Annotated in this window: 89 protein-coding genes and 2 tRNA genes (1 of these 91 only partly in view); 44 read left to right on the plus strand and 47 right to left on the minus strand. The window is 42.0% G+C overall.

All coding sequences use genetic code 11. The annotated features are described in order from the left end of the window. The 4 genes from B9Y69_RS11410 to B9Y69_RS11425 all read left to right on the plus strand — a co-directional run. Positions 1–851: the 3' portion of a SusD/RagB family nutrient-binding outer membrane lipoprotein gene (locus B9Y69_RS11410; RefSeq protein ID WP_085473103.1), read on the plus strand. Its footprint begins 847 nt before the window's first position; only the last 851 of its 1,698 coding nucleotides appear in the window; its start codon lies beyond the left edge, outside the window; its stop codon occupies positions 849–851. Between the two features lie 95 nt (positions 852–946). Next, positions 947–3,493, plus strand: coding sequence for a carboxylesterase family protein (locus B9Y69_RS11415; RefSeq protein ID WP_085473104.1), 2,547 nt, complete (start codon positions 947–949; stop codon positions 3,491–3,493). 38 nt (positions 3,494–3,531) lie between these two features. Next, the gene (locus B9Y69_RS11420) at positions 3,532–4,968 is read left to right on the plus strand and encodes an alpha-L-fucosidase (RefSeq protein WP_085473380.1); all 1,437 of its coding nucleotides are present in this window, start codon (positions 3,532–3,534) and stop codon (positions 4,966–4,968) included. 15 nt (positions 4,969–4,983) lie between these two features. Then, positions 4,984–6,039, plus strand: a complete 1,056-nt coding sequence (locus B9Y69_RS11425) for a sialidase family protein (protein WP_085473105.1) — start codon at positions 4,984–4,986, stop codon at positions 6,037–6,039. A 52-nt stretch (positions 6,040–6,091) separates the two neighbouring features. Here B9Y69_RS11425 and B9Y69_RS11430 read toward each other — a convergent pair whose 3' ends face one another. Both B9Y69_RS11430 and B9Y69_RS11435 read right to left on the minus strand, forming a co-directional pair. Then, positions 6,092–8,467 (minus strand): glycoside hydrolase family 3 N-terminal domain-containing protein, encoded by a 2,376-nt coding sequence (locus B9Y69_RS11430; protein ID WP_085473106.1) that lies wholly within the window; start codon positions 8,465–8,467, stop codon positions 6,092–6,094. A 24-nt stretch (positions 8,468–8,491) separates the two neighbouring features. Next, complete coding sequence (locus B9Y69_RS11435; protein ID WP_085473107.1) at positions 8,492–10,762, minus strand: GH92 family glycosyl hydrolase; 2,271 nt, start codon at positions 10,760–10,762, stop codon at positions 8,492–8,494. A gap of 203 nt (positions 10,763–10,965) precedes the next feature. Here B9Y69_RS11435 and B9Y69_RS11440 point away from each other — a divergent pair, with 203 nt between their 5' ends. From B9Y69_RS11440 to B9Y69_RS11465, 6 genes are all read left to right on the plus strand, one after another. After that, a complete protein-coding gene (locus B9Y69_RS11440; RefSeq protein ID WP_085473108.1) occupies positions 10,966–12,744 on the plus strand; it encodes an alpha-L-fucosidase in 1,779 nt (592 codons plus the stop codon). 84 nt (positions 12,745–12,828) lie between these two features. Further along, positions 12,829–13,425, plus strand: coding sequence for an RNA polymerase sigma factor (locus B9Y69_RS11445; protein ID WP_085473109.1), 597 nt, complete (start codon positions 12,829–12,831; stop codon positions 13,423–13,425). A 112-nt stretch (positions 13,426–13,537) separates the two neighbouring features. Next, complete coding sequence (locus B9Y69_RS11450) at positions 13,538–14,677, plus strand: FecR family protein (protein WP_085473110.1); 1,140 nt, start codon at positions 13,538–13,540, stop codon at positions 14,675–14,677. A gap of 74 nt (positions 14,678–14,751) precedes the next feature. After that, a complete protein-coding gene (locus B9Y69_RS11455; protein WP_085473111.1) occupies positions 14,752–18,414 on the plus strand; it encodes a SusC/RagA family TonB-linked outer membrane protein in 3,663 nt (1,220 codons plus the stop codon). 11 nt (positions 18,415–18,425) lie between these two features. Next, positions 18,426–19,916: a RagB/SusD family nutrient uptake outer membrane protein gene (locus B9Y69_RS11460; protein ID WP_159451840.1), complete on the plus strand. Its 1,491-nt coding sequence runs from the start codon at positions 18,426–18,428 to the stop codon at positions 19,914–19,916. Between the two features lie 32 nt (positions 19,917–19,948). Next, entirely contained in the window at positions 19,949–21,379 is a 1,431-nt protein-coding gene (locus tag B9Y69_RS11465; protein ID WP_085473113.1) for a hypothetical protein, read from the plus strand. Between the two features lie 75 nt (positions 21,380–21,454). Here the strand turns inward: B9Y69_RS11465 and B9Y69_RS11470 are convergent, their stop codons facing one another. Both B9Y69_RS11470 and tilS read right to left on the minus strand, forming a co-directional pair. Beyond that, positions 21,455–21,949, minus strand: a complete 495-nt coding sequence (locus tag B9Y69_RS11470) for a hypothetical protein (RefSeq protein ID WP_085473114.1) — start codon at positions 21,947–21,949, stop codon at positions 21,455–21,457. A 4-nt stretch (positions 21,950–21,953) separates the two neighbouring features. Next, positions 21,954–23,285 carry a tRNA lysidine(34) synthetase TilS gene (gene tilS / locus B9Y69_RS11475; protein WP_085473115.1) on the minus strand — a complete coding sequence of 444 codons (1,332 nt, stop codon included), beginning with the start codon at positions 23,283–23,285 and terminating at the stop codon, positions 21,954–21,956. Positions 23,286–23,404: 119 nt separating this feature from the next. Between tilS and B9Y69_RS11480 the strand changes: the two genes are divergently transcribed. Then, entirely contained in the window at positions 23,405–25,726 is a 2,322-nt protein-coding gene (locus B9Y69_RS11480; RefSeq protein ID WP_234991213.1) for an OstA-like protein, read from the plus strand. On the opposite strand, the gene B9Y69_RS11485 is transcribed toward B9Y69_RS11480, so the two are convergent. The 6 genes from B9Y69_RS11485 to B9Y69_RS11510 form a co-directional block, all read right to left on the minus strand. Beyond that, the gene (locus B9Y69_RS11485) at positions 25,718–26,287 is read right to left on the minus strand and encodes a non-canonical purine NTP diphosphatase (RefSeq protein ID WP_085473116.1); all 570 of its coding nucleotides are present in this window, start codon (positions 26,285–26,287) and stop codon (positions 25,718–25,720) included. The two genes, B9Y69_RS11480 and B9Y69_RS11485, sit on opposite strands and share 9 nt — an antisense overlap. 57 nt (positions 26,288–26,344) lie before the next feature. Further along, positions 26,345–26,893, minus strand: a complete 549-nt coding sequence (locus tag B9Y69_RS11490; RefSeq protein WP_085473117.1) for a hypothetical protein — start codon at positions 26,891–26,893, stop codon at positions 26,345–26,347. 56 nt (positions 26,894–26,949) lie between these two features. Next, positions 26,950–27,930 carry a deoxyhypusine synthase family protein gene (locus tag B9Y69_RS11495; protein ID WP_085473382.1) on the minus strand — a complete coding sequence of 327 codons (981 nt, stop codon included), beginning with the start codon at positions 27,928–27,930 and terminating at the stop codon, positions 26,950–26,952. Between the two features lie 301 nt (positions 27,931–28,231). After that, positions 28,232–29,206 carry a cadherin repeat domain-containing protein gene (locus B9Y69_RS11500; protein ID WP_085473118.1) on the minus strand — a complete coding sequence of 325 codons (975 nt, stop codon included), beginning with the start codon at positions 29,204–29,206 and terminating at the stop codon, positions 28,232–28,234. An 11-nt stretch (positions 29,207–29,217) separates the two neighbouring features. After that, a complete protein-coding gene (locus B9Y69_RS11505) occupies positions 29,218–30,771 on the minus strand; it encodes a RagB/SusD family nutrient uptake outer membrane protein (protein ID WP_085473119.1) in 1,554 nt (517 codons plus the stop codon). Between the two features lie 5 nt (positions 30,772–30,776). Beyond that, positions 30,777–33,785, minus strand: coding sequence for a SusC/RagA family TonB-linked outer membrane protein (locus B9Y69_RS11510; protein ID WP_085473120.1), 3,009 nt, complete (start codon positions 33,783–33,785; stop codon positions 30,777–30,779). Between the two features lie 505 nt (positions 33,786–34,290). Between B9Y69_RS11510 and B9Y69_RS11515 the strand changes: the two genes are divergently transcribed. Continuing rightward, entirely contained in the window at positions 34,291–35,625 is a 1,335-nt protein-coding gene (locus tag B9Y69_RS11515; protein WP_085473121.1) for an MFS transporter, read from the plus strand. On the opposite strand, the gene B9Y69_RS11520 is transcribed toward B9Y69_RS11515, so the two are convergent. Together B9Y69_RS11520 and B9Y69_RS11525 are read right to left on the minus strand one after the other, a co-directional pair. Beyond that, positions 35,603–36,613 (minus strand): LacI family DNA-binding transcriptional regulator, encoded by a 1,011-nt coding sequence (locus B9Y69_RS11520; protein WP_085473122.1) that lies wholly within the window; start codon positions 36,611–36,613, stop codon positions 35,603–35,605. The two genes, B9Y69_RS11515 and B9Y69_RS11520, sit on opposite strands and share 23 nt — an antisense overlap. A gap of 62 nt (positions 36,614–36,675) precedes the next feature. Continuing rightward, positions 36,676–37,773, minus strand: coding sequence for a mandelate racemase/muconate lactonizing enzyme family protein (locus tag B9Y69_RS11525; RefSeq protein WP_085473123.1), 1,098 nt, complete (start codon positions 37,771–37,773; stop codon positions 36,676–36,678). 278 nt (positions 37,774–38,051) lie between these two features. On the opposite strand from B9Y69_RS11525, the gene gltB reads away from it, so the two are divergent. Continuing rightward, positions 38,052–42,566: a glutamate synthase large subunit gene (gene gltB, locus B9Y69_RS11530; protein WP_085473124.1), complete on the plus strand. Its 4,515-nt coding sequence runs from the start codon at positions 38,052–38,054 to the stop codon at positions 42,564–42,566. 72 nt (positions 42,567–42,638) lie between these two features. Beyond that, positions 42,639–44,105, plus strand: coding sequence for a glutamate synthase subunit beta (locus B9Y69_RS11535; protein ID WP_085473125.1), 1,467 nt, complete (start codon positions 42,639–42,641; stop codon positions 44,103–44,105). Positions 44,106–44,461: 356 nt separating this feature from the next. On the opposite strand, the gene B9Y69_RS11540 is transcribed toward B9Y69_RS11535, so the two are convergent. Together B9Y69_RS11540 and tgt are read right to left on the minus strand one after the other, a co-directional pair. After that, the gene (locus tag B9Y69_RS11540; RefSeq protein ID WP_085473126.1) at positions 44,462–45,544 is read right to left on the minus strand and encodes an LptF/LptG family permease; all 1,083 of its coding nucleotides are present in this window, start codon (positions 45,542–45,544) and stop codon (positions 44,462–44,464) included. Between the two features lie 63 nt (positions 45,545–45,607). Beyond that, positions 45,608–46,738 (minus strand): tRNA guanosine(34) transglycosylase Tgt, encoded by a 1,131-nt coding sequence (gene tgt, locus B9Y69_RS11545; protein WP_085473127.1) that lies wholly within the window; start codon positions 46,736–46,738, stop codon positions 45,608–45,610. Positions 46,739–46,884: 146 nt separating this feature from the next. Between tgt and B9Y69_RS11550 the strand changes: the two genes are divergently transcribed. After that, a complete protein-coding gene (locus B9Y69_RS11550) occupies positions 46,885–48,030 on the plus strand; it encodes a glycosyltransferase (RefSeq protein ID WP_085473128.1) in 1,146 nt (381 codons plus the stop codon). 23 nt (positions 48,031–48,053) lie between these two features. Continuing rightward, entirely contained in the window at positions 48,054–48,689 is a 636-nt protein-coding gene (gene rsmG, locus B9Y69_RS11555) for a 16S rRNA (guanine(527)-N(7))-methyltransferase RsmG (RefSeq protein ID WP_085473129.1), read from the plus strand. A gap of 51 nt (positions 48,690–48,740) precedes the next feature. Here the strand turns inward: rsmG and B9Y69_RS11560 are convergent, their stop codons facing one another. Then, complete coding sequence (locus B9Y69_RS11560) at positions 48,741–48,977, minus strand: hypothetical protein (RefSeq protein ID WP_085473130.1); 237 nt, start codon at positions 48,975–48,977, stop codon at positions 48,741–48,743. 544 nt (positions 48,978–49,521) lie between these two features. On the opposite strand from B9Y69_RS11560, the gene dprA reads away from it, so the two are divergent. Genes dprA through B9Y69_RS11575 form a run of 3 tightly spaced genes read left to right on the plus strand, consistent with a single transcriptional unit; the run spans position 49,522 to position 52,403 of the window. Further along, positions 49,522–50,619, plus strand: a complete 1,098-nt coding sequence (gene dprA / locus B9Y69_RS11565; RefSeq protein ID WP_085473131.1) for a DNA-processing protein DprA — start codon at positions 49,522–49,524, stop codon at positions 50,617–50,619. A 15-nt stretch (positions 50,620–50,634) separates the two neighbouring features. Next, entirely contained in the window at positions 50,635–52,173 is a 1,539-nt protein-coding gene (locus B9Y69_RS11570; protein WP_085473132.1) for an MFS transporter, read from the plus strand. Between the two features lie 2 nt (positions 52,174–52,175). Beyond that, positions 52,176–52,403 carry a DUF6814 family protein gene (locus tag B9Y69_RS11575; RefSeq protein ID WP_085473133.1) on the plus strand — a complete coding sequence of 76 codons (228 nt, stop codon included), beginning with the start codon at positions 52,176–52,178 and terminating at the stop codon, positions 52,401–52,403. Between the two features lie 132 nt (positions 52,404–52,535). Here B9Y69_RS11575 and B9Y69_RS19455 read toward each other — a convergent pair whose 3' ends face one another. Continuing rightward, positions 52,536–52,721 (minus strand): hypothetical protein, encoded by a 186-nt coding sequence (locus tag B9Y69_RS19455; protein ID WP_449448548.1) that lies wholly within the window; start codon positions 52,719–52,721, stop codon positions 52,536–52,538. A gap of 224 nt (positions 52,722–52,945) precedes the next feature. Here B9Y69_RS19455 and accD point away from each other — a divergent pair, with 224 nt between their 5' ends. Further along, positions 52,946–53,788 (plus strand): acetyl-CoA carboxylase, carboxyltransferase subunit beta, encoded by an 843-nt coding sequence (gene accD, locus B9Y69_RS11585; RefSeq protein ID WP_085473134.1) that lies wholly within the window; start codon positions 52,946–52,948, stop codon positions 53,786–53,788. Positions 53,789–53,848: 60 nt separating this feature from the next. On the opposite strand, the gene B9Y69_RS11590 is transcribed toward accD, so the two are convergent. Further along, positions 53,849–54,208 carry a hypothetical protein gene (locus B9Y69_RS11590; protein WP_085473135.1) on the minus strand — a complete coding sequence of 120 codons (360 nt, stop codon included), beginning with the start codon at positions 54,206–54,208 and terminating at the stop codon, positions 53,849–53,851. A 110-nt stretch (positions 54,209–54,318) separates the two neighbouring features. On the opposite strand from B9Y69_RS11590, the gene B9Y69_RS11595 reads away from it, so the two are divergent. Continuing rightward, a complete protein-coding gene (locus B9Y69_RS11595; protein ID WP_085473136.1) occupies positions 54,319–54,654 on the plus strand; it encodes a MerR family transcriptional regulator in 336 nt (111 codons plus the stop codon). A gap of 11 nt (positions 54,655–54,665) precedes the next feature. On the opposite strand, the gene B9Y69_RS11600 is transcribed toward B9Y69_RS11595, so the two are convergent. Both B9Y69_RS11600 and B9Y69_RS11605 read right to left on the minus strand, forming a co-directional pair. Continuing rightward, positions 54,666–55,160, minus strand: a complete 495-nt coding sequence (locus B9Y69_RS11600; RefSeq protein ID WP_085473137.1) for a metallophosphoesterase family protein — start codon at positions 55,158–55,160, stop codon at positions 54,666–54,668. 134 nt (positions 55,161–55,294) lie between these two features. Further along, a complete protein-coding gene (locus B9Y69_RS11605) occupies positions 55,295–56,002 on the minus strand; it encodes a tRNA1(Val) (adenine(37)-N6)-methyltransferase (RefSeq protein WP_085473138.1) in 708 nt (235 codons plus the stop codon). 89 nt (positions 56,003–56,091) lie between these two features. On the opposite strand from B9Y69_RS11605, the gene B9Y69_RS11610 reads away from it, so the two are divergent. Next, positions 56,092–57,234 carry a hypothetical protein gene (locus tag B9Y69_RS11610; protein ID WP_085473139.1) on the plus strand — a complete coding sequence of 381 codons (1,143 nt, stop codon included), beginning with the start codon at positions 56,092–56,094 and terminating at the stop codon, positions 57,232–57,234. Between the two features lie 90 nt (positions 57,235–57,324). On the opposite strand, the gene mutS is transcribed toward B9Y69_RS11610, so the two are convergent. The 3 genes from mutS to B9Y69_RS11625 all read right to left on the minus strand — a co-directional run bounded on the left by mutS (position 57,325) and on the right by B9Y69_RS11625 (position 63,517). Next, entirely contained in the window at positions 57,325–59,931 is a 2,607-nt protein-coding gene (gene mutS, locus B9Y69_RS11615) for a DNA mismatch repair protein MutS (protein ID WP_085473140.1), read from the minus strand. An 80-nt stretch (positions 59,932–60,011) separates the two neighbouring features. Then, positions 60,012–62,129, minus strand: coding sequence for a type IA DNA topoisomerase (locus B9Y69_RS11620; protein ID WP_085473141.1), 2,118 nt, complete (start codon positions 62,127–62,129; stop codon positions 60,012–60,014). 41 nt (positions 62,130–62,170) lie between these two features. Next, on the minus strand, positions 62,171–63,517 hold the full coding sequence (locus B9Y69_RS11625) for a deoxyguanosinetriphosphate triphosphohydrolase (protein ID WP_085473142.1): 1,347 nt from the start codon (positions 63,515–63,517) through the stop codon (positions 62,171–62,173). 228 nt (positions 63,518–63,745) lie between these two features. On the opposite strand from B9Y69_RS11625, the gene B9Y69_RS11630 reads away from it, so the two are divergent. After that, on the plus strand, positions 63,746–64,816 hold the full coding sequence (locus B9Y69_RS11630) for an aldose epimerase family protein (protein WP_085473143.1): 1,071 nt from the start codon (positions 63,746–63,748) through the stop codon (positions 64,814–64,816). Positions 64,817–65,026: 210 nt separating this feature from the next. Here B9Y69_RS11630 and argH read toward each other — a convergent pair whose 3' ends face one another. The 4 genes from argH to gmd all read right to left on the minus strand — a co-directional run bounded on the left by argH (position 65,027) and on the right by gmd (position 71,399). After that, the gene (gene argH, locus B9Y69_RS11635; RefSeq protein WP_085473144.1) at positions 65,027–66,358 is read right to left on the minus strand and encodes an argininosuccinate lyase; all 1,332 of its coding nucleotides are present in this window, start codon (positions 66,356–66,358) and stop codon (positions 65,027–65,029) included. Positions 66,359–66,933: 575 nt separating this feature from the next. Then, the gene (locus B9Y69_RS11640) at positions 66,934–69,081 is read right to left on the minus strand and encodes a prolyl oligopeptidase family serine peptidase (RefSeq protein ID WP_200811796.1); all 2,148 of its coding nucleotides are present in this window, start codon (positions 69,079–69,081) and stop codon (positions 66,934–66,936) included. 116 nt (positions 69,082–69,197) lie between these two features. Next, positions 69,198–70,196, minus strand: coding sequence for a hypothetical protein (locus B9Y69_RS11645; RefSeq protein ID WP_234991215.1), 999 nt, complete (start codon positions 70,194–70,196; stop codon positions 69,198–69,200). A 51-nt stretch (positions 70,197–70,247) separates the two neighbouring features. Beyond that, positions 70,248–71,399, minus strand: coding sequence for a GDP-mannose 4,6-dehydratase (gmd, locus tag B9Y69_RS11650; protein WP_085473145.1), 1,152 nt, complete (start codon positions 71,397–71,399; stop codon positions 70,248–70,250). 89 nt (positions 71,400–71,488) lie between these two features. On the opposite strand from gmd, the gene rbfA reads away from it, so the two are divergent. The 4 genes from rbfA to B9Y69_RS11670 are packed head-to-tail and all read left to right on the plus strand — an operon-like array spanning position 71,489 to position 74,271. Beyond that, positions 71,489–71,860 (plus strand): 30S ribosome-binding factor RbfA, encoded by a 372-nt coding sequence (rbfA, locus tag B9Y69_RS11655; RefSeq protein ID WP_085473146.1) that lies wholly within the window; start codon positions 71,489–71,491, stop codon positions 71,858–71,860. A gap of 33 nt (positions 71,861–71,893) precedes the next feature. Further along, the gene (aat, locus tag B9Y69_RS11660; protein ID WP_085473147.1) at positions 71,894–72,550 is read left to right on the plus strand and encodes a leucyl/phenylalanyl-tRNA--protein transferase; all 657 of its coding nucleotides are present in this window, start codon (positions 71,894–71,896) and stop codon (positions 72,548–72,550) included. Continuing rightward, positions 72,540–73,616: an aminotransferase class V-fold PLP-dependent enzyme gene (locus B9Y69_RS11665; protein ID WP_085473148.1), complete on the plus strand. Its 1,077-nt coding sequence runs from the start codon at positions 72,540–72,542 to the stop codon at positions 73,614–73,616. Before aat ends, B9Y69_RS11665 begins: the two co-directional genes overlap by 11 nt. Before the next feature lie 10 nt (positions 73,617–73,626). Continuing rightward, positions 73,627–74,271, plus strand: a complete 645-nt coding sequence (locus tag B9Y69_RS11670; protein WP_085473149.1) for a hypothetical protein — start codon at positions 73,627–73,629, stop codon at positions 74,269–74,271. Between the two features lie 22 nt (positions 74,272–74,293). On the opposite strand, the gene B9Y69_RS11675 is transcribed toward B9Y69_RS11670, so the two are convergent. Genes B9Y69_RS11675 through B9Y69_RS11695 form a run of 5 tightly spaced genes read right to left on the minus strand, consistent with a single transcriptional unit; the run spans position 74,294 to position 82,232 of the window. Next, on the minus strand, positions 74,294–74,695 hold the full coding sequence (locus tag B9Y69_RS11675) for a hypothetical protein (protein WP_085473150.1): 402 nt from the start codon (positions 74,693–74,695) through the stop codon (positions 74,294–74,296). A 54-nt stretch (positions 74,696–74,749) separates the two neighbouring features. Next, on the minus strand, positions 74,750–76,276 hold the full coding sequence (locus B9Y69_RS11680) for a DUF5689 domain-containing protein (RefSeq protein ID WP_085473151.1): 1,527 nt from the start codon (positions 76,274–76,276) through the stop codon (positions 74,750–74,752). A gap of 12 nt (positions 76,277–76,288) precedes the next feature. Then, complete coding sequence (locus tag B9Y69_RS11685; RefSeq protein ID WP_085473152.1) at positions 76,289–77,818, minus strand: SusD/RagB family nutrient-binding outer membrane lipoprotein; 1,530 nt, start codon at positions 77,816–77,818, stop codon at positions 76,289–76,291. Positions 77,819–77,829: 11 nt separating this feature from the next. After that, positions 77,830–81,060 carry a SusC/RagA family TonB-linked outer membrane protein gene (locus B9Y69_RS11690; RefSeq protein ID WP_085473153.1) on the minus strand — a complete coding sequence of 1,077 codons (3,231 nt, stop codon included), beginning with the start codon at positions 81,058–81,060 and terminating at the stop codon, positions 77,830–77,832. Between the two features lie 23 nt (positions 81,061–81,083). Continuing rightward, on the minus strand, positions 81,084–82,232 hold the full coding sequence (locus B9Y69_RS11695) for an Sb-PDE family phosphodiesterase (RefSeq protein ID WP_085473154.1): 1,149 nt from the start codon (positions 82,230–82,232) through the stop codon (positions 81,084–81,086). A 385-nt stretch (positions 82,233–82,617) separates the two neighbouring features. Between B9Y69_RS11695 and hemA the strand changes: the two genes are divergently transcribed. From hemA to hemL, 4 genes are all read left to right on the plus strand, one after another. Then, positions 82,618–83,859 carry a glutamyl-tRNA reductase gene (gene hemA, locus B9Y69_RS11700; protein ID WP_085473155.1) on the plus strand — a complete coding sequence of 414 codons (1,242 nt, stop codon included), beginning with the start codon at positions 82,618–82,620 and terminating at the stop codon, positions 83,857–83,859. Between the two features lie 106 nt (positions 83,860–83,965). Then, complete coding sequence (hemC, locus tag B9Y69_RS11705; RefSeq protein WP_085473156.1) at positions 83,966–85,555, plus strand: hydroxymethylbilane synthase; 1,590 nt, start codon at positions 83,966–83,968, stop codon at positions 85,553–85,555. Between the two features lie 54 nt (positions 85,556–85,609). Then, positions 85,610–86,584 (plus strand): porphobilinogen synthase, encoded by a 975-nt coding sequence (gene hemB, locus B9Y69_RS11710; protein WP_085473385.1) that lies wholly within the window; start codon positions 85,610–85,612, stop codon positions 86,582–86,584. A gap of 33 nt (positions 86,585–86,617) precedes the next feature. Next, complete coding sequence (gene hemL / locus B9Y69_RS11715) at positions 86,618–87,931, plus strand: glutamate-1-semialdehyde 2,1-aminomutase (protein ID WP_200811797.1); 1,314 nt, start codon at positions 86,618–86,620, stop codon at positions 87,929–87,931. 49 nt (positions 87,932–87,980) lie between these two features. Here the strand turns inward: hemL and argC are convergent, their stop codons facing one another. From argC to B9Y69_RS11735, 4 genes are all read right to left on the minus strand, one after another. Beyond that, complete coding sequence (gene argC / locus B9Y69_RS11720) at positions 87,981–89,003, minus strand: N-acetyl-gamma-glutamyl-phosphate reductase (RefSeq protein ID WP_085473158.1); 1,023 nt, start codon at positions 89,001–89,003, stop codon at positions 87,981–87,983. A gap of 49 nt (positions 89,004–89,052) precedes the next feature. Continuing rightward, the gene (locus B9Y69_RS11725) at positions 89,053–89,499 is read right to left on the minus strand and encodes a GNAT family N-acetyltransferase (protein WP_085473159.1); all 447 of its coding nucleotides are present in this window, start codon (positions 89,497–89,499) and stop codon (positions 89,053–89,055) included. Next, on the minus strand, positions 89,499–90,686 hold the full coding sequence (gene argG / locus B9Y69_RS11730) for an argininosuccinate synthase (protein WP_085473160.1): 1,188 nt from the start codon (positions 90,684–90,686) through the stop codon (positions 89,499–89,501). Before argG ends, B9Y69_RS11725 begins: the two co-directional genes overlap by 1 nt. Before the next feature lie 247 nt (positions 90,687–90,933). Then, on the minus strand, positions 90,934–91,650 hold the full coding sequence (locus B9Y69_RS11735) for a GNAT family N-acetyltransferase (protein WP_085473161.1): 717 nt from the start codon (positions 91,648–91,650) through the stop codon (positions 90,934–90,936). Positions 91,651–92,143: 493 nt separating this feature from the next. Between B9Y69_RS11735 and B9Y69_RS11740 the strand changes: the two genes are divergently transcribed. Continuing rightward, complete coding sequence (locus B9Y69_RS11740; protein WP_085473162.1) at positions 92,144–92,389, plus strand: hypothetical protein; 246 nt, start codon at positions 92,144–92,146, stop codon at positions 92,387–92,389. 274 nt (positions 92,390–92,663) lie between these two features. On the opposite strand, the gene B9Y69_RS11745 is transcribed toward B9Y69_RS11740, so the two are convergent. Beyond that, on the minus strand, positions 92,664–94,829 hold the full coding sequence (locus B9Y69_RS11745) for a S9 family peptidase (protein WP_234991217.1): 2,166 nt from the start codon (positions 94,827–94,829) through the stop codon (positions 92,664–92,666). A gap of 163 nt (positions 94,830–94,992) precedes the next feature. Here B9Y69_RS11745 and B9Y69_RS11750 point away from each other — a divergent pair, with 163 nt between their 5' ends. The 4 genes from B9Y69_RS11750 to recA all read left to right on the plus strand — a co-directional run bounded on the left by B9Y69_RS11750 (position 94,993) and on the right by recA (position 98,827). Then, positions 94,993–96,612: a S8 family peptidase gene (locus tag B9Y69_RS11750; protein ID WP_085473163.1), complete on the plus strand. Its 1,620-nt coding sequence runs from the start codon at positions 94,993–94,995 to the stop codon at positions 96,610–96,612. Positions 96,613–96,732: 120 nt separating this feature from the next. Continuing rightward, the gene (locus tag B9Y69_RS11755) at positions 96,733–96,918 is read left to right on the plus strand and encodes a hypothetical protein (RefSeq protein WP_085473164.1); all 186 of its coding nucleotides are present in this window, start codon (positions 96,733–96,735) and stop codon (positions 96,916–96,918) included. Between the two features lie 57 nt (positions 96,919–96,975). Beyond that, positions 96,976–97,626: an endonuclease III gene (gene nth, locus B9Y69_RS11760; protein WP_085473165.1), complete on the plus strand. Its 651-nt coding sequence runs from the start codon at positions 96,976–96,978 to the stop codon at positions 97,624–97,626. Positions 97,627–97,798: 172 nt separating this feature from the next. After that, complete coding sequence (gene recA, locus B9Y69_RS11765) at positions 97,799–98,827, plus strand: recombinase RecA (RefSeq protein WP_085473166.1); 1,029 nt, start codon at positions 97,799–97,801, stop codon at positions 98,825–98,827. Between the two features lie 215 nt (positions 98,828–99,042). On the opposite strand, the gene B9Y69_RS11770 is transcribed toward recA, so the two are convergent. The 4 genes from B9Y69_RS11770 to B9Y69_RS11785 form a co-directional block, all read right to left on the minus strand. Beyond that, complete coding sequence (locus B9Y69_RS11770) at positions 99,043–99,651, minus strand: superoxide dismutase (protein ID WP_085473167.1); 609 nt, start codon at positions 99,649–99,651, stop codon at positions 99,043–99,045. An 82-nt stretch (positions 99,652–99,733) separates the two neighbouring features. Continuing rightward, positions 99,734–100,204 (minus strand): nucleoside deaminase, encoded by a 471-nt coding sequence (locus tag B9Y69_RS11775; protein ID WP_085473168.1) that lies wholly within the window; start codon positions 100,202–100,204, stop codon positions 99,734–99,736. Between the two features lie 99 nt (positions 100,205–100,303). After that, a complete protein-coding gene (locus tag B9Y69_RS11780) occupies positions 100,304–100,651 on the minus strand; it encodes a tRNA-binding protein (protein WP_085473169.1) in 348 nt (115 codons plus the stop codon). Beyond that, complete coding sequence (locus B9Y69_RS11785) at positions 100,651–100,866, minus strand: hypothetical protein (RefSeq protein ID WP_085473170.1); 216 nt, start codon at positions 100,864–100,866, stop codon at positions 100,651–100,653. The genes B9Y69_RS11780 and B9Y69_RS11785 overlap by 1 nt, the downstream gene beginning before the upstream one ends. 62 nt (positions 100,867–100,928) lie before the next feature. Here B9Y69_RS11785 and B9Y69_RS11790 point away from each other — a divergent pair, with 62 nt between their 5' ends. From B9Y69_RS11790 to B9Y69_RS11810, 5 genes are all read left to right on the plus strand, one after another. After that, on the plus strand, positions 100,929–101,516 hold the full coding sequence (locus B9Y69_RS11790) for a porin family protein (RefSeq protein ID WP_085473171.1): 588 nt from the start codon (positions 100,929–100,931) through the stop codon (positions 101,514–101,516). Positions 101,517–101,693: 177 nt separating this feature from the next. Beyond that, complete coding sequence (locus tag B9Y69_RS11795; protein WP_085473172.1) at positions 101,694–102,467, plus strand: succinate dehydrogenase cytochrome b subunit; 774 nt, start codon at positions 101,694–101,696, stop codon at positions 102,465–102,467. Positions 102,468–102,514: 47 nt separating this feature from the next. Then, a complete protein-coding gene (locus B9Y69_RS11800; protein WP_085473173.1) occupies positions 102,515–104,449 on the plus strand; it encodes a fumarate reductase/succinate dehydrogenase flavoprotein subunit in 1,935 nt (644 codons plus the stop codon). A gap of 25 nt (positions 104,450–104,474) precedes the next feature. Beyond that, positions 104,475–105,254 (plus strand): succinate dehydrogenase/fumarate reductase iron-sulfur subunit, encoded by a 780-nt coding sequence (locus B9Y69_RS11805; protein WP_200811798.1) that lies wholly within the window; start codon positions 104,475–104,477, stop codon positions 105,252–105,254. A gap of 116 nt (positions 105,255–105,370) precedes the next feature. Continuing rightward, positions 105,371–109,123: a sensor histidine kinase gene (locus B9Y69_RS11810; RefSeq protein ID WP_085473174.1), complete on the plus strand. Its 3,753-nt coding sequence runs from the start codon at positions 105,371–105,373 to the stop codon at positions 109,121–109,123. 53 nt (positions 109,124–109,176) lie between these two features. Here the strand turns inward: B9Y69_RS11810 and B9Y69_RS11815 are convergent. From B9Y69_RS11815 to B9Y69_RS11845, 7 genes are all read right to left on the minus strand, one after another. After that, positions 109,177–109,250: transfer RNA gene (locus tag B9Y69_RS11815), tRNA-Asp, on the minus strand. 59 nt (positions 109,251–109,309) lie between these two features. Beyond that, a tRNA-Asp gene (locus B9Y69_RS11820) sits at positions 109,310–109,383 on the minus strand. Between the two features lie 73 nt (positions 109,384–109,456). After that, on the minus strand, positions 109,457–110,530 hold the full coding sequence (gene prfA / locus B9Y69_RS11825) for a peptide chain release factor 1 (RefSeq protein WP_085473175.1): 1,074 nt from the start codon (positions 110,528–110,530) through the stop codon (positions 109,457–109,459). A 74-nt stretch (positions 110,531–110,604) separates the two neighbouring features. Continuing rightward, positions 110,605–110,934, minus strand: coding sequence for a DMT family transporter (locus tag B9Y69_RS11830; protein ID WP_085473176.1), 330 nt, complete (start codon positions 110,932–110,934; stop codon positions 110,605–110,607). A 68-nt stretch (positions 110,935–111,002) separates the two neighbouring features. Then, positions 111,003–111,563 (minus strand): Crp/Fnr family transcriptional regulator, encoded by a 561-nt coding sequence (locus B9Y69_RS11835; RefSeq protein WP_085473177.1) that lies wholly within the window; start codon positions 111,561–111,563, stop codon positions 111,003–111,005. After that, on the minus strand, positions 111,551–112,294 hold the full coding sequence (locus B9Y69_RS11840) for a UDP-2,3-diacylglucosamine diphosphatase (protein WP_085473178.1): 744 nt from the start codon (positions 112,292–112,294) through the stop codon (positions 111,551–111,553). Before B9Y69_RS11840 ends, B9Y69_RS11835 begins: the two co-directional genes overlap by 13 nt. 215 nt (positions 112,295–112,509) lie before the next feature. Then, on the minus strand, positions 112,510–113,331 hold the full coding sequence (locus B9Y69_RS11845; protein ID WP_085473179.1) for a glycogen/starch synthase: 822 nt from the start codon (positions 113,329–113,331) through the stop codon (positions 112,510–112,512). A 154-nt stretch (positions 113,332–113,485) separates the two neighbouring features. Between B9Y69_RS11845 and panC the strand changes: the two genes are divergently transcribed. Genes panC through B9Y69_RS19335 form a run of 3 tightly spaced genes read left to right on the plus strand, consistent with a single transcriptional unit; the run spans position 113,486 to position 115,168 of the window. Next, positions 113,486–114,334 (plus strand): pantoate--beta-alanine ligase, encoded by an 849-nt coding sequence (gene panC / locus B9Y69_RS11850; RefSeq protein ID WP_317042142.1) that lies wholly within the window; start codon positions 113,486–113,488, stop codon positions 114,332–114,334. Positions 114,335–114,392: 58 nt separating this feature from the next. Next, complete coding sequence (gene panD / locus B9Y69_RS11855; protein ID WP_085473181.1) at positions 114,393–114,743, plus strand: aspartate 1-decarboxylase; 351 nt, start codon at positions 114,393–114,395, stop codon at positions 114,741–114,743. 56 nt (positions 114,744–114,799) lie between these two features. Next, positions 114,800–115,168, plus strand: a complete 369-nt coding sequence (locus B9Y69_RS19335) for a hypothetical protein (RefSeq protein ID WP_234991219.1) — start codon at positions 114,800–114,802, stop codon at positions 115,166–115,168. Positions 115,169–115,343: the final 175 nt, after the last annotated feature.

Raw genomic sequence — 115,343 nt, forward strand, 5'->3', positions numbered from 1 at the left:
CTTTCGTTGGAGATCATGATGTCGTAAATTACATGTGGAAGAATAACGATCCTAGACTTCGCTTTTTCTTTGTAAAAAATATGTGGAGTGAGGAAAATTTTGCTGCAGCCAAAGCACAGGGTAAAATTCCGGCAACAGCGGTATTTGATCAACGTCGCTATTACGGTCAGTTCTCTAGCCCAGATTCGCAAAAAGATCCCGCAAAATCCCGTTTCTTTGCGCCAATTCAGATTAAAAATGGCGATGCAAACGTTACGCTAGACACCGTATCTCGAATTCAGGATCGCTTATTCCAACCAGAAAACAATGGTGGATCAGGTTTGGGTACTATGCCAATTATCACCTATGCTGATATCTGCTTCATCCGTGCCGAACTAGCTCAACGTGGTGTCACTAGCGAAAATGCAGAAGAATGGTATTACAAAGGTATCGAAGCTTCTTTAAGATTCTATGATGACGTGGCAAAAAGAGCCGTAATATACGATTACACTGCCCTTACCGATACAGAAATCGAAAACTTCAAGAAACAGCCTAGCATTGTTTATTCTTCGGCAAAAGGCCTCGAACAAATCGTTATGCAGTCTTACTTGAATTTCTTCCGAAACTTCAATGAAGCTTGGGCAATTGTAAAACGTACTGGCATGCCGAATAAAAATACGGCCATTGCTTTCGAAGATTGGTCTGTTGATAATGCTCCTATCGAAATGCCTAGACGTTACGTAATCAATTATCCACTTACAGGAGACTACAATTACAGCAATAAGCAAAAAGCTGTCGAAGACATGGTCAAAGATCCAGATTTTGGAGCACCGACTAATATATCCGGTCGCATTTGGTGGGATAAAAAATAAAACCTTTAAACATCGCAGCAATCTCGTAAAGGGGTTGCTGCTTTTGTTTATATAATAATCCTTTAAAAGTTTAAAGCACACATAATCTGTCTCTCATGAAGCGCATTACTTTCAATTTATTTCGAAAACACCTTACACGATTAGCCGTATATTCCTTTTCTATTATCAGTGTTGCATACGCACAACGTGTTCATCAATTCACCGAAGGTCTATATCTAGAAACACCATATTCCTACGGCCGCGAAGCGGTCTATTCCGATGAATTTCTTTGGGGATACTACAGTGCAAAAACAACCACACCCAAGGGGGGGGCACCCGGACTTGTTGGCACAAATGAAGCAAAATGGACGGCGATCCAAACAGATACCTCAGGGTTCTTTCGACCGCAACGATCCACTGCTGGAAATTTATCATCGCCCAATAATCCACCTGGACCAGGCCGCATTGCCACCGCTTCAGCCCCCACTAGGAATACACCACAGCAGTATCGTGGCCCAAGATCCACGTATCTGTATCTTACCTATCAATCCGAAAAAGAGCAAGCAGCAATACTCAACATAAGAGGTAATAGTGCTGTTCTCGTTAATGGAGAACTCCATACTGGCGACCCTTATCGTATGGGATGGATGCATCTTCCTATACAGTTAAAAAAAGGACATAACGAATTTTATGTCCGTGGTTTATTTATTGCCGCAAACTTAACCTTTCCGACAAAAAAAATCAGCATATCCACGGATGACCTTACAATCCCGGATATCATACAAACAGAAGACAACAGCCACCTTCAACTTGGGGTGATCATTATAAACAACACAAAAAACAACATTAACGATTTAACCCTACGCACAACAACAGCAGGTCGTGTGCGCACGACATCCCTCCCAACGGTATTGGCTAACAGCTCGCGAAAAGTTGCGACCAACCTTGATGCCTCCGCTGTGACTAACACCGGAGATGCTATTACATACCTACAATTATTTCAGGGAGATAAACCAATTGATCAAAGTGAAATCAAATTACGAAGCATCTCCAATACAACCTCTTACAGAAAAACCTTCGTCAGTGCAATTGACAATAGCTTACAATATTATGCTGTTACGCCAGCGCAAGGTGGAATAAAAGAAAACCAAGCCTTATTTTTCTCGGTACACGGCGCTGGTGTGGAAGCGTTGGGACAAGCACAAGCCTACGAGGCAAAGGAATGGGGTACGCTGGTCGCCCCCACAAATCGTCGTCCACGTGGTTTCAACTGGGAGGATTGGGGTCGACTAGACGCATTAGAAGTACTTGACATCGCAAAAAGAACACTACAACCCAATCCTTATGAAATCTATTTAACAGGGCATTCCATGGGCGGACATGGAACCTGGTTCCTGGGCGCAACCTACCCCGATAAGTGGGCCGCAATTGCGCCTTGCGCCGGATATCCAACACTCAAAGGCTATGGATCAGCCGATGGTCTTGTTCCAGACAAAAGTGATAACCCGATCGAGCAAACGTTGATTCGCTCCAGCAATCAAAGTGATGTGATTAGCTATGCTTCCAACTATAAAAATCTAGGTGTATATGTCTTGCATGGGGACGCAGATCGAACTGTCTCCGTTGATTATGCCCGACAAATGAGATCGGTACTTAGCCAATTTCATCCCGACTTCAGCTATTATGAGTATCCAGGCGGATCACATTGGTACAGTAACGAAAGTGTCGATTGGAAACCACTTTTCGATTACTTCAAATGGCATAAACGAAAAGTCAGTAATGAAGTTAATGAAATAGATTTCAAAACGGCCAATCCCGGGATCTCCGCGTCCTACTACTGGACGACAATCTATCAACAAATAGAGCCCCTAGCCTATTCGCATCTACAATTACAGCGGGATCTCAAGCAAAATACGATTACGGGACAAACAAAAAACATAGAAACAATTTCTCTTAATTTGAATGACTTTTCTGTTGGCAGTTCGATAAACATCACGTTAGACAGTTTAAATACAATTGTACATACACGTAAAGACACCGATAGTTTAATTTTTATCCGTAAACAAATGAACCAATGGGTAGCGGTACCTCCACTATCCTTATCCGAGAAAGGCCCACATCGCAATGGAACCTTCAAAGAGGCCTTCAATCATGGCATGGTTTACGTTTACGGGACCAATGGTTCAGCAGCAGAAAACGCGTGGGCACTAGAAAAATGCCGTTATGATTTAGAATCTTGGTATTATCGGGGTAACGGTTCATTCGACATCGTTGCCGATAAAGATTTCGACAAAGAAAAGTACAAAAATCAGAATATCATCCTGATCGGCAATTCAAAAACAAATACCATGTGGCAGAGCTTTCTTTCTGATTGTCCAATTACAATTATACCCGGACAGGCAAAAATTGGTTCGAAAACCTTTAATGGTACAGAAATTGGCGGTTACTTCGTCTGGAAACAAAAAGATAACCCTACACTTTCTGTTGGCGTCATTACTGGTACAGGCATCCGTGGAATGAAAGCTGCCACAGCAAATCAGTATTTTGCTGGAGCTAGTGGATTCCCTGATTTTATGTTCTTTAATTTGGACATGTTAACCCAAAAATCAGCAGGTCTTTTAGATGCAGGGTTCTACACAAACGAATGGAATATCTTAAATTAACTGATATAAAACATAACGCTTCATATAACAAAAAAAACATGCGATCATTATATACCACCATTTTAGCACTTGGTCTTCTATTATCGGAACAACAAGTGCATGCACAAGCCCACAATGTTTCCGCCGGCTATCAAAAACCTGTGGATCCTTTAGTCATCGAGAACCTTGAAAGCTGGCAGGATATGAAGTTCGGTCTTTTTATGCACTGGGGAACATACAGTCAATGGGGCATTGTAGAAAGTTGGAGCCTCTGTCCGGAAGATGAAGGCTGGACGCAACGAAAAGCCGAGCATGGAAAAACATATTACGAATACGTAAAAAACTACGAAAACCTACAAACAACATTTAACCCGACAGCATTCAATCCAAAAAAATGGGCCGATGCAGCAAAAGCAGCGGGCATGAAATATGTAGTTTTCACGACCAAGCACCATGACGGCTTCGCCATGTTTGATACACAAGAGTCTGATTATAAAATCACTTCTTCGAAAACACCTTTTTCGAAGAACCCTAAGGCTGACGTTACAAAAGAAATATTCACCACCTTTCGACAAGAGGGCTTTAAGATTGGTGCGTATTTTTCGAAACCAGACTGGCATACCGAATACTATTGGTGGTCGTACTTCCCACCCAAGGATAGAAACGTAAACTACGACCCTGTCAAGTACCCTGAACGTTGGGATCAATACAAAAAATTCACATTCAACCAGCTCAATGAATTAACATCTAAATACGGCAAGGTCGATATACTTTGGTTAGATGGCGGATGGGTACGTCCTTTTAAAACCATTGATCCTACCGTCGAATGGCAGCGTACAATAAAAGTAGAACAGGACATCGATATGGACAAAATCGGAGCTATGGCACGCAAGAACCAACCGGGTATCATTGTCGTCGATCGAACTGTACCTGGCGAATGGGAAAACTATGTCACACCCGAACAAGCCATTCCAGAACATCCATTGGATATTCCTTGGGAGAGCTGTATTACTATGGGGAATTCTTTTTCGTATGTTCCCAATGATGCATACAAACCAACCAAAACAATTGTTGAAACGTTAGTGAAAATCATCTCCAGAGGTGGTAATTACTTAATGAATATAGCACCAGGTCCTACCGGTGATTTCGATCAGGCGGCTTATGATCGCTTAGCTGAATTGTCTTCGTGGATCAAAACAAATGAATCAGCAATTTACAAGACACGTACTATCGCTCCCTATCATGACGGAGACTATTACTATACGCGAAGCAAAGACAACAAGACCATTAATGTGTTCCATTTAAGCGAAGGTACACAATATGAGCAACCTAACGTATTTGAGTTTACCGTTCCCGAAGGTTTCCAGGCCAAAGAGATAAAGGTTCTCGGTTACAAGGGAAAAGTTAAATGGAAGCAACAGCAGAACAAAGTGACGATTCAACCGATCCACGGAGCACTTCAATATGCAACTGTTATTCAGCTATCAACACGTTAAAAAAGAGTGACACATATGATAAAGAAAATAGGTTATGGTTTAGCGCTATGTGTTAGTTCATTTTTAGTAAGCACGACAGCTTACGGGCAGCAACCCAAAATAGAGATCGTTAAGCAGGAGTTGCTCTTTACGGAAGGAGCACATTTCGCACAATGCCACGCATCTACCATCGAAGAAAACATAGAGGGTCAATTGGTGGCAGCTTGGTTCGCCGGAAGTCACGAAGGACATGCTGATGTGGCGATATGGGGTTCCGTTCGCCAGGGAAACCGCTGGAGTGAACCAACAGTATGGGCAAATGGAAAGACAGCAGACAAAACCCATCCGTGTTGGAATCCCGTATTATTTAGGCCAAAAGGGGCGCATAAAATATACCTCTATTACAAGGTCGGCCCTAACCCTAGAACCTGGTGGGGCATGGTAAAAACATCGGATGATGGCGGATTGTCTTGGTCTGAAGCAAAGCGATTACCAGAAGGGATTCTCGGACCTATAAAAAACAAACCCCTCGAGATACAGGATGGAACCATCCTAGCCCCTTCCAGTGTCGAGTTGACGGAAGATCGATGGGTTGCGCATGTGGAAATCACGAATAAAGAACAACAAATCTGGACCGCCTTTCCCATAGATCAACAATCGGCATTCAACGTCATTCAACCGAGTTTGATTCAGCACCAAGATGGAAGGATACAAGCACTATGTCGCAGCAAAGAAGGCGCAGTCATCAGTTCTTGGTCTCATGACCAAGGGCGCACATGGTCTACCTTAGCCAAAACAAATCTTATCAATCCGAATTCGGCAACAGATGCAATTCGTGTAGACAATTACCTGCTTATGGTTTACAACCCAGATATACCTGGCAAGGACTGGTGGGAAGGACGAACAAAATTGCGCCTTGCTTATTCCTATGATGGGCTTCAATGGGAAGATTTACTTGTACTGGAAGATCAGGAAAAAGGAGAATTTAGTTACCCTACAATCATTCAAGATATAAAAGGCTTTATTCATGTCACCTATACCGATAATAGAAAAAACATAAAACACGTTGTGTTAGCAACCAACAACGATTAAAAAGTAAAGGGCGAATCATAGATTCGCCCTTTACTTTTTAATATACGCTTCCTTAAAACAGATAATCCTTTTTAAGTTCCAGGATAGCATTAAGCTTGACCGCATCCGATGAAGAACCAACCAATAATTTAAAGCGTCCTTTCTCCGTCTTCCATTGTCCATCCAGCCCCCACACCTTTAAATCCTCTTTTCCTAAATTAAATGAAAAGGTTTGCTCTTCTCCTTTCTTTATAAACTTTCGTTCAAAAGCTTTCAATTGCATCACCGGTGTCACTACTGAACTGACCTCATCCACCACATACAACTGCGCGACTTCGTCCCCATCCCGAGCACCTATATTCTTAACCTGAAAACTAACCGCACAGCTAAAATCATTATCGCCTTCCTTCAAATCCACCAAAATATTGCTGTACGCAAAATCAGTGTAGCTAAGCCCATATCCAAAAGCGTACAGCGGTTTAGCATCCATCTCAATATAGGTATGATGCTTGGGTTTATCATGATTGTAATGTACGGGAAGCTGCCCAATATGGCGCGGCACAGAGATTGGCATACGCCCAGCAGGGTTATAATCACCAAACAAGACATCCGCTATAGCAAGACCACCCTCCTGCCCCGGATACCAAGCGTCCAAAATTGCAGGAATATGTGCGTCGGCCCAGTTCAAGTTCAGCGGTCTTCCTTTAATGGTGACTAACACAATCGGTTTACCCGTCGCATGAAGCGCTTGCAACAGCTTCAATTGGTCGCCCATCAAGTCCAGTGACACCCTGTCGAACCCTTCGCCACTTTCCATATCGCTCAGTACCTTTGCCCCTGTATCCACATTTGCCGCCCCAGTTGCCTGATAAGAGGTTTTAAAATCACGTGCGCTAGACCCACCCATCACAACAATAACAACTTCAGCTCGTTTTGCAGCCTCAACAGCGGCAGCGATATCGCTTTGGGTCGTATCTCGTATAGCACATCCTTTCACATACTCCACCTGCGTTCCTTTCGACACCAATGCACGTACACCATCCAAAACAGTTTTCACCTTTCCAGTTGCTTGAGGTGCCGTATAATCGCCTAGCTGATTGTACATATTATCCGCATTCGGACCAATAACAGCCACGCGTTTTATATGTTTAGACAACGGCAAGAGGCCGCCTTCATTTTTTAATAACACGGTCCCTTCACGAGCCACCTGTCTCGCGAGCTCTTGGTGTGCTGTTGTAGCGACTTTCTTATCCACGAGGTTTTCATCGACAAAGGGTTTGTCGAATAAACCAAGGGCAAATTTTTGGTATAAAACGCGTGCTACTGCTTGATCTAAAACAGATCTATCAACTAAACCTTGCTGCACAGCATCCAACAAATTCTGACCATAACCAGAGCCACTCAAATCTACATCCAAGCCAGCTGTTATACTCTGTGCTGCCCCTTCAACGCCATTTATTGCCGTAGAGTGCCCCCCGGACAATCCAGAGATACTCAACAAATCCGAAACTACAAATCCTTGGAATCCCCACTGCTTACGTAACACGTCATTCAATAGCCATGCATTCGAAGAACAAGGAACACCGTCAATGGAGTTGTATGCTGTCATCACCGATCCTGCTCCCGCTTTTACCGCCTTCTGAAAAGGTGGTAAAAAGTGATGCCGCAACGCTCGTTCGCCCACCGAAATGCTTCCGCCATTGTGGCCTCCATCTGGGGCACCATAGGCCACAAAATGTTTTAAGGTTGCAATAATACGATCCGGCTCACCGATCCGCTCTCCTTGAAAACCACGCACCATCGCCTGTCCCATTTGGCCTATTAAATATGGATCTTCGCCGTACGACTCTTCCGTCCGAGACCAGCGAGCATCCCGTGCCAAATCCAAGACAGGACCATAACCATTTTTACCACCAACGGCCGATGTTTCACGTGCTATCGCCGTGGCCATATCACCAATCAAACGTGGGTTCCAGGTACTGGCTTGTCCAATGGCTGTAGGAAATACTGTGGCACCAATCGCCATATGCCCGTGAGGAGCTTCTTCCGACAAAAGCAACGGGATTCCCAAACGCGTACTATCCAACATAAACCGTTGTATAGCATTGGTCGCTTTAGCCGCTTCACGTGGAGATAAACCATTATCTAACGTTTTTTGCGTCCACGGATCTGCTCTTAAAGTAGCCCATAATAAACCAATATGTTGCTTTTTTACTGCATCTTTTAACTTTTGACTTACCCGTATTCCACGCGTGTCCTTCTCATACATCTCCCAGCCCAATAATTTGGATAACTGACCGACCTTTTCCTCTACCGTCATACGCGATAAAAGATCAACAACACGATCCTCAATAGGCAGTTTCGCATTCTTATAAGGCAACACCTGTGCTTGGAGACCTAGCGTCGTCCCGTATAGCATCCCGGCTAGTATTACATATTTTATCTTCATCGTCTTTTATACCTATAAGTTAAACTACTGCACAGATTGTGGTCTATTGGCCTTTTCTACACCAAAAGTCGGAGATGGTTTGTCCCCCATCTCGAACTCCAATTTACCACCTTTACAGATATCTTCGTAACTAATATAAGATTTGTTGTATGGTTCACCGTTAAGCTTTACCGATTGTATATACTTGTTTGTAGCACTATTGTTATGAGCCAAAACCACAAGAGACTTTCCTTCACCCAGACGAATAGTTGCCTCTGTAAAAAGTGGACTACCAAAAACAAATGGACCCCCCGCGGGAGAAACCTGATAAAAGCCCAAAGAAGACAAGACATACCAAGCAGACATCTGCCCAACATCCTCATTTCCAGACAAACCATCTACCTTATCCGTATACATCGTTCCCAAAACCTGTCTCACTCGGTCGGCAGCTTTCCACGGTTGACCTGCATAAGAATACATATAGATCACATGATGACTCGGTTCATTGCCATGCGCATATTGCCCAATCAGACCACTAATATCCGGAGAAGCATGTTCCCCAAGATCTCCCTCTACGACAAACAAAGAGTCCAATTTTTGCACAAAAGCAGCTTCACTACCAAATAGATCGATAAAACCTTGCACGTTGTGTGGCACCAACCAGGTGTACTGCCAAGCATTGCCTTCCGTATAATCATTCGCTAAATGAGCCGAGTGAAAAGGATCAAATGGCCCTGGTCTAAACTTTCCATTAGCATCTATACCTCTTAAAAACTGTAGTTCTTTATCAAAATAATGCACAAAGGAATTACTACGTTTTATAAAATATTGATAATCTTCTTGTGCGCCACGTAATTTAGCGACCTGCGCCAAACACCAATCAGCAATCGCAAACTCTAACCCTTTCGCAACCGACTCTACCTTTTCCTTATCATACGGAACATAGCCGTATTGTTTGTACCAGTTTAAGCCCCGATCATCTTTCATAGCCGACACTTTCATGGCTTCATAGGCTAGGTCCTTATCAAATCCTTCTACACCTTTCAGGTAGGCATCAGCCACCACAATAATCCCAGGGTTTCCAACCATACAGTCCGTTTCGTTACCAACCAAATGCCATACCGGAAGCTTTCCTTGTTCTTGATAGATGCGAAGCATGCTATTAATCATATCCGGCAATCGGTCTTGATGGATCAAACTCATCAAAGGATGTGCAGCACGATACGTATCCCATAGTGAAAAAGTAGTATAATTATTTCCTTTAGCTAATTTATGAGGCTTAAAGTCTGACCCCATATACGCTCCATTGACATCATTGAAAAGCGAAGGTGCAATCATCGTATGATAAAGTGCCGTATAAAAAACTTTACGCGCAGTCGTATCATCGGTCTTGATGGCAATCTTACTAAGTTCCGCATTCCAAGCCTCGTCGGCAGCAAGTTGTGTCGCTTCAAAATTCCAATCTGGTAGTTCACTATCCATATTCAATTTTGCATTCTCGATACTGACAGGAGATAAGGCGACCTTAACAAGCACCTCCGACCGGCCCTTGTCTTCCTCGCCGAAACGTAACTCACCGTATGTCCTAGTTCCTGTAATACTATTCCCGGTCTTATTGACCGTGCTATCCGCAAGCTGATAACTTTTAATTGGTTTGGAGAAAGTAGCCGTAAAATAAATTTTTTGATTTTTGGCCCATCCCATAGAATAACGATACCCCGAAACCACGGTATCATTCTCGACTATAAGGTGCCCTTCTTTTTCGCCTTCCCAACCAATACCCGCGTCCAAGTTGATCAATACTTTAGGTTCTTGTTTCGCCGCATAATTGTACTTATGAAAACCTACACGCGCTGTACTGGTCAACGCGACATCCACATCGAAACGATCCAGATGAACCGCATAATAACCTGGCTTTACACGCTCTGTTTCCCTCCGAAACAAGGAATAAGCTCCTGTTTTTTCGTCGCCATGCACCCCTCGGTCATACCGGACGTCTCCCGTAAAAGGAAGAAATACCACATCCCCCAAGTCGCCAATCCCCGTACCGCTAAGGTGTTGATGTGCAAAGCCCATGATCGTAGAATCCGAAATATGGTAGCCAGAAACCCAATCCCAACCGGTAGAAATATTGGACGGACCAAGTTGCACGGCACCATACGGTACATTTGCACCCACAAAAACGTGCCCATGCCCGCCAGTGCCAATATATGGATCGACATATTGCGTAAACGAGTCGGCGTTATTTGTCCCCTGCTGGAGTCCGCATGAGCTGGCCAAAAACAAAAGTGAACCGCCTATAAAAAGTTTAGTCATAACTGAATTATAAAGTCTAGTATTCGGTATTTAGATCTCTAAAATAACGTTTTAGCTGATACTTAAAGACTATACATCTAATTTTTTACGTAAAAACACGAAGTTTATGCAATCGGTTACATAATAAGATAATTTTTAACAGAGAATAAATCAAAAGAGGTAAAATATCACCGCTATTTCGTATTTTTATAAAAACCAATTTCATGAACTGTTTCCAACCAAAATTCATTCTCATCTGTCTTATAAGTCTATTCTCATACACACTCGCTGCGCAAACACAAAGTCGTACGGGATGGTTTGAAGATGCACGTTTCGGCATGTTTATTCACTGGGGGTTATACAGCGGCGCAGAGGGATTATGGAAAGGTGAAAAACTACGTTACCTCAATAATTACGCCGAGTGGATCCGTTACCGGAACCGTATCTCTAAAGAGGAATACGGCACCTTAGCCAAGCGCTTTGACTGGGAGCAGATCAACCCAGAAGAATGGGTACTCTTAGCCAAGAAGTCCGGCATGAAGTATATAATCATGACGGCAAAGCACCATGATGGGGTGGCCATCTGGGATACTAAAATAGGTGACTATTCCTTACCCAAATTATCAGGCACAAAACGTGATGTAATCAAAGAAATAGCAGATGCCTGCCGGAAACACAACATGAAACTGGGCTTTTATTATTCACATTGGATTGACTGGGCGCATCCCTATGCCTGGGACCACAATCAAGAGCTAACCGGTCATGTTACGGATGCGCAGTTCAACACCTATTGGCAAGAAAAAGCTTTACCACAGCTTCAGGAATTATTGACGCAATACGGTGATATTGCCATTATGTGGTTTGATATGTGGATTCCCTACCAACAGACCATTTTCAAAAAGGAACAGCTGGAGCAAGCCGTATCACTAATCCGTCGTTTACAACCCCAGTGCCTGATAAACTCGCGGCTAGGTCTCCCCACAGATGCAGAATATGTAGACTTTGAAACACTAGGCGACAATCAATTCGGATCCAATTATGTACAGCATCCCTGGGAAACACCCGGCACTATCGCTCATTCTTGGGGATACAATGGACAAGAACAAGAGTGGAAGTCAACGGGGCAACTCTTTACCTCCCTTGTAGGTAACGTCGCTTTAAATGGTGGATTTACACTAAACATAGGCCCACGTGCTAATGGAAAAGTACCCTACGAGAGTATTAGTCGTTTAAATGACCTGGGAACGTGGTTAACAAAATATGGTGAATCGATATATGGAACAACGGGGGTGCCACTCCGTCCAAATCAACACGATTGGGGAAAAATTACGGTGAACAAAGAAAGTAATGCCGTTTACCTGCATGTTTTCAACTGGCCGCTAGATCGGGTTTTACGTGTTTCCGGATTTACGGAAAAGCCGGAGAGCGTAGCACTGTTGACAGCCGACGGCGCTACCAAACTGAGGTATGAGCAAACCGGACCGATCATGCACATTAACTTACCCATGAATGCGCCCGATCACTTCGATGCAGTCATACGTCTAACGTTCAAAAATATAGCGATAGATTCGGAAGTGGTCGCAGAGTCCACATTTGGTGGGTTTGCATTGAATGCCATGAATGCTAAAAATAATCAAACCCTCCACATCGTAAAATATGATGGCACACGACCATCCTTCGTAAAGTCCAACGAAGAAGCCGACATACAGTGGGGCATATTTTTCCCAAAAGCAGGTCTATACAACATCGATCTCTCCGCACACAACCCAAATGATAGCAGCAGCACAGTAGCCATCGAAATTGGAGATAAAACAGTGTCAGGTGAGATTCCTCCTAGTGGTAAAATCGTTGTCGAGCCTAATGAAAACAATTACACAGACGAGTTTGTGAACCATCAACTCGGCCAAGTCAACATCACACAACCGGGGCGTTATACGATACGACTAAAGGTAAAAGGCGAACCCATTATATGGATACATAACATTTGGTTATCAAATAAATAAAAAACTAATAGTATAAAAATTAAACAAACAGTTGTGAAAATAATTAATTATTGCGTAAATTCACAACGAACTGATTAATATATTATGCTAGCGGCATTTAAACCTGACGAACAAACAAACCTACAATCGTTACGAAATGGAGTGCAATCTGCCTTTGCCATTATCTATGGAATATATGCGCCAAAGCTAACCGTACATCTCTTACGTTTGTTAAAAGATCAAGCCCTCATAGAAGAAGTTTTGCAAGATACTTTTCTTGTACTTTGGGAGCATAGACTCCGTGTGGATCCGGGCAAGTCCGTCGGCCCCTATCTCTACAAAATAGCCACCAACAAATCCCTCGATATCTTTAAGAAAGCAAATCTTGAACGCAAGCTCAGAGAAAGACTATACCCCCGCATCGAGGAGAGTTACAGCCACATTGAAGACCTCATCCTCAAAAAGGAAAATGACGCAACCTTGCAGCGCCTCTTAGCGGGCATGTCAGAGCGACAAAGAGAAGTCTTCTTGCGATGTAAGTTAGAAGGCAAATCGTATGAGGAGACCGCAACCGAATTAAATATATCGGCACAAACCGTACACACCTATATCAAGCGTGCAAACCAACATATAAAAGAATACCTTGCAAACCACCCCGATTTGTCACTTTATATTTTATTACTTATCTATCAACAAACTTAATAACTGTCCATTTACCGCGACGACTTACCTCAAAAATAGGTCTGCAAAAAAAAATAAAAATCGTGTACCCCATTTTTAGTTGTAGACCGTATTAGTAATAAACAGTTGTACAATGGAACAGAAAAAAAAGTTTGAAAGTCTATTTGAAGGATACCTGAGTAATAAATATTCAACGGCCGATGTGGACCAAATCATTTCGGATATCCCCAAGGACGAACTCCGGAGGCTAATCCTCCAGGAATTTTATGAAACAAAAGAGCCGAAGGTCGATAAAACACAGGTCCAACGTATCGTGGACAATGTAAAACTACAGTTAGATGAAATCCTAAGGAAACAACCAAAAAGATTAATCAACTACCGGACTATTGCATCCGTCGCAGCAGCAATTTTATTATGCTTATCCATCGGATTTTACTTCCTCATGGACAAACCTAGCACCCCATCAATGATATCCAGCTATGTTGACCGATCTCCAGGCACATATAAAGCTACCCTCACATTAGATGATGGCTCCAAGGTCGATCTTAATACGAGCAAAGGTGGTCTTAAGACAGACGACAATACAATCAGTTATGAGGATGGCTCCAGAGCCACTAGCAAAACCACAGAGTTTGCAACGCTGGTAACACCACGTGGAGGTGAATACCGCATCACACTACCAGATGGCACAAAAGTTAGGCTGAATGCGGCAACATCTCTCACCTACCCATTGCAGTTTACAGACTCAATCCGACAGGTTACCGTTGCCGGAGAGGCCTACTTTGAAGTAGCCCATAATGCCAAAAAACCTTTTGTTGTTAAAAGTGAACAACAATCGATTACGGTTCTCGGAACTAAATTCAATATAGACACCTACTCGGAAGTGGGCAAAACAAGAACAACCTTAGTATCAGGACGCCTTCAGCTACAGCAGTATGCAACAAATAAAAAAATAGTTCTTACGCCAGGACAGGAAGCGACCCTGAACAAAAACAGTTGGGCTGTTCAAGTCGTCGATACAGAAAACAGCATCCTGTGGACAGAAGGATACATCAATTTAAACAAACAAAAACTGGAGCAAATCCTTTCAAATTTATCTAGATGGTATGACGTAGATTTTAGCATTGTAGATCGTAAAATAGAACATTTGGTATTCGAAGGTGAGATTCCAAAAACCAAAAATCTTTCTACAGCTTTGGCTATATTGGAAAAAGCAGGTAATCTCGTGTTTGAAGAGAAAGGTGGCGTGATCAAGGTCACAACACGTCGATAAAAAGCACGTACCAGCTAGCTAAAAACCTTGTCTTGCCATCCAAACGAAAGGGAGGATTAATATGATGAATCAATATGAAACGAAACGATGGCAGTCAAGGTATCGGAGCCCCTATATATCTATATGGGGGCACGCGGTTAGCACATTTACTTTCTTTAATCCTATTACTCGCGTTATTCTTGCCCGCAAAAACCTTTGCACAGCAAAAGGTTTATACGATTGAAATCAACAACCTTCCCATGGGGGAAGCCTTTAAAAAAATCAAAAGTAAAAGCGGTTTGACGTTTGTCCGCCTTAAAGGTGTCGTGGATAATGAGGAACGCATCACTGTCTCTTTAAAAAATGCCAGCCTACAAGAAACCCTGGATAAAGTATTAACGACAAAAGGATATGAGTATACCATCGATGAAGATGTCATTATCATAACGGGTCGAAAAAAAATAAAAACTATAGCCACAAACGCACAAAAAAAACAACACACCATCACTGGCATCGTACGTGATACAGAAGGAAAGCCTCTACAAGCTGCCTCTGTCCGTACGAAGAACAATATAAAAACATCAACTTATACCAACAAGGACGGTCGCTACATCCTCCAGACACCTTACGTCGAAGGAATGGTTCTTCTGGTCTCTTATGTAGGCAAAACATCCATTGAACACCACCCGCACACCATCGAAGATTTCGATATTGTATTAACAGATGATAAAAAAGAAATTGAAGAAGTTTCCCTTACTATTTCCACGGGATACCAAGAAATAAATAAAGATCGCATGACGGGATCTTATACCGTTTTAACTGCAAAAGATTTTGAGAATAGCTCCTTCAAAAACTTGGATCAACTCTTGGAAGGTAACGTTGCGGGTCTATATTCGGTATCTCCAAATGGAGCGCCTGGCGCTGCTTCCCAGATCAGAATCCGAGGTGACAATTCAATTTCTGGAAACAAGGAGCCCCTTTGGGTGATCGATGGATTACCACTTCAACAGGGTGTTCCTTCGATTAACGATCTTACAAATGGAAATATCCAAGAATCTATTTTAGATCATGGAATTGGAAATATTGCACCCAGCGACATCCATTCGGTAACCATCCTCAAAGATGCTGCAGCAACAGCCATTTACGGCGCCCGCGCCGCCAATGGTGTTATTGTTATTAAGACAAAAAAAGGAGAAACCGTTGGTAATGCCATTCATTACCTCGGGAATTACGGGATATCTACGGCACCCAAAATGAGCGCCTTTGGGTTTATGAATGCGCGGCAAAAGGTAAATTTTGAAATCGACCTCATGGAAGAATTTCAACAACGAGACGAAAACGGAGGGCAAGTTTCCCGATTATGGGATGAATGGAAAAAAGGTATTATCAGTGATGCTCAATATTACAATAAAATAGAAGAACTAAGCAACGTGGACCAAGATTGGTTTAGTACTATTTATAAAACAGGTTTCTCCCAAAACCATGCCCTATCTATGCGTTCAGGTACCGAAAAAAGTTGGTTTTATAGCTCCCTGAACTATCGCGATCAACAAGGGGCATTACTATCAAATAATTATCAGAGCCTGGGTGCAAATATCCGTGTCGGCCATCGCCCACATAAAGATGTTACGATAGACTTTCAACTTACCGGAAACTACCGTAACGCCAAAGACCACAACTCGAGCGTAAACCCATTTGAATATGCGGTATTCGCCAATCCATATGAAAAAGCATACAATACGGACGGTAGCTATGCCTACGATCAAACCTGGACAAACCAGCACAGTAATAACAACCTGGGTTTAACCTATCCCACATTCAATATTTTAAACGAGCTTAACAATACATTTAATAACCAGAAAGCTTCCGATATTATATCGACATTGAACTTAGGCTGGAACATACATCGCACGTTGCGTGCAGAGGCGTATGGACGTGTTGGCTATGCCACCAACAATGGCGAGTATGGGGCCGCACCTGGCACATATACTTCAATGGTCAACTATTGGTCGCTCAGACCTTTCAACTCCACACTATACACCGAGCTTCCGCAGGAATTCAACCAGGGATACATCCTGGTTTCTTCCGGCCAGGCAATCACATTCTCGAGCCGAGCATCACTCGCATACAACAACACTTTTTCCGACACGCATGCTGTTACTTTTTTTCTAGGAACAGAGATTGCGAGTAATGAGCCTAAAAACACCCGTTTCAAACTGGCACAGTATGATCCAGCATACTACTTTGGTTCGTTCCCAGACTACACGTGGAATCCTGTTTTTGATAAATTTCTACAAGAAAGTGTCAAGCAATTAGGAACGTATGTTCAGGGCAACAAGGACAGAACGGCTAGTTTTATGTCTGCCGCAACATATAGTTTCCGAGATCGCTATGTCGTGAATGCCAATATTCGATTCGATGGCGCCGGCACAATTGATCCAAATAATCGCTTTACCCCCTTATGGTCAACAAGTGCACGATGGAACGTACATAAAGAAGCCTTTTTTAAGGCGCTCTTCCCCTTTGTGAACGAATTTGCTTTTAGAGGTGTCGTTGGATATACCGGGAACATCGATAAAAGAGCCCTCCCTTATCCGTGGTTGATTATATCCAACGGTAAATATGACGGCGACTATGTTGCGAACCAAATCTACTTTCCGAACCCCAGCATTAAATGGGAAAGAAAGATGGACCGCAACATCGGGATAGACTTCTCTTTATTTAACAATATTTTTAGTAGTAGCTTCAATTATTACGACAACATCACAGACAACCTGCTGGGCACCATGAAATCACCTCCCTCCTACGGTAACCCACGCTTAGTGATGAATGGTCACAGCCTCAGCAATAAAGGTTGGGAGTTCAATTTCAATCTTCGTTTGCCGCTCACAACTGAACTCCGTTGGACCACATCCTTCAATGTGTCCCATAATACAAATAGGGTAAAAAAATCAAATGCAAAAGATCCGACCGAATGGGAGAACAGTACAGTCATGAATATCTGGGCCGGTTTCACCGCCAATGACATCGAGCAATATGCTGTAGGCACCACATTTGGATATCGTTTTGCCGGCATTAATCCAGAAAATGGAGAACCGACATTCTTTCTTTCGGAATCAGCGCGCGCAGCCTATGCAAAATCCAATAACATCAGCATCGATCAGGCGCCTACAACATGGGAAATGAACAATCTACAGATTCCAGGCGGACTTTCATGGACGCAATTTTTCCGGATGTCTATGGAGGAGATTGGAACAGTTCAACCGAAATACTTTGGAGGTTTTCGATCTACACTACAATGGAGAAAGATCGAATTACAAACCTCATTTGTGTATGCGATAGGTCAGAGCATGCGTCAATTTGACGGCAGTAATTTCAGTTACCGAACTGAAGGTGGTACATCAGAGATGTATGGCCCCCGTAGAAATGTTTTACAAAGCACGGTTAACCGTTGGCGCGTGCCCGGAGATATAACGGATTACCCGCGCTTTACCACAGGCGAATCAAATTATTTCATCATGAACACCGATAATAGATTTCAACGAGCAGACTATCTCGCGTTCAGAGACCTGGTATTAAACTATACCTTGGACAAAGACCTTATTAAGCGTTTCGGCTTACAATACATGCGAATCGGATTTCAAGTAGACAATCTAGCTGTATTCAGTAAGTTTAGATCGACCGACGTTACAACAGGAAGTGCTTTCGGATATCCACGAACGAGAAACTTCTTGTTCAATTTACAATTAACCTTCTAGCTGCCATGATCATGAAAAAAGCACGCATCATACTGCTGTTAACCGCATTAACCTTCATTTCTTGTAAGAAATTCTTGGAGATCGAACCTATTGGTGCCAAGTTTACAACGGAATTAACGGCCGTTAAAAGTATTCTTGGCGCTTGGTTATATAACTTCAAAAGTAATGGTCAGTTTACAAGTTCCTCCATCGATGCTCCCCCACCTTGGATTCCTTTACAATTCTCCTTCGAAAATACATTTACAGCATATGCCGATGTCTGGAATTTTCAGGAATGGAATAATAGATCGACTAGACTAACCGCAACCGAAAAAAGAATTCTCGACCGCGCAGTACTCCGCAATGATTGGCGCCGATATTACGATCTTATCGGATTAATGAACCTTGTTATTGCAGAAGCGAAGACAGCAAGCGGAACAGCGGAATTGCGCGCACAGCTACTAGGCGAAGCCTATATACAACGAGCATATTACTTCTTTAAACTGCTACAATATTATGCGCCGTTAAATGACCCCAATTTGGGTATTGTAATTCATACCGATATCTATCAGGATTTGGCGCATGCAAACCTTCAAAGACAGCCACAAGCCATGGCTTATAATCAAATTATAAGTGATCTCGCAGAAGCAGAAAAATTATTAGGCACCTACCAACCAAAGGCAGACTATAATATCATGTTCAACAAAGACTGGTTCTTACGGATATCGGCACAATTCTACCTTTGGAAGGCTAGTTCAACAAATAATTCTGAGGATTGGCAGAAGGCCGCTAGCTATGCTAAACAAGCCATACACAATACAGGTGCAGGAGGCGCGCCGACACTTCCTTACACCGTCGAAAAACTCAAAACGACCGTATTTTATGGTTCCCTTACGGAAACTGTCACCGGCATCTATCCAGAAACGCTGTATTTTATAGCAAATCGGATCGACAATGTATTAAATACCAAATGGACGTATGACCTGGATGTATGGAAAGAACTATACAAGGATGGTGATCTGCGGAAGACAAATTGGTTTTTACTCCCCACAAAATACAATGCCCCTTCCGAAACAATCTTACAAAGCGATATTAACCCTTCTCGAAAAATATCTGGATATATTTATCAGCCTCAGGCATTTCCTCTTCGCCTTGCTGAACAATGGCTTATTTGGACTGAAGCCTCCGCTATGGCGGGCGATATAACCACCGCACAAGAGCAGCTGCAAACATGGCGCAGCCTCCGGTATAAGGAAGGCACGTCCCTATCTTTGCCCAACACGGCAAAAGATATCCAACACGAAGTGTATCTGGAACGAAAACGTGAGTTTATTGGTGAAAGCGATATTCTGTGGCTCGATATGAAACGTTTTCATATCGCAAACAAAAGAAGTGCACAAAACTTCCATGCAACGCTCACCAATGACGATTGGCGATACCAATTTCCAATTCCCGATGATGAAATAAAAGCAAATCCGACCATCGTCGTAAATCCGGGATGGTCGGATGCGACCAATTATTAACAATCAACGTTTCGCACTACAACTCAAAAACAATGAACAATAAATATATATACCTATTCCTATTTTCCCTGCTATTCTCTTGCAAAGCCGACCGTGAGTCGCTATTGGACCTAGATTATAAAATAGATAAAGTCGTTTGCCAATCTAACAGCAATTATTTTATTGCTGACGGGGTTTCAGAGATCGGATTGGAGGTGAAATTATACACGACCGCAGGCTCATACACTGCTGTAAACGGCAAGCAGCAGCTTATCTATAAAGAGATTCCACAAGAAAGGTGGAAACACCATATTATTAAATTTTATGATAAGTCCGGCAAAGAATATCCTGCCAATTTTACTAGCACATCGATCTCGGCGGAAAAAATGGAATTTTATGCCGAAGTAGATGGCTTACGCTCGTCAAAACCCGTTTTACTCGAACAGGCTGAAAATCCCTTACAAGGAACCCCAATTTCACCTGTAAGTGACCCGTACTTTTATGAAGTATCCATCAGATCGGCACGACCTACCCCTGCCTTGAAACGCTATCCAATAATCTTTCATGTAATTGATACAGAACAATCAAAAAACCAATCCCAAGAATTAAACGCGGATGCTATTTATTACGTTCTTAATCAATACAACGCTATCTTCAGCAAACAGAACAACAAGGCTTCCAATGGCGCCAACGCCCATATTGAATTTGTTGCAGCCCTAAAAGATCCCAACGGAAAGTTACTGAAAGAAGCCGGAATAAACCGGACCTATCTCACGGACCAACAGAACTTAAATTTAAGTACGGAGTATATTCTGAATAGTCCATCGCTCTATTGGGATTATGATAAGTATTTAAACGTTTGGATTATAAACAACAGCAAGTGGTACAGCCTGGCAGAAATAGATCTATATCGAAGAGCTTTACCGTTTACCTTTAGGGAAGGCACTTATAATTCACAAAAACTACCGCTACCAGACTTCCTACCGGTGCAGTCACTAAATGCGTCCCAATTAGCAAACTGGAAGAAAAAACCAGACTACGTAGATCATGTCGGTTTAGTTTTCGTACGCACCGGTTTTTCACAATTGAAGCATGACTTCGTTGGACAACTCGCGGCATTTCTGGGTGTAATCCCGAATCGGCCTGCGAACGGAAATTCTACTCAACTTAATAATGGAAAATGGGTGGACGATTACTGTGAAGATACACCAACATTCAATCCCTACTATGCCAGTACGGCAAACGGTGGGATAGAACGCCTAGATTTCGGAAGCACGCGTAAGAAATACACGGCAAAAATAGCCCTAGATGGTAAGACGGGAAGCCCCGCATTTCCATGGATCACCTACAATTCTCAAAATGTAGGGGAGAAAAACTCGTTTAGTAGCACCATTACGCAAGATCAAGCGCAACGAATCGAATGGACCTTAAATCATGCCGAAGCCCGACAAGCTTGGAGAAACCAAACAGCAATAACCCCGTAAAAAGGTAAAACGAATGCTGTTTCATACGTCGTCTGAACCAACATAAGGCCTGTTGGCTCCACAAGGGGAGCGGAACTAAGAAGATTTCAAATTCTTCTTGGCCGTCATGATTGCTTGAGCAAGCCCTTCGGCCTTATGTGACCCAATAATATAAGTCAAGCCTTCTTTGTCGGTTAGGTAAACCGCATCTTTACCGCCCGAATAGAAACGAATTTTACCGTTCTTATGCAGATTATAGACCGGATTATTAAAAACAAAAGTGCTGTAAGGTTTCAGTTCTACCTTGGCAATATTATACAAATCGATCTTCACTAATTTGGAAGACCAGAGCCCACTTAAGATTAAATACTTTCCATCTACCACCGTTTTATAGTGCACCATGTAGATCATAATGATCGACACGATAATGACCCCAACGCCAACAATAAAGAACAGCTGGCGTGAAGGTAAATCCTCTAAATTGAGATAATATGCAACGAAACAAAATAAAGCCAAGATCATACGCACACTAATCCAAGTAGCGTCGCGTCCCAAATATTGTTTCTCTTGAAAAAGATATTGTGTTCCCATAATACTATTTGCAAACTAAAGTAAACACTTTTTTTGTACTTCCTGTCATTTTATACCGATTATCCAACCGATAGTTTACTAACCAAATAATTTCGTCGTTCCCATTCACCAACAACAGTACTTCCTTTTTCTCAAAAAGATTAAGCTTCTCTTGTATGAAAAAATCACTCAACTTCTTCCTTCCCGACATCCCTAAAGGCACAAAATAATCACCTTCGCGCCAGTACCGCATATGCAAGGGGAAAATGAGCAAATCCGCATCAATTTGCGCAATCCCATGTTCCCGACAAACTTCTCCCTTCTCTTCATAGGATATGGTAAAATTCTTCCTGCCAAAAGAGAAAACAGTATCGCCTCTATTAATCGGTATCGATGTCACCTCCGTTTTGGCATCCAAAGGCCTCAATATGAGATAATCCCGATCCAGCAGTAACGCATAGGCGTCTGAATAAAAAACACGTCCTGGCTCGCCTTGAAACACCCGTAGCAAATCACCAATCACCTCCTTCGTAAAACCCCAGGGACGAAACAACTCAAACAATAAAGGAAGATTATTCGTATGCGGTTCTATCTCCTCTTTTTTCACATATACCACTTCACCAGAACGATGGATAAACAGTCGCTCTCGAATAGGTGTGATAAAGGACTGCAATAAAGCATTTGTTTCTTGAAAATGTAGAATATTTTGCTGCATCGTTTGCTCAAAATCAGGAGCAATATCCTTGAATTTAGGCACAATCTCTAACCGGATTTTATTACGCGCATACTTGGTTGAAAAATTAGACTGATCATCTCGATACGAAAGCTGCAAGCGTTGTACAGCATCGAGAACTTCTGAAGCTGTTAAAAACAAAATCGGCCTAATAATGGTCCCTCTTTTCGACAAAATACCTTGCAATCCCAACAGCCCTGTGCCTCGTGTCAAATTCAATAATACCGTTTCGATATGATCGTTCAGATGCTGCGCTACAGCAATCCATTTTGCACCGACTTCCTGTCGAAGACTTTCAAACCATGCATACCGCAAGTCCCGAGCGGCCATTTGTATGGATATCCCCTCCGCTTCGGCATAGCCAATGGTATCAAATCGGTTGGTATAAAAAGGTATGTTGTTCGCCGCTGCATAGTCTTGCACAAGCGCTTCATCCGCGTCCGCCTCTGCATCGCGCAATTGAAAATTACAATGGGCAATCACACAATCGTAACCCGCAGTCACAAACAAATGCGCCATCAACATAGAATCTCGTCCACCACTCACGGCCAACACGACCTTATCCCCCTCCTCTATGTGAACAGTCTCCGTCAAAAAAGCATTAAACCGCTGTAGCAATTCCATGACCAAAGGTAACGAAAATCGGGAATACAACTTCACGGCTTTACACCTTCGTAAATTCACGTCTTAACATCTTCACAACTTTGCATTTTTTAACAATATATTTAATTATTTTTGTCTCCGTGAAGTACTATCTAACCCTCATTTTAAGTGTGTTCTTCCTGAACAGCTTGCTTGCTCAGGATGAGCTCCGCCTTGTATCATCGCTATACAGTACCATTATCGAGCAGAAAGGGATTAGTAGTATTACACCTGTATATCAGCACAAGGGGAATACACTGATGGCAGATAGTGGCATCATCTACCAAGACGCTATTGGTCGCCAGTTTTTTGAGGCCTTTGGAAATGTGGTCATCATACAAACCAACGGCACCACTATCCATGCCGATAAGCTGCATTACGATGCCGCTCCACAAGTGGCAACCCTGACCAATAACGTGCGCATGGTAAGCCCTAATTCGGTGCTCACCACCAACCACTTAGTATACAAAATGCGGGACCGCATTGGAACCTATACCGGCGGAGGCCGTATTATCAGTCGTGGCGATACAATAACCTCGCGCAATGCTTATTATTTTGAAAATACGCAAGATGCCTATTTTAGAAATAAGGTTATCGTACGTACGCCGGATGTCAAAATTTACACCGACACGATGCGCTATAATTCCAATGAACGCATGACGTATTTCTTTGGTCCAACCAATATCAAAGGAAATAAAGCGGAAAATCTATATACCGAAAAGGGCGATTATAACACCGGCACTGGTGTTGCACGTTTCTCCAAAAACAATCTATACACCGAGGGATCCCGCTTTTTAAAAGGAGATAGTCTCTATTACGAGCGTGCGACAGGGATTGGTAAAGCATACCGGAATGTTGTTTTTGTGGATACAGTTGATAAATTTATAGGCTCTGGAGGATACGGATTATACAATCAGGCGGATGGTTCCATTACTTTAACGGATAAACCGCTCGTCATCACCGTTGTTAAGAAAGATTCGACGGAGCAAACAAAAACGGACAGCACGGCTGTTAAATTATCGAAAGAAGATAAGAAAAACAGTAAAGACAAAGAAAAGGAACGAGACAAAGAACTAGCAAAAAAGAAGAACGATAAAGATGATAGCGAAAAGATTGCCACAAGAGATAAGCTAAAGGCCAAAGAACCAGATGAACCGGAACTCATAGCGATCGCGCCTGAAAAGAAAGTAGAAATGGATTCTGTTTATACCACAGCGGACACGTTATTTTCGAAACTCATCTTCCTGCGAGACTATAAAGCCCTGAATTTTAATCTGGATCGAAATGGCGGTGAGCTCGAAATCGATAAAGATGTAGATTATGGCGATGATGAGGATGAATTGAGTGAGGGTGAAAAGGCAAGTCTTTCGGATTCATTGACTGTCGATAGTCTGGAACTTCCAAAAGTTATCGCGCCGTTAATTGATAATGAAGCACAAACAACAAAAAAGGCAACGGCCGCGAAAAAAACAATTACGCCAATCAAAAAGGATGATACACCCTTAGATATTGGTGCAACAATTAAACAAGATTCCTTATTACGCCAAAAAGCAGTCGTGCCCACTATTGGACAGGCAGACACCCTCATGAATAAGGCGCTTACCATCGCCAATACAGCGGAGACAACTGCCATCCCTCCTGTTCGTGATAGCGCTTACCTCGACACGGCAAAAACCCGTATTATCAAAGCCTATCATAACGTTCGTTTATTTAAGTCCGACCTGCAAGCAGTAGCAGATTCAGCCTACTACGGAATGGCAGACTCTATGTTTCGCTTTATGGGAAAACCAATGATTTGGGCACAGGGATCGCAAATCTCGGGAGACACCATCTACATGCAAGCGGTAAATCAAAAACTGGACAATGCATTACTCCTGGGGAACGCATTTATGGTAAATGCCGTATTGGATAGTGTAAAGTTTAATCAACTAAAGGGGCGAAAGATTACAGCCTTCTTTACGAACAACAGCATTGATCGTCTTTATGTGGATGGGAATGCAGAAAATCTCGTCTTTTCAACCAACGATAAAACGAATACCATTACGGAAATGTTTCATGACCGAGGCGCGCGTATTAAGATCAAAATGGAAGACAAAAAGATTATCGATTATATTACCATCCGCAAGGTGGATCAGAAGGTATACCCGTTTAAACTTGTCACCCAAGAAAATGAGGTTCTTCCTGGTTTTATCTGGCGACCGCAGGATCGACCAACGTCCAAAGAGGACATGATGAATCGCAAGCGTGAAATCAACAAAGAAGGGGTACCGAGTGGTACAGAAGCAAATCCTACTGATGTACCCGCTCCGGCAGATAAAGAGAATGCTGTAAAAGAAGGCACTCCAAAAGTGCATTCATCGAGCACGGAGGAAATAAAAGAAACAGTACAGGAAGAAGTAGAAAAAGATCTACTTTTACTTTAGGAAATCGGCAAGCTTTCCGACTGCAATCGCACGATGACTGATTGCATTTTTTTCTTCAGCACTCATCTCTGCAAAAGTTTGGGTATATCCTTTGGGAATAAAGATTGGATCGTACCCGAAGCCCTTTACGCCGCGACGCTCACGGATGATATCGCCCTCAATCGTACCTTCAAAAAAATGTTGTTGCTCATTAAAATAGAGCGAGATTACAGTACGAAATCGCGCGGTACGGTTGGTGTTATCTCCTAATTTTTCTAATAGCAGATCGATATTCGTCTCCATATCACGGGATCCCGAGTAACGTGCTGAATAAACCCCTGGCTCTCCACCTAACGCATCAACCTCTAAACCCGAATCATCACCAAAGCAGTAAAGACCATACTTATTAACTAAGTAATCTGTCTTTTGTTGCGCATTTTCTTCAAAGGTCACGCCCGTTTCGGGAATATCATCATGACAGTCGATATCCGCCAACGAGCGTATAACAAACTTGTTCCCAATAATGGCTTGAACTTCTTCTAATTTGTGGGCGTTATTCGTTGCAAATACTAATTCTAACATAGCAAGTCGTTATTCTTTGGTATGGGTAAGTTAATAGTCGTGGTCGTTAGTTATGATTTAAGAGCCAATAAAGGTCTTGAATTCATTCCAAAAGAGCTTTTTCTTTTGGATATCGGCAAACATCTCCTCAAAGCTAAAGGTGTTGAAGACAGTAGCCACCTTACCTTTCATGTAAGAATTGTGTGCGATAGCTGGTAATTTCAAAGATGCAGGCTCTACACCTAACAACGTAATCTTCTTCGGAGAAAAAAACGTCATAATCTGCTTGAAATCATTTGGATTGTGTGGATTTGCTAAGTTGACAACAGCAACATTTTCTGCTGTTAACTGAAGCGCCCCTATCGTCTTCACAAAAGCTTCTTCCGCCTGTGGCGAGAAGTAGGGATACTCCGGATAACGGAGGATAAATAAAACACCGGTAGATTTATCACCTTGAAAGATGAAAGTTTCTTTTGTATCCACTGGAGCAGGCGTATTTTCCGGTGATGAATCGACCACAATATTTTCCGTAGAAACAGCAAAATCACCAACTTCTCCATGACCAAATAATGTCTCCGACATTAAGGCCTGAAGTGCAGCAGGATTATGGGTTAACAGGTTGCTCATAAGGTGACGAAAAAAAAGGTGTCACACACCTTTTGTGTGTGACACAATCTACAGTATTATTGTCCTAAAAGGTATGCAAAAACCAACGGAGCTACGATAGTAGCATCGGATTCAATAACATATTTAGGCGTATCAATATCTAGTTTACCCCAAGTGATTTTTTCATTTGGAACAGCCCCAGAATACGATCCATACGAAGTAGTGGAATCAGAAATCTGACAGAAATATGCCCAGAAAGGAACATCTTCCCATTCTAAATCCTGATACATCATTGGCACAACACAAATTGGGAAGTCACCAGAAATACCACCTCCAATTTGGAAGAAACCAACGCCTTTTCCAGAAGAGTTCTCACGGTACCACTCTGTCAAATAGATCATGTATTCGATACCCGATTTTACGGTGCTCGCTTTCAACTTACCTTTAATCACATTGGAAGCGAAGATATTTCCTGTCGTTGAATCTTCCCATCCTGGACATACGATAGGTAAATTTTTCTCAGCCGCTGCAATAATCCAAGAGTTCTTTGGATCAATTTCATAGTATTGCTCCAATACACCAGAGTTTACCACTTGGTATAAGTACTCATGTGGTAAGTAACGCTCACCTTTAGCTTCCGCAGCATGCCATACATCCTCTAAGTGTTTTTGTAAACGACGGAATGCTTCCTCTTCAGGGATACATGTATCCGTTACACGATTATAGTGTTGATCCAGCAATTCACGTTCTTGCTCCGGCGTTAAATCACGGTAGTTAGGAACACGTTTATAGTGCGAGTGCGCCACTAAATTCATGACATCTTCTTCCAAGTTTGCTCCTGTACAAGAGATAAAATGAACTTTATCTTGACGAATCATTTCGGCCAACGAAATACCTAGTTCCGCAGTACTCATCGCACCACCTAATGAAACTAGCATCTTACCACCTTCTAGGAGGTGTGTCTCATACCCTTTAGCTGCATCAACTAAAGCAGCAGCATTGAAATGCAGGTAGTTTTTCTCTATAAATTGAGAAATAGGACCTTTTTGTGTACTCATAATCATTAATTTTCAGATACAAGCACAAAGGTAAGCAAACGAATCGAGAAGCCGGATGAAAAACTCTATTTCCTCCGCAACAGCTTATGAAAGATCATCCAGAAAAAAATCAACAATACAAGGAGGACAAAAAGAATGAAAAGTTCCTGTGTGCCGATAGACCAAGCTAAAATTTTCATACACTAATTTTACAGGGTTTTATATATACGGTAGTCCTCAAAAAATGAACCAAAGTAAAAAAGAGAGGCAAAAGCCGAAATTCGTCCTTTACCCCTCTTCTTACGACCCACTTATTATTCTTTTATTTCTTCGTCAAGGTTGCCGTAAAAGCTCCTGGCTTCAGATGTAGTTCGATATCGTAGGTACCTGCCGCATAGATCTTTAGGTTATCGCCATCCAGCACCAAAGCCGACGATGTACCCCCCAGATTCATGCCCCAGTCGTTGTTTGCCCTAAACTTAAGCTCCCCAACGACTAGATCTGTGGTAAGTTTCCATGTATAAGTTCCTTTAGCGCCGGCAAAAGACATCTCCGTATCTTTATCCCAGCCACCCGCCGTTGCGCTCCCCACAATCCCCCAGGTCAAAGGCAACAGTTCATAGGTCAATGCCTCAGCATCCATCCGCAGGCGATAAAAACCATCCTTCAACACCGTAATGTTCCCTGCTTTTTCATCCTGCAATAGCGTGCCGTCCGTCGCTCCTTTCCCATAGGCATTGTCCCAATTCACATTTGTCGGTAAGAACTTAAAGCCATCTCCTGCAACCGTCACGTACTCATAGGTTTCAAACTTCGTTTTACTCTCTTCGTCATATAGGGCCATCGGCACAGAAAGCGTAGGCTCCCAACCCGCACCAATAGCACCGCCCACGACATACATCACCGGATTACTCTCCGAAAAGACGATAGGTTTCGTCTTCTCGATCGTGCCGCCAGCAGCAGCATACCTCACCATTAAGGAAGCCTCACCAACCCAGCTTTCGTCCAACGGAATATCAAAAGACTTCGACACAATATGTGCCCCTTTCTCGATGGCGACTGTCTCGGACAACAACACCTCGCTGCCCTTGACGATACTAAACTCAAAAGAACTTATATTATTCGCAATAAAGCCAACCTTTAATGCCTTCCCAACTTGAATCGTCGCTGCCGTAGTTTCATTGATTGAAACAATAGCATCATCGATACCATGCTCCACCTTTTTACATCCCGTAAAAAAGCCGCCTATTAAAACCGCCATAGCGGTTATTACAACAAATTGTTTTGTCCGTTTCATCTTTGTAAATTCTAATAGCCAGGATTTTGCGTTAAATTCCCATTATTTGTCATCGCTCTTGCTGGCACCGGGAATAAGCGTTTATGACTTTCACCTGCATTTGCTGGTTTAAACAGCAGTGCATCCTCCCATTTTCCAAAGCGGATCATATCCGTACGACGCGTCAGCTCGAAGGTAAACTCCAGTCCCCGTTCCTTATAGATCGCATCCAGCGTCAAACTGCCTGCCGTAAAATGTTTTTCAGGGTTTACAGGAAACGCCCGTTGACGCACCTGATTTGCAGCCGTTACTGCCTCGGTTAATGAACCATTCGTCGCTCCACGCAAGATCGCCTCTGCCTTCATCAAGAGCACATCTGCCAAACGAAAAACCACCACATCATTTCCTGCATTATTGCTGATTTGGTTTTTATCGGGATAGTATTTAATACAACGTGCACCAGCCAAACGACCACCATCATCGGCACCACCAATATCAAAATCCGAACCTGGCAACAAATTATAACTATACGGATTGATAACAATATTCATCCCATTATAGATTAACGGTTGTCCTGTTGAATTATACTGTTGTCCGTGAAGCCATTGCTGTTTTCTATTGTCCGAATCTTCAAACAAATCAAAGTAAGCCGGGGGCGCACTCCACCCGTTCCACGGGTTTACACTTAGTTCAAAAGTCTGTCGGTGTGCGTAATGAAGCACCCGATTAAACAAGGTGTTCCCCGTTGCCCGCGCCGCATCATACGGAATGGAGAAAATAGGCTCTGGTGAAGAAGCGCCGTTATCCGGCATAAACTGCGCCAAGAAATCATTCTCCAGCGCATACTTGCCCGAAGCAATAACCATATTTGCATGGTCCACCACCTTGTTCCAATCCATCGCCTGCGCATACACTTGCCCGTTAAGATATACTTTGGCTAGCAACGCATGAGCAAACCATTTTGTTGGCCTTCCGTATGTTGCTTCCGTTTTATCTTCACTCAACAAAGCGAGGTTCTCTTCCAGCTCGCTCGTAATAAAACTATACACTTCCGCACGTGGAGTCGTTTTTGGCAACTCCGTTCCGGTATCAAATGTCTTCACCAACGGAATATTACCATACGTATCCATCATCATGAAATAATACCAAGCCCGCATGGTTTTAATTTCAGCGACCGTTTGATTCTTCTGCGCTGAATCTTCTGCTTTTTCCAGTACACTTAATACTCTATTGCAGGTACCAATGGCATTAAACCCCCAGTCCCACGTATCGCGCACCACTTCATGTGAAGGGGACCAGCTATGATAGTGCATATCACGCCACTTTCCACCATCAAACCAGTCGCCTCCACGCGTAGGAACAATAACCTCATCTGCTCCCGCAGTCTGTAGGCTAAAGTAATTATCAAAATATCCCCGTGCCGCTGTGTAAACTGGTCCCGTAACCGCGACAAACTGATCCGGTGTCTTTGGAAATGTTTCTTCTGTATACGCCGAATGTACATCAACGTCAAATTTTGTACACGATACTCCTAGCCCCAATACACCAGCTAAAAGCATTATATTTAATTTTGTTCTCGTTTTCATTTGTTCTAAAAAGTTAAGTTCACACCCAAGCTAAAGGACCGTGTTCTCGGGTAATAATTCCGATTATCAATACCTGGAGCTAAACCGCCCAGACCAACTTCGGGATCCACTCCCGTATAATCAGTCAGCACAAATAAATTTTGACCCGTTGCATAAATTCGAGCCTGTTTAAAATATTTATGCCCGGCGACAGCAAAACGATAACCCAGAGTAGCATTATCAAGCCTTAAGAAAGAACCATCTTCAATAAATCGACTAGAAGCAATCAATGGCGTTTCAAAAACACCTTCTTTAACCGCATCTTTAGAGATATTGGTTACGTTAGCTTGTTGAAGACGTGAAAGATCAGCACGCGTAGCATTGAAAACCTGATTGCCATACATTCCGCGGAAAAAGATATTCAGATCCCAGTTTTTGTAACGCAGATTATTGTTCCATCCATACGTGAATTTTGGCAAGGCATGTCCCATGATCTGGTAATCGTCCGGCGCAGAAATTTGATCCTGCGTCACCAGCTCACCAGAAGGTTTTTGATAAATGGTGCGTTTGGCAACCTCATCATAGCCAACGTACTTCGCGACATAAAACGTTCCCAAGGCTTGCCCCGGTAAAACGATGGCAGCCGTTTGTCCCGTCCACCCCTCTAATCCAATACCTCCTTCATAACGTTGAGAGACACCAATATTTTCAATATTAGAAGTCAATGAACCCACTTCATTTATATTTCGTGCAAAATTAACCGTTGTGTTGTACGAGAAATTGCTGTTACTAACCACCCGAGCATTCAAGACAATTTCAACACCTTTGTTACTCATCGTTGCCCCATTTGCGAGAAGACGATTAAACTGGTATGGTGGAGAAGGCACGTCATACTCGTACAATAGGTCTTTTGTTTCCTTATTGTAATACTCAACAGAACCGCCCAATCGTCCTTTCCACAGTTCAAAATCTAAACCCACATTGAACATCGATGTTGTTTCCCATTTCAGATCCGGATTCGCGTTTTGGTTTACACCGTAGGCATTCATCCATTTGCCATTATAAAGAAATTGACCATTCTGTGGACCAAAAATCACAATCTGACGATATGGATCGATATTCTGGTTTCCGGATACTCCATAACCAGCACGAATCTTCAATTCAGAGAAGAGCGTTTGATTTTCCATAAACGCCTCTTTTGTCAGGCGCCACGCGGCCGAAACCGAAGGGAATGTCGCCCAGCGATTATTTACGCCAAACTTAGACGAACCATCTTTACGTAACGAAGCACTCAATAGGTATTTTTCATTAAAGCTATAGCCCAAACGACCATAAAAAGAAATCAAGAGAGACTCCAATGTGGCCGGTGAATCCGTAAACGGATTATAGCCTTCCGGTAAAGTACCTAGGTTCAGGTTATTCGACCCCAGATCATCCGACATAAAACCAACCGAAGAAGCCCACATGCCATCATTGTTCTTCGTACGTTGATAGGAATAACCCGCCATAGCGTCAACGGTATGCTGTCCACGTGTTAGGTTGTAGTTCAGATAGGTTTCTAAAATTTTATCAATATGTTTGAGATTCGTCCGGTCACCATAACCACGTCCCAAAGCTTTAGAGTCAAAATCTGTTCGGTGCATATAATATTTCTTATCATAGTGCGTCCGCTGATAAGAAAGCACATTCGACCACACCAAGCCGTCCAAGATGGTCAGATCGGCCTTGAAATTTCCCAGCAATGTATTGTTACTTCTCGTTTCATCTCTTTGGTTCAGCATGGCTACTGGGTTCATATAATTCGTCCGTCCCGGTACTTGAAAATATCCGCCATATTGAACATACTCTGCTCCATCCGACATAATCGGGGAAGTAGGTAAATACCGGGCTGCCCCATTAAAGATACCATAGTCTACATGATCGGAATTATTGATGCTATTGGCCATATTAAAAGCAAGCTTCAGTCGGTTGTCAAAAGCAGATTGATCGATACCGGCGCGCGCAATAATACGCTCTATGCCATTCCGCTTAACAATACCTTGGTTATTGAAATAATTCACCGAAGCATTGTAACGCGTCCCCTCGGATCCACCTGTCATCGAAAGATTATGGTTGTGCGAAAACCCCGTTCTTGTAATCTCTTTCTGCCAATCCGTATCATAACCTGTTTCACTTCCTGCTACCGCCAAACCATGCTCCTCCACAAACATCTTATGTTCACTTGCATTCAAAACATTGACCCGGTTAGCCACCCGTTCCGTTGCAGCATAGCCACTATACGACAAAACTGGAGCACCGGCTTTACCGCGCTTAGTCGTTACGAAAATAACACCATTCGCCGCCCGAGAGCCGTAAATAGCTGTCGAAGAAGCATCTTTCATCACATCCATCGAAACAATATCATCGGGTGCAACAAGTTCAATATTCGCCCCAACAACACCATCAATTACATAAAGCGGAGCGGAACTCGCCGTTAAAGAGGATGGCCCCCGCAGCTGAATTGTCGCGCCTGCCGTAGGATCTCCACCAGAACGATTTACTGTTAACCCCGCCACTTTACCGGCCAAGAGTTGGTCCGGAGAACCCACAACTCCTTTGTTAAACTCCTCGGGCGTCACGCTCGCAATCGAACCGGTAACCTGCTTTTTCTTTGCCACCCCATATCCGATAACAACCACTTCCTCTAAAGCATCCATTCCATTACTCATTGTAAAATTGAGGACATTTTCGCCTGCTACCAGGCGTACAGTCTGACTTGAATTACTAAGTCCCATCATCTTCACCGTAATCGTATGGTTTCCCAACGGAAGATTTGAAATACTATACCTTCCGTCCATATCCGTGGAAGTCGCCTTTTTCGTATCTCCGATAACAACGGTTGCCCCCACAACCGGTTCTCCTTGTTCGTCGAGCACCCGCCCTTGTAGAATCACGCTCTGCACAACGCCAGCTTCCGCATGGCTCGTAAAAGCGCAACCCCATAGCGTAAGGAATAGGCTTAATACCCATCCACGGCATAAAGTAAATGTTTGCATAAAATCAATTGTTTTGGTTTATAGTTTATTATTTAATCATGCGATCCCTCCTATCGCACATGCTTTTATTTCACGCATTAGTACACCCCTATACACATCGTATATTCATGCACAATCATGCTTTAATGGGAACGTTCCCGAAAGTGATTGTAAAAACCCGCATCCCAATCCACCTATCCCATCCTTCTACGCTGTAAAAAAGGAATATCGGTAAATACTTTCGCACACTCCAATAAAATAAGATGATAGACATCCGGTGATAGCAAAAGCTTTGGATGCCGTGATTTATAATTGATCATCTTTACAAAATGGGAACGTTCCCATTTTGTAAAGCTAAAGATAGAAAATTGTTCTCAGCCTCCAAAAAAAAACTGCACAAAAAGTAGATTTGACTTTTCTTCCTACGAAAAACAATCGATTCCTCATTTATTTTCGCATCTTTAAGTCACAAACAGCGGCACCGCCCCGAGACGCGCTGCCCTGCTTTCTATCGTGAGAACGGTCTATGAAACCTAAACAAAAAATAGCACAACTTCTAAATTTAAGTATTGGATTTTTGGGAATCCAATCCGTTTTTGCTCTTCAGGCAGGGCATGCATCACGTATTTTTCAAACTTTAGGAGCACACCTCGAACAGCTTCCTCTTTTCTGGTTGGCGGCTCCATTAACAGGCCTTATTGTCCAACCTATTCTCGGTTTTTACAGCGATCGTACATGGACACGCTTAGGAAGGCGCACCCCTTTTCTCCTCGCTGGGAGTTTATTCACAATCTTCGCACTCATTTTGCTTCCTAATGCGCCAGCATTTATGTGGCTTGTTTCACCTTTGGTTTTTGCCGTGATGATGATGATCGTCCTAGACATTGCATTTAACATGAGTATGCATCCAATGCGTGCGCTAGTTCGCGACCAACTATCCCCAACACAGCAAGGACAAGGCTATGCTCTACAAACTTTTTTAATCGGCATTGGCGCTATCATTGGTTCTATATTGCCCTACCTTTTATCACAATATCTAGGTGTGCCTAAAACTGCCGAGACGGGCATAATTCCGCCAAATGTAAGGTGGTCTTTTTATTTAGGTGCCGCCCTCTTGCTGGTATGCATCCTATGGACTGTGTTCACCGTGCGCGAAAAGCAGTATTATTCAGCTGAAAATAAAGATGTGGATTCCACTATAGTATCATCAACCTCAGCCCCTAAGACCACAATCTTAACCAACATCCCAAAGGTCTTATTAAAACTAGGTTTGGTGCAGTTCTTTTCTTGGTTTGCGTTCTTTTCAATGTGGGTATTTACAACCTCTGCGGTTGCCCAGCATTTTTTCAAACTTCCGGTACGGGATACATCGTCAGCAGCATTCGCCGATGCAGCAAATTTAACAGGACTACTATTCGCAACATATAACCTTACCGCGACGGTCCTTGCCCTATTGCTCCCAAAACTGTATGGTTATCTGGGACAACGCAACACCCATACAGTAGCCCTATTTACTGGTGCTATTGGCTTTATATCCATTTATTACATGCCCACTACAACGCTGCTTTTTTTCTCCATGGTCTTAATAGGAATTTCCTGGGGCAGCGTCCTTTCTACGCCCTTCGCGCTATTAGCCAATAGCATCCCGTGCAAAAAAGTAGGATTATATATCGGTCTTTTCAACTGTTTTATCACGCTCCCCCAAATTGTAAATGGACTGATTGGTGGCTGGCTGATGAAACACATATTTGATAACCAAGCCATTTATGCACTATCTCTTTCCGGTGTATTCATGCTTTGTGCGACGGTGGCCAATCTATGGCTTCACAACGATAAACCTACAGGCGCGAAGAGTCCCTAACCACAAGTTCGGATGACAAGACAATTTGTGGCTGCAGTCCTCCAGAATCGACTCCAGACAACTTATCCAACAAGATATTTGCCGCGTGCTCGCCAATCTGAATAGCGGGCTGCGTTATGGTACTTAAGCTTGGGTTTAGCAACTCGGCAATCTCTAAGCTGGAAAACGCAACAATTTTAAGATCCTCCGGAATCCTGATCCCCTGATCCCGGCATACATAATATGCCGACACGGCTAGACGTTCCACGGAAGCCAAAACCCCATCTGGATTTTGCTCCGCAAGAAACGTTTTTAAAATCAAAGCATTCTCATCATATGCATTCGAACAATCCGCGATAAGCAACTCATCCGTCGGGAGACCTCCATCATGCAGAGCATCCATATAACCTTGCATCCGTGTCTTACCAATCGACTGTTCCTTGTTCACCACCAAATAAGCAATCCGCTTGCAACCATTGGCAATCAAATGTTGTGTCGCCAAGTAACTACTATCGTAATCATCCGTCACAACAGTTGGCAGTTCAATATCATCATACACCCGATCGAAGAGAACAACAGGCAGCCAATCGAAATCCACCCGATTTAAGTAACTATGATCCTCCGACTCACCACTTACCGACATCAAAACACCATCGACACGCCCATTCGAAATGCTACGAATAAACTCCTTTTCCTTTTGGATATCATCATCCGTTACGAAAATCAAAATATGATAACCTTTGGTTTTTGCAACGCGTTCCACGCCCTGAATAATCTGGGTAAAATAATTATTGGCCAACTCCGGCACCACCACCGCAATCGTCTTGCTTTTTTGCTCCCGCAAATTGCTTGCGTAGTGATTCGGTCGGTAATTTAACTCCTTAGCCATCTTCAAAACCCGTTCTTTGGTCGTCGGATTAATATCGCTATTATCTCGAAAAGCACGCGAAACAGTAGATTTGGACAGATTTAAGGCTTTGGCTAGTTTAATGATATCTATCTTACTCATAAAATGATTAGCTACACGAAAGTAAAGAATATTCTAAACTTTCAATATAAAAAAATGGACGATTAAATCGTCCATTTTTCACATGTATCTAAAAACGCTTGTTCCACATCGGCCCCAATCCCAGGCGCATCTGAGATAGAGATTCGATATCCGTTATATTGGATACCTCCCACAATTGGATCTTCCAAATGACCAACCATACAAGTATCTAAATCAAAAAACTTAACATTCGGAGCCGCATAGGCAAAGTGCACTTTTGCAGCCAACGCCAATCGAGATTCTAACATCCCTCCAATCATACATGGAACACCATATTCAGCAGCGATAGCTTGGATCCGTAGTGATTCTGCAATCCCTGTCGACTTAGAAAACTTAATATTAATATAATCGCAGGCATCATTCCGGCATAGACGGTCCGCATCCCGATGCGAATAAACAGATTCATCTGCCATAATCGGAACGATGGTCTGCGTGCGAAGCTCCGGCAACAAATGATCATTATAAGTCCGCATAGGCTGTTCACAAAACTGAATCTTAAACGGTTCCAAACCAGTAAGTGCTTCGACTGCCCCTTCAAAAGACCATCCTTGATTGGCATCAATTCGAATAGGAATATCAAAGCCTACAGCCTTCCGGATTTCCCGAATACGTTGGATATCATCCGCCGGCACTTTCCCTAACTTCACTTTGAGCGCCTCCGCGCCACCTTCTTTCAACACCCGTGCTTTCTCCGCCATAACCGCTGGCGAAGCAATCCCCAGCGTGATATCCGTAACAATTTCGCGCTTCGTACCGCCCAAAAATTTATACAACGGTAGCCCGGCATCCTTCGCTGCGATATCATGCAATGCCATATCAAAGGCAGATTTTATCGTACTATTTCCTGCAATAAACAAATCCAACTCCGCCATCCGTTCACTGATATCCAGCGGATTTTTATCCCGCCATAATGCAGCAAAATCGCGCGCAAGCACCAAGCAGGTTCCTTGTGTTTCCCCGACAATCATGGGAAAGGCAGAACATTCACCTACCCCATAAATACCTGTATCAGTAAAGATACGGACGAACGTATTCTGTGCATAGTCCATCGTACCTGTTGCAATAACAAAGGGCTCCATGGGAATGCTAAAACGGTATATTTCGGTTTTTATAATGCGCATAATAGATAAAATAATAAACTGATTAAAACAGGCTAAAGCTCGCTTAAATAAGTGAAAAGTCAAAATTTATAGCCAAACCTCTTTCGATTATTCGTCGCAACAGAAATATGACAGAATGATATTTCAGGATTCCCTCAATCAACCAACAAGAATACAAAATCTATAAAAAAATGAAGTTTGATTGAAAAATAATCAACAATATTTAATAATTATTATCAAAAACATAAATTTATAATAATAAAATTTCTATATTAGCAACCTAATATTTTGAGGAGACGATGATTAACGAAAGAATACCAGAGCAGGGGCTTTATAACCCAGACTTTGAACATGACGCTTGTGGTGTGGGGTTTGTTGCCCACATAAAAGGAAATAAGTCGCATCAACACGTTCGCGACGCCTTAACCATGTTGGAGAATATGGAACACCGGGGAGCTTGTGGATGCGATCCTGAAAGTGGTGATGGTGCCGGAATTATGATTCAACTGCCCCATGAATTTCTATGGGAAGAATGTATCAATCTAGGTATCCAACTCGAAGAACCAGGCTATTACGGAACAGGGATGCTTTTTTTACCAAAAGAAGCCGACCTCAACAAACTATGTCGCGAAACAATCGTAGAAGCTACCCAAGAAAGAAATATGAAGTTCTTAGGTTTCCGGCCTGTTCCGGTAAACCGTGAAGGGATAGGCCCTACTGCGCTTGGTGCAGAACCTGAAATTGTTCAATTCTTCGTTTCCCGTCCTGAAGGAGTTTTAACGACAGAAGATTTCGAAAGAAAACTCTTTGTATTAAGACGCCTAATTATTCAAAAAATAAAAGAACACCAAGCTTACCCGCTCCCTCTCTATATCGCGTCGTTATCTTGTAAAACGATTATTTATAAGGGACAGCTTACCACCTATCAAGTCGGCAGCTATTTTGAAGATCTGCGCGACCCAAGAGTGGTATCTGCTTTTGGCTTGGTTCACTCTCGTTTCTCCACAAATACGTTCCCATCGTGGTCCTTAGCGCAACCTTTCCGCAATATCGCACACAATGGAGAGATCAATACTTTAACGGGTAACCTCAACTGGTTCTACGCAGGTGTTCGTTCCTTATCTTCGCCCTACTTCACGGATGAAGAAATGCAGATATTACTTCCTGTTGTGGACCGTGGACAATCGGATTCGGCATGTCTAGATAATGTGGTGGAGCTTCTGCTCCATAGTGGACGCAGCTTACCGCATGTCATGCTGATGCTCGTTCCTGAAGCTTGGGACGGCAACACGCAGATGGATCCGTTAAAAAAAGCATTCTACGAATATCATGCAACGCTGATGGAGCCGTGGGATGGACCAGCAGCATTATGTTTTACCGACGGAAAAACTATTGGTGCGACATTAGACCGCAACGGTTTACGTCCATTACGCTACGCCGTCACTTCCGACGATCGCGTAATCGTAGCATCCGAAGCTGGCGCTTTGCCGATTCCGGAAAGTTCCATCATAAAAAAAGGAAGACAACAACCCGGAAAAATATTCGTTGTCGATATGGAGGCCGGCTGCATCCGTTCAGATGAAGAAGTAAAAGGAGAGCTTATCCGTCAACAACCGTATGGTGAGTGGCTGAACAATTATAAAATACGCATGGATGAATTGGAAGATCCACGTGTTACCTATACGTACCTCAAGAAAGAATCCGTTTTTAGGTATCAACAAGCTTTTGGGTATTCCCGTGAAGATTTGGAAACCATATTAACACCGATGGCTTTAACAGGGTATGAACCGATTGGCTCTATGGGAACCGATGTACCTTTAGCGATTCTATCGGACCAACCGCAACATCTATCAAGTTACTTTAAACAGTTCTTTGCGCAGGTTACCAACCCTCCGATAGATCCCATCCGGGAACGCTTGGTCATGAGCTTGGCAACATTTATTGGAAATGCAGGAAATATACTGATCGAAGACAAAAAATTCTGTCACTGCGTCACGCTAGAACATCCCATCCTAACTTCCAGCGAATTAGAAAAACTACGGTCTATTGATACCGGTATATTTCAAGCAAAAACACTTCAATTATATTTTAAAGCGGATGGCAAGCCCGGTTCCCTAGAAGCAGGACTAGAGCGTCTTTGCCGCTATGCCGACGATGCGGTACGCGATGGCTTCGAAGTCATTATTTTATCGGACCGCGCAATCGACTCGCAACATGCTGCAATCCCTTCTATCTTAGCTGTTTCAGCGGTACACCATCACCTGATAAAAACAGGAAACCGGGGTGCGGTCGGTTTAGTCGTGGAAGCTGGAGATGTTTGGGAAGTTCACCATTTCGCGTGTTTACTCGCTTTTGGCGCTACTGCAATCAATCCATACATGGCTTTAGCTACAATCCGTACGCTCAAAGAACAGGAATTAATCGAGACAAACTTAACCTGGGATGATCTCAAAAAGAATTATGTTAAAGCGATCTGTGCTGGCTTACTGAAAATATTCTCTAAAATGGGAATCTCGACGTTACAGTCTTACCATGGCGCCCAAATATTTGAGGTTCTAGGTATTGATTCAAGTGTTGTTGACCGATATTTCTGCGGTGCAGTCTCCCGAATCGGTGGCTTAACACTCGATGATATCGCCACCGAAGCACTGGCGAAACACTGGCGTGCTTTTGGAAATAACCGTATTGAGAAAAAGCTTCTACCTGAGGGCGGACTTTACCAATGGAAACGTCGTGGCGAAGGTCACCTGTGGAATCCAGAAACAGTGCATTTATTACAAAAAGCATGTCGTGATAATGATTACGATGCCTACAAAAAATATGCATCGATTATTAACAACCAAAAAGAGCGTATGTTTACCTTACGTGGCTTATTGGATTTTGCAAAGCATCGTACCGCTGTTCCTTTAGATGAAGTAGAACCTGTCGAGCTTATCATGAAACGCTTTGCAACGGGCGCCATGTCGATGGGTTCCATATCCACGGAGGCGCACAGTACGCTGGCAATTGCCATGAACCGAATTGGTGCAAAAAGCAACACCGGCGAAGGTGGAGAAGATGATGCGCGCTTCGTGCGTTTACCAAACGGAGATTCTATGCGCTCGGCAATCAAGCAAGTGGCATCGGCACGTTTTGGGGTCACCTCGCATTACCTCACCGAAGCGGATGAGATCCAGATAAAAATGGCACAAGGTGCAAAGCCAGGTGAAGGGGGGCAGCTCCCAGGCGACAAAGTGGATGATTTCATCGCCCGATTACGTCACGCCACCCCTGGTGTCGGACTCATCTCGCCACCACCACACCACGATATATATTCGATTGAGGATTTAGCGCAATTGATTTTCGACCTCAAAAATGCGAACCGTGCCGCACGGATTAACGTAAAACTTGTTTCTAAAGCCGGGGTAGGCACAATTGCTGCGGGTGTAGCCAAAGCACATGCCGATGTTATCCTGATTGCAGGTTACGACGGTGGTACAGGGGCCTCTCCTATCAGCTCCATAAAGCACGCAGGTTTACCTTGGGAGCTAGGGCTCGCCGAAGCACACCAAACCCTGGTGCAAAATAAATTGCGCAGTCGCGTAGTATTACAGGCTGACGGGCAGATGAAGACGGGTCGTGATATCGTCATCGCAGCACTGTTAGGGGCGGAAGAATGGGGTGTTGCTACCGCAGCTCTAGTTGCTGGAGGCTGCATCATGATGCGTAAATGCCACTTGAATACCTGTCCGGTTGGCGTGGCGACACAAGATCCTGAACTACGTAAATTATTTTCAGGAAAACCAGAGGACATCGTAAACTTATTCCGTTTCCTTGCAGAAGAGATACGTGAAATCATGGCGGAACTGGGCTTCCGCACCATCAACGAGATGGTCGGCCGTGCACAATTCTTAAAGAAAAGAGAAAACAATCAGCATTGGAAAGCATCCAAAATAGACTTCAGTAAATTACTGCATGTCGCCAGAAATGAGCCAAACGAATCACTGTACAATACGCAAGAGCAAGACCACGGCTTAAGCATGATTTTAGACTGGGGATTACTAACGCAAGCTAAAATCGCCTTAGAATCTAAAACACCGGTATTTGGCACTTTCTTGGTAAAAAACACAGATCGTACAGTCGGCACGATGTTGTCCAATGAAATCTCTAAGCTTTACGGTGCAGAAGGTTTACCGGATAACACCATCAATTTCAAATTTGAAGGATCTGCCGGACAATCTTTCGGAGCGTTTGGTGCAAAAGGGCTTTCATTTGAACTAGAAGGAGAGGCGAACGATTATGTTGGAAAGGGACTTTCTGGTGCACAACTAGCTATCTACCCGACAAAAGATAGTCCGCTTACTGCACATGAGAATATCATCATAGGAAACGTAGCCCTATATGGAGCCACATCAGGTCATCTGTTTATAAACGGTATGGCCGGCGAAAGATTTGCGGTCCGCAACTCTGGAGCTACGGCTGTAGTCGAGGGAATCGGTGATCACGGATGTGAATATATGACGGGTGGGCGCGCACTTATCCTTGGTCCAACAGGACGAAACTTTGCTGCAGGGATGAGTGGTGGTATCGCGTGGATCTACGACATCAACGGAACGTTCCGCGAAAACTGCAATCAAGAAATGGTCGATCTGGACCCTTTAGATACAGAAGACGAAAACACGATTATTGCTTTACTGAAACGCCATATCCTTCTTACAAACAGCGAGAAGGCGAATGATATTTTACAACAATGGTCGAAGGAGAAAAACAAATTCATTAAAGTGTTCCCGCGTGAATACAAGAATGTTTTACGCAGAAAATTAGTGGAGGCATAGTACAGACACAAGATTTAGCTACACGGAGCCCTTCGGGGTTTGTATCTAAAAAAGTAGAAACAACAACAGATCATGGGAAAACCAACAGGATTTTTAGAATTTGAACGTACGCTTCCACAAAAGGATGCTGTAGAAAATAGAAAACAAAATTATCAGGAGTTCGTCAACAGCTATTCTGACGACCAACTGAATAATCAAGCAGCACGTTGTATGAATTGTGGCATTCCTTTTTGCCACTCGGGCTGCCCACTAGGCAATGTGATTCCTGAGTTCAACGACGCCGTGTATGACGGTCGCTGGGAAGACGCTTATTTAATCCTCTCCTCCACCAATAACTTTCCAGAGTTTACAGGTCGGATTTGTCCAGCACCGTGTGAAGCGGCCTGCGTATTGGGGATTAATAAATCGCCTGTATCCATCGAGGAAATCGAAAAGCACATCATTGAAATCGCCTACAAAAAAGGATATGTGCAGCCAAATAAAAGTTTCCTCAAAACAGGGAAAAAAGTAGCTGTTGTCGGTTCAGGTCCAGCCGGACTCGCTGCCGCAGCACAATTGAATAAAGCAGGACATGATGTGGTCGTTTATGAGCGGGACGATAAGGTCGGAGGGTTGCTTCGTTATGGCATCCCAGACTTTAAACTAGATAAGTCTGTTATTGATCGTCGAGTCGAGGTCATGGAACAATCGGGTATTGAATTCCGTACCAACGCAGAAGTAGGAAAGAATGTACATGTAAGTGAGCTACAGTCTTATGATGCTGTGATCTTAACAGGTGGCTCCACCATACCACGCGACTTACCTATACCTGGCCGTGAATTAAAAGGGGTTCATTATGCGATGGAGTTCTTAAAACAGCAAAATAAACGCGTAGGCAGTTCTCCTATTGAGGTTGAAGAAATTCATGCCCAAGGTAAAAATGTCCTCGTTATCGGTGGTGGCGATACCGGTTCTGATTGTGTTGGTACCTCCAACCGACACGGTGCAACCTCAGTTACTCAATTTGAGCTTATGCCACAACCACCGAAAGAGCGCACAGCAGCTATGCCATGGCCAACATACCCGATGTTGTTAAAAACAACCACATCGCATGAAGAGGGATGTCAGCGTTTTTGGAGCATCAATACCAAAGCTTTCTTAGGAGATGAGAAGGGAAACCTTCGCGCTGCCTTAGTGGTAGATTTGGAGTGGGAAACAGACACCTTCGGACGACCAACAAAGTTTCAGGAGGTTGCAGGTTCCGAACGCGAGTTACCGTGTGAACTCGTAACCTTGGCAATGGGATTCTTACACCCACAACATCAAGGTCTTTTGGAACAGCTTGGCGTTAAATTGGACGGCCGTGGAAATGTAGAAGCCACAGAAGGAGAATATAAAACCTCTGCCGACAGAATATTCGTTGCCGGCGATATGCGCCGCGGTCAGTCACTCGTTGTCTGGGCTATATCCGAGGGACGCGAATGTGCACGTAAGGTGGATGAATACTTGATGGGTTATTCCGAGTTGGAGTCCAAAGATAAAATAGTCTCATACGCTTAATTTCATATACTTTAGTACGTTCTAGTACAAAAGTAAAAAAGCCGGATTCCCATCCGGCTTTTATTATTTATTAAGGTTTTGTATTTCAAAGTTGTAGACCAAACTCCGAAGGGCTCTACGCAGCTATATCTTGTAATTTACTTTTTTAGACACAACATCTTACGTCTCTACTATAACAAAATCTTATTTCTTCACCTCTCTACACCTATACCTCTACATCCTTTTACCGCTTCACTTCTTTACCTCTGCACTACTTCTCCTCTTCTTCACCTCTATACACCTTCACCCTTTTACCGCTTCACTTCTTTGCCCCTTCGCCTCTTTACCTCTCCCCACAACAAACCAACAACAACAAACTACTTCGGTGCTTTATCTTTTAACCACAACGCAATAACGAGAAATAAAACATTAGGAATGAGAATAGCGATCAACGGGTCTAACCCACCCTTGAGAGAGAACATGGTAGAAAACTGCACCAGCAGAAGGTAGGTAAAACTTAAGGCTATACCAATACCCAAACTAAGACCGATCCCACCACGCACTTTTTTTGAAGATAGAGACACCCCCATTAATGTTAAGATGAACGCGGAGAAAGGTCCAATATATCGTTTATATTTTTCCAACAATAAGTCTGTCATCATGCCCGTCCCGCGTGTTTCCTCTTTGCTAATCCGTTCATTCAATTCCTTCGTATCCATGGCCGTAAAGACATTATCATAGACCTCAAAATCACGCGGCAGCATATCCAATGTTGTATCTCGGACGGTACCATTCTCCATGGTCTCTTTAAAACCATCGATCTTACGCACGGTATAATCTTCAATCTTCCACTTCGTCGCAACTGAATCCCATGTAATACGCTGCGCCATCAATTTCTCTACTAATTTATCCCCATCGAATTTCTCCAAAGAAAAATCGTAACCAATATTAGTCCGGGTTTCGAAATTCCCAACATACACATAGGTATTCGAATCTATTTGCATATGGGTAGATAAAGTCGATGAGCTTACCTTTTGGGGTTTTACATACACATTTTCAAACTGTACTTTTACCTTGTTCGTGTAAGGAATAACCCACAGGTTCAATACTAAGGTAAAAGAAAATATCAATCCCGCCGAGATCATATATGGCCGCAGGAATCGGTTGAAGCTCATTCCTCCACTCAGGATTGGAACAACCTCCGTTTGATCTGCCATCTTTGAGGTAAAGAAAATAACAGCAATAAAATTGATTAGCGGAGTAAGCATATTCAGGAAGAAAGGAATACTTCCCAACGCATAATACTGAAGAAAGACCTTTGACATCGGCGCTTTATTCTTCAGAAAATCATCCAGCTTTTCCGATACGTCAAACACCACGATCACCACAATAAAAATACCCACTGTGAATACGAAAGTACTCAGGTATTTTTTGATGATATAGCGATCAATAATGTTCATCTTCCGAAATCAAAAATAGTAAGTTTAGTTGATAATGATATACCTAATTTAGCGATTTACCTTTTACAATCGCTGTCCCAATACTTTCACCATTTTCTCTTTCCAATCGTAGAATGTACCATCAATAATCTTTTCACGAGCCTGTCCAACTAACCACAAATAGAAATGAAGGTTATGCAACGAAGCAATCTGTGCACCTAAAATTTCTTGCGAACGAATAAGGTGGCGCAAATAGGCCTTTGTATGGATCTGATCTACTAAAAGGTCACTCTCTGCCTCAATCGGTGAGAAGTCATCTTTCCACTTTTCATTCTTGATATTGATAATACCGTTGCGTGTAAATAGCATTCCGTTACGTGCATTACGGGTAGGCATCACACAATCAAACATATCGATACCCAATGCGATATTTTCTAAAATATTTATAGGTGTACCAACGCCCATCAGATAACGAGGTTTCTCGTATGGCAAAATATTGGTTACCACCTCGGTCATTGCATACATCTCTTCCGCTGGCTCTCCAACAGAAAGCCCGCCAATCGCATTACCATCCCGATTGAAGGAAGCAATTGCCTCCGCCGATTTAGCGCGCAAATCTTTATACACAGAACCTTGAACAATCGGGAATAACGTTTGTTCATAACCATATAACGGCTCTGTACTATCAAAACGATCCACACAGCGCTTCAACCAGCGATGTGTCATATCCATTGATCTACGTGCATAATTATACTCACAAGGATAAGGTGTACACTCGTCGAAAGCCATAATAATATCCGCACCGATTATTCGTTGCGTATCCATGACATTTTCGGGTGTAAATAAATGTTTAGAACCATCCACATGTGATCTAAAGGTCACCCCCTCTTCCCGAATCTTACGCACTTCTGTTAGGGAGTAAACTTGATAACCACCCGAATCGGTCAAGATAGGTCTATCCCAATTGATAAACTTATGCAGACCTCCTGCTTTATTCAACACATCCAATCCGGGACGTAAATAAAGATGATACGTATTTCCCAGAATAATCTGTGCTTGTATATCGTTTACTAATTCCTGCTGATGTACTGCTTTAACAGTCCCTGCCGTACCAACGGGCATGAAAATCGGTGTTTGAATATTTCCATGAGCAGTTTCCAATACCCCGGCTCTGGCGCGTGAACCTTTATCTTGTGCTTGAAGCGTAAATTTCATATTGTCTTCCCTCCTGCCCTTATGGCAGAATCCCTGCAAAAATAGGATAAAAAAAGCGACGAAACGACTAGGGAGTAAAATCTTAATAAAACTTAACCTTTTCTCCCTGTATTCTTAGTAGAAGACCTTATCTTTGAGACTTCAATATGACGCTTCTCGAACAAGTTACACCCTTTATTTCCTTTATTCCTTTTGGGATACTAGGCATTCTACTATTCATTCAGTTATACTACCTGATTTTTGTGTACGGAAAGCTCGCTGGCTATCGGGTAAAATCTTTCCAAGAAGCCACGCCTCAGCCGCCGGTCAGTGTTATTATATGCGCGCACAATGAGCAAGAAAACATAAAGACCTTCTTACCCGGCATCCTGGAACAGGAATACCCGGACTTTCAAGTCGTGGTTGTTAACGACTGCTCCACAGACGACACCGAATGGATCTTACAAGATTTCTTAAGACAATATCCAGACAAACTGAAGGTCGTTCAGATTCAAGAACACGTACAGCTTAAGCATACCAAGAAATTTGCGGTTACGCTAGGCATTAAGGCGGCAAAGCATGAATATCTAGTCTTTACCGATGCCGATTGTCAACCCAATTCCAAATTATGGTTGGCGGAAATGGCCGGAGCTTTTACGGAGGACAAAGAAATTGTCCTAGGTTATTCTCCCTATTTCCGACATCGTGGATTTCTGAACAGACTTATACGCTTTGAAACGACGCACACAGCCATGAGTTATCTCGCCTATGCCCTTAAAAAAAATGCGTATATGGGCGTGGGTCGTAATCTCGCTTACACCAAATCCTTATTCTTTAAAGGCAAAGGTTTCAATAAACATATGCATATTAAATCTGGCGATGATGATCTTTTTGTCAACCATAATGCGACCCGTTCTAATGTGAACATTGCAATTCATCCAGATTCTTTTATGCATTCTGTCCCGAAGGATACATGGAAAAGCTATTACAAACAAAAAGCGAGACATAGCGGAGCATCTGTTTTATACAAATCCCGTCATAAGCGCATGCTTGCCACACAGCTCGTCACTGCAGTCTTATTTTATCTGGCCCTTCTTGCCAGCATATTGCTGCTTCCTTCCTTCTGGTATGTACCCCTTGCTGCGTACCTGTTACGCTTACTTGTTCAGTATATTATATTTAGTAACATATATAGAAAGTTAGAAGTTCGAGACCTCTTGTTGTGGCTTCCCTTTCTCGACCTATTTTACTATTTCTATATTTGCATCAACGGACTGTTCAACAGAAAGAAAAAACAAACTTCCTGGAAGTAGTAACAATTTAATCCCCGATAACAATGAATCCAACAGTAGATATTATATACAAGTATTTTCCGAACCTCACGGACAAACAGAAGGAACAATTTGCTCAGCTCGCTGAAGTATATCCTTTTTGGAACAATCAAATTAATGTCGTTTCGCGGAAAGATATCGAAAGCTTATACCTGCACCATGTACTGCATTCCTTGGGCATTGCGAAGTTTATAACAAAATTTGCGGCAGGTACACGTGTCTTAGATGTCGGTACCGGCGGTGGCTTCCCCGGAATTCCATTAGCAATTTTATTTCCGGAGGTTCACTTTCACTTAGTAGACTCAATCGGAAAAAAGATAAAGGTAGTACGTGAAGTAGCACAGGCTATTGGTTTAGAAAATGTCGAAGCAGATCACATTCGTGCAGAAGAACTGGATTACAGATATGACTTTGTCGTTTCTCGCGCAGTAACACGCCTCGCCGATTTCGCGCCGTGGATTCGTAATAAATTTGAAAAGAAAGATAAAAATGGTGTGCCTAATGGTATTCTTTACCTTAAAGGAGGAGACCTAAAAGAGGAAATTAAAGAGTCTCGATTAAAAGCGGAATTGCACCCCCTTTCTGATTATTTCGAAGAGGACTTCTTTGAAACAAAGTATGTCGTTTACGTGCCGATGTAGGGCTTAGTTTTTAGTTGGTGGTTTTGTAAAAAACGACCAACTAAAAACTCTTTAGATATGCCGAAGAATCTCCTGTCCGATGGTATTGACTTCCTCGTCCATACCAAACATTGGCAATTCGGTCTCAGGATGTAGTTTCAACCACATGGAATCGGTGTCCTTTATAATTTTAACATACTCCTCACCATCTTTAAAAACCATAAACACATCTTCTTCTTCCGGAAAGATGGAGTAAACGGATTCGCCGATTTCAATATCAAATGGTTCTTTTGCGCCTTCTAATTCCATAATATTTATTTTCCTTCAAAGATACCGTTTTTCTGTCATTTGACACAAGCCCGGAAGGACACCGCGTAGCTTAATCTAATGGCTCTACGCTAGTAGCTCGGGTGTCTTATGTTCGCAAAAAAGTAACGAATCCGCTAGAACAAGGCAACCATCCACGTCCAAAAATATACCGTGCAGGCTCGATACCCTTTCATGCTTTACTAACGACCTACCATAAAACACAAGCAATAAACTACACGCTACAAACGAACTACTACAAACTAGTAATGCAGCATACTAAATAACAAACAACGCATCCTAGTTTACTGACAAGACACCGTCAATCAGAAACAACCAACCACGAACTACCAACTAAGAACAACTAATGCTGTACATTAAATAACAAACAACGCATCCTAGTTTACTGACAAGACACCGTCAACCAGAAACAACCAACCACGAACGACCAACTAAGAACGACCAACTCTATAAAGCCAACGCTAAAAACTTAACAAGATAAATATTGCAGGTGCGCGCTATTTTTTTTAAGTTTAACTATCCAATTATGAACAAACTACATCAAATAGCACTCTCAAAGATCAAAGGTGTTGGGCCAAAAACGGCCCGAAGCCTATTGACACATTGTGGTTCTGTGGATGCAATTTTCCATGCCTCAAAAGAAGAATTACTTCGTATCCCCAATATAGGGCATGTGACGGTAGAATCTATTCTTTCCAAAAGCTATATGTCCCTTGCTGAAGAAGAGCTTAAGTTCGTAGAGAAACACAATATAGAGGTGCTAAGTGTAACAGATGATTCTTATCCGAAGCGCTTAAGGCAATGTGCGGATGCTCCTTTGGTATTATATTTTAAAGGGAATACAAACCTGAACCCACAATATGCTGTAAGTATTGTCGGCACCCGAAATGCGACCAGCTACGGTAAGGGAATTTGTGACGATTTGGTAACCGAATTAGCGGAGCTTGGTGTACAAGTAATCAGTGGTCTAGCCTATGGGATAGACGTGCAGGCTCATCGCATGGCACTAAAACACAATCTGTCAACAATTGGTGTTCTAGGGCATGGTCTCGATACCATTTATCCAGCTCCTCACCGTGAAGTAGCTTCGAAGATGCTGGAAAACGGCGGTCTGCTCACCGAGTTTCCATCCCAAACCAAGCCCGACCGCATGAACTTTCCTGCACGCAACAGAATTATTGCGGGCCTAAGCGATGTAACCATTGTAATTGAAGCCGCTAAAAAAGGAGGAGCACTTATCACCGCGGAGATCGCAAATAGCTACAATCGCGACGTTTGCGCTTTTCCTGGTGCTATAGATCAAGAATATTCCGAAGGCTGCAATTACCTGATTAAAACACATCGGGCTCATTTAATACGAAACGCAGCTGATCTGCTTTATTTAATGGGATGGGAAAGATCAAAGCCTGAGACACATGGCAAACAACTACGTCTACTTCCCCCGGATCTAAATACAGATGAAACCTCGCTTTATAGCTTCATCCTAGAAAAAGAAACAGCTCATATCGATGATATTGCTCGACATCTGGGCTGGCCCCTAAGTAAGCTCGCTATGATCTTGCTGGACCTCGAGATAAACGAGCATATCATTTCCTTACCCGGAAAAATATACAAAAACCTATAAACCTAATAAACACACATGCAAAACAACAAAAAGACCTTATGGAAGGTTATTGGTGCTTCGTCACTGGGCACGTTAATTGAATGGTACGACTTTTTCATCTTCGGAAGCCTTTCTGTCGTCCTGGCAACCAAATTCTTTCCAGCCGACAATCCAACAGCCGCCTTTCTATCGACATTAGCAACTTTTGCGGCGGGTTTCGTAGTCCGCCCCTTTGGCGCACTCTTTTTCGGCCGTCTAGGCGATATGATTGGCCGAAAATATACCTTTATGGTTACCCTGATGCTGATGGGAGGAGCCACCTTTCTTATTGGCTGTACGCCCAGTTATGAATCTATTGGCTTTTTTGCACCACTCATTGTACTTGTTCTCCGACTTCTTCAAGGACTGGCTCTCGGTGGTGAGTATGGAGGAGCGGCTACATATGTCGCCGAATATAGCCCCAAAGGGGAACGCGGGTATTGGACCTCCTGGATACAGACAACGGCCACCTTTGGTTTATTTATATCATTAGTCGTGATTCTCCTAACACGCTTCCTGCTAACGGAACAACAATTTGATGACTGGGGCTGGCGCGTTCCCTTTGTTCTCTCTATTTTCATGGTGTATGTATCTTATCTTATCCGTAAAAACATGGATGAGTCACCTGAATTTAAGCAAGCAAAGGCAGAAGGAAAAACAGCGACCAACCCGCTCAAAGAAAGTTTCGGGAACAAATACAACCTCAAGTTCGTGTTATTAGCATTATTTGGAGCTGCAATGGGGCAAGGTGTTGTTTGGTATACCGGACAGTTTTATTCCATGAGCTTTATGAAAACAGTAATGTTTCTGGAGAGCGATCAGGCAGACTTGATTTTAGGGATAGCTTTGTTATTGGGAACACCTTTCTTTGTTATCTGTGGTAAACTAAGTGACAAAGTTGGTCGAAAATGGGTGATGTTGACAGGTATGCTCTTGGCACTATTAACGTATAGACCAATCTATGAAAGCATGTATCAAATCACGAACCTAAGTACGAAAACAGAAACGGCTGCAGTTATCGCGGCATCGCATACCACCATAGAAACATCGGATGGGATGAATGAAATACACACGACAACGCAATCCTTTACGGACGGGACGTCGGTTAAAAACACAGAAATTACCCACCTGGATAAAAACAAAACACCTATTTTAAAAGATGGCAAACCTTATATCACCGCGAAAAGTGTAGTACACATCTCTGGTGGTAACTATGCAAAATTGGTATTCTTAATTTTTATACAAATCCTGTACATTACTTTAGTCTATGGTCCAATCGCAGCCTTTCTGGTAGAACTATTCCCGGTCCAGATACGTTATACGTCCATGTCTTTGCCGTATCATATCGGAAACGGCATCTTCGGCGGATTACTTCCTGCTGTATCTACTTACCTGGCCAGCAATGCCCTGAGTAAAGGTCAAGCCGATTATTATTTATCAGGCCTTTGGTATCCCATCATTATCTCAGCTGTCTGCTTCATTATCGGCGCTATTTATATAACAAAATCTATGTCAGTAACTAAAAAAGATCAATAACAATGGAAGGTTTAAAACGAATACTCGGCATCGTATGGATTGCACTAGCACTTTTAACAGCTTATTTCTGTGTATTCCATTTTGGTTTGCCCAAATTGAGTACCGGGCACCAAGAAGATCTCGTTTTTGGAATTATCATATTATTCATCCTTACTCCTATTATTAGTATTGGCTTAGCCGTTTTTGGTTATTTTGCTCTAACGGGAGAATATGATCAGAAAAAAATGTAGCCAAGAAATATAAAACAATCTCGTACTTTTTAACCGACGGCCTAAAAAGTACGAGATTGATAAAAAGCTATAATTTTTCCTCACTGACAATCAGACACCTAAGCAAATAAGGGTAAATAACTTTGCATCCTATTAATTTTTTCCTACTTTTGTCGCGGGTAAGTCTCCTACGACCAGCTCCCATTGACTCCCCCAGGTTGGGAACAAAGCAAGGGTATTTGGTTGAGCGGTGCGATAGGAATCGCTTACCCACTTTTTTTCTCTCCCTTTACCATCCATTTTTACATTCCAGAATAGACGAAGAAATATCAAGCACATGTGTTTTTTACAGCGCAAAATCTTGTGTACCTATCACGGTAGATTAATTCTTTATTGACAGGAGACGCAAATGCGCCAGACTTTCTAAAGCACAAGCGCCTCCCTCACGAGTTACGTCCCTATACGCGGCACTCCGCACGAACTACTTTGTGTACTAACTACGAACTACTTTGCACTTTGTACGATATTTTTTGTTTCTTTGTAGTCCGAATTAACGAAAAAGCATGAGTTGGTTTAAAAGAAACAAAGCAGGAATCAATACTGCAACAGAAAATAAAAAGGAAGCACCTGACGGGATGTGGAATAAATGTCCGAACTGTAAGAAGCCTCTATTAAATAGTGAGCAAATTGAAAACAAGTATGTTTGCCAATATTGCGACTATCATATCCGTATCGGTTCTTCAGCTTATTTTTCCATCCTTTTCGACGACAACAATTTCACGGAATTGTTTCCGAACCTTACATCGGGAGATCCCCTTAAATTTTCAGACACCAAGCCATATCCTGTACGTTTAGCTGACAGCCAAGCAAAAACAGGACTAAAAGATGCAATCCGCAGTGGCCATGGTAAAATGGATGGACAAGACATCGTTATTGCTTGTATGGATTTCAACTTTATTGGTGGATCAATGGGATCCGTTGTTGGAGAAAAGATTGCACGCTCTATCGATTATTGTATCGAACACAGAATCCCGTTCATGCTGATCTCGAAATCAGGTGGCGCACGTATGATGGAAGCTGCATTTTCCTTAATGCAAATGGCGAAAACATCTGCCAAGCTAGCCTTATTAGCGAAAGCTCAAATTCCCTACATCTGTCTATTGACAGATCCTACAACGGGTGGGGTAACGGCTTCATATGCAATGTTAGGGGATATCAATATCGCAGAACCTGGAGCTTTAATCGGTTTTGCCGGCCCGCGGGTAATTAAAGAAACAATCAAAAAAGACCTACCTAAGGGATTCCAAACATCTGAGTTTGTTTTGGAGCACGGATTCCTAGATTTTATTGTTGACCGAAGAAAACTAAAAGAAAAAGTAGCGGCCTACTTACGTCTTGTAAAGTAGTGTACTGCTGAAACAAAGTATATCAATAGAGTCACATATTATGTGGCTCTTTTTTTTTCCCTAAACGTTGTTGCTATTAAAATATGCTGTAAAAGCCCAAAACTTACGTGTCTTCAAATACTGCAGATTCGATTCATTGCGGTAAGCCTCCCGCTCAAAGGAAATACGTAAATAGGCTTGTTTAAAATCTCTGATTCGAATATAGTGAAGTAAAAATTCTGTGAAGTACCACACATAAAAAGGAACAATCAGGAGCTCCAAAGCTTGCGATAAATGTATACGCTCATGATTCACAAGAACACGATCATAGCGAAAAGACTTATCGATAATCAATATAAATGGAAAAATAGTTACCGCGGCCGCTCTTCGACCCGACAAAAAATTAGTCCAAAACTTACTGACAATAATCTTACCTTTCATAATGCAATCCAATACAGAAGTAAGTTTACACAATAAAAATCTTTTATCCATACATTCGTATTGCATATAAAGGCAAATTTATCTAAGTTTGTTAAAGCAGAATTTAAACTATGCCGTACAAAGAACGCGAAATAAACAAGTTATACTATACCATGGGTGAAGTGACCGAGATGTTCAACGTCAACGCTTCCCAAATACGTTTTTATGAGCGAGAGTTTGATATTCTTCAACCCAAAAAGAACAAAAAAGGGAATCGACTCTTTACCCAGGATGATATTGCCAACCTTAAGATTATCTTTAGTTTAGTAAAAGACAAGGGGTATACCTTGCAGGGAGCACGCGACTATTTACGTTCCAATAAAAATGAGGTAAAGGAAAACCAACGGGTCATTGATTCTTTAGAGAAACTGAAAGGGTTTCTTCTGGATGTACGCGACAGTTTATAGAAATTCTTGAACTACCGTTCACCAAGCTCGATTACTTCTAATTTTTCGATTTTATCGCCATCAATTACAAAACGCATCAAGGTACGTACTTTATGCCATCCATGTTTTCCTGCCGCACCCGGGTTCAAATGTAACAACTGTAGCTTGGGATCAAACTGAACCTTCAGAATATGGGAATGTCCGCAAATAAATAATTTAGGCGGGTTTATCATAATTTCAGGTTTCACCAACGGTGAATACCGTCCTGGATACCCTCCAATATGCGTCATCCATACATCGACGCCTTCACACGAAAAACGCTGATGTTCGGGACAGGACACACGTATATCTTTACCATCGATATTACCGTAAACACCTTTAAACGGTTTAAAAGCAGAAAGCTTTTCGACAATCTCCAATGAACCAAAATCGCCTGCATGCCACACTTCATCACACCCATCGAAATGCTTAAACACCGCGTCGTCTAAATAACTGTGAGTATCTGATAACAAACCTATTTTCTTCATTGTATTTTTTTAATTCTTTATTACATAATGAGCGTGGCATACGAATAGTAGGCGACTCACTTGCGGATAACCAGCCTACTGGCGCGAGCCTGTGGCTCCTGTCTACTTACGTTCTATTTTAGCACCTCTTTGAACTAAAACGCTAAAAAGAAAGACTGCAACAACTTTTTGTACTGCGGCGAATAGACGCCCTTACTTTCATAAATAAACAGTTCTTTGCGGGCTGTCGCAATCGGCAAATAACCGACTTTCAAAATCTTACGAATAACATCTGATCCTTCAAAGGAAGATATGGCCGTCACTTCGTGTACAAACAATCCCTTTCCTGGCAGCAAAGCAGCTCCAATCCAATCCGCTAATTCTGAAGGAACTATACACTGAAACACACCATTCGGCGACAAATAATCAGCAACAAAACAAACCAGTTTTTCAAAAAACAACTCATCGGCATGTCTTGCCAGACGCTTTCTATCATCCGGATTATGCAATGATTTTGTATAAAAGGGTGGATTAGAAACAATAAGATCATACGTATATTCCGGTCTAAAATTTTCAAATGAAGTATGAAATACTTTCATCTGATTCGGAAAAGGTGCCGTCGCAAAATTCTGCTCCGCTTGCCGAGCAGCGATTTCATCCACTTCAACCGCATCAATACGTGCTTCGGGATACTGCTGCGCCAACATCAACGCAATTACTCCTGTCCCCGTACCTATATCCAAAACATACGCTACCTTTTGCTGATCGGCCACCGCTCCCAATAATACGCCATCGGTATTAATTTTCATCGCGCATGCTCCTTGATCCACTTCAAACTGCTTAAATCGAAAAACAGAACCCATATGCAAAGATAATGTTAAATTTCGCTCCTAAAATCGACAACGTTTTATAAACCAATAAAAATTCCTAATTTGGCGGTAACATACAAATTATGTCTAGATTCTACCTTATTCTCCTCTACATCACCGGTTTCTCTTTTCTGTCGACAGCAGCAACAGATAAAACGTGGCAAGATTGTGAACAGATAACAAAAATTGCCTTGGACAAAATCGGTCCCATGGTAACAAAAAATGACTATGCAGCGCTTGAACCTACACTCGCAACAATAGAAGGCGTCTGTGGTCAAAATGAATTCACGCAACGTTTACGCATTCTTCGCGCATTGATTGAACGTCAACATACTGAAAAACTCATCCAAGACTATTTAGATAAAAAATATCACGACGTGTTGGTCATGCGGTGGGATTATAGTGTTGAAACAAAATATGCACAGATTTATAGGGAGAATAAAGCAGACTTCAACTACGTGCCTTTAAATCACCCCATAGACTCTCTCGTTCGATTAAAAGCACGGGCTTTGCTTCAGTCGACAGCATTTAGTCTGCGTGATTCTGAAAAACAAATTGCCTTTCTATTTGCCGATGACATTGATAGCTTTTATCAATCTTACGAAAAGCAGACCGCAACACCTCAACCAAGTGCTATTCAAAAAATCAGAACCAACTATACAGATAGAGATCGTTCCGGATTTAGTATTTATGCCGGTGTAGAAACACCATTAACAGGATCCAACCCCGTATTTAAGAGCAATCCTGTTTTCGGATTCATGTTCTCTTCCAAAATATCATCCGCCGTTCTCTACGAGTTAGGTATCCGTGTCCGTATCAATAGTAACGATCGAAACTTTGATTACTTACTGTATGGCAATACAGAAGATGTCAACTCGAGCGCAAGCTATAGTTTTGGTGGCACATTGGGTTACAAAGTGTTCGATAATTATAAGTTTATCCTCTATCCAAAAGTTGGGCTTTATTGGGAGTCTACAGGCACTGGATTGAGTGAAGATACTGGTGGAGACTACTGGGGCGATGAAAATTATGGCTCCAACATAAAATACAACAACGTCAATACGATGCGTAGCTCTGTTGGCTTTGCGGCCATGCATCATTTGGGTGGAAAGAAATATATCGGCCTAGAAGCGGCATACAATTATGTGCCTTACAACTGGGACAATAACCTGTTAACAAGCATTCAGCCCAATTACGGTAGCTTGCAAGTATTCTTCAGGTTTTAGAAGGACAATTTCATGGTATTTGAGCCTGCCTAGCTCCGGCCGGCAGGCTCCGTGTAGGATTGGGGTACCCCAACAATTCCCGCTATAACTTTAATGCTTCAACAAGCGTTGAATCTCATCCAGCTTCATTAAAGCCTCTACGGGCGTCAAGGTATTAACATCTAAATTATTAAGCATATCCCGTATCTTACTCAAAACAGGATCATCAATAGAAAACATCTGCAACTGATACGCCTGTTTTTGAATCTTACGCATACTATCTTTGATCTGCTCCCCACCAGTCCGCTCCTGTTCCAATCGTTTCAAAATTTCGCCGGCGCGACCGATAAGTTTTGGAGGCATCCCCGCCAATTTCGCGACATGAATACCAAAACTATGTTCGGAGCCGCCTGGAACCAGCTTACGCAAGAAGATGACTTTGTTATTCATCTCCTTGACCGTGACATTATAGTTCTTGATACGGTTCATCGAATTAGTCAGTTCATTAAGCTCATGATAATGCGTCGCAAACAATGTCTTTGCACGCGCCGCAGGATGATTATGCAAGAATTCCGCAATCGCCCATGCGATCGAGATACCATCATACGTGCTTGTACCACGACCAATCTCATCCAATAAAATCAACGAACGATCTGACAGGTTGTTCATGATGCTTGCCGTTTCATTCATCTCCACCATAAAAGTAGATTCTCCAGACGACAAATTATCCGAAGCGCCTACCCGCGTAAAAATCTTATCAACCAAACCGATATAAGCTTCCTTTGCCGGAACAAAAGAACCAATCTGTGCCATCAAAACAATAAGGCCCGTCTGTCGTAACAAAGCCGACTTACCTGCCATGTTAGGTCCTGTGATAATAATAATCTGTTGCGTTTCAGGATCTAAAAAGGTATCATTCGTAATATAGTCTTCTCCAATCGGAAGATTCCGTTCAATCACAGGGTGACGTCCTCCCTTAATATCCAATACCTTACTGTTACTTACTTCAGGCTTGATGTAATAGTTCTTCTCTGCAATAACAGCGAAATTCAACAGCACATCTAACTTTGCAATAAGCTGGGCATTGAGCTGAATAGGCTTGATGTATTCTGCGATATCAACCATGAGCTCTGCATAGATGCGATTTTCAATAACCTGTATCTTTTCTTCTGCGCCTAGGATTTGCTCCTCATATTCCTTTAACTCTTCTGTTATATACCGCTCTGCATTGACCAAAGTCTGCTTACGAATCCAACCTTCAGGCACCTTATCTTTATGCGTATTGGTCACTTCCAAATAATAACCAAACACATTATTAAAAGCGATTTTCAACGATGGGATTCCCGTAGCTTCCGCCTCGCGTCGCTGTATTTCCAACAAGTAATCTTTCCCACCAAACGCTACTTTACGTAACTTATCCAGCGCCTCATCGACTCCATCGGCAATCACATTACCTTTGTTTAAAGCAACGGGAGGTTCTGCCTGAATGGTGGTTTCAATTTTCGTTCGGATAACCTCGCATACATTCAACTGATCGGCGATCATCCGTAAAGGTTCCGAGTCTTCAATATTCGCCAAAACCTTCAGTTTTTCTACCGCATAGAGTGCACGCTTTAGCTGTGTAATCTCGCGCGGATTAGCTTTCTGAAGACCAATTTTCGAAATCAATCGCTCTAAGTCTCCTACTTGTTTGATTTCCTGAATCAACGAATCCCGCAAATCTTTATGCGACAAGAAATAGTCCACTACATCGAGACGCTCTTGAATGGATTTAAGATCTTTCAACGGCATCACAATCCAACGCTTGAGCAAGCGCGCCCCCATCGGAGAGGAGGTTTGATCTAAAACATCAGCTAAAGTTGTCGCATTTTCATTGGCCGAACCGATCAATTCTAGATTACGTATGGTAAAACGATCCAACCACATAAAGCGGTCCTCTTCGATCCGCGAGACATTCGATATATGTTGTAAGTTACGATGTTCCGTTTCATTCAGATAATGCAGCGCCACCCCGGCAGCCACAATACCAAGATTCATCCGTTCGATGCCAAAGCCCTTCATGGAATTGACCTCGAAATGCTTTAAAAGAGCCTCTGTTGCATAATCACCTGTATACGGCCATTCATCCAACGTGTATGTATAATAGTTAGAACCGAAATGTTCTACAAAATCTTTATATTGCTTTTTGGGAAGTATAACCTCAGTGGGTTTAAACCCCTGCAACAGTTTATCGATGTAACTCTCGCTCCCTTGCGCGACCGAAAACTCACCCGTGGAAATATCTAAAAAAGAAATACCATATTGCCCTTTCTCACCAAAAATCGATGCCAGGTAATTGTTTGATTTCTGCTGTACAATGTTGTCGCTATAGGAGACCCCCGGCGTCACCAATTCGGTCACACCCCGTTTTACAATAGTCTTTGTTTGTTTTGGATCTTCCAGCTGATCGCAGATCGCAACACGTTGGCCCGCACGTACGAGTTTAGGTAAGTACGTCTCCAAAGAGTGATGCGGAAAACCAGCTAGTGCCGTCTCCGACTCTGAACCATTTCCACGTTTTGTTAAGACAATGCCCAAAATTCCGGCAGCCTTAATTGCATCCTCTCCAAAAGTTTCATAAAAATCCCCTACCCGAAACAGCAATAAAGCACCTGGATACTTCGCCTTAATGGTGTTATATTGTTGCATCAAAGGGGTTTGTTTCTTCTCTTTTGCCAATGTATTTTGATTTTAGTAAAGCGTAAACTTAGATAAATTTGCTTTTATATGCAATATTAAACATAGCGGTATAAACAGGCTTAAAGTGCAGCTATGTTCACTTTAAAATCCTGAAAAACCAAGGCTGCTTCGGTGAAAGTTCCAGCTTTAGGCTGCACTCCTTTTAAGACCGAAGTCCGCCCTTTTTCCAAGAGATTTTTCATCTCCTTTTCCTCTAAAAGCACCCCGTGCAAAGTGCGCCAAATCTTGAAGTCGCAACCTCGTGCATAGTGGTCACATTGCGCCACCTTATCGTACAGTTGTATTTGTCCGGGCTGACATTTAGGGCACTTGATCTTCCCTTTTTGCTGCGGCTTTAATTCCTCATGCTGAATCGCAATCCGTAATTGCAGCAATTCTTTCGTGATGCGCTCCGTGTAATCCTTGATATGTTTCATAAACACATCGTACGATACCTTATTTGCACGCATTTCCTCCAGCTTCTGTTCCCATTTACCGGTCAGGGTCACTTTCGCTATCGATCGATCTTTTACCAGGTTATAGACCGCTAATCCCTTCTCTGTTGGGATTAGCTTCTTTTTATCCCTTTTAATGTAATCCCGTTGAAATAGCGTTTCAATCGTCGCTGCACGTGTTGCCGGCGTTCCCAAACCACAATCCTTCATGGCTTGGCGCATCTCCTCATCGTCAATCTCTTTACCCGAGGTTTCCATGGCCTTCAACAAAGAAGCTTCCGTATGTATAGGCTTTGCTTTGGTGAAACGTTCCGTCAACTCTAACGTCAAGACTTCCAGCAACTCTTCCGCCGTTAATTTAGGCAGTTGCGCATTTTCATTATCCTGATCGTCATTATTTTTATCTTCATCAGGGAGCTCCACCTGATCGGCAGAAAGGCGCCATCCATACTGGCGGATTACCGTTCCCTTCGCAATAAGCTCAACCCCCTGTGCATCAATAGTCACGGTTGTAATGTCTTTAAGACAAACCTCCGAAAAACTCTCCACCATACGCTTAGCAATCATATTATAGATATGCTGCTGATCTTTCGGCATCGGTCCAGGTTTCTCTTCAGTAACCAATAAAGCATGGTGATCTGTTACTTTCTTATCATCGACCGACCGCTTATTCAGCTTGGCTCCCACCAAGTTTTTCGATATCGTAGCAATTCCCTCCTCCGCTGTATCCGCGAGATGCTGAAACAGCTCATCGATCTTTTCAAAAACATCTTCCCCAATATAACGCGATCCCGTACGCGGATAGGTAATCACCTTTTTCTCATACAGTGTCTGCGCAATCGTTAAAGTTTGGTCCGCAGAATACCCATATTTCTTATTGGCATCCTGCTGCAGTGATGTCAGGTCAAACAATAGTGGAGGTGGTTCTTTCGTCTCCTTTGCTTCCACCTTGACCACCTTAGCCTCCGAACCTACGGTAATCTTAGCGACCGTATCCTCGGCATCTTCCTTTTTATCGATCCGGTTAGAAGTCGCCTTGAAGGCGATATTATCCTTTTCAAATCCCGCTTGTATCTTATAAAAAGCCTGTGGCTTAAAATCTTTATTCTCTAAATAACGCGAGCAAATCATCGCCAACGTCGGGGTTTGAACACGCCCAAGTGACAACAAGCCCCGATTTCCTGCGGCTAAAGTCAATGCTTGTGTCGCATTAATTCCGATTAACCAATCGGACTCCGACCGCGACCGTGCCGACATATATAAGCTATCGTACTCCGTCCCTTCTTTAAGTTTCGCGAACCCCTCTTTGATGGCTTTATCCGTTTGTGAAGAAATCCACAACCGCTTAAAGGGCACATTGGATTTTAAATAGTAATATATATTTCGGAAGATCAACTCACCCTCCCGCCCAGCATCCGTTGCTACGATAATCTCCTCGGCTTCCTCCAATAATTTTTTAATGGTGTTCAGTTGCTTTACCGCCCCCGCATCATCCATTTGCTTACCATCACGTTTTACTTTTTTCGCTTCAAGACGGAATTCCTGGGGAATAATAGGCAAATTACCGACGGACCATGTGGCATAGCCATACGCCTGCGGTGTACACAGCTGCACCAAATGTCCAAATGCATAGGTAAAAGCATATCCGTTACCGCTAATATAACCGTCCTTCACTTCTTTTGCCCCCATCACACGCGCCAAATCTCGCGCTACCGACGGCTTTTCAGCTATCACTACTTTCATCGTATCGTGCTCAACTATTTTCTTATTCGTAATACCTTATGTTAATCTAACGAAGGAATCGAAATCCCTTTAATCTTACGGTACAGATCAACCGCATAGACATCTGTCATTCCCGAAACAAAATCTAATACTGCCCGGATCTTACTGTATGCATCTTCTCGTTGCGTATGGAACTGCGCCGGAATCATGGCGACTAACTTCTTATCAAACAATGTCTTGTTTGTCTTGAGGTATGCAGGAACAAACTCTTCCAACAAGGCGTTCATCACCTTAAAACCTGCAATTTCGATCTGTACCACCGTCGGTGCATTGTATATCTGTGCGACCGATAGCTTTTCGATTTTTTTCATCTGCGCCACGATCACGGGATCCAAAGCATCCATTAAGGCACTTTCGAATGTTCCGCTCAGTAATTTATCTTGATGCCTAACAAATACTTCCGCACAACCATTTATCAACGTATTGATCGCCTTGGCGCGCAGTAGCTCCACACGGCTTCCACTATCGGCCAAACCATCCAATCGCGCACGAAGGTTCTCACCGCCACATAAAGGTAAAAGCAACTCTTCAACTTCATTGTATGACAAGATCTTAAGATGATGTGCATCCTCTAGATCGATAATATTATAACAAATATCATCCGCAGCTTCAACCAGATAAACCAAAGGGTGTCTAAGGTAACAGCGCGGATTAGATGGGTCTTGCTTTAACCCCAACTCTTTTGCAATTTTCTCAAAACTATCCTTCTCACCCGCAAAAAAACCATACTTCTTTCGGTGATGGCTTCCTTTCACATGTCCATCAATAGCCGCACAAGGGTATTTCACAATAGCTGCTAAGGTGGCATACGTCAACGCAAAACCTTTTTCATCTTTTCCATTGAAATGATGTGTCAAGATACGAAGAGCGTTGGCGTTTCCCTCAAAATGTGTCAAATCCTCCCACTGCTCTGCCGACACCTGCTCCCGGTATTTCTGTCCTGATCCTTGTGTAAAATAGGAAGAGATTGCCGCTTCTCCAGAATGTCCAAATGCGGGATTTCCTAAATCATGTGATAAACAAGCAGCGGATATAATATTACCGACCTCCTGTAGAAACGGGTATTTCTCATCTAGCTCAGGGTCTTCCTGTTTCATCAACGTATAGAACAAACGACCTAAGGAGCGACCAACACTGGCAACCTCTAAACTATGCGTCAATCGATTATGCACAAATACAGCCCCAGGTAATGGGAAGACTTGCGTTTTGTTTTGTAACCTCCGAAAGGGCGATGAAAAAATTAAACGATCATAATCCCGTTGAAACTCCGACCGCGCATCAAGCGGATCGGTAACATCACGATGCTCATAGCCCCAACGTTTTGCAGAAAGCAGCTGTTTCCAATTCATGTAAGAAATAAATTTTGCTTACTAGCAAAGATAAGATTTTCAAACCGCTGTTACGTAAAAATTACCAACAACTGAAAAGAAGGTAATGGAGATTGCCCTATTCACCGAATCATGCACGCGAAAAACTAAATTACAAAATGCCGTTTTCATTACAATCAACAAACTAATCTGATTAAATTGCATTTGAAGGCTATTTTCGTTAAATTTATAGCATAAATACGAAAGACCATGGCACACTATAGACTCCCCGACACCAAGAACTTCGAGCATAAAATTGATGGTAAAAACACACATTTGATTGTCCTTCGCAACAGAAGTGGTATGCAAGTCGCCTTTACTGATTATGGTGCACGTATTGTCAGTATCTTGGTTCCCAACAAATCGGGAGATCTTACGGATGTGGTTTTAGGATTCGATTCTATACAGGATTACTTAAAAGCTGATGAGCAGTACCATGGTGCAACCATCGGCCGTTTTGCAAACCGCATAGCCCATGGAAAATTCAGGTTGGATGACCAAACATTTACCCTTGCACAGAACAATGGCACCAACTCACTTCACGGTGGCCCCGGTGGTTTCCATACGAAGGTATGGGATAGGCAGGTATCATTCAAAAAACGTGTTGACTTCTATTATTGCTCCCGCGATGGCGAAGAAGGCTTTCCTGGAAATCTACGGGTAAGCATCTGCTATGAGTTAAGCGAGGATAATGTGATTATCATAAAATATAAAGCGGAGACAGATAAAAAAACGGTAATCAACCTGACGAATCATGCATATTTTAATCTAAATGGAGAAGGACACAGTGATATCCTCAATCATATACTAACAATTCCATCGGAGCACTACTTACCCATCGATGAGCAGCAAATTCCCTTTGGCTTTATGTCACCAGTCGAAGGAACCGCATTTGACTTTCGCACGGGCAAACGCATCGCGGATGAAATTAGCAACGGCGAAGAGCAACTGGAGCGAGGAAGTGGCTATGACCATACCTTTGTAAACACACAAAATTTATCGCGCTGTGCCGCCACAGCCTTTTCAGCCACTACCGGCATACATCTTGATGTCCACACAACCGAACCGGGCATTCAGCTGTATACAGGAAACTTCTTAACCGGCAACGACATTGGAAAATCAGGAGGACGCTATACAGCACGCACTGGTTTTTGTTTCGAGACGCAACATTTCCCTGACAGCCCCAACCACCCGGAGTTCCCTTCGGTAGTCTTGGAACCAGGAATGATCTTTGAGAGCGAAACACAATATCGCTTTTCACTAAAAAAAGAGTCGCATTAAGTGAAAGTGAAGGACTAGCGTGATGTGATGCAACCATCGCTGGCGCGAGCTTGCCTACCGTAGGCAGGCTAGTAGCTCATGTCCGCTTGAGAAAGGCCGGAAGTTACGAACTAGTGCTATGGCACTTCCCCAAACAGATGGCAGTATAACAAAAAAGTGCGTGCTAATTAGCACGCACTTTTTTGTTATACACTTATTTTTTTAATCGCTCTATTTCACCAACTCCGTTAGCGCCTGTTCCACTTTTTGAAAGCCGAAACCTCCTTTAACCTCATCAAACATCCGTTGGATCTGATCGTTGCATAGGTTTCCAATACTTCCTTCGTGTGTATGATTCACTTCTTTAGCCGGTCTAAATGTTCCGTTGTCAATATCCAAACCTATCTGACGATATGCCTCCCGAAAAGGCACTCCTTTCAGTACTTCGTTATTTACGACCTCTACACTAAAGAGGTAATCATATTTAGCATCATCCAGAATATTATCCTTAATAGTAATATGCTGCAGCATAAACGTAGAAATCTCCAGACAATCGCTCAACGATTGAAAAGCAGGGAACAAGTTTTCTTTCAGCAGTTGTAAATCACGATGATAACCTGAAGGAAGGTTTGTTGTCATCAGTGCAATCTCATTAGGCAGAGCCTGAATCTTATTACAGCGCGCGCGTACGAGTTCAAATACATCCGGATTCTTCTTGTGCGGCATAATACTCGAGCCTGTGGTCAAGTGTGCCGGAAAAGAAATAAATCCAAAATTCTGATTAATGAACAAACAGGCATCCATAGCAAACTTCGCCAATGTAGCAGCCACGGCGCTCATCCCTTGCGCTAAGATGCGTTCTGTTTTACCGCGTCCCATTTGTGCATAGACAACATTATAATTCAGATCATCGAAGCCTAAAAGCTCCGTTGTCATGGTACGATTTAACGGAAAAGAAGAACCATAACCTGCAGCCGAGCCGAGTGGATTTTTATTACATACTTTCCAAGCCGCCTTTAGAAGTTCCAAATCATCGACTAAACTTTCGGCATAAGCGCCAAACCATAGACCGAAAGAAGAGGGCATCGCAATTTGAAGGTGCGTATACCCTGGCAGTAATACATTTTTATGTTGTTCACTCAATTTGAGCAGTTGCTCAAAAAGTTTTTCCACCTGTCCGACCAAATGTTCGATCTCCGAACGGAAATATAATTTCAGATCCACCAAAACCTGATCGTTACGGGAGCGTCCTGCATGTATCTTCTTACCCGCCTCTCCGACACGCTGCGTCAACAACATCTCCACCTGGGAATGAACATCCTCAACCGTATCTTCAATGACAAAATTACCCGCCAAGACTTCCTTGTAAATAGCTTTTAATTCTTTCTGTACAACAGCTAAATCTTCATCTGTCATTAAATCAATGCTATTCAACATACGGGTATGTGCTAAAGAACCCAACACATCAGCCGCAGCTAAATGAAGATCCATCGCGCGATCGTTACCTACCGTAAAAGATTCTACAAAGGAATCAACGTCAATGTTTTTTTGCCAAATTTTCATGTCTATCGGTTTTCTGCACAAAAATAGACAAAATTGCGGGGGTGTACAATTATTTTAAAACAGCAGTTACCGATTAATCTGCAAGCAAGAGTCTCTTCCAAAAAATGAAAAAAGCGCAAACGATAGCGTATTTCAGAAGAACCTAATCATCAGTACACTACTAAAGCCCTAGATAAATAACCGCGTTAACTCGCAGGAAACACAATAAAAAAGTGAGCACTTACTTTTTTTAAAAAAAAGTCTTTGCACCGAGACTTTATATACCTATGTTTGTAGACGTAAAGGGGAAATGGAAAATACAAAAATAGAGGACAGTGAGTTAATACTCACACTTTATTTACCAAAGAGTAAAAACTAAATTTGATAGACGGAGGTCTTAAATCTTAAAAAAATACGACTAACCATTTATAAACTGATTTTGTTCTGAAGCGTATCCTGACCTGTGATACGCTTTTTTCATGCCCAAAATCAATTAAAATATAACACGCTGCGCTATAGCATGCTCTGATTATTGCACAAAAAAGGATGCACCCTATGATACATCCTTCCTAATTCACGTTTTCACTTGCTCTTCTTTATTTTATCTCCTTATAAGGAACTTTCATATTTTGCAACATAAAAGCCCATTTATCCGTTTGCTCTGCAATGACCATAGCCGTAGATTTACCCGCACCGTGCCCCGCTTTAGTATCAATACGGATAAGCACTGGATTAGCTCCTTTTTGATATTCCTGTAGACGCGCTGCAAATTTGAAAGAATGCGCAGGTACGACACGATCATCATGATCCGCGGTAGACACCATGGTAGCAGGATAGGAAGTTCCAGCTTTTAACGCGTGATAAGGCGAATACTTATACAAATACTCAAACATCTCCTTGCTATCATCAGCCGTTCCATAGTCAAAAGCCCAACCGGCTCCTGCTGTAAACTTATGATAACGCAACATATCCAACACCCCTACTGCAGGAAACGCCACCTGGAACAGCTCAGGACGCTGGGTCATACAAGCTCCTACGAGCAACCCTCCATTCGATCCACCAGCGATTGCCAAACGTTCCGAAGAGGTATATTTTTCACTAATCAAAAACTCCGCAGCGGCAATAAAATCATCAAATACATTCTGCTTCTGCAATTTCGTTCCGGCCACATGCCAATTCTCACCATACTCACCGCCACCACGCAAATTCGCTACAGCATACACCCCACCTTGTTCCAGTAAAATCACGTTGCTTGTTGAGAAAGAAGGTGTCAGGCTAATATTAAAACCGCCGTAACCATAAAGCATCGTAGGATTTGTCCCATCTAGTTTAATACCTTTTTTATACGTGATTATCATCGGCACTTTCGTACCATCCTTCGACGTATAAAAAACCTGTTTCGACTCGTACTGTGATGGATCAAAATTAATAGCTGATTTCTTATATACCTCCGATTTACCATCCGCAATCGTGTATTTATAAATTGTACCCGGATTTACATAATTCGTGAACGAATAATACAAATCTTTATCGTTACGTTTTGCACCAAATCCAGCGGCGGAGCCTATCCCAGGAAGTTCAATTTCACGTTCCATTTTTCCATCACGACTGTATTGCTTCACCAACGACGTTGCATCTTTCAAGTAGTTTGCAAAGATCTTCCCTCCACCAATAGAGGCGGATAGCACCTGATCTGTTTCTTTGATAAGATCGGTCCAGTTCGCAGGTTGTGGTTGCGCAAAATCTGTTGTCACCACACGCCCGTTTGGTGCGTTCAACTCGGTATAAATAAACAACTTAGACCCTTCATTATCAATAATAGAATGGTTCTTATCCATATTATCGACCACGGCAACAAAATCAGCAGCAGGATTTGTCAAGTCCTTTACATACAATTCATTTCCGGAAGTAGCATTAGCTGCGCTTACAACCAAAAAACGCTCGTCTTCCGTTAAGCCCGCTCCAACATACCGACGTGGCTTCGTGGCACCTCCAAAAATTAGTTGATCATCTTGCTGTGGTGTATTTAATTTATGGAAATACAACTTATGCTGGTCGGTCATCGCTGAGAGTGCTGACCCTTCCTTAGGCTTGTCGTAGCTACTATAGTAAATACCTTCGTTTCCTTTCCAAGCTAAACCGGAGAACTTCACATCAACCAAAGTATCTCCCACAACGCTTTTATCGGCCGCATTTAAAATAATGACCTTACGCCAATCAGAACCTCCTTCTGACAACTGATAAGCAACTAAAGAACCATCTTTACTAAATGAAATATCGGCCAACGAGGTGGTGCCATCCTCAGAAAACTTATTGGGATCTAGAAAAACCTCTTCTGTACCTGTATCACCTTTCTTACGATACAAAACATATTGATTTTGTAAACCATCGTTCTTATAGAAATAGGTGAAATCTCCTTCCTTAAAAGGAGCCGTTTCTTTAGCATAGTTCCATAAACTTTCCAATCTCTTTTGGATAGCGTCACGATATGGTATTTGACCAAGATAGTCTTGCGTCACCTCATTCTGTGCCGTTACCCAGGCTTTCGTATTCGCCGAGAGATCATCCTCCAACCAACGATATGGATCTTCTACTGTCGTACCGAAATAAACATCTTTTTGGTCTATCTTCTCTGTTTTGGGATAAGGCTTCAATACCATTTCTTCTCGGGGTTCAATTACTTTTCCTTGATTACACGCTGTAAGAGTCAGGGCGACCAAGATTACACTTAATTTTCTACTCATAATCAGTTTTTTGTGATTAGGCAATTTACAAAAAAATGACCACTTTGGGTCATTTTGCAAACAGTCTTAAAAAGCGAAAGGCCACTACGGCCTAGATACGAGTAGAATAAAAAAAATTATTTTAATACCACGCTGGCTCTACCCATAATTGCATTATCGCAGTACAATAATATCGTATAGGCACCTTTTTTAAACTTATCAGTACCCCATAAGAACTGGTATTCCTCGCCATTGTTAGAGAAATTAATAATTTGCTTAAAGGTATATTGCAGTTTTTCTCCGTGTACATAAAAGAGATTATTTGCATCTCCAAAGAGGTTCCCGGAAGGGTCTATAACACGCGCGAAGATTTCCTTATCGCCTTTGCGAGCCAGGGAATTATCTGCCACTGAAAACAGAACTTGTAGTTTATCTACCCGACGTGCCCGAGATTCAGTTTCTATTACATCTTTTTTATTAATTGACACCCCAATCACTTGAATATTTGAAACTTTAAGCGCAGATGCCGCATTCACTTTATCTTTCAACACCGTATTTTCTTCTGACAATGACGATACTTTTTTATCCGTCACGACGACCTGGTTAGAAAGATTAGCGTTCTCCTTTTGAAGAACTTCATTCTTTGCCCGTAATTCATTCAGGCTAGTCCTCAAGGTAGACACATCTCCCTTTAGTCTCGCCACCTCCCGTTTTGCATCGTAGATATCCTCATCGGTAATGGTTTGTCCATCCAGCTTTTGACGCAGATCACTAATCATCTGGCGGGCTTGCAATTCAGAATTCTCCAATCCTAGATCAGGATCTCCGCCTTTCAAAGCTGCTAAATTATCTAATTCAGCTTCGATGCGATCAATTTCAATCTGTAAATCCTGCTTCTGAATGGCTATTGTATACAACTTTTCCCCAGACGATTTATACTTAATATAGAAGTATACATTCGTTGCCAGAAGAGCTGCGATAGCTATGATGAAAAAATATATTTTTGAATTATCTTTCTTTTGTTGCGGCTCTTCCACGTCTTGTTGGATAAATCCAGGTATATCAATATTATCAGCTTTATTTTGATTCTGCATTTCGTTCATTAGTAGTTGTTCGCTTTTCGCTAACTTCATCATCCCTAAACAAAAACTATTCCAATACAGAATAGGCGGGGTTGTATTCTACTTTTATTCAAAATAATTCATCACAGAGAAACCACCTTTCTTCAAATATTCTTCTTTCCGCATCAATTGCAAATCCGAGTTAACCATATCCTTCAACAACATGGGTAAATCATACTTTGGCGCCCACCCCAACTGGGTATGTGCTTTGGTCGGATCCCCAATCAACAAGTCTACTTCGGTAGGACGGAAATACTGTGCATCAACCTTAACAACTGTTTGTCCCAACTTAATATTTTCAACAGGAATGTCTAATTCACGTAAACGCGCCTCATCGCAATCAATGATAACCCCTTTTTCTGCTTCATCCTTCCCACTAAACTCGACCTCAATGCCTAATTCGGCAAATGCCATCCGAACAAAATCACGAACCGTAGTGGTTACGCCAGTAGCGATTACATAATCTTCGGCTTTATCTTGTTGCAACATCAACCACATAGCCTCCACATAATCCTTGGCATGCCCCCAGTCCCGCTGTGCAGAAAGGTTCCCTAAATACAACTTATCTTGCAAACCTAAAGCAATCTTTGCGACGGCACGGGTTATCTTACGGGTTACGAACGTTTCGCCCCGAACAGGGCTTTCATGGTTAAAAAGAATACCATTGCAAGCATACATACCATAGGCTTCCCGGTAATTAACCGTAATCCAATAACCGTATAGCTTAGCGACAGCATAAGGACTTCGTGGATAGAAAGGGGTAGTCTCACTCTGCGGAACAGCTTGAACGAGACCATAAAGTTCTGAAGTAGAAGCTTGGTAGACACGCGTCTTATCTTTCAAACCGAGCAAACGGACGGCGTCCAAAATACGTAAAGTACCAATTCCATCCGCATTCGCCGTATATTCAGGTGTATCAAAACTAACCTTCACATGGGATTGTGCAGCTAAATTATATATTTCGTCCGGTTGTACTTCTTGTATAATACGGATCAAATTAGTCGAATCGGTCAGATCGCCGTAATGCAAAATAAAATTACGGTTACTCAGATGTGGGTCTTGATATATATGATCGATACGATCGGTATTAAAGAGCGAGGAACGTCTCTTCAAGCCGTGAACAATATAGCCCTTTCTCAGCAAAAACTCCGCTAAATATGCGCCATCTTGGCCCGTCACGCCCGTAATAAAGGCTATCTTCGGTTTATTTGAATCCATAGTCTACGATAAGTAGACAAAGTTACTAATAAAATAATTATTATCTTTGTTTTCGATGCGGTGTACACCACCCAAAAAACACAATAGCTATGGGAATAGAAAGCAAGAGACAACAACGATTTGCAGGCGTGATACAGCAAGATTTAGCAGAACTTTTTCAGCGTGAGGGAAATAGCTGGGCGCCTGGCGCTTTTATTACAGTAACAAAGGTCAGAGTAACGCCAGATTTGGCAATTGCTCGCGTTTACTTAAGTTTCTTGAACACGAAAACAGCAAAAGAAGACCTCGAACAAATCCGTAAAAAAACAACGGAGATACGTTTCAAACTTGGCACACGCATTAAAAACCAAGCGCGAATTGTTCCTCAACTCGAATTCTTCCTCGATGATACCAACGAATATGTAGAGCATATGGATAAGCTCTTCGACGAAATAAGTAAAGAAACAAGACAACCAGATTAATCTGGTTGTCTTGTTTCAACCCTATTTGTTATCATGCCATTTGCACTTGACGATCAACTGATTTTCCCACACCCTTCTTTAGCCGATGAAGATGGACTTCTCGCTATCGGAGGTGACCTTTCCAGCCAACGCTTATTACTCGCCTACGAACACGCTATATTCCCTTGGTTTTCGGAAGACACTCCCATCCTTTGGTATGCGCCACATGAACGATTTGTTTTGAAACCCGCACAAATGAAAGTATCCAAGAGTATGCGTCAGTTTATGCGAAACACCAAACTATCGGTACGAAAGAACACGAATTTTGCCGCTGTAATACAGCATTGCGCTACTGTGACTCGTTCGGGGCAAGATGGCACTTGGATCACAGCGGATATGCAAAAGGCCTACATACAGTTACACAACCAAGGCATTGCTCATAGCATAGAAACATACGATGAAAATAACAAGCTTGTCGGCGGTCTCTATGGGGTTAAGATAGGTCGTGTTTTTTGTGGGGAGAGCATGTTTGCTAAACAAAGTAATGCCTCCAAACTCGCTTTCATTTATCTCTGTCAACAACAAAGTATCGATATCATAGACTGTCAAGTATATACCGAGCATCTCGCTTCACTAGGGGCGGGGTTTATTTCGGGAGAAACCTATTATGAGATTCTGCAACAACAAAAACCAAACGACCATGCCCTTTAAAACACATTTTGATATCCCTGATCATCTGATTTACATCAACACGCCAGGCAACGGGCTCATGCCGAGGAGTCACTATCATTGGCGATCGGAAAGAGAAGCATCCTTTTTTGCTCCTGAGGGTAATCTCCGGGACTTGCAGCCTCAATTTATACAACATGTGCGTCAAGATATTGCGGCATGCTTCGGAACGGATTCAAAACGTGTTTATTGCACGCCGAATTTTTCGTTCGGTTTCAATGTTTTGTTGGAAGGACTACCCAAGAATAGCCGATTTTTAATCATTGAGGGTGATTACCCTTCCTTGAACTATCCCATCATAAGTAGAGGTTTTGCTTACCAAACAGTGGAAATAAGCGAACGGATAGAGGAAGATCTCTGGCATAAAATAGAAACAGATGCGCCCGACGTATTAGCCATCAGCATGGTCCAGTATATAAGTGGCTTAAAGATTGACCTCTCCTTTATCAAAAAACTAAAGGCAGCTTTTCCAAACCTATTGATTATAGGGGATGGCACACAATTTATTGGTACTGAACCCTTCGACTTCGATAGTTCAGGATTTGATGCCGTAGGCACTAGTGGATACAAATGGCTCATGGCAGGTTTTGGAAATGGCTTTATTATGCTCAGCTCCGCGATGGAACATACCATCTACCAAGATGCAAAAAAGAAACAAAGACCACAGGAAACGATGTGGATAAATAAAACCATACTACATACTTATTTTGAACCCGGACACCAAGATACGCTCAGCCATGGCACGTTGCAGCAATCATTATTATTCTTACAACGATTAGGTTTACAGCACGTAAAGACACACCTAGATTCTTTACGTGCGTATGCATATGGTTTATTTAAAGAGCGGCAGCTGTTGCTTCCCATCGCGGCGAACAGAGACATAAAGTCATCCATCATTAATTTGCAAATAAACCCCGACCTATATCCAAAATTAACAGAAAAAGGTGTATGTTGCTTTCCGCGCGGAACCGGGATTCGCATAGGTCTTCATCTATATAACGACACGACAGATATCGATCGATTAATACACATTGTTGATCATCTATAACATAAAGAACATGACATATAAAATAGGAGATTTAGTTCGTTTTGTTGACGAACCTATTGAAGGACACATCACCTCCTTCCAAGCTAATAATATCGTTGGCGTGACAGACGAAACGGGCTTCGAGATTCCTGTACCTCAGAATAAAATAACCTTGGTACATGGTAACATGAAGCGCGAAGACGATGATTTGGTGCGTACACCAACCCCCAATGCTCCATTCATCGAACGAGGCATCTTTCTCGCTATTGAGGGCGAACAAAAAGAAGGGTTAGCAAAATTCTTTATCGTAAACCGTACGTCATATGATATTTTGGTAAGCCTTTCCGAAATCTCCGGAACCAAACGGACCGGCCTTTTTGCGGAGAAGATAATGCGTAAAGATTTTGTTCAGGTTTACTCGGCAAACTTTAGCAACTTGGGTAAATGGCCAACCTTCCAAATTCAAATCATAAAACACAGTAAGCACCCACACCAGCCAACTGCCCCCATCGATAAGGAGTATCGTGTTAAACCGTTGGATTTAGTCAATTCCAAAGAATTAGACGAAATAATGGACAGTAAAGTCTGGTTGTTTGAATTGGACAAACCCGAGGAGAATATCGGTCTGGATAAATTGAAAGATCATTTCATCTCCCACAGACCAAGCAAAAAATAAATGAGAGGCCTAGGCCTCTCATTTATTTGGTATCTGCATCTATTTTCTTGACGCTAAAAACAAGGATGAGCGCACCTATAAATAATACAATCCATCCCCATTTTAAGTGCAGGGTCTTTGACAGTAAACCATCCACAAACTTCATCCCAAAATAGTTGTTTATTTTAAAGTATACTGCAACGAATCCCAGTACACACCAAGCTAGATAAAAACGAGTCAACCATCGAAAGACCGAAACCTTTCGCAGAAAAAAAGCCAACATACATAAACCCAGTATACCATTCGTTATAAAAAATAGACTCACATCCGTTTGATACAAATTCCAGTTGCCTTTTATGGGCACCCTAAGAAAAGGTAAAAAAACAGGTGCTAACACGGAAATAATCATCCCGACTATTGCCATGGGTTTACGAAGTATATACATAGGACTAAAATTATATGCAAATGTTGGAAATTTTATGGATTTGCAAAAGAACTATTAATACACAAGTTTAGTCACAAAATTAGGATCTTCAATTTCCGTCAATTTAGATTCCTTTTCTAAGATCGGAGCATACTTTGAGCGCGCTTTTGTCCATCGACCTAAAGTCATATTAAACTCACCACCAAGTATATAGAAAAACCCTGCATCTGAAGGTGTATTATAAGTCAAAGCGGTCGTATTCGTACCACTTCTATAAAACGGTTGTTCTTCTAGGGTGATCGGATTAATCACATCATAAAAATCATTGTTTGCGATTTTATACCCGTAACCATTTCCAAACAGTGTACCGCCAGTTCCCACGAACATAACATCTTCAGGAACTGAATTAGCATCAATTTTCGTCCCCTGAAATATTGATATACCATACGCATTACCACTATTAGCTAATAAATTGGTTGTTTTTGTTCCTACGCCATCAAAACCATCTCTCGTATTATACGCATAAGCCGTAATCCAATTTGCATCTGCAATACTGGTAGACCCTGTACTCATAATCAACTTACCTGTTCCTCCCACATAGAAAAACTCCCCCTTCTTCGCTACCCCCGTAGTCAGATTAAACTTATAGGTCCGCAAACCACCTGTTGCCCAACCTTTAGCGGGATAACCAATAGGTGTAGAAGCGCCTGCATTATTCGTGGTAATTACTGCATAAGGTGTTTTCGAAAAATCTATATCTTCGGTCGCCATAAACTGCATATACTCATAGTTAGCGTCCGTTCCTCGCGGATCATTAGACCATCCTGTGATAATCACCTTCGGAATATTATAAACAGATTTAAGCTCGACGATATCACTTGCAACACGTGGCTTTAAATAAGGCACTAAACTATCTCCCTGTACCTTATTCAGTATTAATCCATAATAGTTACCCATGCGGTATAATGCTTTGTCAGCAAAATTCGCCGTTGATTCCGTTCGCAGCAAAAGGTTACCAAACCCATCGTTTAGCTGCCAATCACCCGCCAATTTTGCACCTGTTTCTGGGATGGGGTTAAAACCACCCTTCACCACAACAGTCATTGTGCTTTCATAGGCGTTTGGATTTGCAAGCACCTGCGCTACATTGACTTTTTGGTATGCCACAGGAAGTCCTCGTGACACCCGTTGAATCTTACTTCCAGAAATATTACTCAACTGAAGGATACCTTCTACACGATCCAACATCGCCCCTTTGATATCGACTAAGATAGAATCTCCTGGCAAATAATCTTTTGCTTCCGAGCCTAAGTTTAATGCTAAGCCGCGCAAGAATCCTAATCGACGTGCGTCTTGAACGAACACCAAATGCTCTGGAATATTGCCCCCGCTATGGTCAGAAGTAACAAGCACCGCTAATTTACTCGAGCCATCTAGATTCGATTCATTAAGTTCCACCGCTGCATTTTTATAAATATTTCGTACATCATATGTACCGATAAATGGACTGATCTCCCCGCCAGGGTAATTACCTTCACTACACCCCCACAAAAGTAAAGCTGCACCAATGGCGATCATTAATTTTTGTATGTTATTCATCATGATTACTCTTTTTTAAGGCTTCTGCCACCAAACTTTAGTATTAATTTCATCAGCACCCTGTTGTTGTACCGCCAGCTTGTAATTTGTTGGATTAGAAGACTGCACATAAAGTGGATACTGCATACGAGCCGGCATCTCGCCGTTATTTTTCAGACCGGCACCTTTAGGCAATACCGGGTAGCCTGTACGTCGATACTCATACCACTGCTGCATATCCACTAAGAACAGTGCAAAGTATTTGAGCAAATGGATCTGCTCCAACTGTTCTTCAAAGGAGCCATCGGTTTTCCATTCGCGATCTGATGCCATCAGGTGATCCTTTATATTGTCCGCCCAGGTAGGTGTCCAAAGTTTGATATCGTTTTCCGCTCCGCTATAAAAAAATGATTCCGCCGTCCCATTGGTGATCCATCCTCGCAAGGCAGCTTCCGCTTTTATAAACTGAACCTCCGAAAAATTCATCAAAATACCGGTCATCGGATCCGTCTGTAATGTATTTCCAGTACCACTATTCTGATCGCTGGAGAAAAAGTAAGACATCTTACTATAGTCTTCCGAAACCGCAGCATAACCACTAGGCACGCCAACAAAATCTCCACCGTAGGTAGCAATTCCCCATCTGTTGGTACCATTCTTACCGTAAAGTGGGATATTAATACGAGGATCGTTCGTATCGCGCAAATAGTCAATAAAAAAGCTACAGATTGCCGTTGCTCTAAAATCTTGAACCCGCGTACCTGCATAAGGCGAAACATAAGCACCCAATCCTGTCCATTTTAGAATCGCACTATCATCATTGCTGGTCATAATAGGGTAAACACTCGTATTCGTTTGTAAAATTTCCTGAATCTTTGGAATAACATAGGCCTTTACCTCCTCCTTATGCGAAGCCCGCAATAGGTGACGTAAAAACAAAGAATTACCAAGCTTTCTCCATTTTGTCAAGTCACCAGCAAATAAAGGATCTGCCGTTCCTTCAATAGCGGTAGCTCCTGTTCTCAAAAGTGTATTCGCTGAATCCAGCATTTTAAACATCCCCATATACACATCCTGTTGACGGTCAAATTTTGGTTCTAAGATGAGTGAATCCCGGCCCAAATTAGATTCTGTAAATGGAACATCCCCATAAGTATCTGTCAATACACCATATGAATAGGCTTGCATGATCAATGAAATCGCTTGGTATGAACGGCTAAAATTAATCTCGTTCAACGCTTTTGCATACATGTCTTTGTAGTTCGACAGCTGCGAAAAATGTCCATTCCATGTATGATCAGACCAGCTTCTGCGAAAGTCGTAACGGAACACTTTTCCATCACTATCGCCCAGTGATACGGTCACTTGCATCAGCTCATTATTGAAAGAACGGTTACGAGACATGTTGTTGCTAATGGTATTAATTAGCGCGTTTGCCAAAAACTGTTGCGGATAAGCTTCCGTCGTTTTGGTCGGATCGGTATTCAACTCTTCAAATCCTTTGTCACAGGATTGCAGACCAATCAAGCTCAAAAGAGCAGTATATAATAAATATTTTAAGTTCATGATGACGCAATTTAGAAACCAACAATAAGATTAAAACCGAAAGTCCGGGTAGAAGGGAATTGAGCAATTTCAAATCCTTTAACGATATCGGAACCACTAATTGTCCCGAACTCAGGATCAAATGCAGGCCACTTCGACCAGATAAATAAGTCTCGCCCATAGAGTCCAACAGTAGCTTTTTGGAGTCTCAGTGAACTCAGCATCGATTTAGGCAACGCATAATCGAGGCGTACCTCCCTCAGTTTTATAAAATCTGTTTTGTAGGTACTTCCTTCGGCGTTGTCTCCCCCATAATGCGAACGATAGTATTCATCTATATTTTTTGCTATCACATCATTTTTACGGAAGGTACCGTCTCCGTTAGCTAAGACGCCATTACCTATGATACCACTGTAACGGCCGGGCAATGTATTGGTGGTCTTCCCTTGTTCAGCTAGTTTATAGTGCGTTAATGAGTGCGCTACTGCTCCCCACTGACCATCGAACAATACATTTAGGCGAATATTCTTGTAGGTAAAAGCATTCCCGATACTCGCTTTTCCTTTCGGGATCGTATTTCCCAGATAGACCACATCGGAGGTCAACAGTGCGTTCCCTGTATTGGGATCATAGATAACCTGTCCATCAGGTGCTCGCTGATAGCCAATACCATACAAGTCTCCCATACTTCCGCCCTCAAAGGCAACGAGTTGTCCATTCCCCACTGAACGTTGTTGCAGCACAAGCGAACTATCTGCTAATTCCACAATCTTGTTCTTATTGGAAGTGAACGTCAGACTGGATGTCCAATTAAAGCCACCTTTTTTGACTATATTTTTGGTATTCAATGCCACCTCAACGCCTGAATTACTTACCTCCCCAATATTCATCAAGTAATTTCTATTTCCAGAAGCAGCATCGATTACACGATACAAGTGTTGATTATAAGTATTGCCTTTGTATAGCGCTAAATCTACGTGAATACGACTTTTGAACAAGCGCACATCTAGACCACCTTCAATAGAACGTGTACGTAAAGGTTCAATATATGGATTCACTAAAGTCGACGGGTTGGCTAAACCACCAGGCAACAGACTGTTCGGATTCGTGAATGAAAATTGGGTCTGATAAGGACGCTGTACACCAGAACCTACGTTGGCATAGGAAGCACGAACTTTTGCAAAGTTGATTGCTTTTGGTAATTTAAACACTTCAGAAAACACAAAACTACCATTTACCGAAGGGTAAAAGAACCCTTTTGCTTTATCCGGATATCCCGGAGCCGCCAACGTACTGGTCCAATCCATACGTCCCGTTACGTCCATAAAGAGAAAGTCTTTGTAACCTGCCGTAAATAATCCGTAAAAACTATTTACTTCTAAATTTTCGAGCCCTTTAGAAAATTTGGTTCCATACTTATTGTTGTTATGATTATAGACACCTGGGAACGTTAAACCATCGGAAAACAAGCTTTCGATTCGGTACTCATTCTGACGTGTACTTCCTCCAACGATAGCAGACAAATCCCACGTTTTATTAATCTTCTCCGCGTATTTCAGCAAGAAGTCGGCGTTTGTCTCTTTGGAAAAGATTTCCTGCGTCCGGTGTGAACCTTCATTTAGCTTAGAACCGGCATCGTACGGCCTATTTTGCGTTCTATTTTCGGCCGAAAAGTCTAACGAAGCGCGCAATTGCGCGGAGAATTTCTTATTGAATTGATAAGAGGCTTGCGCATTTCCTGTAAATGTATGTCGGTTATTCGCATTTATAAACTCATATGAAATCGCATAGGGGTTCTCCGGGTAGGTACTGAAAGGATATTGAATCTTTAAATTCTCTTTTCCATTGACCCAATAGTCCCGTAGCCAATTGTAATCCGCATTCGGTTGCCAGAAAATATACCAGTACATCAGTGACTGGTTACCATATCCCGCTCCTGGCAGGTTGTCAGACCAACGGTTATTATAATTCACCTTCGCGGAAATTGACAGCTTATCACTCACTTTAGAGTTTACGGACAATGCGAACGTATTCTTCTTATATCCAGAGTTCGGAACAATCCATGAATTATTAACATTTGTGGCAGAAAACCGTGCGGTTGTGCGCTCTGTACTACCGTCAATAGTCACTGAATTTGTAAAGGTTTTACCGACATCCCAAAAATCATTGATATTATCGTACGCACGCCACGGTGTCCTTTCTTTCCCGACAGACTGTGTCAACGGATTATATTGAAAGAAATTTTGTCCGTCAAACCGAGGACCATAAGCCGAACTTGTGCCGCTGGTACTTCCACCGTCCGCAGAAGAGCCAAAAGAATAATGCGCCGCACCATCCAATCCTTGACCATACTCATATTGCAGATCCGGCGAACTATTTAACGTTTGAAATGCGGTATTCGAATTCAACGTAATACCGAGTCCTTTCTCTTTCTTAGCTCCCGCCTTTGTGGTAATAATAATCGCACCGTTCGCTCCTCTTTCTCCATACAAGGCGGCGGCGCCAGGCCCTTTTAATACCGTTACATTTTCAATATCTTCTGGATTAATATCATCCATGCTTGAACCATAATCCACCGGCATATTGTCTGACCCTGTACCATAAACATTGTCCGAAGCATTCGCCGAACGGCGACCAGACCCACTGTTTATCACGACACCATCAACCACGATCAAGGCTTCGTTTTCGCCGGTCAAATTATTTTCTCCACGGAGGATAATCTTTGTACCACCAACCGGGCCCGCATTCGAACGCATCAGGTTCAGACCGGCAACTTTACCGGATAGCGCATCCATCCAGTTATTAGACAAAGCGTTCGTGAGGTCTTCACCTTTCACCGTTGTTGTTGCATAACCTAATGCTTTCTCCTCGCGCTTGATTCCCAATGCTGTCACCACAACCTCTTCAATCTCCGTATCGATTGCTTTTAGGCTAATTGTTTCCTGTGCTTTGCTGACACGAAGCGTACGACGGTCGTAACCGACCATATTGAAGATCAAGGAGGTGCCCTTGACAACACTTTGCGAAAACAAACCAGCCGCATCAGTCACGCCAATAACTTTATTATGGACAAGGACGCTCACCCCTTCCATTGGTGCTCCTGTCGCTTGATCGACAACCTTAACACGCACGTGAATAAGTTCCTGATTAACCGTAGGGAATGCCGAAACATCCCTAAAGTGGCCTGTAGCATGCACATTAAATGCACAGCCCATTGACAAAACAAGGCCAATTTTGGACAAGCCTAAATAAAATTTAGTCATTTGCTTTAAGTAAAATATTGAGTTTAGTTTAGTTGAAAGTCTACAGTAAGATGCTGGTCACTGCGCACATACGCAGTAATAACATCATAAGAAATAGAACGCTGTCCTGTAGGAACAGTAATAATCTGCGTGGATCCAGGGTATAAAACAACATTTTTAGTCCCTTTACCTTTCTTCAACACAAGTTCGAAGTGTAAATCACTGGTATTTTTAAGCTCATAGTAACGCGTAACCGCACCTTTACTGTTCTCTTTTTCATGAAAAGCCGGCGTCAATTGCACACATGATTCAAAAAGATCCCGTACATGCTCCTCCTTTCCGAATAAGTATTTGCTCGACCATGCCACCGTACGTCCTGCCTCTAATGCTTCTCTTATTCCAGAAGTAGATCGTTCTTTGGCCATAACCAACGTCATCGTACGGTGAATTCCCTTCTGTTCGATATCATACTCGTGGGCAATAAGATTATGGATATCTGTATTTCCAATGACAGTAAGATTCCTGTCCAAAGCCCAATCCAATGCTTTTCGATGAAAACCAAAACCATTTACCACTTCGATGCCATGCAATTGCTTGGCTTGATACATCTTTTCTACAAAGGGAATCCATTCATACGAACCGGGGATCTGCGTCTCCTTCCATCCTGGATGGTTCCAAAATATAAAGGCCTTCTGATCTGCTACAGCCTGAATTGCCTTTTCATCCAATGAATTATCTGTGCGATCGGTAACTAGATTTTTATCGTCTGTAATATATAAAGCATTGAAATGCCCCGGAGGCGTGTTTCTCGTAACCTCAGTACCTTTTATTAACAGAATATTATGCTCTGCAGCCAAATCTTTGGCCAAAGCATATGACCTCAGATTTCCTGGTTTTACATCCTCGTGGTGTGGCGTATATTCAACATGTTCTGTAAAAGAAATCGCATCAAGCCCTTCCTTCCACGCCTCTTGTACACGTACATTGGGCCAAACATGCCCGTCTGTAAAAACCGTATGCATGTGAAAATCACATTTTAGAACATGAAGTCCTTTAACACGAGGGATATCGATAATATTTCTCTTTTTAGCATATTTAAACGCATCTAAACGAATGACATCTGAATCAACTTGCGCGGAGGCCGTACAAACACAAAAACCGATGAGGGTTAAAAGAAAATTTACTTTATTCATGGTTGGATTAATAATGTGCTGCAAAACTATCCCAACTATATAAACTAGGTGTTAACAAACCATTTCCAATTCCTTAAGAATTCCCACGGATCCGCAAACCAGATAACACTAGGTTTACATACGGAATCAAAAGATAAAAAAGACCGAAAGCGAGGGTACAGCAAGGAAGCGAGTACGGATATATGATGGAACCGTAAAAAAAATAAATGATTGTTATCACATTCTCTTGTTAAACAATTTTATAACAACCTGAAAAACAATATTATATATAAAAAAACAGCTATTTATAATCGTTCTAAATTCATTCTATTGACAGATTTTTGACAGAACAACACACCTTTTAATCTACATTTGTATCGATAATATTATTGAGCAGGATAATACTTTGAAGAATTTAAAAGTTATAGCATTCACCCACAAGCATGTCGAGCTAAAAGACTTGGGCAATTTGGTTATCTGTAACGAGGAGTTAGAAGATCGGTTAGCCAGTCTAAAAACTACCTTAGATATACCTGAGATTTTTTACATCGCCACTTGTAACCGTGTCGAATTTGTGTTTCGTGGTGCTCATGAATTATCAGATGAGTTCATCGCAGAATTTATGCATAAGATGAACTTTTGCGTTCCAAGTGATCGCTTGCAGTGTTACCTCGGTCAAGTCACCCGCTATGAAGGGATGGATGCCTTGAATCACCTTTTCCGGATGTCTTGTTCTTTAGAAAGTTTAGTGGTCGGAGAAAAGGAGATCTTGGCACAAGTACGTCGCGCATATGAAAGATGTCGTGAATCTGGCTTTACAGGAGACTACCTTCGCATGATGATGGATCGCTTAGTAAAAACAGCTAAAGAAGTATATACCTATACCAACATTTCCAGAAACCCTATTTCTGTCGTTTCTTTAGCCTATCGCAAACTAAAGGAAACAAAGCTCCCTGCAAATGCACGTGTTTTAGTTATCGGATCCGGCGAAACCAACCAAAACTTAGCCAAATACTTTAAGAAACAGCAGAATGCTAGTTTTGTGGTTTTCAATCGGACCCTAACAAATGCGCAAAAATTGGCGAAAGAATTGAATGCTGAAGCCTATCCTTTATCGGAACTAGGTCAATATAAAAAGGGATTTGATGTCATGATTGTTTGTACAGGATCTCCTGAAGCTATTATCGATGCCAATTTATATCGGATGTTACTCAATGGAGAAACCGACAAAAAAATTGTTGTCGATCTAGCTATTCCAAACGATATCGCCGAAGAGGTTCTCCAACAGTTCCCTATTCATTATATTGAGGTGAGCAGTCTGCAAGCTATTGCGGAGAAAAACAAGCAAGACCGTTATAATGAACTAGATAGCGCTGTAGCGATTATCGAACAAAACATCCAAGAATTCCTTCCACTATTAAAGCAACGCCGTGTCGAAGTGGCCATGCGCGAAGTACCGGAAAAAATCAAAGAAATAAAGTCTTTCGCACTCAACGAAGTATTTGCGCAAGACCTACAGGCGCTCGATCCACAAGCGCGCGAAGTGCTCGAAAAGGTTATTAATTACATGGAGAAAAAATACATTAAAGTCCCTATGTTAATGGCCAAAGAGATTCTGGTTAAAAACGCACAGACAGAAATTAACTAAGTCGCTCTTTCCCTAAAAATTTAGCCTAATTCTGACAATGATAGTCGGGATTGTATGACTATTTGGTTAAATTTGTGAGCATTTTCAACAGATAAATTATCTAATAGTGAACAGAAAACTTATAATTGGAACCAGAGGCAGTCAACTAGCCCTATGGCAAGCTAACTTTGTGAAAGATAGATTAGCCGAAATAGGTATAGAATCAGAGCTTAAAATAATAAAAACTCAAGGAGATATTATTCAGCACTTACGCTTGGATAAACTCGAAGGCAAGGGATTTTTTACCAAAGAGCTCGAAGAAGAATTACTCAGTTCACAAATAGACCTCGCTGTTCACTCGCATAAAGATTTACCTACTGTAAACCCTCCTGGATTAATTATCGCTTCGGTATCTGAGCGTGAAGACCCGGCGGAACTCCTGATCGTCCACAAAGACTGTGTAGATATCAAGAAACGTTTATCCTTGAAACACAATGCATCGGTAGGAACATCCTCGAACCGCCGTAAAGCGCAACTTTTATCGTTACGTCCTGACTTAGAGTTTACCGATTTACGCGGTAATCTACAGACCCGCATCCAGAAGTTACGCGATGAGCAGTATGATGCTATTATGTTGGCAAAAGCTGGAATTGCACGTATTGAGATGGATCTATCAGACTTTCATATCGAAGAGATTCCACCAATAGAAGTTGTACCAGCACCAGCACAAGGTGTTCTTGCCATCCAAATTAGGGAAAGTGATAGTGATCTCTTCGATATACTACAAAAAATAAATAACGCGGAGGTTGCCCAAACGATCGCTGTAGAACGAAAAGTTCTCAATATGTTTGATGCGGGTTGTCATGCACCATTGGGGTGTTACTGCCGCAAAACCAATGACGGTAAATATGAAGCATGGACATCCATTGCAGAAGATAACGAGGACTTCCCAGACCGCTATTACCTCCAATCGGAAACGACGGAAGGTATGGCAGAGAAGATATTTGCCAAGTATCAAAAAGATAGAAAACTTCCAAGTAGCGTGTTTATAACCCGCGACCTTGACGAGAACTCGTACTTAGGTCGATATTTAGCAAAGCATAACATCCAGGTGGATGCGCGTTCGTTGATACGCATCTATCCAACGATTAATAAATTGGACTCTTTTATCTTGAAGCGTGCTGATTGGATCTTTTTCAATAGTAAAAACGCGATCGATCATTTCTTCAAGTTGGAGCCATTAATCTTAAAAAAGACAAAAATTGCAGTATTGGGTAGAGGTTCCGAAGATGCGCTTCGCAAATACGATCGTATAGCGGACTTCTCCGGTGATAATCTTGGAATCCGAACAGAAGATATCGCCAAGGAGTTTGCAAAGCTAGTGGATGGCCAAACGGTATTTATTCCACGCGCAAAAGACTCCCTGATGTCGATCCAAAATGCATTGACAGAAAACACGCATGTCATTGATATGCCTATCTACGAAACTGTTTTAGAAGAAAACGTAGATAAGACCAACGCCGAAGTGTTGATCTTCACGAGTCCGAGTAATGTGGAAGCATATTTTCAAGAAAATTTAGTTGAACCCGATCAGAAAATCATTTGTATCGGTTACTCTACAGCTAAAGCCATTGAAGCTATGGGATTATCGTACACATTACCGTTTACTCCTGATGAGATCGGTTTATCAGAAGCCGTATTTGGATTAGAATACTAAAGAATAAAATAAGGGGCTTCAATGCCCCTTTTAAATATTACAAATTTTCAAATCATGTTACAACGTCCCAGAAGAAATAGAAAATCAGCTGTTATTCGCGATATGGTCCAAGAAAACCACCTATCAGCAGCTCATTTAATATTCCCTTTGTTTATTGTCGAAGGCCAAAATCAAAAAACAGAAGTTTCATCCATGCCGGGTATCTTCCGTTACTCGATCGACAACCTATTGCGTGAAGTTGAAAGCTGTCTTAACTTAGGACTTCGTGCTTTCGATTTGTTCCCGAATATAGAAGATTCCTTAAAAGATAAGTACGCTACAATTAGCTACCAGCAAGGAAATCTGTATCTCCGTGCAATCGAAGAAGTAAAGAAAAATTTCCCTGAAGCTTGTGTCGTTACCGATGTAGCGATGGATCCTTACAGCTCAGATGGCCATGACGGTATTGTCGAAAATGGCGAGATCTTAAATGATGAAACTTTGGCAATCTTAGGTAAAATGGCCTTGGCACACGCGCAGGCAGGGGCTGATATCATCGCACCTTCTGACATGATGGATGGACGTATCGGCTATATTCGTGAAGTACTAGATCAAAATGGGTTTACGAATGTTTCTTTGATGTCTTATACCGCAAAGTATGCATCTGCTTTCTATGGACCATTCCGTGACGCCTTGAACTCAGCGCCAAAAGCTGGTGATAAAAAAAGCTACCAAATGAATCCGGCTAATTCCCGCGAAGCATTGATCGAAGCACAACTGGATATGGAAGAAGGTGCCGACTTCTTGATGGTTAAACCGGGCCTTCCGTATTTGGATATTATTAAATTATTGCATGATAATTTTGATTTACCAATTGCCGCTTATAATGTTTCGGGTGAATATGCCATGTTAAAAGCAGCCATACAAAATGGATGGCTTAACGAAGAACGGGCAATTATGGAAACATTATTAAGCTTCCGTCGCGCTGGTGCAACGTCCATCCTTACCTACCATGCAAAAGAAGTGCTAGAAAAAGGATGGTTGAAATAAGTTCAATAAATCGTAACATTCAATTTTAATATTATGTCAACAACCACTAAAGATATTTCACGTGAAAAGTCTGCCGAATTGTTCGAAAAGGCTAAACAATATTTCCCAGGCGGTGTAAACTCACCCGTACGAGCATTTAAATCGGTTTACGGTACACCTCTATTTATTGAGCGCGGTGATAAAGCACACCTGTGGGATGCCGATGGGAACGAATTTATCGACTTCTGTTGTTCTTGGGGGCCGTTAATCCTGGGGCATAACAACGACAATATTCGCGAAGCCGTAACCGCTCAATTAAGTAAAGGATTAAGCTTTGGTGCGCCAACACAACTTGAAAATAAATTAGCTGAACTTATCCTTTCTAACAACAAGCATATAGAAAAGATCCGTTTTGTAAGCTCCGGAACAGAGGCCGTAATGTCCGCGATCCGCTTAGCGCGTGGTTACACGAAGCGAGATAAAATTGTAAAGTTTGAAGGATGCTACCATGGTCACTCCGATTCTTTATTGGTGAAAGCAGGGTCTGGATTAGTTACTTTTGGGGAAACCTCATCTGCAGGTGTTCCGCAAGCTTTTGCTGCAGAAACTATTGTTATTGCGTTGAATGATCGGGAGGCTTTACAAGAAGTGTTTAGCACCTACAAAGATGAGATTGCAGCGGTAATCATAGAAGGAATCCCAGCCAATAACGGTTTATTGATTCAAGATAAAGATTATGTACAGTACCTGCGTCAAATAACAAAAGACAATGGTGCGTTATTAATCTTTGATGAAGTAATTACGGGTTTCCGTTTAGGTTTTAATGGAGCGGCAACGTATTATGATATCCAACCCGATATCCTGACATATGGTAAAATTATTGGTGGCGGTATGCCTGTTGGTGCATATGGTGCTTCAAACGAGATCATGGCGCATATCTCGCCGGATGGCGGTGTATATCAGGCCGGCACCCTATCCGGAAACCCAGTGGCTATGGCCGCAGGTATTGCAGCACTTAGCATCTTAGCACAGCCGGGCTTCTACGAAAGACTGGAAGAAGTAACGACAGCCTTTGTGAACGAACTCCGTCAGTATATTCAAGAAAAAGGTTATGGCGTGAAAATATTCACCGTTGGTTCGATCTTTTGGTTTGCCTTTACCGATCAAGAACACATCAAAAGAGCGGATGAAATCGACCCTGCTTCAATGGAGAAATACAAGGTTATGCACCGCGCCTTGTTGAACAAGGGCATTTACTTCGGCCCATCAGGGTATGAGGTAGGTTTTATCTCCCATGCACATACAGCGGAAGATATTAACACAGCGATTAAAGCAATTAAAGAATCCTTAGATATTGTGTATCAATAATCATAAAAAAACCGCTTCAAACGAAGCGGTTTTTTTATGATTTCTTCTTTTAGAAACCTACACTTTTAAGGTTCAAGCCTGTGCGCTCGTCCAAGCCAAACAAGAGATTCATATTCTGTACCGCTTGCCCAGAGGCTCCTTTCAACAAGTTATCCGTTGCGTTTAAAATCAACAGTTGATTACCGTGTTTCTCTAGGTGTATAATACTCTTATTGGTATTCACGACCTGTTTCAGGTCTATATTTTCGCGACTCACCCAGGTAAATGGATGTTCCGCGTAGTACGTTTCATACAGCGCATAAGCCTCCTCTTCTGTCAAGGCGCACTCCACATAGCTTGCGGAGAAAATACCACGGGCGAAATCACCACGTTGCGGAACAAAATGAATCTTTTCAGCGGCGCGTTCTAATAACGTTTTTTCTGATATCGGTAAGAACCCCGTTTGCAGCTGATCCAGTGATTCCGAAATTTCCTGCAAATGCTGGTGTTCAAAAGATTTATAAGCCGACAGATTATTGTTACGCCATGAGAAATGCGTTGTTGCGCTAGGCTTCTGGCCTGCACCTGTTGAACCTGTCGTTGCATTTACATGAACGTCCTTCGGTAATAATCCTTTTGCAGCCAACGGCAATAACGCGAGTTGGATATTCGTTGCAAAACAACCTGGATTCGCAATATATTGTGCAGAGCGAATGGCTTCCCTATTGAGCTCCGGAAGGCCGTAGACAAAGGATTGTCCTTGATAGCTCACATTAGCACGTAGCCTATAATCTTGCGACAAATCGATAATCTTAACAGATGAATCTACCGGATTATTATCTAAAAACTTACGTGCATCGCCATGCCCTACACACAAGAATAGAACATCGATATTACTGTGAAAATCAGCTGAGAATACAAGATCTGTATCACCAAACAGGTCATTATGAACCGCAGCTACGCTGTTCCCTGCATTAGAAGCAGAGTTTGCAAATACGATTTCTACCTGCGGGTGATAGATCAATACACGGAGTAATTCTCCGCCTGTATATCCTGCCGAACCAACAATACCAACTTTAATCTTGTTCTCCATTATAATTTGTTTATCGTTTAGCGTTCTACAAGCAGATGACTTAAATCTTTTAAATGCTTTTTTTAAAGAGCAAAAAATCAGTTCCTCTCTCCTGTAGTACAAAGCCCATCTTTAGATACAGCCCTTGCGCTACGCTATTATCAATCTGTGTTTCCAATTGAATTACATCCGTACCATCGGCCTTCGCAAATGCAATGGCACTATTGATCAGAGACTCTCCAATCCCCGTTTTCCTTGCCGTAGCAGCTACATACAAGTCATTTAAGATCCAACTCTTATGTGTCCTTACGGAAGAATAAGTAGGATATAACTGCGTAAAGCCAACAGCGCGATCATCTTGATATGCAATAAAAATGATCGACTCTTGGTTATTTAAACGGGCATCTAAAAAAAGTCGGGCACGCTCCAAATCACTAGCTTGTCCATAGAAAATGCGGTATGCATCAAAAAGAGGAACAATATCCGCTAGATCATCAATCGAAGCACGCCTTATCATTAACCTTTATCGTTTACTTTATGCCAAATAATCGTTTGGTTACCAAAGATTTTAGAGAATCCTTTTACATCATCTCCAGTGTAACCTGCATTCATTTCTCCGTAAGTACCAAACTTGTTCGACATCAAGTCATGCTCCGACTCAATTCCGATAACCACGAAGCGATGTGGGTGCAACTCAACGATTACGCGACCAGTCACTGTATCTTGTGATGAAGATAAGAAGGCTTCGATATCACGCATCACTGGATCGTGCATCTGTCCTTCATGCATCCAGTTTCCATAAAATGCTGCAATTTGATCTTTCCACGAAAGTTGCCATTTAGTTAGCGTATGCTTCTCTAAGGTATGGTGTGCTTTCACTAAAATAAGCGAAGCTGCGGCCTCAAAGCCCACACGTCCCTTAATTCCGATAATGGTATCACCTACGTGCATATCACGACCAATACCGTAAGGTTGAGCCAATGCCTGTAATTGCTGAATAACCGATACAGCACCAATCTTCTCTCCGTTCAACGCTACGGGTTCACCTTTTTCAAAATCAATCGTTATTTGACGTACTTCACTCGATGTTATGGGAGTAGGCCAAGCCGATTCTGGTAAGTATTGGTTCGATGTCAATGTCTCCGCACCACCAACGGAAGTACCCCATAAACCTTTATTGATAGAATATTTTGCTTTTTCTGCTGAATATTCTACCCCATGGCTGTTCAAGTATTCGATTTCCGCTTCACGCGACAATTTTAAATCACGAATCGGTGTAATAATCTCGACTCCAGGAATCAACGTGTGGAAAATCATATCAAAACGAACTTGATCGTTTCCAGCTCCCGTTGAACCATGTGCTACACATTCAGCACCTATTTTCTTCGCATAGTTTGCGATGGCTGTTGCTTGACATACACGTTCTGCTGAAACAGAAAGTGGGTAGGTTGCGTTTTTCAAAACGTTTCCAAAAATCAAGTATTTAATCGTATCGCGGTAGTAATCTTCCGTTTCATCAATGGCTGTATGCGATTTCACACCTAGTTCATAGGCACGAGCTTCGATGGTTTTCAACTCTTCGTCAGAGAAACCACCGGTATTTACAACCACAGAATGTACTTCAAGACCTAAATCTTTCGTTAGATAGATACAACAAAAAGAGGTATCCAATCCTCCGCTAAACGCTAATACTACTTTCTTCATTTTTATTTGATTATAAATGCTCAATTAGAGCCTTTTAAACTTAGTTAAAGTTACAATTTCAATTTGGTTCACGGCGCAACCTTGCTGTGTTTTTTCGTTACTTTATCACCCTTCCTCCCCTGCTAGCGTGAGTTTTCAACTCGTGCTTCTGTCATACTAGGACACGAGCTACAAGCTCGCGCCAGTGGTAAGCGTCGCTTCGCTCCGCACAATGACGGAAGTCTTTCTACTAACTACTAACTCCCCTCTATATACCCTTTATCGACCCCGTACCCACAGGCAAAAGAGTCGCTATAAACTTCTTCGAAGAGCGAAACAACTTCGCTTCAATACGCTTCAGCAAGGATTGCTTTTTCACGATCCGATCTAAACGTTCTTTTGCCTCGGCTTTCCGTTGGATCTTTTCTTTTAACTCACGTTCTTTATCTTCCGGGTTCCATAGCATAGCAGTACACATACAGTTCTTCCGGTCTTTGCTCACCAAAATATCAAAGTTAACGCAAGACTGACAGCCCTTCCAAAACTCTTCATCTTGTGTCAGCTCCGAATAGGTTACAGGTTCATACCCCAGGTCTGAGTTTATCTTCATAACAGCCAATCCCGTTGTTAAACCAAATATTTTGGCCTGTGGATACTTCTCTCTGGACAATTCAAAGACACGCTTTTTAATTGCTTTTGCCAACCCCACTTTACGAAATTCAGGATTTACGATCAGTCCCGAATTGGCGACATAATCACCGTGACTCCAGGTTTCAATATACACAAAACCAGCCCATGTGCCATCCTTATGCAACGCTATAACGGCCTTTCCTTCCTCCATTTTGCGTGCTACATATTCTGGCTTACGACGTGCAATGCCCGTCCCCCGCGCTTTTGCGGATTCGAACATTTCATTACAAATAGTATCAGCGTACGCTACATGCGCTGATGTCGCTGGGATAATTAAGAAATCTGAAAGTGTCATCTAAGATGTCGACCTAAAAAATACCTGCACTTAACGTGCTAAAAAAACAATTAACAGATATAGAAATCATCGAGCTGGATGATTTATCAAGATGAGAATTTGCCTGCCTCCGAATCAAGCTCGAGGCAGAATAGGTCGTCGGAATCGTAAGATTGGACAATTGAATGACTGCAACGCATAGTAAAACCTCAACACCAACTTCGTGTGAAGCTGTTGCGAAATTTGACTATGTAGTGTTGAACGTTTCATTTTACTGTCTTATATAAATTCTTGACAAGGCAAAAGTAAAAAAATATTTTTTTCTTTTATGCAATACTATTGTAGTTTTTTTGAAAGATAAACATTCCAGTATTGTCCTTTTCATTAATATGATACTTTGACTCGACTTTTATTGGAAGGTTTAAAATCGAAAGCAATCATGTCATTCCGACGTCACGAATAGCCCATATTTTTATTATGGGCATAATTTCAATACTTTTGTAAAAAAAAGAAGATGGTAGGTCCGAGTATTATATTTTATATTTTCTTTGCAATCCCCTATATTTTTGTGATGTATTGGCTCGTCAAACAGGACAAAAAAAAATATGCGTGGGGTCTTATCGTTGTAACAGCCATCGCTATTATTGCGATTGTTGTATCACAAAAAGCAAGCAAGATTGCTGTAGAGAATTACAAACAGCATCAAATCGATTCCCGTGCAACAGAACAAGAGCATCAAGCGGACTCTACCGCGCACTAGATAAAAAAGGCCTTAACGCGGCAATCTTACGTTTCCGAAAGATTGCCGCGTCGTACCTCCTCGCAATGACGTTCTGAGGTCACTGTATGTGGCGGAGGCCTTAAATTAAAAACCTGGTCGACAAACCGTTAATATATAAAGTCCTTCTCTCTATTTTTAACCCCGAGACATGGTGTCTCTACGCCCTATACCAGACTATTCCCCCTCTGGGTATCAAGCCCGCTCTACTTAAATACGTTGCACGATCTACTTCGTACTAACTACTCTCTACCAACTACTTCTTAATACCTTCCAGCTTGAAAAGGAACGCATAATTAAGCGCGATATCTTTTAAATAATCAAAACGTCCAGAAGCACCTCCATGCCCATAATCCATATCAGTTTTCAAGAGAACAACATTGTTCCCCTTCTTCATCACCCTTAGTTTCGCCACCCACTTGGCCGGTTCGAAATACTGCACCTGACTGTCATGAAGCCCGGTCGTAACCAACAAATTTGGATACGCCTTTGCTTCAATGTTTTCATATGGGGAATATGATTTCATATACATGTAGGCCTCTTTATTATTTGGATTTCCCCATTCATCATATTCGTTCGTTGTCAAGGGGATCGTTTCATCCAACATCGTGTTTACCACATCCACAAACGGCACTTGTGCAATTACTCCATTCCATAACTCGGGGGCCATATTGATAACAGCTCCCATCAACAAACCACCTGCACTTCCACCTTGTGCGTAAAGGTGTGCCGAACTCGTATACTTTTGATCTATAAGAAATTTTCCACAGTCAATAAAATCAGAAAATGTATTTTTCTTCTTTAGCATTTTACCATCCTCATACCATTGTCGCCCCATCTCTTCTCCGCCGCGAATATGCACAATCGCATAAGCAAAACCACGGTCCAACAAGCTTAGTCTAGAAGAATTAAATGTTGGATCCATAGACATACCGTATGAACCATATGCATACAACAACACCGGTGCTTGTCCATTTTTCTTAAAACCTTTTTTGTAAACTATCGATATGGGTACTTTCGTTCCATCGGTTGCCGTTGCAAAAAGACGTTCTGTTACATAGGCCGATTTATCATATCCCCCTAACACCTCAAGTTGTTTTTTCAGTTCTTTATTTTTGGTCTTCATGTTATAGTCATACGTCGAAGAAGGCGTAATCAGTGAACTGTAGCCATAGCGAAGAACATCCGTATTGTATTCAACATTCGTACTGGAAGAAACCGTATATGTTTCCTCATCAAATGTCAAATAATGTTTATTATTATCGCGTAAAGACTGTACAAACAATTGCGTAAGACCATTTTTACGCTCCGATACGACTAAAAAATCTTTAAATTCATCCAAGCTTGACACCAACACATCTTTACGATGTCCTATAAACTCCTTCCAGTTCGCTTTTGTCGTCTTATCCAACGGCGTTTCCATTACCTTAAAATTCAATGCTCCTTCATCGTTGGTTAACACCAAGAAACGATCTTCTAGTGCCGTAACGGAATACAACACATCTTTTATCCGTGGTTGGAATGATTTAAAGGCTCCATTGGGTTGGTTTGCGTCTAGAATAAACACTTCCGAAGACAATGTTCCCATCGAAGTAATCAGAATAAACTTCCCATTCTTAGATTTCTCTACGCCAATATAATTGGTGTTATCCTTTTCATCATACACAACCACATCACTTTTACCATCTGTTCCTAACGTATGTCTTTTTATTTTTTCACTCAATAGCGTTACTGGATTTTTAGCGGTGTAGAACAGCGTCTTATTATCGTTCGCCCATACAGCGTCTCCTTCAGTCCGTGCCACCCGATCTTTTAATATTTCTCCCGTCTCCAAGTTCTTTACGTGAAGTACATATTCACGTCGAGAGACAGTATCTACCCCATATGCCAAAAGCTTATTGTCTGGGCTTACGGAAAAACCACCGACCGCATAATACGGAAAACCGTCTGCTAAAGCATCGATATCTAACAACACCTCTTCTGGTGCATTCAGATTACCCTTTTTGCGACATAACTTATAATATTGCTTCCCTTCTTCGGTACGACGGTAATAATAATATCCGTTCTCCAAGTAAGGCACAGATTCATCCTTCTCTTTAATCCGTGCTTTCATCTCATCAAACAGCTTCCCCTGAAACGGTTCGGTATCTTTAAGCATGGCGGCTGTATACGCATTCTCTGCTTCCAAGTATTGAATAACCTTATTCGAATCAGGTCCTTTCTTAAAATAATCATTCATCCAGAAATAGTTATCCTGAACGGTATCACCATGAATAATCCGTTTAAAGGCTTTCGCCTCTGCCAGCGGCGCAGTCGCCGATGGCCATTCCACTGTATCACGTTGCTCTTGCGATGAGCAAGAACTCAAAATAGCTCCCATAAGTAATATTATTGTATAGTCTTTCGTTCTCATTGTACGCATATATAAAATAGGTTAATAGACCATAAACTTAACAAAAGTTAGGCGTACATGCAACAAGGCTTACTTTCCTGTCGGTTTCAAAAATATTACCTCGTTTAATAAAAGCAAACATATTACATGTAAGTAAAAATATCTAAGTTTGTTAACACATTAACAAAGAACTATGACTAAAACAATAAGATGGTGTGCCCTACTTGGCATAGGCATACTCCCATATTTTGGATTCGCACAAACGAAAACCGAGAACCCTGCAAATTGGTATAACCTAGACCTCAAGAAGGATGGGATTATGGGGATCAGTACCGAAAAAGCATATGAGCTTCTGAAAGGACGTAAGTCGACTCCTGTTATAGTTGGCGTGTTGGATGGTGGAGTAGATTACAAGCATGAAGACCTGAAGGATGTCATGTGGGTAAACAGCGGCGAGAAAGCGGGCAATAAAGTAGACGATGATGGCAATGGATATATTGATGACATCCATGGCTGGAATTTCTTAGGGAATGCCAACGGCGAGAATGTACAATACGACAACCTCGAAATGACCCGGTTAATTCGCATTTATGAACCGAAGTATATATCGGTTCTTCCTTCCACCCCATTGACCGAAGCCGAACGCAGAGAATTTGTTGCCTATCAACGTATGATTGGCGCTTATACAACAAAACTAGATGAAGCAAATTTCGGTAATCTAAACTACAGCAACCTTAAAAAGGAAGTAGATATCATGATTAAAGCAATTGGCAAAGAACCTGCGTCGATCACAAAAGCGGATATCGAGGGCTACAATGCCGTCTCCGACCGTCAGAAAATGGCGGCACGGATGGCTAAGCGTGAACTGGACAATACAACTTTCGAGAAATTCTACAAAGATCTGGAGGAAGGTGTTAAATACTTCAGTAGTCAGGCGGAATACCATCTCAATAAGAAATATGACTCACGCCCTATCGTGGGCGATAACTATGAGGATGCTTCAGAACGATTCTATGGCAACCCGGATATCAAAGGGCCCGATGCAGATCATGGAACACACGTCGCAGGGATTATCGGCGCTAAGCGCAATAATGGTATTGGCATCGATGGCGTAGCGAACAATGTGCAAATTATGGGAGTACGCTTAGTTCCAGATGGCGATGAACGGGATAAAGATGTAGCAAATGGTATTCGTTACGCGGTCGATAATGGCGCTAAGGTGATTAACATGAGTTTCGGCAAAGGTTATGTATATAACAAAAAAACGGTAGATGATGCTGTTCGTTATGCGGAAGAGCATGATGTACTACTGGTGCACGCCGCAGGAAATGACGCAAAAGACAATGACATCGTTAAGAATTACCCAACGAAATATTACACGGATAGCTTAGAGGCCGTCTTAGGCGAAGCGAGCAATTGGATTACCGTGGGAGCAACCTCTTCACTTGTGAATGATGAGCTGCTAGCAAGCTTCTCTAATTTCGGCTATCGTTCTGTAGATGTCTTTGCTCCGGGAGTAAAGATCAACTCAACGATGCCAGAATCTACGTATAAAGAGCAAGATGGCACCAGTATGGCCGCTCCTGTTGTCTCCGGCTTAGCCGCTGTTCTTCGCTCCTATTACCCAACATTGTCTGCAAAAGAAGTGAAAGACATTATCATCAAATCGGTGACTAAAGTTGATCAAAAAGTTAAAATAAAGGTGGATGGATCAAACAAAAAAGTGTACCTAGACGAGATCTCTGTATCTGGTGGTATCGCAAATTTGTATAATGCCATTGTCGAGGCTGATAAGTTGCTTAACAAGAAGTAAGCGCCACTATCTAACTGGCCCTTTGCACCTTTTAGAAAAAAAAGTAAAAAAATGTTAAATAAAAAATAATATATATTCTGATCTTGCGTTTTATATGTACTTTACTAAATAAAAACGCTTATGGTAGAATACTTTACTCAACAAAAAAATGATACTGAAATAGGCGAAGAGCGCGCAATCACCGTAAAAAAAACGGAAAACTATTGTGAAAATAGCTTGAAACAAGAGCTAGACAAATTGGTCAAAGAACCAAGTAAAGACACAATAGAGCGTATCTTAAATTTCTCAAAAAACCTACATCAGTAGCAGGCAAAGTCTCTAAGCAATTAGGGACTTTGTTTTTATAATTCGTTATCTTTGTTCATGCTAAAACAGGAACGGTACCAAGAATTTGTAAATTACTTTTCTACCCATAATCCAGATGCACAGACAGAGTTAAACTACAGCAACCCATACGAGCTATTGGTCGCCGTAATATTATCTGCACAGTGTACCGATAAACGTATTAATCAAATTACCCCTGCTTTATTTGAACGCTATCCTGATCCGGAAACCTTAGCCGCAAGCTCTGTTGATGAGGTCTTTTCTTATATTCGATCGGTCAGCTATCCCAACAACAAAGCCAAACATCTGGTAGGGATGGCGCAAAAGCTATGTGATGAATTCAAGGGTATTGTCCCAGAGAAGATTGAAGATCTAGTGAAACTTCCTGGAGTCGGACGAAAAACTGCTAATGTGATTTCTTCTGTTGTATATAACAACCCAGCTATGGCAGTTGACACCCACGTCTTTCGCGTGAGTAACCGACTTGGGCTGACCAGCCGTGCGACAACTCCACTTGCCGTCGAAAAGCAATTGGTGAAATTCCTACCGAAGGAAACAATAGCTATTGCACACCATTGGCTAATCTTACATGGACGCTACATTTGTTTGGCACGAAAACCTAAGTGCGAAATATGCCCCATTACTTACTTCTGCAAGTATTTTGAAAAAACACATAAAGTTGTTGGGTAAGGTTTAGTAGTTGGTAGTTGGTAGTTGGTAGGCGCTGGGCTTGTACTCGCCCAAATATATATTTCTTGTCGGTTGGCATATTATAGCAACCAACAGCCGACTAATAATATTAGTAAAATAAATTTTTATATTCCATTTTAAATTGTACTTTTGATTCGTAAATACTAAAAATATGAGCAACGCAGATAAATTAAAAGCTTTACAGCTTACCTTAGATAAATTAGAAAAGTCGTACGGTAAAGGTACGATCATGAAGTTGGGTGATACAGCGGTAGAACCGATCGAAGCTATCTCAACGGGATCTTTAGGATTAGATATCGCTTTGGGTATTGGTGGTGTGCCTAAAGGACGTATCATCGAGATTTACGGTCCAGAATCGTCCGGAAAGACAACCTTAGCTACACATATCGTAGCAGAAGCACAGAAAAAAGGTGGTATTGCAGCAATCATTGATGCGGAACATGCATTTGACAAATACTATGCACAAAAATTAGGTGTCGACGTTGAGAACCTATTGATCTCACAGCCCGATAACGGCGAGCAGGCGCTAGAAATTGCAGACAATCTTATTCGCTCGGGAGCGATTGACGTGATCGTGATTGACTCCGTTGCAGCGCTTGTTCCTAAAGGGGAAATCGAAGGTGAAATGGGTGAGTCCAAGATGGGTTTACAGGCACGTCTAATGTCACAAGCTTTACGTAAACTAACTGGAACGATCTCTAAAACGAACTGTTGTTGTATCTTTATCAACCAATTGCGCGAGAAAATTGGCGTTATGTTTGGTAACCCTGAGACAACAACAGGTGGTAATGCCTTAAAATTCTATGCATCGGTACGTTTGGATATTCGTCGTACATCACAGATCAAAGACTCAGACGAAGTTTCTGGTAACCGCGTTAAAGTTAAAATTGTAAAAAACAAAGTTGCCCCTCCTTTCCGTATCGCTGAATTTGATATTATGTTTGGCGAAGGTATCTCTAAAGTAGGTGAAATTATTGACTTAGGTGTTGAATATGGTATTGTTAAAAAATCAGGTTCTTGGTTCAGCTATGGGGACACGAAACTTGGTCAAGGTCGCGATGCCGTAAAAACATTGTTGTTAGACAATCCAGATTTAAGTGAAGAACTAGAAGCAAAAATCAGAGCTGAGGTAAATGGTGTCGAAGCTGAAGTAGCTAATCCATACGACGAGCAAGGATAGAAGAGTCGTTGGTACGGAGTAATTAACAGAGGCGCAAACCCGAAAAGCTCAACGCAGCTAAATCTTGGGGCTAAAAGAGTGAAAAACAAAGCAGATGACTATATAATCATCTCATATAAAAGAAAAACCACCGTATGATACGGTGGTTTTTCTTTTATGTCCTACATCCATGTTCTTTAGCTATAAACTAAAAACCATGAACTCCAAACTATCAACTACTTCGCTGCTTTGTAGCGTTCTGCCACTGCATCCCAGTTGATAACATTAAAAATCGCTTCTAAATAGGCTGGACGTTTATTTTGATACTTCAAGTAATACGCATGTTCCCATACGTCAATACCTAAAATTGGAGCACCTTGTACTTCTGCAACATCCATTAAAGGGTTATCTTGATTTGGAGTTGAAGTAACCGCCAATTGTCCATCAGCTTTAACAACTAACCACGACCATCCTGATCCAAAACGTGTAGCACCAGCATTTTGCAATTGTGTTTTCAATTCTGCAAAAGAACCGAAAGTTTTATTGATTGCCTCTGCTAATTCACCTGTAGGCTCACCACCAGCGTTAGGGCCAAGAATAGACCAGAACAATTTATGGTTGTAGTGTCCACCACCATTATTACGAACAGCTGCAGGGTACTTAGAAATGTTTTTGTTGATATCTTCCAATGACAAATTCTCCGCATCCGTACCCGCGATAGCTTTATTCAAGTTATCTACATAAGCTTGGTGGTGACGGTCGTGGTGAATTTCCATCGTATCTTTGTCAATGTGTGGCTCCAACGCGTTATTAGCATACGGAAGAGCTTCTAATTCAAATGCCATAATATTATAATTTATTTGTACTACGAATATAACAATTTAGCCCCACTTAAGGTTTGTATAGAGAGACAATTTTCTGCAAACCTTATCTTTTATTACGAAAGAATGATTTTACTAAAGTAGCACACTCCTCTAACAATATGCCGGACACCACGTTAGTTTTAGGATGAAAAAGATTCCCGAATTTTGACGCACCTCGCTTTTCATCGGGCGCACCATACACCACACGACTTACCTGCGTCCAGTAAGATGCTCCTGCACACATCACACAGGGTTCAACCGTAACATAAAGGGTGCAGTCTTTCAAATACTTTCCCCCCATAAAACTGGCCGCCGCCGTAAATGCCTGCATCTCTGCATGCGCTGTTACATCATTCAGCCGCTCGGTTAGGTTATAGCCTTTCCCTATTATCTTCCCCTGACTCACGACAATAGCACCGATGGGAACCTCGTCTTCTTCAAAAGCTTTCTGCGCCAACTTTAATGCCTCTCGCATATAAAGCTCATCGTTCAACACCGGATCGCTACTTCCGGATTCAAAATCATATATCTTCATTTTATCGACACTGTTAGAGGGTAACGGCTACGTTTGTCCGCTTCCTAAAAGACGTAAGTTGAAGGCTAAGAAACCTCCAGCTACATAGCCCTGGTCCCCTTAAATTAACCGTGAACCGTTTGGCACAGGCCGTTCAACGGATGTTAAAACAATATCTCCGTTATCATCAGCAAAGCCGGTTACGAGGCACTCCGACATAAAATCAGCAATTTGCTTCTTCGGAAAATTAACAACCGCTACCACTTGCCGGCCCACCAACTCCTCTTTTGTATAGTGCTTCGTAATCTGTGCGCTCGATTTAAGAACACCTACTTGTGGTCCAAAATCAACTTTTAACTTGTAAGCCGGCCTACGCGCTTTCTCGAAATCTATAGCTTCCACTATTGTTCCAACCCGCAGTTCAACCTTCTCAAAATCTCCCCACGTTATTGTTGCGGCATCTTCCATTACAGTCTATTAGAAGAAAGATCAGCCATTTCTTTCGCTAGCGTAAACTCCACATAGGTGGTATCTCTATTTAAACGTTTCGCTAAACGAGCCACAAGTGATATCTCCTCCCCTGCGTTATACTGCAAATCCTCAGCTGTCAAGCTGTTATACTTCCGATTAAGCTTAACCTTCAGTATATCCCAATCGCTATCGGATATTTTTAACATATTCATACACACAATTATTAAATAATTTACGTTATTATTGTAGTTCTAAAAGTAAAAAAATATTTTTTATGAAAAAATCTTTACTCACGTTAATTTGCTTTATCGCAGCAATTAGCTTCGCACAGGCACAGTTACTTCCTTCGTTTAAACTAGGTATCAAAGGCGGATTAGGTTTTTCAAACCTCCGTACGGAAGGTAAGTATTTCAACTCAGACACCAAAACAGGTTTTCAATTAGGTCTTTGGGGAAGAATCGGTGTTGCGGGATTCCATATCCAACCAGAAGCATACTACGCGAGCAAAAAAGCAGGCATTAAATTAACCGAAGGTAACGAATCTGGCGATGTTACTTTTAAAAGCTTAGATGTTCCTCTATTATTAGGTACACGCATTGGCTTAGGTCCAGTTGGTTTCCGACTACAAGCTGGCCCCGTATTCTCTTTTGCACAAAAAGAAAAACTGACTATCAGTAATGTGACGAACTTCGATGACTACAAAAAAACATCGACAGGAATTATCGGTGGTATCGGTGCTGACATCAGTAAATTCACGATTGATCTACGTTACGAACATGGTCTTTCGAACTTAAATGCAAATAGCTCGAACGACCAAAAATTAAAGATGTGGACTGTTGGTGTAGGTATCGCCATTCTATAATAAAAACAAGTCGAACATAACGTTCTACCCTCGTATTAAAAAGCCGTATTGACCTGTTCAATACGGCTTTTTAATTTGATTAGAACAATTCTAAATTGATTTATTTTCCTACAGTTTTGTCAAATTTGTGTTAACAATTAGATAGATTTGCGAAAATAATATAAAACAATAAGGATAATGAGCAATTCAAAGCCAGTTTTAAGTTCTTCCATAGGAAGGAAACTGATCATGAGCTTAACAGGGATTTTTTTATGTACATTCCTGATAGTTCACTTGATTGGTAACTTGCAGTTATTTAAAGATGATGCGGGGTATGCGTTCAATAACTACGCGTATTTAATGACCCATTTTGCCCCGATTAAGGTAGTATCGTACTTACTATACGCTTCTATTATTATTCACGCTATTTACGCTTTAGTGTTAACATTAAAGAATAGAGCAGCCCGCCCGATTGCCTACGCTCAAAATGGTGGTAAGGCAAACAGTAAGTGGAATTCACGTAACATGGGAATCTTAGGAACCGTAATTCTGGTTTTCTTAGCGACACACATGAATAATTTCTGGTGGAAGTACCACAACGACCAAACTCCTTACATTGAATACAGCAAGGATCTTGCAACAGGTGTTGTTACATCCAAAGAAATCAGCGCAAGTGAATTTCACGATTACCAAGTAACTGTTGTAAACAATGTGGAAGTAACAAAAGCACGTGACTTGTATAAGCAAGTAGACTTTGCTTTCCAAAACATTGGTTTGGTTATCTTTTATGTAATTGCCATGATCGCTTTGGCCTTCCACTTAATTCACGGTTTCCAATCGGCTTTTCAGTCCTTAGGTTTTGCACACAAAAAATATGTGCCGCTTATTAAAGGACTAAGTGTTTGGTTGTTCGGTGTTATCATCCCTATCGGGTTTGCTTTAATGCCATTATATTTTTATTTCGTTAAATAATATTTAGGATAGTTAACCCTATCTGTTAAATACAAATTATTTAAAATATGTTAGATTCAAGAGTACCAGCAGGCCCGTTAGCGGAGAAATGGTCAAAACATAAATTTGAGATGAAGTTGGTAAACCCAGCTAACAAACGTAAGTTCACAATTATCGTTGTTGGTACAGGTTTAGCAGGAGCTTCAGCGGCCGCTTCCCTTGCGGAGCTTGGCTACAATGTAAAAACATTTTGTTACCAAGATTCACCACGTCGTGCGCACTCTATCGCAGCTCAAGGTGGTATCAACGCAGCAAAGAATTACCAAAATGACGGTGACTCTGTTTTCCGTCTTTTCTATGATACAATTAAAGGTGGTGACTACCGTGCACGTGAGGCAAACGTTTACCGTTTAGCGGAAGTATCTGTAAACATCATCGACCAGTGTGTGGCTCAAGGTGTTCCTTTTGCCCGTGAATATGGTGGTCTTTTGGATAACCGTTCATTCGGTGGTGCACAGGTATCCCGTACGTTCTACGCGCGTGGTCAAACTGGACAACAATTATTATTAGGAGCTTACTCGACGTTAAACCGTCAAATCCGTAAAGGAAAAGTAAAATCATACACACGTCACGAGATGTTGGATCTTGTGAAAATCGATGGTGAAGCACGTGGTATTATCACCCGTGATATGGTAACCGGAAAAATCGAATCGCATGAAGGTCACGCTGTATTGTTATGTACAGGTGGATACGGAAACGTATTCTTTCTTTCTACAAATGCGATGGGCTGTAACGTAACAGCAGCGTGGAGAGCACACAAACGTGGTGCATTCTTCGCCAACCCTTGTTACACACAGATTCACCCTACGTGTATCCCTGTTACAGGAGACCACCAGTCTAAGTTAACATTGATGTCTGAATCATTACGTAACGACGGCCGTGTATGGGTTCCAAAAACAGTTGAATTATCACAAAAACTACAAAAAGGAGAATTAAATCCTTCTGACATTAAAGAAGACGATAGAGATTACTTCTTAGAGCGTAAGTATCCTTCTTTCGGTAACTTGGTACCACGTGATGTGGCATCACGTAACGCCAAAGAAATGGTAGACGAAGGTCGTGGTGTTGGTAAAACAGGTATCGCTGTATTCCTTGATTTCGCGGAGGCAATTGGCCGTTTAGGAGAAGATACTGTACGTGAGAAATACGGTAACTTGTTCGACATGTACTACCAAATTACGGACGAGAACCCATATAAACAACCAATGCGTATCTACCCGGCAGTGCACTATACCATGGGTGGTGTATGGGTTGATTATAACTTGATGACAACCATCCCAGGTTTATATGCGTTGGGTGAATGTAACTTCTCTGACCACGGTGCAAACCGCTTAGGAGCTTCTGCCCTAATGCAAGGTTTATCGGATGGATATTTTGTTATTCCGTTTACGGTTGGAGATTACTTAGCGAAGCTAGGAAACTTCAAACCAATTGATAAAAACCACCCTGCTTTCGAAGAAACGCGTAAAGAAGTAGAAAATAATGTCAATAGACTATTGAGTCTTAATGGTTCAAAAACTGTCGATGATATCCACAAGAAACTAGGCCACATTATGTGGGAGTACTGTGGTATGGCACGTACAGCTGAAGGTCTAACAAAAGCAAAAGGCTTAATCCAGGAGCTTAAGAAAGAATTCTGGTCTGATGTGCGTGTATTAGGCGAGAACGAAGAGTTGAACATGTCTTTAGAAAAAGCTGGACGTGTGGCTGACTTCTTAGAATTGGGCGAGCTTATGGTTGATGATGCATTGAACCGCAATGAATCTTGTGGCGGTCACTTCCGTTTGGAATCACAGACTGAAGAAGGTGAAGCGAAACGTGATGATGAGAACTACACATACGTTTCGGCATGGGAGTTCAAAGGAGATAATCAAGCAGAAGTTCTTCACAAAGAAGAGTTGGTTTTTGAAAACGTTAAACTAACCCAAAGAAGTTACAAATAGTAGTTGGGTATTTAAAAAGACTATCATGGCACAACATATGAATTTAACGCTGAAAGTTTGGCGTCAAAAAAATGATAAAACAAAAGGTCAATTCGTGACCATCCAAGCGAATAACATTGCGGACGATATGTCCTTTTTGGAAATGCTTGACATTGTAAACGAAGATCTTACTCGTAAAGGCGAAGACCCGGTTTACTTTGACCACGATTGTCGCGAAGGAATTTGCGGTATGTGTTCATTAGTAATCAACGGACGTCCACACGGACCGAAATATGGTATCACGACATGCCAGTTGCACATGCGTTCTTTCCACGATGGACAAACAATCGTTATCGAACCATGGCGCGCAGCAGCATTCCCTGTATTGAAAGATTTAGCGGTAGATCGTACAGCTTTCGACCGTATCCAACAAGCAGGTGGTTATGTCAATGTAAATACAGGAGGTGTTCCTGATGCGAACACCATCGCCATTCCGAAGCGTATCGCTGACGAAGCTTTTGAATCGGCTACATGTATCGGTTGTGGTGCATGTGTGGCTGCTTGTAAAAATGCATCAGCCATGCTTTTTGTATCAGCTAAGATTTCACAGTTTGCACTTCTTCCACAAGGTCAAACAGAGCGCTACGAAAGAGCACAAGCTATGGTAGACCAGATGGATGCGGAAGGTTTCGGTAACTGTACGAATACAGGAGCATGTGAGGCTGAATGTCCAAAAGGCATTAAATTAACAAACATTGCACGTATGAACCGTGAGTACCTCACAGCAAAATTCTTCCGCGAGGAAGATGTACACGTACAATCATAAAAAATTCAAACTGGGCAGTAATGCCCCGTATGGAGAAGAGAGAAAATCCTCGCAGCACGAGCTGCGGGGATTTTTATTTTTTCACTATATTTACTTCTACTTGAACACCATATAGGATGCTGACAAAGATTCGTATACTTCTTCTTATACTCACGTTAACCCTCATAGGCACCGCTGTCACCATACACTTTACCATAACAGATGATGATATGCTTGCCCTGGATGCCAATAAGCTGACACATCGCATTCATCAATTTGAGGATCGGATCGATGAGATATGGGCTGACAGTCTCTCCCTCAAAACTTTTCAGAATGTAGAAAAGTATCCCGTTCAAGTTGCCGATCTAACACAGAAGCTTACGCAGGAGTTTATATTCCTTTTTATCTATAAGAATCACCAACTTGTACATTGGTCCAATAATATCTATGTCCCCGTGACCGATCTTGGACTAAAAAACAAAACCTCTTTTGCTCAATCCGAAAACCGTTCTTTCCTACTAAAAAAAATAGACTTAAAGAACAACATCTCTGTCGTCGCTCTGGTTCCCATAAAGCGTAACTTTGATACGACCAATGAGTATCTGACCAATAGTTTCACGTCTAATATCGATGTTAAAAATATTGATATCGCTTTGTATGATGATAACACCAATATTCGAAACATATACAGTAAGGCAAACGACTACCTTTTTTCCATCAAACTTATTGATGGAAAAAAGGATAATATATATATCCATCTACAGTTTATATGTTGGCTTACCGCGCTGATCTGTATACTGATTCTCAGCAATAGCATCTGTATACATATTGCCAAACAGGGTCGCGGTTGGTTAGCTGCAATATTATTTTTGAGTGTTATCCTCTTTGTACGCTATATTGACCTGAAAACAAACTGGCTTTCTATTCACTCGAGTCTCGAGCTATTCGATCCTAAATACTACGCCTACAATGAGTTTTTACCGAACCTATGGTCTTATCTCATCACGACAGCCGTTATCTTCTGGTATATCTGTTTTCTCCGGATTATTCAAGATAATATTTCTGTGCGGGAACACCTACGCAATAAAGTATCCGCCACCTTTATTTCTCTCCTAGCGATTCTATCTGTGTATTTTTGGGGATATGTCATGTACCACTATTTGGGTACCCTGCTTACGCATTCGCCTTTCTATGAAAACGATTTCACCAAAATATTGAACCTCGGTTCCTATGGTTGGCTTACGATCATGATTATGTGCTTTAACATTACCTCTTTGGTCTTGTATATCGACAGTATAGCCCAACTTATTAAGTATTTTAATAAGGAGATTACCGCAATCCTCAATATCCAGTTAATCTGTATCGTAATTTCACTCATTGCTTGCGCTCTGCTGGACCTCAATATACTTTTCTGTATCTTGTTTGGCGTTCTTATCCTACTCCGGACCTATCGTACGTATAAATTTTCGCTTCCTTACAAGCTTTCCATATTTATTGTTAGTGTACTGCTCCTCTCCTCCATCTCTGTGGTATCCTATGATTATTATAATACCATCCGTAAAAAGGAAGGTATGAAATTGGCTGTAACACACCTACTGGCGGAGGATGATACCAATGCAGTTTCCTTATTTATGGATTTCGAAAAAGAACTTAAAGAGGACCATAAATTGGCAACGCTCCTAAGCTTTAATGACACCATAAGTGATGCACACTTTATCGAGGATTACATTCGGACACGTTATCTAAATGGATATCTTTCCAAGTTTGAATTTAAGGCCTATTTCTATAACAATGAGGGTATCCCTTTAGATCACTACGGAATCGATAAAGCGAATGAATATCGAGAGAAGGTAATCAAAAACGCCATTAAAATCCCATACACAGATAACTTTTACAGACTTAAAAGTGAATTGGGTAGCTTAGAGTACTTTACTCATATTACCATTCCTTACCTAAATAGTCCAGATAAGGTTTTTAATGTATACGTCAACTTAAAGAACCTTTCCTTTGGCACCTTGATCCCCTATCCCGAGATTCTTTCGGATAACAGGGTTATGAATAAGCAATTCGATCAGTTTCAAGGTAACTCCTATGCCTTTTACAAAGACGGGGGGCTCGTGACGCAATACGGTAATTTTGATTACCCAAATAATGATCGTAAAACGACTAAAAAATTAAATAAGTTCACGCAGATTAAAGACAATAGTAACTATATACACTTAGCCTATAAGCCAGATCAGTATACCACGATCATATTCAGTAAGATGAAGCCTAGTGTATGGGATTACTTAGCGCTGGGGTCTATTGTATTTATTTTTCTTTTATGCTTCTTTTGTATATTCAACCTCTTGAGCTACACCATACGTACACTATCCAGCACCCAATTCAAATGGAAAAGAATACGCTACCAACTTCGCCAGGTTTTCAATAACATCCAATATAGTACGCGTATACAGAGCCTGGTAATCCTATCCGTTTTATTAGGAATCTTGATTTCCGGAGGAATTGCATTTGTCAGTATCAATAGGCAACTCGAATCCAACCAAACAACGAATCGTCTTCGTGAAATCGCGGAAATTACGAAGAAGATTGAAAATACGGTAGCTGGTATGAAAGACTTCGGAGAGAGCGATTTGATCCAAATCTTAAAGGACGTATCTACGACCTCTATCAGTAACTTTAACCTATTTGATAAGCGCGGGAAACTTATGTATTCCACCCAGCCACGTATTTTTGACCTGAACTTAATCTCTTCTTATATCAATCCCGATGCACTGACAAAACTCGCTGCATTACGCAAATCTGTTGTTTACGAAGAAGAGCAAATCTCCAAATTCAATTTTGCAGCGGCATATACGGCCATAAAGAACGAAGAGTATAAAACCATAGCTTATCTGAATATTCCGTATTACAACACCGTAAAGGAGGCTGCAGCAAGCAAAAATTTATTATTGAATACGATTCTTAATATTTACACCGTCATTATTATCTTATTCGGTTTCATTGCAGTCGCCGTGTCTAGTAAAATTACCGAGCCATTAAATATTGTACGGGCAAAGTTAGCGGAGACCCAACTTTCCAACAAGATTAACGAACCGCTGTATTGGGAACGTAATGATGAGATAGGGATGTTGATCAAAGAGTATAATTATATGTTGATCAAATTGGAAGAGAGTGCCAAGCAACTACGAGACGCGGAACGAGAGAAAGCTTGGCGTGAAATGGCTAAGCAGGTCGCACACGAGATTAAAAATCCGTTAACGCCCATGAAATTGGGTATCCAGCAGCTTATACGTTCCTACAATGAGCAAGACCCTCGTTTTACAGAACGCTTTGACCGAATCTCGACATCAATCATTGAGCAAATCGATAGCTTATCTACTATTGCGACTGAATTTTCGGCCTTTGCCAAATTACCGGAGACGAACTTGATTAAGATCGATATCCTAGAGAAAATACAAACGACAACCAACCTATTCAACAGCAGCGTGAATATCATGATTACGCTATCCAACAGTACAAATCTGGAACGTATTTATGTTTTAGGGGATAATGACCAGTTTATGCGCTCACTGAACAATCTCTTCAAGAACGCAATAGAGGCCAGTAAAGGAAAAAAGAAGCATAAGATCGATATTATGGTTGACCTGTATAACGAAAACTGGGTCCGTATCCTCATTAAGGATAATGGCTATGGTATTCCTGAAGACGTGATTCCGAGTATTTTCAAACCCAACTTTACGACAAAAAGTTCCGGAACAGGCTTGGGACTTGCTTTCGTTAAACAAACTGTCACAGGTATCGGCGGTTCTATCCGTTTTATTACCAAAGCAAATAGCGGAACAACCTTTATTATTACGTTACCGATCTATGAAGAAGGAAATGGGTAGAAAATAAAAAAGCCTTGAGAAAATATTCTCAAGGCTTTTACAATTTAATGAAGCGGTCTGGACGGGACTCGAACCCGCGACCCCATGCGTGACAGGCATGTATTCTAACCAGCTGAACTACCAGACCTAAGATTTTCAGTTCTTCATTAATCAGAGAAATCGCTTCTCCTATTGTTACTATTTTAGCGGTCTGGACGGGACTCGAACCCGCGACCCCATGCGTGACAGGCATGTATTCTAACCAGCTGAACTACCAGACCTAAAACCTTCCCTTGAGAAGGTGTGCAAATATAGCGTTTATTTCGATAACTGCTAAACTTTTTTTAAAAAAACCTAGTCTACGGCGCCGTCCTTCATCTTTTCAGCGTTCTCCGCAAATTGTAAAGCATCGATAATTCCCTGAATATCACCATCCATAACAGCTGGTAAGTTGTACATCGTTAACCCAATACGGTGCTCCGTAACACGCCCTTGTGGGTAGTTATATGTACGCACTTTTGCCGAACGGTCACCCGTTGACACCATCGTTTTACGTTTTGCAGCAATATCTCCGTGTTTTTTCTGCACTTCTAGCTCGTACAGTTTGTTACGCAACATCTCCATCGCCAACTCACGGTTCGCTAATTGAGAACGCTCCACCTGACAAACGACCACAATTCCTGAAGGCTTATGCGTTAACTGTACTTTTGTTTCTACCTTATTTACGTTCTGTCCACCAGCACCACCCGAACGAGATGTCTGCATTTCGATATCACCTGGGTTCACTTCAACATCCACTTCCTCCGCTTCTGGTAATACGGCAACCGATGCGGCCGAGGTATGCACGCGACCTTGCGTTTCTGTATCAGGAACACGCTGCACACGGTGAACACCCGATTCGTATTTCAATTGACCATACGCATCGTCACCAATCACCTTCAACACAACCTCTTTGTAACCGCCGGAAGTACCCTCCGTAACATCCATAACCTCTGTACGCCAGCCCTTCGTTTCAAAGAATCGTGTATACATACGGTATAAATCACCCGCAAATAAAGCGGCCTCATCACCTCCAGTACCACCACGAATCTCGATAATAGCGTTCTTACCATCTTCCGGATCTTTAGGAATCAACATCAAACGAATCTCTTCTTCTTTCTCTTCCTTCTGCGTAAGCAAAATATCTAACTCCTCTTTTGCCATTTCACGCAACTCCTGATCCTTCTCATTCGCTAAGATGTCCTTGTTTGTATCGATATTGCTTACCATATTTTTATACAAATGGTACTGCTCTACGATTTTTGACAAGTCTTTGTATTCTTTATTCAACTTAGCAAATCGCTTCATATCATTGATGGTATCTGGGTTGCTCAATTCGGCTTCCACTTCTTCCCATCGTTCCTTTATGGCTTGTAATTTTTCTAACATATCTTGTGTAACTTTTTCACAGCAACATATTTGCCCCGAAATTTATAGCGACAAAAGTAAAGAATTTTTTGGTATTAATGAGCGGAAACCGCTTTCAAACCGACGATGGATGCGATGAGCGTAAAAATAAAAAAGACACGCCAAAAATCTGCAGGCTCTTTAAAGACTAGAATACCCACCAAAACAGTCCCTACAGCACCGATCCCCGTCCATACGGCATATGCTGTACCCAAAGGGAGGCTTTGTGTTGCTTTCATCAATAAAGCCATACTAACGGTTAGACATATAACAAAACCGATATACCAGCCATACATTTCCGTTCCCGTTGTAACTTTCGCTTTTCCTAAACAGGAGGTAAAACCGACCTCAAAAAGACCGGCAATAATTAAAAAAATCCAATTCATTGTATAACCTTTTTAGGATGCAAAGGTCGTGTTTTTCAGAAAATTTATTTTTAACAAATGTTAAAAAATTAAATTTTTGCCCGGATTCGACTCAAGGTGACCTGACTGATTCCCAGATAGGAAGCAATAAAACCCAATTTTATGTGATGAATAAGAGCGGGAGCCCTTTCCAATAACTCTTTGTAACTTTCGGCCGCAGTCTTAAACAGTTTTGACATCAATCTATATTCAATTTTTAACGTCTCCACTTCGGCCAACTTTCGTCCCCAGTTGGCAATCCCTAGTGATTCATGAAACAACTGTTGCAAGGCATTTGCCTTAACCCGATACAGCACTGCATCTTCCATGGTTTGGATATTTTCATAGCCTGCTTTACCATGTACATAACTATTTAGCGACATGAGCGCATCACCAGGAAAAGCAAAATCTAAAATCACCTCCTTTTCTTCTTTGTAATAGAAAATTCGACAGGATCCTTCTTTAATAAAATACAAATAGTGTGAATGTCGGTCTACTTCGATTACATTGGTGTTTTTTGGGACTACGACCTCCTCAAACAAAGGATATAACAAATCGATATCTTTTCCTTGCAGCGGAAAGAAATGTTGTATAATGGTTAATGCGTCCATTTCTCCAGACTTAGATTTTTACCGTCCCACACAGCATACGTATAGTGATGAAACCAATCCCCAAGATTTACTATACGGCTATTTTCACCAATAGGCAAGTCATACGGAAGATGGCGATGCCCAAAAACAAAGAAATCATAATGTTTCTTTTGCAGTATTTCTTTAGCGTATAATATGAGCCATTCCTTATCTTCACCTAAGAAGACCTCCTCTCCGCCACTCGCTCCGCGACTATGCCTAGACCAACGATTGGCAATACCAATTCCAATACTTGGATGCAAGCAGCCAAATAGCCACTGACAGATGTTACTTCTAAAGAATTTTTTCAGGAATTTATACTTCGCATCACCCGGACCTAATCCATCACCATGATGTATATAAAACTTTTTGCCGTCCAGTGTTAATTCCAGTTCATTATCGATTATCCTTGCACCAAGCTCTTCTTTCAGGTAGCCGAACATCCACATATCATGATTCCCTTTAAAGAAAGTAATCTCTACACCTAGATCCGATAATTCAGCTAGTTTTCCTAAAAAACGCACAAAGCCTTTGGGCACAGCCGTCTTATACTCAAACCAAAAATCAAAAATGTCTCCAACAAGAAACAATGCTTTTGCATCCACCTTAATCGTATCCAACCACGCTACGATCTGCTTCTCCCGTTCTTGAGAAACGGCAAGAGGTGACACCCCTAAATGAAAGTCTGATGCAAAATAGATTTTATCCCTCATAGCACAAAAGTATAAAGTATCAGGTACAAAGTATAAAGTATTTAGTACAAAGTATCAGGTATAAAGTATTTAGCACCATGATGAGACAAGATCTTGTGTCTTAATGCAGAAACACAAACCCGGAACGGCGCAACGCAGCTAAATTTTGTGTCTATCAAAACACAAAAAAGGCGCTTTTTTAAGCGCCTTTACCTATAATTTAATCTAGAAAATCTTTACGCGGTCTCTGCGTCGACTGTTGCGAACTCATCGAATAGTTCGCCAAAGCCTTCATAGTCGTCATCGCCTTTCGGTGAGAAACTACGAATACCCTTCTCGGCTATAAAAGCCTTCAAAGTAGGATCAATCGTTTCGTCAGCATACACAGCAATGTCTGTATATGTAAGCGCCCCTTTGTAAAGATCTACATACGAACCATCTCCATAAACAGCTGCTTCTTCAGGCGTCATATCCTCTTGTCCAGCCATTTCTGCATACTTTGGTGTCAACGTATCGAAGTCTTCATCTGCATACAAAGAGTACATCACTTTAGCATCTTTAAATGCAGGATCATCTTTATACGTCGTTTTCAAAAAGGCAGGAACCATTGCTGTAAACCATCCGTGGCAGTGGACCACATCGGGCGACCAACCTAGTTTCTTAACAGTTTCCAGTGCACCTTTACAGAAGAACAATGATCGCTCATTGTTGTCTGCAAAAAACTCACCCTTCTCGTCACGAAAAACTTTTTTCCGCTGAAAATACTCTTCATTGTCCAAAAAGTAAACCTGCATACGTGCTGCAGGCAATGAAGCTACTTTAATAATTAGCGGATTATCATTGTTATCCACCACGATGTTCATTCCCGACAACCTTATCACTTCGTGAAGACGATTTCTGCGCTCATTAATATTACCAAAACGTGGCATTAGGATCCGAATCTCAAATCCCTTTTCCTGCATCGCTTGTGGCAATTGGCGTGTTATTTCAGAAATTTTACTTATTTCAAGGAAAGGCGACATCTCATGGGTTACAAACAATATTTTCGTTTTTGCCATCTCCAATTGTTTTTTTTTGTTTTATAGAACAGTAAAATCGGTCTACAAAGGTACGTAAATTTTATCAATTCCACAATCCCTTAGTTTTCACCCTTTTATATTTCAAAAACATTTTCGCAATTTTGCGGTCTTATTTTTGACTACATACCCTGTCATGATGGAAATATTTGAAACAAAAAAACAACTGCAAACACATCTTGCGGACTTACGGCAAGCTGGTAAAAAGATAGCCCTCGTACCGACCATGGGCGCGCTCCATGAAGGACATTTATCGCTAATATCAGAAGCTCAAAAAGTTGCAGACATTGTTGTATGCAGTATTTTTGTGAACCCAACCCAATTCAACGACCCGAAGGATCTCGAAAAGTATCCGCGCCCCATTGAAAATGACATCAAATTGCTCACATCGGCTAAATGTGACATTCTCTTTATGCCTACCGTAGCCGAGATGTACCCCGCAGATGAGACACCATGGCACATTAACCTTGGCGCGCTGGATTCTATTTGGGAAGGAGAAAAACGCCCTGGGCACTTTCAAGGTGTTACACAAGTGGTTTATAAACTCTTTATGCTAACCCTTCCCGATGTCGCATGTTTCGGACAAAAAGACTTTCAACAGATCATGGTCATTCAAAAAATGATAGACATCAAGCAGTTACCTGTAACAATCCATATATGTCCTATTGTCCGAAGCCCAGAAGGCTTAGCACTAAGCTCCCGGAATATGCGATTATCGGAAGCGGACAAGATTAAAGCATTGGCACTATATCGTTCATTAAATACAATAAAGAAAGGTTTTCCACAAACAGCAATAGCACAATTAGAGGAGAATGCGGAGCAAGTATTAGCCGATGAAGGAGAAATAACCCTCGAATATCTGGCTATCTGTGAAAGCACAACCTTATCACCGGCCACAACAATAGAACCAGGCAAATCATATGTCGCTTTACTGGTGGCTTGGGTCGCAGGCGTCCGTCTTATTGATAATATGATTTTAAGTTAATTGTCATTTTAACGATCTATTGTTCTCATTTCTATTCAAAATAAGATAATTTTGCAGCATGATGATTGAGGTAATGAAATCAAAAATTCACCGTGTTCGTGTAACACAGGCTGAATTGAACTATGTTGGCAGTATCACCATCGATGAAGATATTATGGAGGCCGCCAATATTATTGCGAATGAAAAGGTACAAATTGTAAACAATAACAACGGTGCGCGATTGGAAACCTATGTGATTCCAGGTGAGCGTGGATCAGGTATCATTTGCCTAAATGGTGCTGCTGCGCGATTGGTGCAAGTCGGTGACATCGTTATTATCATATCCTATGCGACGATGACACCAGAGGAGGCAAAAAGCCACCAGCCAACATTGGTTTTTCCAGATGATAACAATAAGTTAATTCGATAATATCGAAGGCTTTTCATATTTTTACAGCGCTATCCTTAACCGATAGCGCTTTTTGTTTGCATAAATTATCCACTACATACCGCTCTCTTGTCGCTTATCTATTAAGCACCTGGATGATGGTTATCATCATCAGTGGCGTCGTGTTTATGCACAAGGAGGTTACTTCGACGGGAGAAATCATTACACACATTCACCCGTACAATTTCACAAAAAAGAAAAGCCAACAAGAGCACCATAAATCCGACGATGAGATACAATACCTCAATGTCGTATTTCAAGGCGCTTACATCAACACGGATATTGTTGTTTTTGAATTCGCTTTATCTCCACTTGAATTTTATGTTGGTTACCCACAACTAACTCCGCATCTTCGGTCAACCGAGTTACTGGATGCGTATTACCTCCGGGGTCCACCCTTGGTATAGTTCAAATCGTTAGAAAATTTAAAATAGTAGGGGCTTAGGAAGCAGCTCGAGATGCGAGTTTTGCATTATGGGCACGAGCTACAAGCCTGCCTGTGGTAAGCAGGCACGCGCCAGCTAAATTTTGTATCTACAAGTCTATACAGTAAACAGATCGCGTGCTCAGCATAGCTGTTGC

Source organism: Sphingobacterium psychroaquaticum (genome assembly GCF_900177625.1).
Classification (GTDB): Bacteria; Bacteroidota; Bacteroidia; order Sphingobacteriales; family Sphingobacteriaceae; genus Sphingobacterium; species Sphingobacterium psychroaquaticum.

Bases quoted from the DNA above. Each gene is read 5' to 3' on its own strand.
- B9Y69_RS11435 (WP_085473107.1), bottom strand. From the start codon at position 10,762: ATGACTAAACTTTTTATAGGCGGTTCACTTTTGTTTTTGGCCAGCTCA.
- B9Y69_RS11490 (WP_085473117.1), bottom strand. From the start codon at position 26,893: ATGAGCAACCTGTTAACCCATAATCCTGCTGCACTTCAGGCCTTAATG.
- B9Y69_RS11470 (WP_085473114.1), bottom strand. From the start codon at position 21,949: ATGGGAACACAATATCTTTTTCAAGAGAAACAATATTTGGGACGCGAC.
- B9Y69_RS11620 (WP_085473141.1), bottom strand. From the start codon at position 62,129: ATGAAAGTAGTGATAGCTGAAAAGCCGTCGGTAGCGCGAGATTTGGCG.
- B9Y69_RS11840 (WP_085473178.1), bottom strand. From the start codon at position 112,294: ATGAGGGATAAAATCTATTTTGCATCAGACTTTCATTTAGGGGTGTCA.
- gltB (WP_085473124.1), top strand. From the start codon at position 38,052: ATGATTAACGAAAGAATACCAGAGCAGGGGCTTTATAACCCAGACTTT.
- B9Y69_RS11805 (WP_200811798.1), top strand. From the start codon at position 104,475: ATGGCACAACATATGAATTTAACGCTGAAAGTTTGGCGTCAAAAAAAT.
- B9Y69_RS11500 (WP_085473118.1), bottom strand. From the start codon at position 29,206: ATGAAACGGACAAAACAATTTGTTGTAATAACCGCTATGGCGGTTTTA.
- B9Y69_RS11595 (WP_085473136.1), top strand. From the start codon at position 54,319: ATGCCGTACAAAGAACGCGAAATAAACAAGTTATACTATACCATGGGT.
- B9Y69_RS11525 (WP_085473123.1), bottom strand. From the start codon at position 37,773: ATGCGCATTATAAAAACCGAAATATACCGTTTTAGCATTCCCATGGAG.
- panD (WP_085473181.1), top strand. From the start codon at position 114,393: ATGATGATTGAGGTAATGAAATCAAAAATTCACCGTGTTCGTGTAACA.
- B9Y69_RS11440 (WP_085473108.1), top strand. From the start codon at position 10,966: ATGAACTGTTTCCAACCAAAATTCATTCTCATCTGTCTTATAAGTCTA.
- panC (WP_317042142.1), top strand. From the start codon at position 113,486: ATGATGGAAATATTTGAAACAAAAAAACAACTGCAAACACATCTTGCG.
- B9Y69_RS11725 (WP_085473159.1), bottom strand. From the start codon at position 89,499: ATGATAAGGCGTGCTTCGATTGATGATCTAGCGGATATTGTTCCTCTT.
- accD (WP_085473134.1), top strand. From the start codon at position 52,946: ATGAGTTGGTTTAAAAGAAACAAAGCAGGAATCAATACTGCAACAGAA.
- B9Y69_RS11830 (WP_085473176.1), bottom strand. From the start codon at position 110,934: ATGAATTGGATTTTTTTAATTATTGCCGGTCTTTTTGAGGTCGGTTTT.
- tgt (WP_085473127.1), bottom strand. From the start codon at position 46,738: ATGAAATTTACGCTTCAAGCACAAGATAAAGGTTCACGCGCCAGAGCC.
- B9Y69_RS11420 (WP_085473380.1), top strand. From the start codon at position 3,532: ATGCGATCATTATATACCACCATTTTAGCACTTGGTCTTCTATTATCG.
- prfA (WP_085473175.1), bottom strand. From the start codon at position 110,530: ATGTTAGAAAAATTACAAGCCATAAAGGAACGATGGGAAGAAGTGGAA.
- B9Y69_RS11445 (WP_085473109.1), top strand. From the start codon at position 12,829: ATGCTAGCGGCATTTAAACCTGACGAACAAACAAACCTACAATCGTTA.
- B9Y69_RS11835 (WP_085473177.1), bottom strand. From the start codon at position 111,563: ATGGACGCATTAACCATTATACAACATTTCTTTCCGCTGCAAGGAAAA.
- B9Y69_RS11735 (WP_085473161.1), bottom strand. From the start codon at position 91,650: ATGACACTTTCAGATTTCTTAATTATCCCAGCGACATCAGCGCATGTA.
- B9Y69_RS11450 (WP_085473110.1), top strand. From the start codon at position 13,538: ATGGAACAGAAAAAAAAGTTTGAAAGTCTATTTGAAGGATACCTGAGT.
- B9Y69_RS11750 (WP_085473163.1), top strand. From the start codon at position 94,993: ATGACTAAAACAATAAGATGGTGTGCCCTACTTGGCATAGGCATACTC.
- rbfA (WP_085473146.1), top strand. From the start codon at position 71,489: ATGGGAATAGAAAGCAAGAGACAACAACGATTTGCAGGCGTGATACAG.
- B9Y69_RS11455 (WP_085473111.1), top strand. From the start codon at position 14,752: ATGAAACGAAACGATGGCAGTCAAGGTATCGGAGCCCCTATATATCTA.
- B9Y69_RS11600 (WP_085473137.1), bottom strand. From the start codon at position 55,160: ATGAAGAAAATAGGTTTGTTATCAGATACTCACAGTTATTTAGACGAC.
- B9Y69_RS11690 (WP_085473153.1), bottom strand. From the start codon at position 81,060: ATGACTAAATTTTATTTAGGCTTGTCCAAAATTGGCCTTGTTTTGTCA.
- B9Y69_RS11425 (WP_085473105.1), top strand. From the start codon at position 4,984: ATGATAAAGAAAATAGGTTATGGTTTAGCGCTATGTGTTAGTTCATTT.
- B9Y69_RS11770 (WP_085473167.1), bottom strand. From the start codon at position 99,651: ATGGCATTTGAATTAGAAGCTCTTCCGTATGCTAATAACGCGTTGGAG.
- B9Y69_RS11640 (WP_200811796.1), bottom strand. From the start codon at position 69,081: ATGAGTAGAAAATTAAGTGTAATCTTGGTCGCCCTGACTCTTACAGCG.
- B9Y69_RS11560 (WP_085473130.1), bottom strand. From the start codon at position 48,977: ATGGAATTAGAAGGCGCAAAAGAACCATTTGATATTGAAATCGGCGAA.
- B9Y69_RS11800 (WP_085473173.1), top strand. From the start codon at position 102,515: ATGTTAGATTCAAGAGTACCAGCAGGCCCGTTAGCGGAGAAATGGTCA.
- aat (WP_085473147.1), top strand. From the start codon at position 71,894: ATGCCATTTGCACTTGACGATCAACTGATTTTCCCACACCCTTCTTTA.
- B9Y69_RS11415 (WP_085473104.1), top strand. From the start codon at position 947: ATGAAGCGCATTACTTTCAATTTATTTCGAAAACACCTTACACGATTA.
- B9Y69_RS11790 (WP_085473171.1), top strand. From the start codon at position 100,929: ATGAAAAAATCTTTACTCACGTTAATTTGCTTTATCGCAGCAATTAGC.
- B9Y69_RS11675 (WP_085473150.1), bottom strand. From the start codon at position 74,695: ATGTATATACTTCGTAAACCCATGGCAATAGTCGGGATGATTATTTCC.
- dprA (WP_085473131.1), top strand. From the start codon at position 49,522: ATGAACAAACTACATCAAATAGCACTCTCAAAGATCAAAGGTGTTGGG.
- B9Y69_RS11510 (WP_085473120.1), bottom strand. From the start codon at position 33,785: ATGCAAACATTTACTTTATGCCGTGGATGGGTATTAAGCCTATTCCTT.
- B9Y69_RS11630 (WP_085473143.1), top strand. From the start codon at position 63,746: ATGGCACACTATAGACTCCCCGACACCAAGAACTTCGAGCATAAAATT.
- B9Y69_RS19455 (WP_449448548.1), bottom strand. From the start codon at position 52,721: ATGTGCTTGATATTTCTTCGTCTATTCTGGAATGTAAAAATGGATGGT.
- argG (WP_085473160.1), bottom strand. From the start codon at position 90,686: ATGAAGAAAGTAGTATTAGCGTTTAGCGGAGGATTGGATACCTCTTTT.
- B9Y69_RS11755 (WP_085473164.1), top strand. From the start codon at position 96,733: ATGGTAGAATACTTTACTCAACAAAAAAATGATACTGAAATAGGCGAA.
- gmd (WP_085473145.1), bottom strand. From the start codon at position 71,399: ATGGATTCAAATAAACCGAAGATAGCCTTTATTACGGGCGTGACGGGC.
- B9Y69_RS11465 (WP_085473113.1), top strand. From the start codon at position 19,949: ATGAACAATAAATATATATACCTATTCCTATTTTCCCTGCTATTCTCT.
- B9Y69_RS11610 (WP_085473139.1), top strand. From the start codon at position 56,092: ATGTCTAGATTCTACCTTATTCTCCTCTACATCACCGGTTTCTCTTTT.
- B9Y69_RS11695 (WP_085473154.1), bottom strand. From the start codon at position 82,232: ATGAATAAAGTAAATTTTCTTTTAACCCTCATCGGTTTTTGTGTTTGT.
- B9Y69_RS11430 (WP_085473106.1), bottom strand. From the start codon at position 8,467: ATGAAGATAAAATATGTAATACTAGCCGGGATGCTATACGGGACGACG.
- B9Y69_RS11745 (WP_234991217.1), bottom strand. From the start codon at position 94,829: ATGCGTACAATGAGAACGAAAGACTATACAATAATATTACTTATGGGA.
- B9Y69_RS11515 (WP_085473121.1), top strand. From the start codon at position 34,291: ATGAAACCTAAACAAAAAATAGCACAACTTCTAAATTTAAGTATTGGA.
- recA (WP_085473166.1), top strand. From the start codon at position 97,799: ATGAGCAACGCAGATAAATTAAAAGCTTTACAGCTTACCTTAGATAAA.
- B9Y69_RS11590 (WP_085473135.1), bottom strand. From the start codon at position 54,208: ATGAAAGGTAAGATTATTGTCAGTAAGTTTTGGACTAATTTTTTGTCG.
- B9Y69_RS11680 (WP_085473151.1), bottom strand. From the start codon at position 76,276: ATGATGAATAACATACAAAAATTAATGATCGCCATTGGTGCAGCTTTA.
- B9Y69_RS11550 (WP_085473128.1), top strand. From the start codon at position 46,885: ATGACGCTTCTCGAACAAGTTACACCCTTTATTTCCTTTATTCCTTTT.
- rsmG (WP_085473129.1), top strand. From the start codon at position 48,054: ATGAATCCAACAGTAGATATTATATACAAGTATTTTCCGAACCTCACG.
- B9Y69_RS11460 (WP_159451840.1), top strand. From the start codon at position 18,426: ATGAAAAAAGCACGCATCATACTGCTGTTAACCGCATTAACCTTCATT.
- B9Y69_RS11775 (WP_085473168.1), bottom strand. From the start codon at position 100,204: ATGAAGATATATGATTTTGAATCCGGAAGTAGCGATCCGGTGTTGAAC.
- B9Y69_RS11780 (WP_085473169.1), bottom strand. From the start codon at position 100,651: ATGGAAGATGCCGCAACAATAACGTGGGGAGATTTTGAGAAGGTTGAA.
- tilS (WP_085473115.1), bottom strand. From the start codon at position 23,285: ATGGAATTGCTACAGCGGTTTAATGCTTTTTTGACGGAGACTGTTCAC.
- B9Y69_RS11575 (WP_085473133.1), top strand. From the start codon at position 52,176: ATGGAAGGTTTAAAACGAATACTCGGCATCGTATGGATTGCACTAGCA.
- hemL (WP_200811797.1), top strand. From the start codon at position 86,618: ATGTCAACAACCACTAAAGATATTTCACGTGAAAAGTCTGCCGAATTG.
- argH (WP_085473144.1), bottom strand. From the start codon at position 66,358: ATGAAAATTTGGCAAAAAAACATTGACGTTGATTCCTTTGTAGAATCT.
- hemB (WP_085473385.1), top strand. From the start codon at position 85,610: ATGTTACAACGTCCCAGAAGAAATAGAAAATCAGCTGTTATTCGCGAT.
- B9Y69_RS11605 (WP_085473138.1), bottom strand. From the start codon at position 56,002: ATGGGTTCTGTTTTTCGATTTAAGCAGTTTGAAGTGGATCAAGGAGCA.
- B9Y69_RS11625 (WP_085473142.1), bottom strand. From the start codon at position 63,517: ATGAATTGGAAACAGCTGCTTTCTGCAAAACGTTGGGGCTATGAGCAT.
- B9Y69_RS11540 (WP_085473126.1), bottom strand. From the start codon at position 45,544: ATGAACATTATTGATCGCTATATCATCAAAAAATACCTGAGTACTTTC.
- B9Y69_RS11520 (WP_085473122.1), bottom strand. From the start codon at position 36,613: ATGAGTAAGATAGATATCATTAAACTAGCCAAAGCCTTAAATCTGTCC.
- B9Y69_RS11810 (WP_085473174.1), top strand. From the start codon at position 105,371: ATGCTGACAAAGATTCGTATACTTCTTCTTATACTCACGTTAACCCTC.
- B9Y69_RS11505 (WP_085473119.1), bottom strand. From the start codon at position 30,771: ATGAAAACGAGAACAAAATTAAATATAATGCTTTTAGCTGGTGTATTG.
- nth (WP_085473165.1), top strand. From the start codon at position 96,976: ATGCTAAAACAGGAACGGTACCAAGAATTTGTAAATTACTTTTCTACC.
- B9Y69_RS11485 (WP_085473116.1), bottom strand. From the start codon at position 26,287: ATGTTAGAATTAGTATTTGCAACGAATAACGCCCACAAATTAGAAGAA.
- B9Y69_RS11665 (WP_085473148.1), top strand. From the start codon at position 72,540: ATGCCCTTTAAAACACATTTTGATATCCCTGATCATCTGATTTACATC.
- B9Y69_RS11845 (WP_085473179.1), bottom strand. From the start codon at position 113,331: ATGGCAAAAACGAAAATATTGTTTGTAACCCATGAGATGTCGCCTTTC.
- B9Y69_RS11570 (WP_085473132.1), top strand. From the start codon at position 50,635: ATGCAAAACAACAAAAAGACCTTATGGAAGGTTATTGGTGCTTCGTCA.
- B9Y69_RS11785 (WP_085473170.1), bottom strand. From the start codon at position 100,866: ATGAATATGTTAAAAATATCCGATAGCGATTGGGATATACTGAAGGTT.
- B9Y69_RS11535 (WP_085473125.1), top strand. From the start codon at position 42,639: ATGGGAAAACCAACAGGATTTTTAGAATTTGAACGTACGCTTCCACAA.
- B9Y69_RS11795 (WP_085473172.1), top strand. From the start codon at position 101,694: ATGAGCAATTCAAAGCCAGTTTTAAGTTCTTCCATAGGAAGGAAACTG.
- B9Y69_RS11740 (WP_085473162.1), top strand. From the start codon at position 92,144: ATGGTAGGTCCGAGTATTATATTTTATATTTTCTTTGCAATCCCCTAT.
- B9Y69_RS11670 (WP_085473149.1), top strand. From the start codon at position 73,627: ATGACATATAAAATAGGAGATTTAGTTCGTTTTGTTGACGAACCTATT.
- B9Y69_RS11645 (WP_234991215.1), bottom strand. From the start codon at position 70,196: ATGATGAAGTTAGCGAAAAGCGAACAACTACTAATGAACGAAATGCAG.
- B9Y69_RS11495 (WP_085473382.1), bottom strand. From the start codon at position 27,930: ATGAGTACACAAAAAGGTCCTATTTCTCAATTTATAGAGAAAAACTAC.
- B9Y69_RS11685 (WP_085473152.1), bottom strand. From the start codon at position 77,818: ATGAACTTAAAATATTTATTATATACTGCTCTTTTGAGCTTGATTGGT.
- argC (WP_085473158.1), bottom strand. From the start codon at position 89,003: ATGGAGAACAAGATTAAAGTTGGTATTGTTGGTTCGGCAGGATATACA.